94 protein-coding genes, 8 tRNA genes and 1 pseudogene (2 of these 103 running past the window's edge) are annotated in these 114,368 nt (G+C 62.0%); 78 read left to right on the top strand and 25 right to left on the bottom strand.

All coding sequences use genetic code 11. The features are described from left to right. From mupP to FFS13_RS05050, 3 genes are all read right to left on the bottom strand, one after another. On the bottom strand, positions 1 to 657 hold the 5' portion of the coding sequence (gene mupP / locus FFS13_RS05060) for an N-acetylmuramic acid 6-phosphate phosphatase MupP (protein WP_137817998.1). 15 nt of this gene lie to the left of the window's left edge; the window shows 657 of its 672 coding nt (coding positions 1–657); the start codon lies at positions 655 to 657; its stop codon lies off the left edge, out of view. Beyond that, positions 657 to 1,355 (bottom strand): bifunctional 2-polyprenyl-6-hydroxyphenol methylase/3-demethylubiquinol 3-O-methyltransferase UbiG, encoded by a 699-nt coding sequence (gene ubiG, locus FFS13_RS05055; protein WP_137817997.1) that lies wholly within the window; start codon positions 1,353 to 1,355, stop codon positions 657 to 659. The genes mupP and ubiG overlap by 1 nt, the downstream gene beginning before the upstream one ends. Positions 1,356 to 1,456: 101 nt before the next feature. Then, positions 1,457 to 2,788, bottom strand: coding sequence for a TRZ/ATZ family hydrolase (locus FFS13_RS05050; protein ID WP_137817996.1), 1,332 nt, complete (start codon positions 2,786 to 2,788; stop codon positions 1,457 to 1,459). Positions 2,789 to 2,895: 107 nt separating this feature from the next. On the opposite strand from FFS13_RS05050, the gene mtnA reads away from it, so the two are divergent. The 9 genes from mtnA to ihfB all read left to right on the top strand — a co-directional run bounded on the left by mtnA (position 2,896) and on the right by ihfB (position 15,478). After that, entirely contained in the window at positions 2,896 to 3,972 is a 1,077-nt protein-coding gene (gene mtnA / locus FFS13_RS05045; protein ID WP_137817995.1) for an S-methyl-5-thioribose-1-phosphate isomerase, read from the top strand. A 246-nt stretch (positions 3,973 to 4,218) separates the two neighbouring features. Further along, complete coding sequence (gyrA, locus tag FFS13_RS05040) at positions 4,219 to 6,897, top strand: DNA gyrase subunit A (protein ID WP_137817994.1); 2,679 nt, start codon at positions 4,219 to 4,221, stop codon at positions 6,895 to 6,897. A 97-nt stretch (positions 6,898 to 6,994) separates the two neighbouring features. Then, the gene (gene serC, locus FFS13_RS05035) at positions 6,995 to 8,080 is read left to right on the top strand and encodes a 3-phosphoserine/phosphohydroxythreonine transaminase (protein ID WP_137817993.1); all 1,086 of its coding nucleotides are present in this window, start codon (positions 6,995 to 6,997) and stop codon (positions 8,078 to 8,080) included. Beyond that, positions 8,080 to 9,174: a prephenate dehydratase gene (gene pheA, locus FFS13_RS05030; protein ID WP_137817992.1), complete on the top strand. Its 1,095-nt coding sequence runs from the start codon at positions 8,080 to 8,082 to the stop codon at positions 9,172 to 9,174. Before serC ends, pheA begins: the two co-directional genes overlap by 1 nt. 27 nt (positions 9,175 to 9,201) lie before the next feature. Further along, positions 9,202 to 10,314, top strand: coding sequence for a histidinol-phosphate transaminase (hisC, locus tag FFS13_RS05025; RefSeq protein WP_137817991.1), 1,113 nt, complete (start codon positions 9,202 to 9,204; stop codon positions 10,312 to 10,314). 28 nt (positions 10,315 to 10,342) lie between these two features. Then, positions 10,343 to 12,550 (top strand): bifunctional prephenate dehydrogenase/3-phosphoshikimate 1-carboxyvinyltransferase, encoded by a 2,208-nt coding sequence (locus FFS13_RS05020; protein ID WP_256657822.1) that lies wholly within the window; start codon positions 10,343 to 10,345, stop codon positions 12,548 to 12,550. Then, positions 12,547 to 13,236, top strand: coding sequence for a (d)CMP kinase (cmk, locus tag FFS13_RS05015; protein WP_137817990.1), 690 nt, complete (start codon positions 12,547 to 12,549; stop codon positions 13,234 to 13,236). The genes FFS13_RS05020 and cmk overlap by 4 nt, the downstream gene beginning before the upstream one ends. A 122-nt stretch (positions 13,237 to 13,358) precedes the next feature. Continuing rightward, the gene (gene rpsA, locus FFS13_RS05010; RefSeq protein ID WP_137817989.1) at positions 13,359 to 15,041 is read left to right on the top strand and encodes a 30S ribosomal protein S1; all 1,683 of its coding nucleotides are present in this window, start codon (positions 13,359 to 13,361) and stop codon (positions 15,039 to 15,041) included. Between the two features lie 152 nt (positions 15,042 to 15,193). After that, positions 15,194 to 15,478: an integration host factor subunit beta gene (gene ihfB / locus FFS13_RS05005; RefSeq protein ID WP_137817988.1), complete on the top strand. Its 285-nt coding sequence runs from the start codon at positions 15,194 to 15,196 to the stop codon at positions 15,476 to 15,478. A gap of 264 nt (positions 15,479 to 15,742) precedes the next feature. Here the strand turns inward: ihfB and FFS13_RS05000 are convergent, their stop codons facing one another. Further along, positions 15,743 to 15,952 carry a hypothetical protein gene (locus FFS13_RS05000; RefSeq protein ID WP_256657821.1) on the bottom strand — a complete coding sequence of 70 codons (210 nt, stop codon included), beginning with the start codon at positions 15,950 to 15,952 and terminating at the stop codon, positions 15,743 to 15,745. A gap of 361 nt (positions 15,953 to 16,313) precedes the next feature. Between FFS13_RS05000 and rfbB the strand changes: the two genes are divergently transcribed. The 5 genes from rfbB (at position 16,314) to FFS13_RS04975 (ending at position 20,392) form a co-directional block, all read left to right on the top strand. Continuing rightward, the gene (gene rfbB, locus FFS13_RS04995) at positions 16,314 to 17,390 is read left to right on the top strand and encodes a dTDP-glucose 4,6-dehydratase (RefSeq protein WP_137817987.1); all 1,077 of its coding nucleotides are present in this window, start codon (positions 16,314 to 16,316) and stop codon (positions 17,388 to 17,390) included. Further along, complete coding sequence (rfbA, locus tag FFS13_RS04990) at positions 17,387 to 18,265, top strand: glucose-1-phosphate thymidylyltransferase RfbA (RefSeq protein WP_137817986.1); 879 nt, start codon at positions 17,387 to 17,389, stop codon at positions 18,263 to 18,265. The genes rfbB and rfbA overlap by 4 nt, the downstream gene beginning before the upstream one ends. After that, entirely contained in the window at positions 18,262 to 18,804 is a 543-nt protein-coding gene (gene rfbC / locus FFS13_RS04985; RefSeq protein WP_137817985.1) for a dTDP-4-dehydrorhamnose 3,5-epimerase, read from the top strand. The genes rfbA and rfbC overlap by 4 nt, the downstream gene beginning before the upstream one ends. Before the next feature lie 2 nt (positions 18,805 to 18,806). Next, positions 18,807 to 19,682 carry a dTDP-4-dehydrorhamnose reductase gene (gene rfbD / locus FFS13_RS04980; RefSeq protein ID WP_137817984.1) on the top strand — a complete coding sequence of 292 codons (876 nt, stop codon included), beginning with the start codon at positions 18,807 to 18,809 and terminating at the stop codon, positions 19,680 to 19,682. A gap of 377 nt (positions 19,683 to 20,059) precedes the next feature. Then, a complete protein-coding gene (locus FFS13_RS04975) occupies positions 20,060 to 20,392 on the top strand; it encodes a helix-hairpin-helix domain-containing protein (protein ID WP_137817983.1) in 333 nt (110 codons plus the stop codon). A 109-nt stretch (positions 20,393 to 20,501) separates the two neighbouring features. Here the strand turns inward: FFS13_RS04975 and FFS13_RS04970 are convergent. Both FFS13_RS04970 and FFS13_RS04965 read right to left on the bottom strand, forming a co-directional pair. Continuing rightward, positions 20,502 to 20,577, bottom strand: a tRNA-Asn gene (locus FFS13_RS04970). Positions 20,578 to 20,644: 67 nt separating this feature from the next. Further along, a complete protein-coding gene (locus tag FFS13_RS04965) occupies positions 20,645 to 21,841 on the bottom strand; it encodes an amino acid aminotransferase (RefSeq protein ID WP_137817982.1) in 1,197 nt (398 codons plus the stop codon). A 187-nt stretch (positions 21,842 to 22,028) separates the two neighbouring features. Between FFS13_RS04965 and uvrB the strand changes: the two genes are divergently transcribed. Then, positions 22,029 to 24,044: an excinuclease ABC subunit UvrB gene (uvrB, locus tag FFS13_RS04960; RefSeq protein ID WP_137817981.1), complete on the top strand. Its 2,016-nt coding sequence runs from the start codon at positions 22,029 to 22,031 to the stop codon at positions 24,042 to 24,044. Positions 24,045 to 24,075: 31 nt separating this feature from the next. On the opposite strand, the gene FFS13_RS04955 is transcribed toward uvrB, so the two are convergent. Genes FFS13_RS04955 through FFS13_RS04945 form a run of 3 tightly spaced genes read right to left on the bottom strand, consistent with a single transcriptional unit; the run spans position 24,076 to position 27,605 of the window. Further along, complete coding sequence (locus tag FFS13_RS04955; RefSeq protein ID WP_137817980.1) at positions 24,076 to 24,975, bottom strand: EamA family transporter; 900 nt, start codon at positions 24,973 to 24,975, stop codon at positions 24,076 to 24,078. 43 nt (positions 24,976 to 25,018) lie between these two features. After that, the gene (locus FFS13_RS04950) at positions 25,019 to 26,506 is read right to left on the bottom strand and encodes an MDR family MFS transporter (RefSeq protein ID WP_171006422.1); all 1,488 of its coding nucleotides are present in this window, start codon (positions 26,504 to 26,506) and stop codon (positions 25,019 to 25,021) included. Between the two features lie 52 nt (positions 26,507 to 26,558). Beyond that, the gene (locus FFS13_RS04945) at positions 26,559 to 27,605 is read right to left on the bottom strand and encodes an HlyD family secretion protein (protein WP_137817978.1); all 1,047 of its coding nucleotides are present in this window, start codon (positions 27,603 to 27,605) and stop codon (positions 26,559 to 26,561) included. A gap of 105 nt (positions 27,606 to 27,710) precedes the next feature. Between FFS13_RS04945 and FFS13_RS04940 the strand changes: the two genes are divergently transcribed. The 14 genes from FFS13_RS04940 (at position 27,711) to FFS13_RS04875 (ending at position 37,871) form a co-directional block, all read left to right on the top strand. Then, positions 27,711 to 28,631: a LysR family transcriptional regulator gene (locus tag FFS13_RS04940; RefSeq protein WP_137817977.1), complete on the top strand. Its 921-nt coding sequence runs from the start codon at positions 27,711 to 27,713 to the stop codon at positions 28,629 to 28,631. Positions 28,632 to 28,710: 79 nt separating this feature from the next. Next, positions 28,711 to 30,192: a glutamate--tRNA ligase gene (gltX, locus tag FFS13_RS04935; protein WP_137817976.1), complete on the top strand. Its 1,482-nt coding sequence runs from the start codon at positions 28,711 to 28,713 to the stop codon at positions 30,190 to 30,192. A 145-nt stretch (positions 30,193 to 30,337) separates the two neighbouring features. Continuing rightward, positions 30,338 to 30,413: transfer RNA gene (locus tag FFS13_RS04930), tRNA-Ala, on the top strand. Between the two features lie 69 nt (positions 30,414 to 30,482). Then, positions 30,483 to 30,558, top strand: a tRNA-Glu gene (locus tag FFS13_RS04925). A 51-nt stretch (positions 30,559 to 30,609) separates the two neighbouring features. Continuing rightward, a tRNA-Ala gene (locus tag FFS13_RS04920) sits at positions 30,610 to 30,685 on the top strand. Between the two features lie 81 nt (positions 30,686 to 30,766). Further along, positions 30,767 to 30,842, top strand: a tRNA-Glu gene (locus tag FFS13_RS04915). 184 nt (positions 30,843 to 31,026) lie between these two features. Continuing rightward, a complete protein-coding gene (locus FFS13_RS04910; protein WP_137817975.1) occupies positions 31,027 to 31,566 on the top strand; it encodes a TetR/AcrR family transcriptional regulator in 540 nt (179 codons plus the stop codon). Positions 31,567 to 31,577: 11 nt separating this feature from the next. After that, the gene (locus FFS13_RS04905) at positions 31,578 to 32,414 is read left to right on the top strand and encodes an alpha/beta fold hydrolase (protein ID WP_137817974.1); all 837 of its coding nucleotides are present in this window, start codon (positions 31,578 to 31,580) and stop codon (positions 32,412 to 32,414) included. Between the two features lie 117 nt (positions 32,415 to 32,531). Next, positions 32,532 to 33,215 carry a 6-phosphogluconolactonase gene (pgl, locus tag FFS13_RS04900; protein WP_137817973.1) on the top strand — a complete coding sequence of 228 codons (684 nt, stop codon included), beginning with the start codon at positions 32,532 to 32,534 and terminating at the stop codon, positions 33,213 to 33,215. Between the two features lie 47 nt (positions 33,216 to 33,262). Then, on the top strand, positions 33,263 to 35,065 hold the full coding sequence (gene edd, locus FFS13_RS04895) for a phosphogluconate dehydratase (RefSeq protein WP_256657820.1): 1,803 nt from the start codon (positions 33,263 to 33,265) through the stop codon (positions 35,063 to 35,065). A gap of 37 nt (positions 35,066 to 35,102) precedes the next feature. Next, positions 35,103 to 35,753, top strand: a complete 651-nt coding sequence (locus tag FFS13_RS04890) for a bifunctional 4-hydroxy-2-oxoglutarate aldolase/2-dehydro-3-deoxy-phosphogluconate aldolase (protein WP_137817971.1) — start codon at positions 35,103 to 35,105, stop codon at positions 35,751 to 35,753. Then, on the top strand, positions 35,750 to 36,199 hold the full coding sequence (locus FFS13_RS04885; protein WP_137817970.1) for a thioesterase family protein: 450 nt from the start codon (positions 35,750 to 35,752) through the stop codon (positions 36,197 to 36,199). The genes FFS13_RS04890 and FFS13_RS04885 overlap by 4 nt, the downstream gene beginning before the upstream one ends. A gap of 132 nt (positions 36,200 to 36,331) precedes the next feature. Continuing rightward, positions 36,332 to 37,306, top strand: coding sequence for a tRNA-dihydrouridine synthase (locus FFS13_RS04880; protein ID WP_137817969.1), 975 nt, complete (start codon positions 36,332 to 36,334; stop codon positions 37,304 to 37,306). Positions 37,307 to 37,424: 118 nt separating this feature from the next. Continuing rightward, a complete protein-coding gene (locus FFS13_RS04875; RefSeq protein WP_137817968.1) occupies positions 37,425 to 37,871 on the top strand; it encodes an Hsp20 family protein in 447 nt (148 codons plus the stop codon). 76 nt (positions 37,872 to 37,947) lie between these two features. Here FFS13_RS04875 and FFS13_RS04870 read toward each other — a convergent pair whose 3' ends face one another. After that, a complete protein-coding gene (locus FFS13_RS04870; protein ID WP_137817967.1) occupies positions 37,948 to 38,829 on the bottom strand; it encodes a LysR family transcriptional regulator in 882 nt (293 codons plus the stop codon). 138 nt (positions 38,830 to 38,967) lie between these two features. Here FFS13_RS04870 and leuC point away from each other — a divergent pair, with 138 nt between their 5' ends. The 17 genes and pseudogenes from leuC to FFS13_RS04785 all read left to right on the top strand — a co-directional run bounded on the left by leuC (position 38,968) and on the right by FFS13_RS04785 (position 57,789). Beyond that, positions 38,968 to 40,395 carry a 3-isopropylmalate dehydratase large subunit gene (gene leuC / locus FFS13_RS04865; RefSeq protein ID WP_137817966.1) on the top strand — a complete coding sequence of 476 codons (1,428 nt, stop codon included), beginning with the start codon at positions 38,968 to 38,970 and terminating at the stop codon, positions 40,393 to 40,395. A gap of 11 nt (positions 40,396 to 40,406) precedes the next feature. Continuing rightward, entirely contained in the window at positions 40,407 to 41,051 is a 645-nt protein-coding gene (leuD, locus tag FFS13_RS04860) for a 3-isopropylmalate dehydratase small subunit (RefSeq protein ID WP_137817965.1), read from the top strand. Positions 41,052 to 41,166: 115 nt separating this feature from the next. Beyond that, complete coding sequence (locus FFS13_RS04855) at positions 41,167 to 41,931, top strand: class I SAM-dependent methyltransferase (protein WP_137817964.1); 765 nt, start codon at positions 41,167 to 41,169, stop codon at positions 41,929 to 41,931. 66 nt (positions 41,932 to 41,997) lie between these two features. Then, positions 41,998 to 43,080, top strand: a complete 1,083-nt coding sequence (gene leuB / locus FFS13_RS04850) for a 3-isopropylmalate dehydrogenase (protein WP_137817963.1) — start codon at positions 41,998 to 42,000, stop codon at positions 43,078 to 43,080. Between the two features lie 66 nt (positions 43,081 to 43,146). Next, positions 43,147 to 44,259 (top strand): aspartate-semialdehyde dehydrogenase, encoded by a 1,113-nt coding sequence (gene asd, locus FFS13_RS04845; RefSeq protein ID WP_137817962.1) that lies wholly within the window; start codon positions 43,147 to 43,149, stop codon positions 44,257 to 44,259. A 95-nt stretch (positions 44,260 to 44,354) separates the two neighbouring features. Beyond that, the gene (locus FFS13_RS04840) at positions 44,355 to 45,365 is read left to right on the top strand and encodes an aspartate-semialdehyde dehydrogenase (RefSeq protein WP_137817961.1); all 1,011 of its coding nucleotides are present in this window, start codon (positions 44,355 to 44,357) and stop codon (positions 45,363 to 45,365) included. Positions 45,366 to 45,529: 164 nt separating this feature from the next. Continuing rightward, positions 45,530 to 48,388 (top strand): FimV/HubP family polar landmark protein, encoded by a 2,859-nt coding sequence (locus FFS13_RS04835; protein ID WP_137817960.1) that lies wholly within the window; start codon positions 45,530 to 45,532, stop codon positions 48,386 to 48,388. 36 nt (positions 48,389 to 48,424) lie between these two features. Continuing rightward, on the top strand, positions 48,425 to 49,255 hold the full coding sequence (gene truA, locus FFS13_RS04830; RefSeq protein WP_137818020.1) for a tRNA pseudouridine(38-40) synthase TruA: 831 nt from the start codon (positions 48,425 to 48,427) through the stop codon (positions 49,253 to 49,255). 47 nt (positions 49,256 to 49,302) lie between these two features. Further along, entirely contained in the window at positions 49,303 to 49,923 is a 621-nt protein-coding gene (locus tag FFS13_RS04825) for a phosphoribosylanthranilate isomerase (protein ID WP_137817959.1), read from the top strand. Positions 49,924 to 50,380: 457 nt separating this feature from the next. Beyond that, complete coding sequence (accD, locus tag FFS13_RS04820; RefSeq protein ID WP_137817958.1) at positions 50,381 to 51,253, top strand: acetyl-CoA carboxylase, carboxyltransferase subunit beta; 873 nt, start codon at positions 50,381 to 50,383, stop codon at positions 51,251 to 51,253. Next, positions 51,250 to 52,557 carry a bifunctional tetrahydrofolate synthase/dihydrofolate synthase gene (folC, locus tag FFS13_RS04815; protein ID WP_137817957.1) on the top strand — a complete coding sequence of 436 codons (1,308 nt, stop codon included), beginning with the start codon at positions 51,250 to 51,252 and terminating at the stop codon, positions 52,555 to 52,557. The genes accD and folC overlap by 4 nt, the downstream gene beginning before the upstream one ends. Next, positions 52,541 to 53,149 (top strand): SPOR domain-containing protein, encoded by a 609-nt coding sequence (locus tag FFS13_RS04810; RefSeq protein WP_137817956.1) that lies wholly within the window; start codon positions 52,541 to 52,543, stop codon positions 53,147 to 53,149. The genes folC and FFS13_RS04810 overlap by 17 nt, the downstream gene beginning before the upstream one ends. A gap of 164 nt (positions 53,150 to 53,313) precedes the next feature. After that, complete coding sequence (locus FFS13_RS04805; protein ID WP_137817955.1) at positions 53,314 to 53,868, top strand: CvpA family protein; 555 nt, start codon at positions 53,314 to 53,316, stop codon at positions 53,866 to 53,868. A gap of 45 nt (positions 53,869 to 53,913) precedes the next feature. Continuing rightward, on the top strand, positions 53,914 to 55,419 hold the full coding sequence (gene purF / locus FFS13_RS04800) for an amidophosphoribosyltransferase (RefSeq protein WP_137817954.1): 1,506 nt from the start codon (positions 53,914 to 53,916) through the stop codon (positions 55,417 to 55,419). Positions 55,420 to 55,459: 40 nt separating this feature from the next. Then, positions 55,460 to 56,671 carry an O-succinylhomoserine sulfhydrylase gene (locus FFS13_RS04795; RefSeq protein ID WP_137817953.1) on the top strand — a complete coding sequence of 404 codons (1,212 nt, stop codon included), beginning with the start codon at positions 55,460 to 55,462 and terminating at the stop codon, positions 56,669 to 56,671. Positions 56,672 to 56,682: 11 nt separating this feature from the next. Then, positions 56,683 to 57,434 (top strand): annotated as a pseudogene (locus tag FFS13_RS04790) (SDR family oxidoreductase). 109 nt (positions 57,435 to 57,543) lie between these two features. After that, positions 57,544 to 57,789, top strand: a complete 246-nt coding sequence (locus FFS13_RS04785) for a GlsB/YeaQ/YmgE family stress response membrane protein (protein WP_137817952.1) — start codon at positions 57,544 to 57,546, stop codon at positions 57,787 to 57,789. Positions 57,790 to 57,870: 81 nt separating this feature from the next. Here the strand turns inward: FFS13_RS04785 and gspD are convergent, their stop codons facing one another. Beyond that, on the bottom strand, positions 57,871 to 59,826 hold the full coding sequence (gspD, locus tag FFS13_RS04780) for a type II secretion system secretin GspD (RefSeq protein WP_137817951.1): 1,956 nt from the start codon (positions 59,824 to 59,826) through the stop codon (positions 57,871 to 57,873). Positions 59,827 to 59,830: 4 nt separating this feature from the next. After that, positions 59,831 to 60,403, bottom strand: coding sequence for a type II secretion system protein N (locus FFS13_RS04775; protein ID WP_137817950.1), 573 nt, complete (start codon positions 60,401 to 60,403; stop codon positions 59,831 to 59,833). A 323-nt stretch (positions 60,404 to 60,726) separates the two neighbouring features. On the opposite strand from FFS13_RS04775, the gene gspE reads away from it, so the two are divergent. The 12 genes from gspE (at position 60,727) to FFS13_RS04715 (ending at position 68,643) form a co-directional block, all read left to right on the top strand. Further along, positions 60,727 to 62,214: a type II secretion system ATPase GspE gene (gspE, locus tag FFS13_RS04770; RefSeq protein WP_137817949.1), complete on the top strand. Its 1,488-nt coding sequence runs from the start codon at positions 60,727 to 60,729 to the stop codon at positions 62,212 to 62,214. 13 nt (positions 62,215 to 62,227) lie between these two features. Then, complete coding sequence (xcpS, locus tag FFS13_RS04765) at positions 62,228 to 63,445, top strand: GspF family T2SS innner membrane protein variant XcpS (protein ID WP_137817948.1); 1,218 nt, start codon at positions 62,228 to 62,230, stop codon at positions 63,443 to 63,445. A 4-nt stretch (positions 63,446 to 63,449) separates the two neighbouring features. Then, positions 63,450 to 63,881 carry a type II secretion system major pseudopilin GspG gene (gene gspG / locus FFS13_RS04760; protein ID WP_371922932.1) on the top strand — a complete coding sequence of 144 codons (432 nt, stop codon included), beginning with the start codon at positions 63,450 to 63,452 and terminating at the stop codon, positions 63,879 to 63,881. A gap of 6 nt (positions 63,882 to 63,887) precedes the next feature. Then, positions 63,888 to 64,427, top strand: coding sequence for a type II secretion system minor pseudopilin GspH (gspH, locus tag FFS13_RS04755; protein WP_137817947.1), 540 nt, complete (start codon positions 63,888 to 63,890; stop codon positions 64,425 to 64,427). Next, positions 64,424 to 64,813: a type II secretion system minor pseudopilin GspI gene (gene gspI / locus FFS13_RS04750; protein ID WP_137817946.1), complete on the top strand. Its 390-nt coding sequence runs from the start codon at positions 64,424 to 64,426 to the stop codon at positions 64,811 to 64,813. The genes gspH and gspI overlap by 4 nt, the downstream gene beginning before the upstream one ends. Beyond that, the gene (gene gspJ / locus FFS13_RS04745) at positions 64,810 to 65,493 is read left to right on the top strand and encodes a type II secretion system minor pseudopilin GspJ (RefSeq protein WP_137817945.1); all 684 of its coding nucleotides are present in this window, start codon (positions 64,810 to 64,812) and stop codon (positions 65,491 to 65,493) included. The genes gspI and gspJ overlap by 4 nt, the downstream gene beginning before the upstream one ends. Beyond that, the gene (gene gspK / locus FFS13_RS04740) at positions 65,490 to 66,461 is read left to right on the top strand and encodes a type II secretion system minor pseudopilin GspK (protein ID WP_137817944.1); all 972 of its coding nucleotides are present in this window, start codon (positions 65,490 to 65,492) and stop codon (positions 66,459 to 66,461) included. The genes gspJ and gspK overlap by 4 nt, the downstream gene beginning before the upstream one ends. After that, a complete protein-coding gene (gene gspL, locus FFS13_RS04735) occupies positions 66,458 to 67,597 on the top strand; it encodes a type II secretion system protein GspL (protein ID WP_137817943.1) in 1,140 nt (379 codons plus the stop codon). The genes gspK and gspL overlap by 4 nt, the downstream gene beginning before the upstream one ends. A gap of 2 nt (positions 67,598 to 67,599) precedes the next feature. Beyond that, positions 67,600 to 68,124 carry a type II secretion system protein M gene (locus FFS13_RS04730; RefSeq protein ID WP_137817942.1) on the top strand — a complete coding sequence of 175 codons (525 nt, stop codon included), beginning with the start codon at positions 67,600 to 67,602 and terminating at the stop codon, positions 68,122 to 68,124. A gap of 149 nt (positions 68,125 to 68,273) precedes the next feature. Beyond that, positions 68,274 to 68,349: transfer RNA gene (locus tag FFS13_RS04725), tRNA-Val, on the top strand. A 35-nt stretch (positions 68,350 to 68,384) separates the two neighbouring features. Beyond that, a tRNA-Asp gene (locus FFS13_RS04720) sits at positions 68,385 to 68,461 on the top strand. A gap of 105 nt (positions 68,462 to 68,566) precedes the next feature. Beyond that, positions 68,567 to 68,643 (top strand) — tRNA-Asp (locus FFS13_RS04715). A 249-nt stretch (positions 68,644 to 68,892) separates the two neighbouring features. Here FFS13_RS04715 and FFS13_RS04710 read toward each other — a convergent pair. Beyond that, the gene (locus FFS13_RS04710; RefSeq protein WP_137817941.1) at positions 68,893 to 69,930 is read right to left on the bottom strand and encodes an AraC family transcriptional regulator; all 1,038 of its coding nucleotides are present in this window, start codon (positions 69,928 to 69,930) and stop codon (positions 68,893 to 68,895) included. 4 nt (positions 69,931 to 69,934) lie between these two features. Then, positions 69,935 to 71,065, bottom strand: a complete 1,131-nt coding sequence (locus FFS13_RS04705) for a carbon-nitrogen hydrolase family protein (RefSeq protein WP_137817940.1) — start codon at positions 71,063 to 71,065, stop codon at positions 69,935 to 69,937. A 218-nt stretch (positions 71,066 to 71,283) separates the two neighbouring features. Between FFS13_RS04705 and FFS13_RS04700 the strand changes: the two genes are divergently transcribed. The 5 genes from FFS13_RS04700 to FFS13_RS04680 all read left to right on the top strand — a co-directional run bounded on the left by FFS13_RS04700 (position 71,284) and on the right by FFS13_RS04680 (position 77,545). After that, positions 71,284 to 73,320: an NADPH-dependent 2,4-dienoyl-CoA reductase gene (locus FFS13_RS04700; RefSeq protein WP_137817939.1), complete on the top strand. Its 2,037-nt coding sequence runs from the start codon at positions 71,284 to 71,286 to the stop codon at positions 73,318 to 73,320. Between the two features lie 89 nt (positions 73,321 to 73,409). After that, a complete protein-coding gene (locus tag FFS13_RS04695) occupies positions 73,410 to 73,838 on the top strand; it encodes a nuclear transport factor 2 family protein (RefSeq protein ID WP_137817938.1) in 429 nt (142 codons plus the stop codon). 214 nt (positions 73,839 to 74,052) lie between these two features. Next, on the top strand, positions 74,053 to 75,417 hold the full coding sequence (locus FFS13_RS04690; RefSeq protein WP_137817937.1) for a chromosome partitioning protein ParA: 1,365 nt from the start codon (positions 74,053 to 74,055) through the stop codon (positions 75,415 to 75,417). A 3-nt stretch (positions 75,418 to 75,420) separates the two neighbouring features. Then, positions 75,421 to 76,443: a 1-aminocyclopropane-1-carboxylate deaminase/D-cysteine desulfhydrase gene (locus tag FFS13_RS04685; protein WP_371922931.1), complete on the top strand. Its 1,023-nt coding sequence runs from the start codon at positions 75,421 to 75,423 to the stop codon at positions 76,441 to 76,443. Continuing rightward, on the top strand, positions 76,436 to 77,545 hold the full coding sequence (locus tag FFS13_RS04680; RefSeq protein WP_137817936.1) for a cyclic nucleotide-binding domain-containing protein: 1,110 nt from the start codon (positions 76,436 to 76,438) through the stop codon (positions 77,543 to 77,545). The genes FFS13_RS04685 and FFS13_RS04680 overlap by 8 nt, the downstream gene beginning before the upstream one ends. A gap of 21 nt (positions 77,546 to 77,566) precedes the next feature. Here the strand turns inward: FFS13_RS04680 and FFS13_RS04675 are convergent, their stop codons facing one another. Next, positions 77,567 to 78,529, bottom strand: a complete 963-nt coding sequence (locus FFS13_RS04675) for a DUF1853 family protein (RefSeq protein WP_137817935.1) — start codon at positions 78,527 to 78,529, stop codon at positions 77,567 to 77,569. A gap of 259 nt (positions 78,530 to 78,788) precedes the next feature. Between FFS13_RS04675 and FFS13_RS04670 the strand changes: the two genes are divergently transcribed. The 10 genes from FFS13_RS04670 (at position 78,789) to FFS13_RS04625 (ending at position 92,990) form a co-directional block, all read left to right on the top strand. Then, positions 78,789 to 79,679, top strand: a complete 891-nt coding sequence (locus tag FFS13_RS04670; protein ID WP_137817934.1) for an NAD(+) kinase — start codon at positions 78,789 to 78,791, stop codon at positions 79,677 to 79,679. After that, positions 79,680 to 80,654 (top strand): metallophosphoesterase, encoded by a 975-nt coding sequence (locus FFS13_RS04665; protein ID WP_171006417.1) that lies wholly within the window; start codon positions 79,680 to 79,682, stop codon positions 80,652 to 80,654. After that, positions 80,651 to 81,520, top strand: coding sequence for a rhomboid family intramembrane serine protease (locus tag FFS13_RS04660; RefSeq protein WP_137817933.1), 870 nt, complete (start codon positions 80,651 to 80,653; stop codon positions 81,518 to 81,520). Before FFS13_RS04665 ends, FFS13_RS04660 begins: the two co-directional genes overlap by 4 nt. A gap of 27 nt (positions 81,521 to 81,547) precedes the next feature. Further along, positions 81,548 to 81,808, top strand: coding sequence for a YeaC family protein (locus FFS13_RS04655; protein WP_137817932.1), 261 nt, complete (start codon positions 81,548 to 81,550; stop codon positions 81,806 to 81,808). Further along, positions 81,805 to 82,632 carry a DUF2797 domain-containing protein gene (locus FFS13_RS04650; RefSeq protein WP_137817931.1) on the top strand — a complete coding sequence of 276 codons (828 nt, stop codon included), beginning with the start codon at positions 81,805 to 81,807 and terminating at the stop codon, positions 82,630 to 82,632. The genes FFS13_RS04655 and FFS13_RS04650 overlap by 4 nt, the downstream gene beginning before the upstream one ends. Positions 82,633 to 82,651: 19 nt before the next feature. After that, positions 82,652 to 85,309 carry an aminopeptidase N gene (gene pepN / locus FFS13_RS04645; RefSeq protein ID WP_137817930.1) on the top strand — a complete coding sequence of 886 codons (2,658 nt, stop codon included), beginning with the start codon at positions 82,652 to 82,654 and terminating at the stop codon, positions 85,307 to 85,309. A gap of 507 nt (positions 85,310 to 85,816) precedes the next feature. Continuing rightward, positions 85,817 to 87,820, top strand: coding sequence for a DUF1302 domain-containing protein (locus FFS13_RS04640; RefSeq protein ID WP_137817929.1), 2,004 nt, complete (start codon positions 85,817 to 85,819; stop codon positions 87,818 to 87,820). A gap of 65 nt (positions 87,821 to 87,885) precedes the next feature. Further along, the gene (locus FFS13_RS04635; RefSeq protein ID WP_137817928.1) at positions 87,886 to 89,256 is read left to right on the top strand and encodes a DUF1329 domain-containing protein; all 1,371 of its coding nucleotides are present in this window, start codon (positions 87,886 to 87,888) and stop codon (positions 89,254 to 89,256) included. Between the two features lie 216 nt (positions 89,257 to 89,472). Further along, positions 89,473 to 90,585 carry a WD40/YVTN/BNR-like repeat-containing protein gene (locus FFS13_RS04630; RefSeq protein WP_371922930.1) on the top strand — a complete coding sequence of 371 codons (1,113 nt, stop codon included), beginning with the start codon at positions 89,473 to 89,475 and terminating at the stop codon, positions 90,583 to 90,585. 20 nt (positions 90,586 to 90,605) lie between these two features. Further along, positions 90,606 to 92,990, top strand: a complete 2,385-nt coding sequence (locus FFS13_RS04625; protein WP_171006415.1) for an RND family transporter — start codon at positions 90,606 to 90,608, stop codon at positions 92,988 to 92,990. A gap of 323 nt (positions 92,991 to 93,313) precedes the next feature. On the opposite strand, the gene FFS13_RS04620 is transcribed toward FFS13_RS04625, so the two are convergent. Genes FFS13_RS04620 through FFS13_RS04595 form a run of 6 tightly spaced genes read right to left on the bottom strand, consistent with a single transcriptional unit; the run spans position 93,314 to position 100,126 of the window. Beyond that, on the bottom strand, positions 93,314 to 94,954 hold the full coding sequence (locus tag FFS13_RS04620; RefSeq protein WP_137817926.1) for a BatD family protein: 1,641 nt from the start codon (positions 94,952 to 94,954) through the stop codon (positions 93,314 to 93,316). Continuing rightward, a complete protein-coding gene (locus FFS13_RS04615; RefSeq protein ID WP_137817925.1) occupies positions 94,951 to 96,681 on the bottom strand; it encodes a VWA domain-containing protein in 1,731 nt (576 codons plus the stop codon). Before FFS13_RS04615 ends, FFS13_RS04620 begins: the two co-directional genes overlap by 4 nt. Beyond that, on the bottom strand, positions 96,678 to 97,733 hold the full coding sequence (locus FFS13_RS04610; RefSeq protein ID WP_137817924.1) for a VWA domain-containing protein: 1,056 nt from the start codon (positions 97,731 to 97,733) through the stop codon (positions 96,678 to 96,680). The genes FFS13_RS04615 and FFS13_RS04610 overlap by 4 nt, the downstream gene beginning before the upstream one ends. Next, positions 97,726 to 98,220 carry a DUF4381 domain-containing protein gene (locus tag FFS13_RS04605; protein WP_137817923.1) on the bottom strand — a complete coding sequence of 165 codons (495 nt, stop codon included), beginning with the start codon at positions 98,218 to 98,220 and terminating at the stop codon, positions 97,726 to 97,728. The genes FFS13_RS04610 and FFS13_RS04605 overlap by 8 nt, the downstream gene beginning before the upstream one ends. Next, positions 98,217 to 99,161, bottom strand: coding sequence for a DUF58 domain-containing protein (locus FFS13_RS04600; RefSeq protein WP_137817922.1), 945 nt, complete (start codon positions 99,159 to 99,161; stop codon positions 98,217 to 98,219). Before FFS13_RS04600 ends, FFS13_RS04605 begins: the two co-directional genes overlap by 4 nt. Positions 99,162 to 99,166: 5 nt before the next feature. Next, positions 99,167 to 100,126 carry a MoxR family ATPase gene (locus tag FFS13_RS04595; RefSeq protein WP_137817921.1) on the bottom strand — a complete coding sequence of 320 codons (960 nt, stop codon included), beginning with the start codon at positions 100,124 to 100,126 and terminating at the stop codon, positions 99,167 to 99,169. A 194-nt stretch (positions 100,127 to 100,320) separates the two neighbouring features. Here FFS13_RS04595 and FFS13_RS04590 point away from each other — a divergent pair, with 194 nt between their 5' ends. Next, positions 100,321 to 105,198, top strand: a complete 4,878-nt coding sequence (locus tag FFS13_RS04590) for an NAD-glutamate dehydrogenase (RefSeq protein WP_137817920.1) — start codon at positions 100,321 to 100,323, stop codon at positions 105,196 to 105,198. 134 nt (positions 105,199 to 105,332) lie between these two features. Here FFS13_RS04590 and FFS13_RS04585 read toward each other — a convergent pair whose 3' ends face one another. Continuing rightward, positions 105,333 to 106,211, bottom strand: coding sequence for a DUF6685 family protein (locus tag FFS13_RS04585; RefSeq protein ID WP_137817919.1), 879 nt, complete (start codon positions 106,209 to 106,211; stop codon positions 105,333 to 105,335). Between the two features lie 150 nt (positions 106,212 to 106,361). Between FFS13_RS04585 and FFS13_RS20325 the strand changes: the two genes are divergently transcribed. Both FFS13_RS20325 and FFS13_RS04575 read left to right on the top strand, forming a co-directional pair. Continuing rightward, positions 106,362 to 106,733 carry a DUF2835 family protein gene (locus FFS13_RS20325; protein WP_137817918.1) on the top strand — a complete coding sequence of 124 codons (372 nt, stop codon included), beginning with the start codon at positions 106,362 to 106,364 and terminating at the stop codon, positions 106,731 to 106,733. After that, entirely contained in the window at positions 106,666 to 107,691 is a 1,026-nt protein-coding gene (locus tag FFS13_RS04575; protein WP_137817917.1) for a quinone-dependent dihydroorotate dehydrogenase, read from the top strand. The genes FFS13_RS20325 and FFS13_RS04575 overlap by 68 nt, the downstream gene beginning before the upstream one ends. 133 nt (positions 107,692 to 107,824) lie before the next feature. Here FFS13_RS04575 and rmf read toward each other — a convergent pair whose 3' ends face one another. Continuing rightward, a complete protein-coding gene (rmf, locus tag FFS13_RS04570) occupies positions 107,825 to 108,040 on the bottom strand; it encodes a ribosome modulation factor (protein ID WP_137817916.1) in 216 nt (71 codons plus the stop codon). A 643-nt stretch (positions 108,041 to 108,683) separates the two neighbouring features. Here rmf and rlmKL point away from each other — a divergent pair. Further along, positions 108,684 to 110,945: a bifunctional 23S rRNA (guanine(2069)-N(7))-methyltransferase RlmK/23S rRNA (guanine(2445)-N(2))-methyltransferase RlmL gene (gene rlmKL, locus FFS13_RS04565; protein WP_137817915.1), complete on the top strand. Its 2,262-nt coding sequence runs from the start codon at positions 108,684 to 108,686 to the stop codon at positions 110,943 to 110,945. 75 nt (positions 110,946 to 111,020) lie between these two features. On the opposite strand, the gene dacB is transcribed toward rlmKL, so the two are convergent. Next, positions 111,021 to 112,478 (bottom strand): D-alanyl-D-alanine carboxypeptidase/D-alanyl-D-alanine-endopeptidase, encoded by a 1,458-nt coding sequence (dacB, locus tag FFS13_RS04560; protein ID WP_137817914.1) that lies wholly within the window; start codon positions 112,476 to 112,478, stop codon positions 111,021 to 111,023. A 252-nt stretch (positions 112,479 to 112,730) separates the two neighbouring features. On the opposite strand from dacB, the gene FFS13_RS04555 reads away from it, so the two are divergent. Then, positions 112,731 to 113,078: a YggL family protein gene (locus FFS13_RS04555; RefSeq protein ID WP_137817913.1), complete on the top strand. Its 348-nt coding sequence runs from the start codon at positions 112,731 to 112,733 to the stop codon at positions 113,076 to 113,078. A gap of 56 nt (positions 113,079 to 113,134) precedes the next feature. Here the strand turns inward: FFS13_RS04555 and FFS13_RS04550 are convergent, their stop codons facing one another. Then, on the bottom strand, positions 113,135 to 114,368 hold the 3' portion of the coding sequence (locus tag FFS13_RS04550) for a transglycosylase SLT domain-containing protein (protein WP_371922929.1). It continues 257 nt past the right edge of the window; the window shows 1,234 of its 1,491 coding nt (coding positions 258–1,491); its start codon lies beyond the right edge, outside the window — the gene reads right to left on this strand; its stop codon occupies positions 113,135 to 113,137.

Genomic DNA, 114,368 nt, shown 5'->3' with positions numbered 1-114,368 from the left:
CGCCCGGTCGAGTACGGCGCGCAGTTCCAGCGGGTGATCGACCACCACGTCGGCGCCCCAGTGCGTCGGGTTATCGTCCGGGTGGATATAGCCGTAAGTGACCGCGGCGGTCTTGGTGCCGGCCGCACGACCGGATTCGATATCGCGCAGGTCATCGCCGACGAACAATACGCTGGCCGGCTCCAGCCCGAGCTGGGTGCAGGCGAGGAGCAGCGGCTCCGGGTCCGGCTTGCTGTTTTTCACATGGTCCGGGCAGATCAGCACGGCCGAGCGTTCCGCCAGGCCGAGCTGGTGCATGATAGGCGCGGCGTAGCGCACCGGTTTATTGGTCACCACGCCCCAGATCAGCTTGGCCTGCTCGATGTCGGCCAGCAGTTCGAGGATGCCGTCGAAGGGGCGGGTCAGGACGGCGCAGTGATCCTGGTAGCGTTCGAGGAACTCCAGGCGTAGCGCCTCGAACTCGGTCGATTGCGGGTCGGCGGCGAAGGCGGTTGCGACCATGGCGCGGGCGCCACCTGAGACCTGGTCGCGGATCAGTTTCTCAGCCAGGGGCGCTAAGCCGTGGGCGACGCGCATGGCCTGGGTGATGGCAATGAAGTCCGGCGCGCTGTCGAGCAGGGTGCCATCCATATCGAAAAGAACCGCTCGCAGGCGCATCAGGCTTCCTTCAGGGTCTGGATCATATAGTTGACGTCCACATCGGCGGCCAGCTTGTAGTGCTTGGTCAGCGGATTGTAGGTCAGGCCGATGATGTCTTTGACCTCAAGGCCGGCCTCCCGGCTCCAGGCGCCCAATTCAGACGGACGGATGAACTTCTTGAAGTCATGGGTGCCGCGCGGCAGCAGGCGCATCAGGTATTCCGCGCCGACGATGGCGAACAGGTAGGCCTTGGGGTTGCGGTTGATGGTGGAGAGGAACACCTGACCACCCGGCTTGACCATGGCGAAACAGGCACGGATGACCGACGCTGGGTCGGGCACATGCTCGAGCATCTCCAGGCAGGTGATCACGTCGAACTGCTCGGGCATTTCCTCGGCCAGCGCTTCGGCGGTGATCTGCCGGTATTCCACCGAGACGCCGGACTCCAGCTGGTGCAGTCGGGCCACGGCCAGCGGCGCTTCACCCATATCGATGCCGGTCACGGTGGCGCCGCGCTGGGCCATCGCCTCGCTCAAGATGCCGCCTCCGCAACCGATGTCCAGCACCTTCTTGCCGGCCAGGTTGACGCGCTCGTCGATCCAGTTGACCCGCAGCGGGTTGATGTCGTGCAGCGGCTTGAACTCGCTCTCACGATCCCACCAGCGGTGGGCCAGGGCGGCGAATTTAGCGATTTCGGCGTGGTCGACGTTGCTCATGATATTTCCTCAAATCACATTCGGCTCGTAGGATGGATGGTGCTTTATCCATCCAGCATTGCGCCCGGGCGGTGGAACAATCGCGTGGCGATACTTCCACCCTACAACCGGCTTGCAGCGATCTTTTTCCCCCACTCCTGCGCCCTGGCGGTGATTCTTTCCTCGTCCAGGCGCGTCAGCCGGCGGTCGTCGAGTAGTTGCTTGCCGCCAACCCAGACGTGCTTCACGCAGTCCCGGTTGCTGGCGTAAATCAATTGCGACACCGGGTCATAAATCGGCTGCTGGGCCAGGCCGGACAGGTCGAAGGCCACCACGTCGGCGGATTTGCCGACTTCCAGTGAGCCGATTTGCTCGTCCAGGCCGAGCGCGCGGGCACCGTTCAGCGTGGCCATGCGCAGCGCGCGGTGCACATCCAGGGCCATGGCCGAACCGGCCACGGCTTTGGCCAGCAGCGCGGCGGTGCGGGTTTCGCCGAGCAGATCCAGATCATTATTGCTGGCGGCGCCGTCGGTGCCGATCGCCACGTTCACCCCGGCCTGCCACAGGCGTTCCACCGGGCAGAAGCCGCTGGCCAGCTTGAGGTTGGACTCCGGGCAATGGATGACGTTGCAGTTGCTCTCGACCAGCAGCAGCAGGTCGTCATCGCTGACCTGGGTCATGTGCACGGCCTGGAAGCGGGGGCCGAGCAAGCCCAGGCGCGCGAGGCGGGCCAGCGGGCGTTCGCCGCGCTGTTCCATGCTCTGCTGCACCTCGAAGGCGGTTTCCTGCACATGCATGTGAATGCCGGCGTCCAGCTCCTCGGCCAGCATGCGGATGTTTTCCAGCTTGTCGTCGCTCACCGTGTAAGGGGCGTGGGGGCCGAAGGCGACCTTGATTCGCGGGTGCAGTCTAAGGTCGTCGAACAAGGCCAGGCCCTTGCGCAACGCCTCGTCGGCGTCACGGGCGCCGGGAATCGGGAAATCCAGCACCGGAATGCAGATCTGCGCGCGGATGCCGCTGTTGTGCATCAGTTCGCTGGCCACTTCCGGGAAGAAGTACATATCGGAGAAGCAGGTGATGCCGCCTTTCAGCTGTTCGGCGATGGCCAGCTCGGTGCCGTCGCGGATGAACGTCTCATCGACCCATTTGGCTTCCGCCGGCCAGATGTGTTGTTCCAGCCAGCTCATCAGCGGCAGGTCATCGGCCAGGCCGCGGAACAGCGTCATCGCGGCGTGGCCGTGGGCGTTGATCAGGCCGGGGGTGAGCAGCATGCCCGGCAGTTCGCGTACTTCGCGAGCGGAATGCTTGAGGGCTTCGGCGCGCGGCGCGATCAGGGCGATACGGCCATCGCGGATGCCCAGGCCATGCTCGTGCAGCACCACGCCGGCGGGCTCGACAGGCACCAGCCAGGTCGGCAGGAGCAGCAGGTCGAGCGGGGCAGCGTGGTCGGGCATGATCGGCTTCCAAGGGCGTATCCTGAGGTCGCCGAAGTATACCCGAGCGCCTTGGCGGGGGGCTCGCTATAATCCGCGGCTTTTCGTTTCTGAGTGCGAGGTTGGCCATGCGCGAGCAATTGTTGGCGGCGGAGAAGGTTAAGGCCATCGATTGGCGGGATGGCGCGCTGTATTTGCTCGATCAGCGGCTGCTGCCGTTCGAGGAAACCTGGTTGCGCTACGACTCCGCGGCCGGGGTGGCCGAGGCGATTAAAACCATGGTGGTGCGCGGTGCGCCGGCCATTGGCATCAGCGCGGCCTATGGCCTGGTGCTAGGCGCGCGGGCGCGCCTGGCCGCAGGCGGCGACTGGCAGGTTGCGCTGGAGGACGATTTCCGTGTGCTGGCCGACTCGCGGCCGACGGCGGTTAACCTGTTCTGGGCGCTCAACCGCATGCGTGAGCGCTTGGCGCGTCTGAAAGAGACGGAGAGCACCCTCGTGGCCCTGGAAGCGGAGGCGGTGGCTATCCACCTGAGCGATCGCGAAGCCAACCTGACCATGGCGCAGCTCGGCGTCGAGCTGATTCGCAAGCACCAAGGCAATCTGCAGACCCTGCTGACCCACTGCAACACTGGCGCACTGGCGACTGGCGGTTTCGGCACGGCTTTGGGGGTGATTCGGGCGGCCTATCTGGATGGGCTGGTCGAGCGGGTCTACGCCGATGAAACCCGCCCCTGGCTGCAGGGCTCGCGGCTGACTGCCTGGGAGCTGGCCAATGAGGGTATTCCGGTCAGCCTGAATGCCGACTCGGCGGCGGCGCATCTGATGAAAACCAAGGGCATCACCTGGGTGATCGTTGGTGCCGATCGCATTACGGCTAATGGTGACGTGGCCAATAAGATCGGCACTTACCAGTTGGCGGTCAACGCCATGCACCATGGTGTGCGTTTCATGGTGGTGGCGCCGAGTTCGACTATCGATATGACCCTGGAGAGTGGTGATGACATCCCGATCGAAGAGCGCGACGGTCGTGAGCTGCTGGAGTTGGCGGGGCGGCGGGTGGCGGCGGATGTGGCGGCGGTCAATCCGGTGTTCGATGTCACGCCGGCCGATCTGATCGACTTCATCGTCACCGAAAAGGGCATAGTCGAGCGCCCGGATGCGGCCAAAATGGCGCAATTGATGTGCCGCAAACGCCTGCATTGATAGTGGTGTTTGTGTGACGCGGCGACCTGTTTGTCTGCTGGCTGGGGATAGGTGCAGGGCGCTGATTGTGGTACTCTCCGTCAGTTTTCAAGGGGGCCGACAAGGGTCGCCTTCACAGCGCAGATCCATGTCATAACTCGTTGATTTGTCGTGAGTCGCTGCCGGGCCTAAGGCCGCAGCGGCGAGCTTCGTCCCGTTCAGGATGGATGTGGCGGAGCTTCACCAGAAAAAGGAACCAGGCTTCTCATGGGCGAACTGGCCAAAGAAATTCTACCGGTCAATATCGAAGACGAGCTGAAACAGTCCTACCTCGACTACGCGATGAGCGTGATCGTCGGGCGTGCCTTGCCGGATGCGCGCGACGGCCTCAAGCCCGTGCACCGTCGAGTGCTGTTCGCGATGAGCGAGCTGGGTAACGACTGGAATAAGGCGTACAAGAAATCCGCCCGTGTGGTCGGTGACGTGATCGGTAAGTATCACCCGCACGGTGATACGGCGGTGTACGACACCATCGTGCGCATGGCGCAGCCGTTCTCGCTGCGCTATCTGCTGGTCGATGGTCAGGGCAACTTCGGTTCGGTGGACGGCGATAACGCCGCCGCCATGCGATACACCGAAGTGCGCATGACCAAGCTGGCCCATGAGTTGCTGGCGGATCTGGACAAGGAAACCGTCGATTGGGTGCCCAACTACGACGGCACCGAGATCATCCCGGCGGTCATGCCGACCAAGATTCCCAACCTGCTGGTCAACGGTTCCAGCGGTATCGCCGTGGGCATGGCGACCAACATTCCGCCGCACAACCTCGGCGAAGTCATCGACGGTTGCCTGGCGCTGATCGACAACCCGGAGCTGACGATCGACGATCTGATGCAGTACATCCCGGGTCCAGACTTCCCGACCGCTGCCATCATCAATGGTCGTGCGGGCATCATCGAGGCCTATCGCACCGGCCGCGGGCGGATTCAGATCCGTGCCCGCGCCGAGATCGAAGACATCGACAAGGTCGGTGGACGCCAGCAGATCGTCATCACCGAGCTGCCGTATCAGCTGAACAAGGCGCGGCTGATCGAGAAGATCGCCGAGCTGGTGAAAGAGAAGAAGCTCGAAGGCATCACCGAGCTGCGCGACGAGTCCGACAAGGACGGTATGCGCGTGGTGATCGAACTGCGTCGCGGTGAGGTGCCGGAGGTGATCCTCAACAACCTCTATGCCCAGACCCAGCTGCAGAGCGTGTTCGGCATCAACGTGGTGGCGCTGATCGACGGCCAGCCGAAGATCCTCAACCTCAAGGATTTGCTCGAGGCCTTCATCCTTCACCGCCGTGAAGTGGTGACTCGGCGTACCGTTTATCTGCTGCGCAAGGCCCGTGAGCGTGGGCACATCCTCGAAGGGCAGGCGGTCGCGCTGTCCAACATCGATCCGGTGATCGCGCTGATCAAGGCCTCGCCGACCCCCGCCGAAGCCAAAGAAGCTTTGGTCTCCACGCCCTGGGAATCCACGGCGGTGCAGGCCATGGTCGAGCGCGCCGGCGCCGATTCCTGCCGCCCGGATGATCTCGACCCGCAGTACGGCCTGCGTGAAGGCAAATACTTCCTCTCGCCGGAACAGGCGCAAGCCATTCTCGAACTGCGCCTGCACCGCCTGACCGGTCTGGAGCACGAGAAGCTGCTGGCCGAGTACCAGGAGATCCTGACCCAGATCGGCGAGTTGATCCGCATCCTCACCAGTGCCACGCGCCTGATGGAAGTCATTCGCGAAGAGCTGGAAGGCGTCAAGGCCGAGTTCGGTGATGTTCGTCGCACCGAAATTCTCGATGCCCGCCTCGATCTGACTTTGGGTGACCTGATCACCGAGGAAGATCGGGTGGTGACCATCTCCCACGGTGGCTATGCCAAATCCCAGCCGCTGACGGCCTACCAGGCGCAGCGGCGTGGCGGCAAAGGCAAGTCCGCGACCGGGGTGAAGGACGAGGACTACATCGAGCACCTGTTGGTCGCCAACAGCCACACCACGCTGCTGCTGTTCTCCAGCAAGGGCAAGGTGTATTGGTTGAAGACTTACGAAATTCCCGAAGCCTCGCGGGCTGCGCGGGGTCGGCCGCTGGTCAACCTGCTGCCGCTGAGTGAAGGCGAGAGCATTACCACCATGTTGCCGGTGGAGGAGTACACCGAGGGGCACTTCATCTTCATGGCCACCGCTGGCGGCACCGTGAAGAAGACTCCGCTGGAGCAGTTTAGCCGTCAGCGCAGCGTCGGTCTGATCGCGCTGGAGCTGGACGAAGACGACATCCTGATCTCCGCCGCCATCACCGATGGCTCCCGTGAGGTCATGCTGTTCTCCGATGGCGGCAAGGTCACCCGCTTCAAGGAAACCGACGTGCGGGCCATGGGCCGTACCGCCCGTGGTGTGCGTGGCATGCGTCTGCCGGAAGGGCAGAAATTGATTTCCATGCTGATTCCGGAAGAGGGCAGTCAGATCTTGACCGCCTCCGAACGCGGTTACGGCAAGCGCACCGCCATCTCCGAGTTCCCCGACTACAAGCGTGGCGGTCAGGGTGTGATCGCCATGGTCAGCAACGAGCGCAACGGCAAGCTGGTTGGCGCCGTGCAGGTGCTGGACGGTGAGGAAATCATGCTGATTTCCGATCAGGGCACCCTGGTCCGTACCCGGGTCGACGAAGTCTCCAGTCTGTCGCGTAACACTCAGGGCGTGACCCTGATCAAGCTGGCCAGCGACGAGACGCTGGTGGGCTTGGAACGTGTGCAGGAGCCGTCGGCTCTTGACGAGGAGGCGGGCGAAGGCGAAGAGCTGGAAGGCGAGGCGTCTGGCGATGCCGAGCTGGCTGGCGAAGAGACTGTCGACACCATCGCCGAGACGACCGAAGGCGCCGTGGACGAAGTTCCGCAGGACGCGGAAGAGTAAGAACTCTAGGGCGGGTGGGTCGCGCCGCGATCTATCCGCCCCAGGCCATATCGGCGGGTAACGCTGCGCGTTATTCGCCCTACAAGTGAGAGTGGATGTGAGCAAGCGAGCCTTTAACTTCTGCGCCGGCCCGGCCGCGCTGCCCGAAGCTGTACTGCAACGCGCCCAGGCGGAACTCCTCGATTGGCAGGGTAAAGGCCTGTCGGTGATGGAGATGAGTCATCGCAGCGACGAGTATGTGGCGATCGCCGAAAAAGCCGAGCAAGACCTGCGTGACCTACTCGCCATCCCCTCGAACTATAAAGTGCTGTTCCTGCAGGGCGGCGCCAGCCAGCAGTTCGCCGAGATTCCGCTGAACCTGCTGCCGGAAGAGGGCGTTGCGGATTATATCGACACCGGCATCTGGTCGAAGAAAAGCCTCGAAGAGGCGCGCCGCTTCGGCAACGTCAACGTGGCCGCCAGCGCCAAGGCTTACGACTACTTTGCGATTCCTGGGCAGAACGAGTGGCAACTGAGCAAAGATGCCGCCTATCTGCATTACGCCTCCAACGAGACTATCGGTGGTCTGGAATTCGACTGGATCCCTGAGGTTGGTGATGTGCCGCTGGTGGTGGATATGTCCTCGGACATCCTCTCGCGTGCCATCGACGTGTCGAAATTCGGCCTGATCTATGCAGGTGCGCAGAAGAACATCGGCCCGTCCGGCCTGGTGGTCGTCATCGTCCGCGAAGACCTGCTCGGGCGTGCCCGTTCCAGTTGCCCGACCATGCTCAACTACAAGGTCGCCGCGGATAACGGCTCCATGTACAACACCCCGGCGACCTTCTCCTGGTATCTCTCGGGCCTGGTGTTCGAGTGGCTGAAGGAGCAGGGCGGGGTCGAGGCGATGGAGCGGCGCAACCGCGCCAAGAAAGACCGGCTCTACGGCGTCATCGATGCCAGTGAGCTGTACAGCAACCCGATCGCGAAAAACGCCCGCTCCTGGATGAACGTGCCGTTCCGCCTGGCTGACGAGCGGCTGGATCAGCCATTCCTGGTTGGTGCCGATGCCCGTGGCCTGCTCAACCTGAAAGGTCACCGTTCGGTGGGCGGCATGCGCGCCTCTATTTATAACGCCGTCGGTCTCGATGCCGTGGAGGCTTTGGTGGCCTATATGGCGGAGTTCGAGAAGGAGCACGGCTGATGTCCGAGCAAGAGCTGAAAGCCCTGCGGGTGCGCATTGACAGCCTCGATGAGAAGATTCTCGACCTGATCAGTGATCGCGCCAGCTGCGCCCAGGAAGTGGCGCGGGTGAAGATGCTGGCGTTGCCGGAAGGCGAGAAGCCGGTGTTCTATCGTCCCGAGCGCGAAGCCTGGGTGCTCAAGCACATCATGGATCGCAACAAGGGGCCGCTGGACAATGAGGAAGTGGCGCGCTTGTTCCGCGAAATCATGTCCTCCTGCCTGGCGTTGGAGCAGCCGCTCAAGGTTGCCTACCTCGGGCCGGAAGGCACCTTTACCCAGGCGGCCGCGCTGAAGCATTTTGGCCATGCGGTGATCAGCGTGCCGATGGCGGCGATCGACGAAGTGTTCCGTGAAGTGGCCGCCGGTGCAGTCAATTTCGGGGTGGTGCCGGTGGAGAACTCCACCGAGGGCGCGGTCAACAACACGCTGGACAGCTTCCTCGAGCACGACATGGTGATCTGTGGCGAGGTCGAACTGCGTATTCACCATCACCTGCTGGTCGGCGATACCACCAAGACCGACCGCATTACCCGCATCTATTCCCATGCCCAGTCCCTGGCGCAGTGCCGCAAATGGCTGGACGCGCATTACCCGAATGTCGAGCGCGTGGCGGTTTCCAGTAATGCCGATGCGGCCAAGCGGGTGAAAAGCGAGTGGAATTCGGCGGCGATTGCCGGCGATATGGCGGCGAGCCTGTATGGCCTGACCAAGTTGGCTGAGAAGATCGAAGACCGTCCGGATAACTCCACGCGCTTTCTGATCATCGGCAGCCAGGAAGTGCCGCCTACCGGTGACGACAAGACCTCGATCATTGCGTCCATGCGCAACAAGCCGGGTGCGCTGCATGAGCTGCTGGTGCCGTTCCATGCCAATGGCATCGACCTGACCCGGATCGAGACTCGCCCGTCGCGCAGCGGCAAGTGGACCTACGTGTTCTTCATCGACTTCGCCGGCCACCACCGTGATCCGCTGATCAAGGATGTGCTGGAGAAGATCAGTCAGGAAGCTGTAGCGCTGAAGGTGCTGGGTTCCTACCCGAAAGCCGTTCTTTGACCCCAAGCGATTCTCTGAGGAGAGCCCATGAGCAGCGACTTCCTCGCCCTGGCCCAGCCTGGCGTGCAGAAACTCTCGCCTTACGTCCCGGGAAAGCCGGTTGACGAGTTGGCGCGTGAGCTGGATCTCGATCCAGCCACTATCGTCAAGTTGGCCAGCAACGAAAATCCGCTCGGGCCCAGCCCGAAAGCCCTGGCGGCCATTCGCGAGGCTGTGGCCGAGCTGACTCGTTACCCGGATGGCAATGGCTTTGCGCTGAAGAGCCTGCTCGCCGTACGCTGTGGCGTGAAGGTCAATCAGGTCACCCTGGGCAATGGCTCCAACGACATCCTCGAGCTGGTCGCCCGTGCCTATCTGGCGTCGGGTTTGAATGCCGTGTTCAGCGAGCACGCCTTTGCCGTGTATCCCATCGCCACCCAGGCAGTGGGTGCGGAGGGCCGTGTGGTGCCGGCCAAGGACTGGGGGCATGACCTCGAGGCTATGCTGGCGGCGATCGATGCCAATACCCGCGTGGTCTTCATCGCCAACCCGAATAACCCGACCGGTACCTGGTTCGGCCCGGCTGCGCTGGCCGACTTCCTGGCTCGCGTGCCTGGGCATGTGCTGGTGGTGTTGGACGAGGCCTATATCGAATACGCCGAAGGCGGTGAGCTGCCGGATGGTCTCGATTATCTGGCTGGCCATCCCAATCTGCTGATTTCCCGTACCTTCTCCAAGGCTTACGGCCTGGCGGCGCTGCGGGTTGGCTATGGTGTGTCCTCGGTAGCGATTGCCGACGTGCTTAATCGCGTGCGCCAGCCCTTCAATGTCAATAGCCTGGCGCTGGCGGCTGCCTGCGCGGCGCTGGAGGATGCGGACTACCTGGCGCACAGCCGGCGGCTCAATGATGCCGGCATGGCGCAGCTGGAAGAGGGTTTCCGCCAGCTGGGACTGAGCTGGATTCCGTCCAAGGGCAACTTTATTGCCGTCGATCTCGGTCGTGAGTCTGCGCCGCTCTTTCAGGCGCTGCTCCGTGAAGGCGTGATCGTGCGTCCGGTGGCCAACTACGGCATGCCGACCTACCTGCGTATTTCCATCGGTCTGCCGGCGGAAAATGCCCGCTTCCTCGACGCGCTGAACAAGGTGCTGGCGAGTGTCTGATGTCATGCCGGCGCAACAGACTGAACCTATGATCGGCCGCCTGGTAGTAGTGGGGCTCGGCCTGATCGGCGGCTCCTTTGCCAAGGGTCTGCGCGAGCGAGGGCTCTGCCGTGAGGTGGTGGGCGTCGATCTCGATCCGGAGTCGCGCCGCCTGGCGGTCGAGCTGGGTGTGGTCGACCGCTGCGAAGAGCAGCTCGCCGCCGCTTGTCAGGGCGCCGAGGTGATCCAGCTGGCGGTGCCTATCCTGGCCATGGAGAAGCTGCTGGTCGAGCTGGCCAAGCTCGACCTGGGTGACGCGGTGCTGACGGATGTCGGCAGCGCCAAGGGCAATGTGGTGCGCGCCGCACGTCTGGCCTTTGGCGGTTTGCCGTCGCGCTTTGTCCCTGGCCACCCGATTGCCGGCTCCGAAGAGAGCGGGGTGGAGGCCTCCAATGCGGAGCTGTTCCGTCGCCATAAGGTGATCCTGACGCCGCTGGAACAGACCGATGCCACGGCGCTGGCGCTGGTTGATCGACTCTGGTGCGAGTTGGGTGCGGACGTCGAGCATATGGCGGTCGAGCATCATGATGAGGTGCTTGCCGCCACCAGCCACCTGCCGCATTTGCTGGCGTTCGGTCTGGTGGATTCGCTGGCCAAGCGCAGTGAGAACTTGGAGATTTTTCGATACGCCGCGGGCGGTTTCCGTGATTTCACGCGGATCGCCGGCAGCGACCCGGTGATGTGGCATGACATCTTCCTCGCCAATCGAGAGGCGGTATTGCGCACTCTGGATGCATTTCGCGGTGACCTCGACGCCTTGCGCGCCGCGGTCGACGCAGGGGACGGGCACCAGCTCTTGGGCGTATTTACCCGCGCCCGTGTGGCCCGCGAGCATTTCAGCAAAATTCTGGCCCGTCGGGCCTATATGGACGCTATGAACACCAACGACCTGATTTTCCTGGCCAATCCTGGTGGTCGCCTGTCCGGGCGGATTCGTGTACCGGGTGACAAATCCATCTCTCACCGCTCGATCATGCTCGGCTCCCTGGCCGAAGGCACGACCGAGGTGGAAGGTTTCCTCGAGGGTGAGGACGCGCTGGCAACCTTGCAGGCGTTTCGCGACATGGGTGTGGTCATCGAAGGCCCGCATCATGGCCGTGTGACCATTCATGGGGTTGGCCTGCATGGTTTGCAGGCGCCGCCTGGCCCGATCTATCTGGGCAACTCCGGCACCTCGATGCGCCTGCTCTCCGGTCTGCTGGCTGCACAGTCCTTCGATACCACTTTGACTGGCGATGCCTCGCTGTCCAAGCGGCCAATGAACCGCGTGGCCAAACCGCTGCGCGAGATGGGGGCGGTGATCGAAACCGCCGCGGAAGGCCGTCCGCCCATGACCATTCGCGGCGGCCAGCGCCTGTCCGGGATGAATTACGCGATGCCGATGGCCAGCGCCCAGGTTAAATCCTGCCTGCTGCTGGCGGGCCTCTATGCTGCCGGTGAAACCGCCGTCACCGAGCCGGCGCCAACCCGTGATCATACCGAGCGGATGTTGCGTGGCTTCGGTTACCCGGTTTCGGTCGATGGCAGCACGGCTACCCTAGAGTCTGGCCACAAGTTGACCGCGACCCATATCGAAGTGCCGGCTGATATCTCCTCGGCAGCCTTCTTCCTGGTCGCCGGCAGCATTGCCGAAGAGTCCGAGCTGGTTCTGGAGCATGTCGGCATCAACCCGACGCGTACCGGTGTGATCGATATCCTGCGCCTGATGGGGGCGGATATCAGCCTCGAGAATCAACGTGAGGTTGGCGGTGAGCCGGTTGCGGATCTGCGCGTGCGTTCGGCCAAGCTGAAGGGTATCGAGATCCCGGAAGATCTGGTGCCCTTGGCTATCGATGAATTTCCGGTGTTGTTCGTTGCCGCGGCCTGCGCCGAGGGCCGTACCGTGCTGCGCGGTGCCGAAGAGCTGCGGGTGAAGGAATCCGATCGTATCCAGGTCATGGCCGATGGTCTCCTGGCGCTGGGCGTCAAAGTCGAGCCGACGCCGGACGGCATCATCATCGATGGCGGCGCCATCGGCGGCGGTGAAGTGCACAGCCATGGCGACCACCGTATCGCCATGTCCTTTAGTGTTGCCTCGCTGCGCGCGACTGCTCCCATCCGCATCCACGATTGCGCCAACGTCGCGACCTCTTTCCCGAACTTCCTCGGCTTGGCCGCGCAAGTCGGTATTCGTGTGAGTGAAGAGGCTAAGTCATGAGCGCCCAGGTTCCGGTAATTGCGATTGACGGTCCGAGCGGTTCCGGCAAGGGTACGGTGGCGGGTCTGCTGGCGAAAAAACTGGGTTGGAGTCTGCTGGATTCTGGCGCGCTCTATCGTTTGCTGGCCTTCGCGGCGCGTAACCATGGCGTCGATCTGACCAACGAAGAAGCGATGAAGGTGCTTGCCGCTCATCTGGATGTGCAATTCATTGCGGCGACCAATGCTCAGCCGCAACGCATCATTCTCGAGGGTGAAGAGGTGACCGACGCCATCCGCAATGAGCAGGTGGGTGCCGGTGCTTCGCAAGTCGCAGCCCTGCCGGCGGTCCGTGATGCCCTGCTGCAGCGTCAGCGTGCTTTTCTCGAGGCGCCGGGTCTGGTGGCCGATGGGCGCGATATGGGCACCGTGGTTTTCCCCGAGGCGCCGCTGAAAATCTTCCTGACCGCCAGCGCCGAGGAGCGTGCCCGTCGCCGCTACTTGCAGTTGAAGGCCAAGGGGGATGATGTTAATCTTACGAGTCTGCTAGACGAGATTCGTGCGCGCGATGAGCGTGACACCCAGCGAGCGGTAGCGCCGCTCAAACCGGCGCCTGACGCCATTCAGCTGGACTCCACGGAACTCTCGATCGAGCAGGTGCTGGAACGCATTCTGAGTGAAGTCGCCAATCGCGACCTCGCCGGATGACCAAGTAGGCATGTGGGAAACCAGTCATAGCCCCGCAGCCTGCTTTTAAATAAACGAAACCCACATTGTCTGGGATGTGGAAGCTGGGCGTATTTTTCGCCCTAGATCAATCAGGAATCAACATGAGCGAAAGCTTTGCGGAACTCTTTGAAGAAAGCCTAAAGACCCTCGACATGCAGCCGGGTGCCATCATTACCGGTATCGTGGTCGACATCGATGGTGACTGGGTCACTGTTCATGCCGGTCTGAAGTCCGAGGGCGTCATCCCGCTCGAGCAGTTCTATAACGATGCTGGCGAGCTGACCATCAAGGTCGGTGACGAAGTTCACGTTGCGCTGGACGCGGTTGAAGATGGCTTTGGCGAAACCAAGCTGTCCCGTGAAAAAGCCAAGCGTGCCGAGTGCTGGATCGTTCTGGAAGCGGCTTTCGCAGCTGAAGAAGTGGTTAAGGGCGTTATCAACGGTAAGGTTAAAGGCGGCTTCACGGTCGACGTTAACGGCATCCGTGCGTTCCTGCCAGGTTCTTTGGTTGACGTTCGCCCGGTGCGCGACACCACGCACCTGGAAGGCAAAGAGCTCGAGTTCAAAGTTATCAAGCTCGACCAGAAGCGCAACAACGTTGTCGTTTCCCGCCGCAGCGTATTGGAAGCCGAGAACAGCGCCGAGCGCGAAGCTCTGCTGGAATCCCTGCAGGAAGGTCAGCAAGTCAAAGGTATCGTCAAGAACCTCACGGATTACGGCGCATTCGTCGATCTGGGTGGCGTCGATGGCCTGCTGCACATCACCGACATGGCTTGGAAGCGCATCAAGCATCCGTCCGAAATCGTCAACGTTGGCGATGAGATCGATGTGAAAGTGCTGAAGTACGACCGCGAGCGCAATCGCGTCTCCCTGGGTCTGAAGCAACTGGGCGAAGACCCATGGGTTGCTATCAAGGCTCGTTACCCAGAAAGCACTCGCGTTACCGCGCGTGTAACCAACCTGACCGACTACGGCTGCTTCGCAGAGCTGGAAGAAGGCGTGGAAGGCCTGGTGCACGTGTCCGAGATGGATTGGACCAACAAAAACATCCACCCGTCCAAAGTCGTACAAGTTGGCGACGAAGTGGAAGTCATGGTTCTGGATATCGACGAAGAGCGTCGTCGTATCTCCCTCGGCATCAAGCAGTGCAAAACTAACCCGTGGGAAGATTTCTCCGGTCAGTTCAACAAGGGCGACAAAATCTCCGGCACCATCAAGTCGATCACCGATTTCGGTATCTTCATTGGTCTGGATGGCGGCATCGACGGCCTGGTTCACCTGTCCGACATCTCCTGGAACGAAGTGGGCGAAGAAGCCGTACGTCGTTTCAAGAAGGGCGACGAGCTGGACACCGTGATTCTGTCGGTTGATCCGGAGCGCGAGCGTATCTCCCTGGGTATCAAGCAGCTGGAAGACGATCCGTTCTCCAACTACGTGTCTGTTAACGATAAAGGCACCATCGTGCGCGGTATCGTTAAAGAAGTTGACGCCAAAGGCGCTGTAATCACTCTGGCCGAAGGCATCGAAGCTGTGCTGAAAGCCTCCGAAATCAGCCGTGACCGCGTTGAGGATGCGCGCAACGTGCTGAAAGAAGGCGAAGAGGTCGAAGCCAAGATCATCAGCGTCGACCGTAAGAGCCGCGTAATCAGCTTGTCGGTCAAGTCGAAAGACGTTGAAGAAGAGAAAGAAGCGATCAAAGAAATGCGCAACAAGCAGGAAGTTGAATCTTCCGGTCCGACCACCATTGGTGATCTGATTCGTGCGCAAATGGGCAATCAGGGCTAATCCCTGATCCATCCCAAAAAGGGCGACTTCGGTCGCCCTTTTTTGTTTTTAGATCAATGGCCTGGAGATGGTTTGGGGGCTGTTCAAAGCTCTTTGGTCATGCTAAAACCTTCTTAGAGCTGATCTAGCCGCTTGAAAACGAAGGGAAAACCATGACCAAGTCGGAGTTGATCGAACGAATCGTCACCCATCAGGGGCTCCTTTCATCCAAGGATGTGGAGCTGGCGATCAAGACCATGCTGGAACAAATGTCCCAGGCCTTGGCGACGGGCGATCGCATAGAGATACGCGGCTTTGGCAGCTTTTCCCTGCATTTCCGTGCGCCTCGCGTTGGTCGCAACCCGAAGACGGGGCAGTCGGTGCGTTTGGATGGCAAGTTCGTGCCTCATTTCAAGCCTGGGAAAGAGTTGCGTGACCGAGTTAATGAAGATGATTAGCTCGATTGGGTGTGTTCTGCTTGCAGTCCCCCAGGCCGACGGCCGAGCAAACACATGTCCTGTGAGTTCGCAGGCTGCTCAAGCGTAAAATTCAAAGTCTTGCCATTGAGTTGATCGTGTGCCTCATGCTTGTGGCATTAATTGCGTGTTCCAGGTTTGAAAAGCCAGCAACGGGCAGCTGGTTTGCTTTGGGCTGGCGGCTTCTCAACCTTCCTCGGCGATTGCCGGGGGTGCTGCACTTCTGTCGCCTTACTGATGGCTGGTCTAGCAGTAGTCGTACGGTATCCCAGTGCAGACACAGCTCCGCCCGGGTCGGCAAGCGGATGTGCCACTGAGCACCGCTTCCGCCAAGTGTCGGGTCAGGCGAGCATAGCGATCCAGCCAACTGACGAGCTCCTTCCTTTGGCCGCAGGTTCTGCAGGCGACGCGCCTGAGCGCAACGCTCAATTGCACCGTGCGCCCGAGGATCGGCAGGTCGCGGATTTGCCGCGTACAGTACTCATGAACAAATGAGCAGGGCTGCTGGCAGCCACTGCGTAGCGGGATGAGTTTTGGATGGCGATTAGTTCGATTTTGAGAAAATCAGCCTCAGGCTCAACAGAAACGACAGAAAACCCTCCCGGAATGGAAGGAAAACAGTGGCATTTGGCATCAGAACGGCGGTTTGGGTTTAGAGGTTTGGTCGCACAAACATCTTCACTCAAATTGCCGTTCTTTTTTGCGACCTCCACGGGATTCAGTGAGGAGCTTTTTTGGGCGGCACCTTCCCATTAAGGCTTAAGAAGCCAAGCATGCATAAGAGTTTTTGGGATAAAGATCATAAGGGGACAAATTAATGCGAATTCTCGTGACCGGCGGCGCCGGCTTTATCGGCTCTGCTGTGGTTCGCCACCTGATCCAGAACACCCAATATGAGGTCGCCAACCTCGACAAGCTCACCTATGCCGGTAATCTCGAATCGCTGGTTTCAGTATCCGACTCGCCACGTTACCGTTTCCATCTGGTGGATATCTGCGACGGGGCTGCGCTGGATGCAGTGTTTGCCGCGTTCAAACCCACCGCAGTGATGCACTTGGCGGCCGAGTCCCATGTGGACCGATCCATCGACGGGCCGGCTGATTTTATCCAGACCAATATCGTCGGTACCTACAGCTTGCTCGAAGCGGTTCGTCGTTACTGGAATGCCTTGCTGGCAGACGAGAAGGGCTCGTTCCGCTTCCACCATATTTCCACCGACGAGGTGTATGGTGACCTGGACGGTACGGATGATCTATTCACCGAAACCACGCCCTATGCACCCAGCTCTCCGTATTCCGCCTCCAAGGCCGGTTCGGATCATCTGGTCCGCGCCTGGCAGCGTACCTATGGCTTGCCGGTGTTGGTGACCAACTGCTCGAACAACTATGGGCCGTTCCATTTTCCGGAAAAGCTGATCCCCCACATGATCCTCAATGCCGTTCATGGCAAGCCGTTGCCGGTGTATGGCGATGGTTCGCAGATTCGCGACTGGCTCTTTGTCGAGGATCATGCCCGGGCGCTGGTTGAGGTCGTGACCAAAGGCAAAGTAGGGGAGACCTACAACATCGGCGGGCATAACGAGAAGCGCAATCTCGAGGTGGTGGAGATCATCTGTGAGCTGTTGGATGAGTTCGTGCCCGTGACTGCAGAGGGTGATCGTGGGCAAACCCGCTCCTACAAAGAGCTCATTACCTTTGTGCAGGATAGGCCGGGGCATGATCGGCGTTACGCCATCGATGCGAGCAAGATCGAGCGTGAGCTGGGATGGAAACCGCAGGAAACCTTCGAGAGTGGTATCCGCAAGACCGTGCAGTGGTATCTGGATAACCGCGAGTGGTGGCAGCGTGTGTTGAGTGGCGATTACCGTCTGGGACGTTTGGGAGAACAAGTATGAAAGGTATTATCCTCGCCGGCGGCTCCGGCACCCGCCTGCATCCGATCACCCGTGGCGTGTCCAAGCAACTGCTGCCGATCTACGACAAACCAATGATCTATTACCCGCTATCGGTGCTGATGCTGGCTGGCATTCGTGAGGTGTTGATCATCTCCACCCCGGAAGATCTGCCCAACTTCCGCAAGCTGCTGGGGGATGGCTCCGACTTCGGTATTGAGCTGAGCTATGCCGAGCAGCCGTCTCCAGATGGGCTGGCTCAGGCCTTTTTGATTGGCGAGGAGTTCATTGGCGACAGCAGAGTCTGCCTGATCCTCGGCGACAACATTTTCTACGGTTATGGCTTCAGCGCCATGCTGCGCGAGGCGGCGCAACGGGAGCGTGGGGCTACGGTGTTCGGTTATCACGTCAATGACCCGGAGCGCTTCGGTGTGGTGGAGTTCGATGCGGCCGGCAAGGCGATCTCCATCGAGGAGAAGCCCAAGGCGCCAAAGTCTAACTATGCGGTGACCGGACTGTATTTCTATGACAACTCGGTGGTGGAGATTGCTAAGCAGGTGAAACCTTCTGCCCGTGGCGAGCTGGAAATCACCGATGTGAACAATGCCTACCTGCAACGCGGCGATTTGCATGTGAGCCTGCTGGGCCGTGGTTTCGCCTGGCTGGATACCGGTACTCACGACTCCCTGATGGAGGCCAGCCATTACGTGCAGACCATCGAGACCCGCCAGGGGCTGAAAGTGGCTTGCTTGGAAGAGATCGCCTACCACCAGGGTTGGTTGTCTGCAGAGCAGTTGGCAGGCCAGGCGGAGGCGCTGAGCAAGACGGGGTACGGCCAATATTTGATGCGCCTGCTGAGCCAGGCGGTTGTGCGATGAAGGTAATCGAGACAGCACTGCCGGGCGTATTGATCATCGAGCCGAAGGTGTTTGGCGATCATCGTGGGTTTTTCCTTGAGTCTTTCCAGGTCGAGCGTTATCGCGAGGCGGGGATCGATTTGCCGTTCGTGCAGGACAACCACTCGCGCTCGCAACGTGGCGTGCTGCGTGGGCTGCATTTTCAGCGCACCCGGCCACAGGGCAAGCTGGTCAGCGTCAGCCGTGGCGCGGTGTATGACGTGGCGGTGGACATTAATCCCGAGTCGCCGACCTGCGGCCAGTTCGTCGGCGTCGAGCTGAGCGACGAGAACCATCGCCAACTCTGGGTGCCGCCGGGCTATGCCCATGGATTCTGCGTGCTCAGCGAGGTTGCTGACTTCCAGTACAAGTGCACCGACCTGTACTTTGCCGAGGATGAAGGCGGACTGATGTGGAACGACCAGGATGTCAACATCCCGTGGCCGGTGGAGGCGCCGCAGCTGTCGACTAAGGATCAGCGTAACCCAACCTTACGCCAGCTACTGGGCAAAAAGGACTGAACATGCGTGTACTGATTACCGGTGCCCGTGGCCAGGTTGGCCATGAGTTGCTTCGCCTAGCACCCGAAGGCTTCGATACCGTGGGCATGGGCTCGACCGAGCTGGATATTGCCGATGCCGCGCAAGTGGCTGCCGTCGTCGATGAGGTGCAGCCACAGCTAATCATCAATGCGGCAGCCTACACCGCTGTGGATAAGGCCGAGAGCGAACAGGAGCGCTCCTGGGCGGTGAACCGTGACGGTGTGGCTCACCTAGCGATTGCCGCCGAGCGACTGGGCATTGCGCTGCTGCATATTTCCACCGACTACGTGTTCGCCGGTGACGCCCGCGAGCCGTATCGGGAAACCGACCCGACCGGGCCTACTGGTGTGTACGGAGCCAGCAAGCTGGGCGGCGAAGTGGTGCTGACAGCCAACTGCAGTCGGCACATCATCTTGCGTACCAGCTGGGTGTTCGGTGCGCATGGTAACAACTTCGTCAAAACCATGCTGCGCCTCGGGCTCGAGCGCGAAGAACTGGGCGTGGTGGCCGATCAGCATGGCTGCCCGACTTCGGCTGCCAGCATTGCTTCGGTCCTCTGGAGTCTGGCCAGTCAGTACCGTGACCGCGGCGCGTTGCAATGGGGCACCTACCATTTCAGCGGTACGCCGGCTTGTACCTGGCATGAGTTCGCCCTGGAGATTTTCCGCCAGGCGCAAGAGCTAGAGCTGCTGGAGCGTCTGCCGCATGTGCGGGCCATTGCCACGGCAGACTATCTGACGCCTGCCAAACGACCTGCGTGGTCGGTGCTCGATTGCAATAAGCTAAAAAATGTATATCGCATTGCTCAGGCTGACTGGAGAGTCGAGCTGGCCACAGTTTTGCGTGAGTTAGCTTAGTTCCGCCTGCACAGCAGTATTATTCACGCGCTCTTGTACGGGCTTATCTTCTCTGCGCGGATCGTAAGGTTTACCTGATTATTTACCAGGCTCAGCTCAGTGGCCCCCGGTGGTCAGGTGGGTGCTGCACGAATACTGTAGGAGCAGGCCCGCCGCCGCTAAGGTTCTTGCAGACAGCGAAAATGCCTAACTCAAAGAGCTCGTGCCGAGGGGGCTGAGGTCGTCCTGGGTCTAGAGGTGCAAGTCCATTGATTCATCAGCAGCGCCGAGTGGGGCCATAGTCAGGCGGGGATTTGACAAGCGCTAGGCAGGAGCTAAGTTGATGGGCGCGGCTCAAGGAAGTACCGCGTTAACCTCTAAATAAATGGAGCTTCATCATGCTTAAAGGACAAGTCTCTTCCCTCTTGTTTGCTGTGCTCACCAGCCTTTCTGTTAGCGCTTTTGCAGCAGAGCCACCTAAGGTTGACTCGGCTAAGCCGGCTGTCACTCAGGCTTCTAAAGTGGCCGAGGTCGGTAAGGTTAATCTCAATACTGCCGATGCGGCCACGCTGGAGCGTGAGTTGATTGGTATTGGTGAGGTTAAGGCGCAGGCCATCATTGCTCATCGCGAAACTAACGGCCCATTTGCTTCGGTGGATGAGTTGCTGGAGGTGAAGGGGATTGGTGCGGCGACGCTGGAGAAAAATCGCGACAAGTTGAACCTCAACTAAGTCGCGAGGGGCAGTAACTCGATGTGCAGTAACTAAGGCCGGTCATTGACCGGTCTTTTAGTTTCCCTGAAGGAATAAAAAAACCCAGCCATTGGCTGGGTTTTGAATTTGGCTCCACGACCTGGACTCGAACCAGGGACCCAGTGATTAACAGTCACTTGCTCTACCAACTGAGCTATCGCGGAACAACGGTGCGTATCCTACTGATTAAGAAGGGGAAGTCAAGCTTTCGCCAGCTTCCCTTCAGCTGTTTCAGAGTACCTTGGCGATGGCGCTGGTGACGGCATTCAGGTTGCTGTTGTTCAGCGCGGCAACGCAGATGCGGCCGGTGCTCACGGCGTAGATGCCGAACTCGTTCTTCAGGCGCTCGACTTGCTCGGCGGTCAGGCCTGAGTAGGAGAACATGCCGCATTGGCGGGCGACGAAGCTGAAGTCGCGTTTGGCGCCTTGCGCGGCCAGTTGTTCGACCAGGGCCATCCGCATGGCACGAATGCGCGTACGCATTTCGCCCAGTTCCTCTTCCCAGAGGGCGCGCAGTTCGGGGCTGTTCAGGACTGCGGCGACCACGGTGGCACCATGGGTCGGCGGGTTGGAGTAGTTGGTGCGGATCACCCGTTTGACCTGCGAGAGCACCTTAGCCGCTTGTTCTTTCGACTCGGTGACGATGGACAGCGCGCCAACTCGCTCGCCATACAGCGAGAAGGATTTGGAGAAGGAGCTGGAGACGAAGAAGCACAGCCCAGATTCGGCAAACAGGCGCACGGCGGCGGCGTCTTCCTCGATACCATCGCCAAAGCCTTGGTAGGCGATATCGAGGAAGGGAACATGCTCACGTTCGCGCAGCACTTCGAGGACCTGTTTCCAGTCGTCCAGGCTGAGGTCGACACCGGTCGGGTTGTGGCAGCAGGCGTGTAACACCACGATCGAGCGTGGCGGCAGGGCTTGCAGGTCTTCCAGCAGGCCCGCACGGTTGACGCCGTGGCTGCTGGCGTCGTAGTAGCGATAATTTTGCACGGGGAAGCCGGCGGCCTCGAACAGCGCGCGGTGATTTTCCCAGCTCGGGTCGCTGATGGCGACGACTGCGTCCGGGAGCAGGCGTTTGAGGAAGTCGGCGCCGCTTTTCAGTGCGCCGGTGCCGCCCACGGCCTGAGTGGTGATCACCCTGCCGGCGGCCAGCAACGGACTCTCGGCACCAAGCAACAGCTTCTGCACCGCCTGGTCGTAGGCGGCAATGCCCTCGATCGGTAGGTAGCCGCGCGGGGCGTGAGCGGCTTGGCGGGCCTTCTCCGCTGCTTCCACGGCGCGCAGCAGCGGCAGACGGCCTTGCTCGTCGTAATAGACACCTACGCCCAGGTTGACCTTGGTGGTGCGAGTGTCGGCGTTGAACGCTTCGTTTAGGCCCAGGATGGGGTCGCGCGGAGCCATTTCGACGGCAGAGAACAAACTCATGATGCGGCAGCTCGAAGAGGAGGGTGGGAAGCCAAGCAACACCCCGCTACGACTGATGCTAGGGGGTTGCGCAAGTGGGCCGCTATTATAGCGGCCAAGGTTGTGTGCGGCGATATCGCACGCACGCTTTTCGCCAGGTTTGACGCAGGCTCTACGGCCGCGTCACAACCATTTGTCGAGGTAGGTTATGTCGCAGTTTCAACTCGTGACCCGGTTTCAGCCGGCCGGTGATCAGCCCGAGGCTATTCGACAGATGGTGGAAGGCCTGGAAGCCGGGCTTTCGCACCAGACCTTGCTGGGGGTGACCGGTTCCGGCAAGACCTTCAGCATCGCCAATGTGATCGCTCAGGTGCAGCGCCCGACTCTGGTGCTGGCGCCGAATAAAACCCTGGCGGCGCAGCTCTATGGCGAGTTCAAGAGCTTCTTCCCGAATAACTCGGTGGAGTACTTCGTTTCCTATTACGACTACTACCAGCCGGAAGCCTACGTGCCGTCCTCCGATACCTTTATCGAGAAGGACGCCTCGATCAACGACCATATCGAACAGATGCGCCTGTCGGCGACCAAGGCGCTGCTGGAGCGGCCGGACTCGATCATCGTCACCACGGTGTCGTGCATCTACGGTTTGGGCGATCCCGAGTCGTACCTGAAGATGGTGCTGCATATCGACCGCGGCGACAAAATGGATCAGCGCGCGTTGCTGCGGCGTTTGGCCGATCTGCAGTACAGCCGCAATGACATGGACTTCGCCCGCGCGACTTTTCGCGTGCGCGGCGATGTGATCGATGTGTTCCCCGCCGAATCGGATCTGGAAGCCATCCGCATCGAGCTGTTCGACGAGGAGGTGGAGAACATCGCCGCCTTCGACCCCTTGACCGGCGAGGTGCTACGCAAACTACCGCGCTACACCCTCTATCCCAAGAGCCACTACGTGACCCCGCGGGAGAAGCTGCTGGAGGCGGTGGAAAACATCAAGGTGGAGTTGAAGGAGCGTCTGGAATACCTGCGCAGTACCAACAAGCTGGTGGAGGCGCAGCGTTTGGAGCAGCGTACCCGTTTCGATCTGGAGATGATCCTCGAGCTGGGTTACTGCAACGGCATCGAAAACTACTCGCGCTACCTCTCCGGCCGAGGTTCGGGCGAGGCGCCGCCGACCCTGTATGACTATTTGCCGGCCAACGCGCTACTGGTGATCGACGAATCCCACGTCAGCGTGCCGCAGGTCGGTGCCATGTACAAAGGCGATCGTTCGCGCAAGGAAACGCTGGTCGAGTACGGCTTCCGCCTGCCTTCGGCGCTGGACAACCGGCCGATGCGCTTCGATGAGTGGGAGGCGATCAGCCCGCAAACCATCTTTGTTTCCGCGACGCCGGGCAACTATGAGGCCGAGCATGCCGGCCGGGTGATCGAGCAAGTGGTGCGGCCAACCGGCCTGGTCGATCCACAGATCGAAGTGCGCCCAGCCACCACCCAGGTGGATGACCTGCTGTCGGAGATCAAAAAGCGCGTCGCGCTAGAGGAGCGGGTGTTGGTCACCACGCTGACCAAGCGCATGGCCGAGGATCTGACCGACTACCTGGCCGACCACGGTGTGCGCGTGCGCTACCTGCATTCGGATATCGATACCGTCGAGCGCGTGGAGATCATCCGCGACCTGCGCATCGGTGCCTTCGACGTGCTGGTGGGCATCAACTTGTTGCGCGAGGGCCTGGATATGCCCGAGGTGTCGCTGGTGGCGATCCTCGATGCGGACAAGGAAGGTTTCCTCCGTTCCGAGCGTTCGCTGATCCAGACCATCGGTCGTGCCGCACGTAACCTCAACGGTCGGGCGATTCTCTATGCCGATCGCCTCACCGGCTCGATGGAGCGGGCGATGGGCGAGACCGAGCGGCGGCGCAACAAACAAATTGCCCATAACGAGTTGCACGGCATCACGCCCAGAGGGGTCAAGAAGGACGTTCAGGACATCCTCGAAGGTGCCCATGTCCCCGGCTCGCGCAGCACCAAGCGCAAGGGCATGGCGAAGGCGGCGGAAGAGGGCGCCCGCTACGAAAACGAACTGCGCTCGCCGAGTGAAATCACCAAGCGCATTCGCCAGTTGGAGGAAAAGATGTATCAGTTGGCGCGCGACTTGGAGTTCGAGGCCGCCGCGCAAATGCGCGACGAGATCCAGAAGCTGCGCGAGCGCCTGCTGCAGGTGTGAGACTTACCTGGGTGTCTGTCGAGGGTAAGACTCAACGGCGACCGAAAATGATCAGCATTACCCCGCCGAGCGTCACCAGGCACGCCAGCAGGGCAGTGAGGCTCAGGCTCTCATCCAGCAGCAGATAACCGAGCAGCAGGGCAATCAGCGGGTTGACGAAGGCGAAGGTCGACACCAGGCTCGGCCGTACTTCGCGTAGTAGCCAAAAATACGCCGGATACACCCCCAGGCTGACCGGCAGTACCAAGTACGCCAGCCATAGCCAGCCCTGTCGGGTGAGTTCGGCTAACTGCGCGCCCTGCCAGTCGCCACGCCACAGCCCGAAGAGCGCGAGCAGCGCCGCACCGATCAGCATTTGCAGGCTCATCCCCAGCCAGTTGGAGCGAAACGACGGGCGGCTGCGCAGCCACCAGGCGCCGATGGCCCAGAGCAGCGTGGCGATCACCACCAGGCTGCCGGCAAACCACTGCTGGGCGGTTGCCGCACTGCCCAGGCCATTGTTCATCAGCAGCACAATGCCGCCCGAGGCCAGCGCCAGGCCGCAGAGCACCCAGGGCGGTGGACGGTCGCCGAGCAGCCACTCCAGCGCCACACTCCAGAGTGGCAGGGTGGTGTAGAGCATCGCCAGCAAGCCGGTGGGCAGGTACTGGTTGGCATAAAGCAGCGCGCCCTGGCCGACCGTGATCAGCAACAAGCCACCAATAAAGGCACCGCCCCAGTCACTGCGTTGCATGCGCGCCTGGCCACTGAGCAGCACCCAGGCCAAGGCCAGGCTGCCGGCGAAGAAGAAGCGCAAGGTGGCAATGACGAAGGGCGGCAATTCGCGCAGCAGGAAGTGGTTGGCCAGGTAGGTGGTACCCCAGCCGATATAAATAGCGGCGAACGCACCAATCAGCAGCAGCGAGCGGGCGCGGGAAGCAGTTGCGGACATGGGGAGCCTGGGAAGACACACGCCGGGTTGCACCGGCGCGTGGTTAGTGAGCAGCGCCGCCTTGGACGCCAGCCGGCAGCGAACGGGTCAGCAGCACGGCGAGCATGCTGATGCCGAGCGCGATGCCGACAAAATGGAAGGCGTCATTGTAAGCCATGATCGCCGCCTGCTGGTGCGCGATCTCGCTCAGCTTGCCCAGCGCCGCCTGTTCGTTGCCGAGCTTTTCCGTCAGCAGGGTCAGGCGTTCGGCGACTTGCGGGTTACTCGGGACTATGGCTTCGCGCAGATAGTCGAAATAGGTCTTGGCGCGGCTGTCGAGCAGGGTGGCCAGCAGCGCGATGCCGATGGCGCCGCCGAGGTTACGCAAGATGTTGAACAGGCTGGAGGCCGAGCCGGCATCCTGCGGCAGGATGTAGGCCGTGGCGATCAGCGAGATAGTCACCATCACCAGTGGCTGGCCGAGCGCGCGTATCAGCTGGATCTGGTTGAACTGCGGGCCGGCAAAGTCCAGGTTCAGCACGCCAGAGGCAAAACTGGCGAAGCCGAACAAGCCAAAGCCCAGCGCGCACAGCCATTTCGGTGAAATGATCTTCATCAGCTTCGGCACCAGCGGAATCAAGAACAGCTGCGGAATGCCCATCCACATGATCACTTCGCCGATTTGCATGGCGTTGTAGCCCTGGATCTGCGCCAGGTAGAGCGGCAACAGATAGATCGAGCCGTACAAGCCAACCCCCAGCCCTATGCTGGAGATACTCGAGAGGCCGAAGTTGCGGTTGCGCAAGATGCCGAGGTTGATCAGTGGGTTGGGTTTGGACAGCTGCAGGATCACGAAGGTCATCAGGCTGACCAGGGCAATGCTGCCGAGGCCGACGATCAGGCTGGACTCCAGCCAATCTTTACGGTGGCCTTCCTCGAGAAACACCTGTAGGCAGCCGAGGCCTACCCCCAGCGTGAGGATGCCCGCGTAGTCGGTGCTTTTCAGTAGCTCCCAGTGCGGCGCCTTCTTTTCCAGGCCATAGAGCAGCCCGGCGATCATCAATAGCCCCGGCGGCACGTTGATATAGAAGATGTATTCCCAGCCGAAGTTTTCCGTCAGCCAGCCGCCGAGCGTGGGGCCGATGGAGGGGGCGAAGGTGGCGGTCAGTGCGAACAGCGCCATGCCTTTGGCGCGGTGCTGTTCCGGCAGTTTGATTAGCGCCAGGGTGAACGCCAGCGGGATCAGCGCACCGCCGGTAAAGCCTTGCAGGGCGCGGAAGACGATCATGCTCTCCAGGCTCCAGGCCATCGAGCAGAGCAGGGAGGCGATCAGGAAGCCAATCGAGACATAGACCGCCAGGCGCCGTGCGGAGAGTAACTGCACCAGCCAGGCGGTGAGCGGGATCATGATGATCTCGGCCACCAGGTAGGAGGTGGAGATCCACGAACCTTCCTCCAGGGTCGCGGAGAGTGCGCCTTGGATGTCCTTCAGCGATGAGTTGGTGATCTGGATATCCAGCACCGCCATAAAGGCGCCGAGCATGGCGCTCATTACCGCGATCCAGTCGCGGCGGCTCGGCTCGCCGGTAGGGCGGATCAGCGCATCAGCTGCCACTGTCGCCGGCCTTGAGGTCGACCTTGACCGTCACGGACATGCCGGGGCGAATCTTGCCCTTCAGCAGGTTGTCGGCGGCAAAGGTCAGTTTCACCGGAATACGCTGCACCACCTTGGTGAAGTTGCCGGTGGCGTTGTCTGGAGGCAGCAGGCTGAACTGCGCGCCGGAGGCGGCGAACAGGCTTTCGACCGTGCCGTCGATCGGCGTATCCGGATAGGCGTCGAACACCAGCTCGGCCTTTTGTCCGGGCTGCATCGGGCCGATCTGGGTTTCCTTGAAGTTGGCCTGGATCCAGATGTCTTCATCCGGCACCAGCGACATCAAGTAGGCGCCTATTTGTACGTACTGACCGGTGCGCGAGGCGCGCTGGCCAACCAGGCCACTGATGGGCGCGCGGATTTCGGTACGGCCGAGGTTCAGCTCGGCTTGGGCGAGCTCGGCGCGGGCGTTGGCGATCTGTGCGTCGAGGCGTTTGATTTCGGCGTCAAGCGAGTTGATCTGCTGGCGTTGTGCTTGCAAGTCGGCCTCGGCCTTGCTCACTTGCGAGCGGGCCACGCGGCTATCGGCGGCCAGGGTAGTGACGCGCTCTTCGGAGACGTAGCCGGGTTTGCGCAGGGTCTGAGCGCGGGACAGGTCCATTTGCGTACGGTCAAGGGTGGCCTGGGTCGCCGAGACATCGGCCCGGCTGGCGGCGATCAGGCTGGCTTGTTGGGTCAGTTTGCTTCGCGCCTGAGCCTGTTCGGCCTCGCGGGTCGCCAGGTTGGCACGCGCGCGTTCGACGGCAAGGCGAAAGTCGTCGGCCTCCAGAACCGCCAGCAGTTCGCCTTTTTGCACGTGCTGATTGTCCTGCACCAGAACCTTGTCGATGCGCGCGCTGAGCTGGCTGGAGATACGTGTGATCTCGCCCTGCACATAGGCGTTGTCGGTGCTTTCGACAAATCGGTCAATAAAGAACCAGTGCGCGAAGAAGGCGAGGGCGATCAGACCAAGCGCGGCAAGGAAAATAAATAAGCGGCGTTGCAGTTGGGCTGGCATGCGAGTGCTCGAAGTGCGGGCAAAAGTGTAAGTGAATCTAACAGTGTTCCTTCTAAGTATGTAGACGCTAGAATTCAGAAACTTTGTTGCTTATGGGGAACAATAATGGGGCTTGATGATGCGCTGATCTTTACCCGGGTGGTGGAGTGCCACAGCTTCACCCAGGCCGCCTTGGGTCTGGGAATGCAGAAGTCCACGGTCAGCCGCCGTATCGCCCTGTTGGAGGAGCGCCTCGGCGTGCGCCTGCTGAACCGCACCACACGCAAATTGCGCCTGACCGAGGTCGGTCAGGCGTACTACGAGCGTTGCCGGCAGATCATGCTGGACTTTGCCGAGGCCGAGCAGGCCGTCATGCAGCTACAGCAGGAGCCTTCCGGTTTGCTGCGGATCACCGCGCCGATCGAGTTCGGTCAGTTGTTCCTCGGCCGGGTGCTCGGCGCGTTTATGCGTCAATACCCGCAGATTACGGCGGAGGCCGAGATCACCTCGCGTCACGTCGACCCGGTGGAAGAGGGCGTGGACATCGCCATTCTGCTAGGCCAGCCGCAGGACTCAACGCTGATCGCGCGCAAACTCTTTGCCAGCAGTCGGCGCCTGTGTGCCAGTCCCGAGTACCTAGCGGCCCATGGCGTGCCGGCGACGGTCGAGCAGTTGGCCGCTCATCGCGCCATCCTCTTGCCGCAAGACTCGCCGCGTTACTGGCCGCTGCTCGGTGAAAGCATTCCCTGCCAGCGTGTGCTGTCCTGTAACAACATCACCTTCGCCCGTGAAGCGGTATTGGCGGGAGCCGGGATCGCCGGGTTGCCGGTGATGATCAGTGAGGCGATGGTGCAGAGTGGCCAACTGATCGAACTGCTGCCCGAGGCACGGCTTCCGATCGGTGAACTGTATGCGGTCTATCCATCGCGACGCTTCCAGGCGATGAAGGTGAAAGCCTTCCTGGATTTCCTGATGCGTAGCCTGCCGCTGGAAGAGGGGCAGTTGCTGGAGCCCACAGGGGAGCCCCTGTTAACATTGCCCCCTTAATGAACGGTACAGCCATGTGCCGGAGAGCCTTTGAGTCAATCGGAGGCTCCTTAATTGATCCGTTGATTCGAGACTCTCAATGACCACCGTCCGTACCCGTATCGCGCCGTCACCGACTGGCGACCCGCATGTTGGCACCGCCTACATTGCCCTGTTCAACCTGTGCTTCGCTCGCCAGCACGGCGGTGAGTTCATCCTGCGCATCGAAGATACCGACCAGGTGCGTTCGACTCGCGAGTCCGAGCAGCAGATTTACGACGCCCTGCGTTGGCTGGGCATCGAGTGGAGCGAAGGTCCGGATGTGGGCGGCCCGCACGGCCCCTATCGGCAGAGCGAGCGTGGTCCGATCTACCAGAAGTACAACGCCGAGCTGGTGGAAAAAGGCCATGCCTTCCACTGCTTCTGCACCACCGAGCGCTTGGACAAGCTGCGCGCGGAACAGACTGACCGTAAGGAAACCCCGCGCTACGACGGCCTCTGTATGCAGCTGTCGAAAGACCAAGTGCAGCAGCGCCTGGCGGCGGGTGAGCCGAATGTGACCCGCATGAAGATGCCGACCGAAGGCGTCTGTGTGGTGCCGGATATGCTCCGTGGCGAGGTCGAGATCCCTTGGGATCGCATGGACATGCAGGTGCTGATGAAGACCGACGGTCTACCGACCTACTTCCTCGCCAACGTGGTGGATGACCATTTGATGGGCATCACCCATGTGCTGCGCGGCGAAGAGTGGCTGCCGTCGGCACCCAAGCTGATCAAACTGTACGAGTACTTCGGTTGGGAACAGCCGCAACTCTGCTACATGCCGCTGCTGCGCAATCCGGACAAGAGCAAGCTGTCCAAGCGCAAGAACCCCACTTCGATCACCTTCTACGAGCGCATGGGCTTTCTGCCGCAGGCGATGCTCAATTACCTCGGCCGCATGGGCTGGTCGATGCCGGACGAGCGCGAGAAGTTCAGCCTCGACGAGATGATCGAGCACTTCGACATTCAGCGGGTTTCTCTCGGCGGGCCGATTTTCGATCTGGAAAAGCTCTCTTGGCTGAACGGCCAATGGCTGCGCGAGCTGAGCGTCGAGGCGTTTGCGAAAGAGGTGCAGAAATGGGCGCTCAACCCCGAATACCTGATGAAGATTGCCCCGCATGTGCAAGGGCGGGTGGAGACGCTCAGTCAGATCGCGCCGCTGGCCGGCTTCTTCTTTGCCGGTGCGTTGCCGCTGGAGGCCAAGCTGTTCGAGCACAAGAAGCTCTCGCCAGAGCAGGTGCGGCAGGTCATGCAGCTGATCCTGTGGAAGCTGGAAGCCTTGCGTCAGTGGCAGAAAGACCAGATCACCGCCTGCATCCAGGCGGTGGTCGAACATCTGGAGCTGAAGCTGCGTGATGCGATGCCGCTGATGTTCGTGGCGATCAGTGGTCAGGCCAGCTCAGTATCGGTTCTGGACGCCATGGAGATTCTCGGCCCCGACCTCACGCGCTTCCGCCTGCGTCAGGCTATCGAGCTGTTGGGTGGCGTGTCGAAGAAAGAAACCAAGGAATGGGAAAAGCTGCTGGCGGCTATCGCCTGACCCACTGCTCCGCCCGTACAGGCTTTAGCTAGTGCTGGTGGGGCGGGGTAAGTAGTTGTTCTGTCAGCATAAAGAAACGCGAAGAGAGGAAAATTTTGTTGACAGCCATTAGGGTCGCATTTAACATGCGCCCCGTCCTTGAGATGGGGCTATAGCTCAGCTGGGAGAGCGCTTGCATGGCATGCAAGAGGTCGACGGTTCGATCCCGTCTAGCTCCACCAATCTCTTAAAGCCGAAAGGCTTGCCACGGTCAGTTCGTCGAACTGGTCGAGTTGTTAGAAGGGTTTTGCGTCCCCTTCGTCTAGTGGCCTAGGACACCGCCCTTTCACGGCGGTAACAGGGGTTCGAGTCCCCTAGGGGACGCCAGTATTAAAAAGCAGTTCCGCAAGGTGCTGTGAGCCGAGAGGCGATAAATCTGGGGGTATAGCTCAGCTGGGAGAGCGCTTGCATGGCATGCAAGAGGTCAACGGTTCGATCCCGTTTATCTCCACCAATTCTGCAGTTTCAACGCAATGTCTAGTTGTAAAAACTGCCACGGGCCAGCGTAAAGCTGGCCTTGTTTTTCGAAGGTTTTGTCCCCTTCGTCTAGTGGCCTAGGACACCGCCCTTTCACGGCGGTAACAGGGGTTCGAGTCCCCTAGGGGACGCCATTTTCACCCGCTTTGCGGGATTTTAGAGGGTCATTCTTCACGGGATGACCCTTTTGTTTGTCTGCTGCTTTTTCCTCTTTTTCCTCCTGTCTTGCTTCGATCCTGCCGCCCGGCGGTGTGGGTTTCGGCTTGCTTAAATTTATTGTGAGTATAATATTTCAATCATAATATTTTGGAGGCGAGTATGAACGATAAGAAGGCGCAAACCCGCGAACGCATCCTCGGCGCTGCCAGTACGGCGTTGTTCCAGCGTGGCCCGGCCGAGCCCAGTGTGGGCGAGGTGATGGGTGCGGCAGGTCTCACTGTGGGGGGCTTTTATGCGCATTTCGAGAGCAAGGATGCGCTGATGCTGGAGGCCTTCAGCCGGTTGCTTGGGCGTCGCCGCAGCTTGTTGAGGGAACTCGATCGGAGCCTGCCGGCAGTCGAGCGGCGGGCATTGATGGCGGCGTTTTACCTGTCCCGTAAGCATCGAGATGCGCAAACAGACGGCTGCCCGTTACCCAGTTCGCTGGGTGAATTGACGCGCCTGCCGGAAGGTTTTCGCACGAGTTTGGCCGAGCATCTGGAGCTGATGACGGCGGAGCTGGCGGGCAGCCCGGAAGAGGCCAACAAGGTACTCGCCGATCTTGCCTTGATGGTGGGCGGGCTGACTTTGGCTCGGGCATTGGGCCCGGGCGAGTTGTCCGACCGAGTGCTGCGTGCCGCCAAGTCGGCGGTGGTCTGAGGAGGTGTGCGATGAACAACTTGAGTTGGGTGCGTGGTTTCAATGCCACCGTCGGTCGGCTGGTCCCGCAGGCAGTGGCGAGCAAGATGCGCCGCGAGTTCATGACGCCGCGCGAACTGCCGCCGCGTGACTGGGAGTTGCCTTGGCTCGGGCGGGCCGAGCGCATCACGCTGCGGTTCGGGCTCTCGGCGTTGCGCTGGGGTAGTGGCCCTACGGTGTTGCTGCTGCACGGCTGGGAAGGCCGGCCGACGCAGTTCGCAGCACTCATCGAGGCGCTGGTCAACGCCGGTTATGGCGTCATAGCGCTGGATGCACCGGCCCATGGCCGTTCGCCTGGTCATGAGGCCAGCGTGGTGCTGTTCGCCCGCGCCTTGCTCGAGGCCGCTGGCGAGTTGCCGCCGCTGCAGGCGGTGATCGGCCATTCCATGGGCGGGGCCAGTGCGCTGTTGGCCACCCAATTGGGGTTGCGCACCAAGGCAGTGGTGAGCATCTCGGCGCCTAGTCGGATTCTCGGCATGCTGCGGCGTTTCGCGCGTTTTATGGCGTTACCCGAGCAGGCGCGGGCGCACTTTGTTCGTCTGGTTGAGCAGCATGCCGGAATGCCGGCGGCGCATCTCGATGTGGCGCGTTATCAGCTGGATCTCCCTGGCCTGGTCGTGCATGCGGAAGATGATCCGATGGTGCCGGTGAGCGAAGCCGAGATCATTCATGCAGCTTGGTTCGACAGCCGTTTACTGCGCTTGGCGCAGGGCGGGCATCAGCGCGTGCTGGCCGATCCGCGCTTGATCGAGGCTGTGTTGGAGTTGCTCGCAAGTGTGCGTCAGGCGTCTGCGAGTGCGGTGGCTTGAAGGCTGCTGTCTGGAACTGAGCTGCTGCCGGTTCAGTTCCAGGCAGGCTGCGAGCCTGCCGAGAATGGCGCATGATGGCGGCGCCTATTTCGATCGCTAGCGTGCCAGCCTTCTGTCATGAACCAGAGCATTTTCCTGCAATATCCGCAGCGTGAAACCTGTATCGCGCAACTGAGTGCGGACCTGGGTGCGCAACTGCAGCAGGCACTGGCCGAGCAATCGCGCGCCAGCCTGTTATTGCCGGGTGGCAGTAGCCCGCAGGCGTTGTTGCCAGTGCTGGCGGCGCAGCCTGTGGAGTGGTCGCGCATCGACCTGAGCCCAACCGACGAACGCTGGGTGCCCGCGGACGCTGCGCAAAGCAATTGGCGTCTGCTACGGGCGGGGTTGCCAGGGGCGGCTTGCCGCGATCCGCGCCAGGCTGCGGGCCCGCAGCAGTCCGCCAGCGCCTGGGCGGCGCAGTTGAGTGATTGGTTGCCGTTCGACGCGGTGCTGCTGGGCATGGGCGAAGACGCGCATATCGCCTCGCTGTTTCCCGCTATGCCTGGGCTGGCGGCGGCACTCGATCCTGCTGCCGCGCCTGCTGGGCTGGTGGGCAGTGCCCCGAGCGAGCCGTCTACCCGTCTGTCGCTGAATCTGTCGATGCTGCTACAGAGCCACTGGATCGGCTTGCTGGCGTTCGGGCCGGTGAAGCGGCGCTTGATCGAAGCGGTGCTGGCCGACGAACCGGCCAGCCGCCCGCTGCCGCTGTATGCACTGCTCTGGCACAGTCCGCTGCCGGTGAGGATTTATTGGGCGCCCTGAGCGTTACACTGTGAGTGAGTACTGGTTGAAAACAGGGTGTTGCCATGTTGCAGGTCGTTGTCGAACAGGTTACCGCAGAGTTGGAGCGGCGCTCCGCTGCACGCCGTGCGCAGTATCTGGCGCGGCTGGAGACTGCCGCTGCGCGTGAGCCGCGGCACAAGCTCGGTTGCTCCAACCTGGCCCATGCCTTGGCCGCACAGGCGGATGACGCACGGCTGATCATGAAGCAGGGCGGCGCGCCACATATCGCCATAGTCTCCAGTTACAACGATCTGCTTTCTGCCCATGCGCCGCTCAAGGATTACCCGGACCGGCTCAAGCTGGCCCTGGCTAAGGCCGGCGCGACTTCGCAGTTCGCCGCCGGGGTGCCGGCCATGTGTGACGGCATCACCCAGGGCGAGGCGGGCATGCAGTTGTCCCTGTTTTCCCGTGATCTGATCGCCCAGGCCACCGCCATCGGCCTGACCCATGCGATCTTCGACGGCGGCCTCTACCTTGGGGTTTGCGACAAGATTGTCCCAGGTCTACTGATCGGCGCCTTGCACTTCGGGCACTTGCCGGCGGTGTTCGTGCCGGCCGGGCCGATGCACTCCGGTTTGGCCAACAAGGACAAAGCGGCGGTGCGCGAGCGTTTTGTGCGTGGCGAGGTGAGCCGCGATGAGCTGCTCGCCGCCGAGCAGGCGGCTTATCATCAGGACGGCACCTGTACTTTCTACGGCACCGCCAACACCAACCAACTGCTGATGGAGGCCATGGGCTTGCATGTGCCGGGCAGCGCCTTCGTCCATCCGCATACGCCGCTGCGCGATGCCTTGACCGACGAGGCGGCACGTCTGGTGGCGCGCAACAGCCGCCAGGGCGAGCGCTATCTGCCACTGGGCAAGCAGATCGATGCGCGGGCGCTGGTCAATGCCGTGGTGGCGTTGTTGGCCAGTGGCGGTTCGACCAACCATGGTTTGCACCTGCCGGCTATCGCCCGAGCCGCCGGTTATGAGTTGATTTGGGAAGACTTCGCTGCGCTGTCGAAAGTGGTGCCGCTGCTGGCGCGGGTTTATCCCAATGGTGCGGCCGATGTAAACCAGTTCCAGGCGGCAGGCGGGCCGGCGTGGCTCATTCGCGAGTTGCTCGACGCCGGGTTGCTGCACGCCGATGTCCAGACCGTCGCGGATGAGGGTTTGCCGGCCTATGCCCGCGAGCCCTGGTTGGATGGCGAGCGCCTGGCTTGGCGTGAACTGCCGCGGCAAAGCCCGGCGCCGGATATCGTCCGTACGGCGCAACAGCCCTTCGATGCGCAAGCGGGGCTGGCGCTGCTCAGCGGTAATCTGGGACGGGCCATGCTCAAGACCTCGGCGGTCGATCCGGCGCATTGGCGCGTACGGGCGCAGGCTTTGGTGTTCGACAGCCAAGAGGCGGTGCAGGCCGCCTATGCGCGCGGCGAGCTGGTGGGTGACTTGGTGTTGGTGGTGCGCTTCCAAGGTCCGCGTGCCAATGGCATGCCGGAGCTGCACAAGCTGATGCCACTGCTGGCGAACTTGCAGCAGGCCGGGCAACAGGTGGCATTGGTCACCGACGGGCGTTTGTCCGGTGCTTCCGGTCAAGTGCCAGGGGCCTTGCACCTGACCCCGGAAGCGGCGGTTGGCGGTGCTGTGGCAAAGCTGCGCAATGGCGACTGGATCGAGCTGGATGCGCTGCAAGGCGTGTTGCGGGTGGAATTGAGCGATGCCGAATTGGCGGCGCGCGAGCCGGCTAGCGCGCCTGAAGACTTGGCCGCAGGCTATGGTCTGGGGCTGTTTGCCGCCCAGCGCCGCTTGGTTGGCCCGGCCGACCAGGGCGCGACGACGTTGTTTTAGGATTATCTAGGATTGTAGGACTATTGGGAGCGAGAGCATGAGCCTGACGATGGATGTGGTGCTGCAACAGGCCCGCCCGGTGCTGCCGGTACTGGTGATCGAGGACATTAGCCTGGCGGTCGACTTGGCTCGCGCGCTGCACGCCGGAGGCATCCGCGTGCTGGAAGTGACCCTGCGCACGCCGCGGGCGCTGGATGCGTTGTCGGCGATCCGCAAGGAGCTGCCGGACCTGCTGGTTGGCGCCGGCACCCTGATCCACACCGAACAATTTCTCGAGGCGCGCGAGGCGGGTGCCCACTTCACCGTCAGCCCCGGTTGCACCGAGCGCCTGGCCGCTGCGGCGGAAGATTCCGGCCTGCCTTACCTGCCCGGGGTGATGACGCCCTCGGAAGTACTGCTGGCGCTGGAATACGGCTACCGCTCGCTCAAGCTGTTCCCGGCCAACGGCGCCACCAGCGTGAAAATGCTGAAAAGCTTCAAGGGCCCGTTCACCGGGATTCGCTTCTGCCCGACCGGTGGGGTGACGCCCGACAACTTGCTGAGCTTCCTGCGCTTGCCGAATGTCGCCTGTGTTGGCGGCACCTGGATCGCGCCGAGCAACCTGGTGCGCGCGCGCGCCTGGGATCAGATCACCCAACTGGCGGCCGAGGCGCGCGACCTTGCCAGTAGCCTGGAGCACCACGCATGAGCTGGGATTTGCCGACGCCGTTCACCATCGATCTGCAGGTCGCCGCCGAGGATATCGACGGCCTCGGGCATGCCAACAACGCCGTGTATGTCAGCTGGCTGGAGCGCTGCGCCTGGCGTCATTCGCAGAGCTTGGGGTTGGATTTGACCGAATACCGCCGCCTGGATCGCGCCATGGCGGTGCTGCGCCACGAGATCGATTACCTGGCCAGCGCCTATGAAGAGGATGAGTTGCAGTTGGCGACCTGGATCGTCGAGTCGGACCAGCGCTTGAAAATGACCCGCCGTTTCCAGCTGATCCGCCCGTCCGACGCCGCCACGCTGCTGCGCGCGCAGACCACCTTCGTCTGCATCGAGCTCTCCAGCGGCAAGCCCAAGCGCATGCCGCAGGAATTCATCGAGGGCTATGGCCCGGCGCTGGTCGAGCCTTATCCGCTGGAGCTTTAACAGGCCGTTAATGTCGTTTAGTTAAGCGTTAGAGTGCTGTGCAAGCACGGCGCAACGAGTAGGCTTTGCGCTGGATTTCTCCTGCGCCGGAGATGCCCGTAAACTGCGCGCCTTTTCCTTGAGAGCCTGTGTATGCAAATCGCCCTGGCGCCTATGGAAGGCTTGGTCGACGAGATCCTGCGGGATGTGCTGACGCGTGTCGGCGGCATCGACTGGTGCGTCACCGAGTTTATCCGTGTGTCTGAACGCTTGTTGCCGGCGACGACCTATCGGCAGCTGGCGCCCGAGCTGGAGACTGGGGCTCGAACCGTCGCCGGTACGCCACTGCGGGTGCAGCTGCTCGGTTCCGACCCCGTTTGCCTGGCGGATAACGCCGCCTTCGCCTGCGAGCTGGGCGCGCCGGTGATCGACCTGAACTTCGGCTGCCCGGCCAAGACAGTCAACCGCTCACGTGGCGGTGCGGTGCTGCTCAAAGAGCCGGAGCTGCTGCATGCCATCCTCCGTGAGGTGCGCCGTGCGGTGCCGGCGGCGATTCCGGTCACGGCGAAGATGCGCCTGGGCTTCGACAGCCCCGACGGCGCCCTGGATTGCGCGCGGGCGCTGGCCGAGGGCGGCGCGGCGCAGATCGTGGTGCATGCGCGGACCAAGGTCGACGGCTATAAGCCGCCGGCCCATTGGGAGTGGGTGGCGCGGGTGCAGGAGGTGGTCAAGGTGCCGGTGTTCGCCAATGGTGAAATCTGGAGCGTCGACGACTGGCGCCGTTGCCGCGAGGTGAGCGGAGCCGAGGACATCATGCTCGGCCGTGGGCTGGTTTCGCGCCCGGACCTGGCGCGACAGATCGCGGCGGCGCGGGCCGGCCAGGAAGTGCTGGAAATGCGCTGGGCCGAGTTTGTGCCCTTGTTGCGGGAGTTCTGGCTGCAGGCCCGGCGCAAGCTTTCTCCGCGCTATGCGCCGGGTCGGCTGAAGCAGTGGCTAGGCCAGCTGACGCGCAATTACCCGGAGGCGGTGGAGCTGTTTAACGCCATGCGGCGGGAGAGCAGCTGTGAGCGGATCGATGCCATGCTGGGTGTGGAGCTGAATCAAGAGCAGCTGTTGGCGGCGGTTTGAGTTTTTCCGGAGTAGTGAGCGCGGCCTTGAAATCGCTCCGGCAGTCCCTATTTCTAAGAGTGCCGGGATGCCGCAAGCGGGTCCCGGGTCAATCACTCGCTGAAATCAGGAGATTTACATGAGCACTGCATTTTCCTTGGCTCCGCTGTTCCGCCATTCCATCGGTTTCGATCGTTTCAACGATTTGTTCGAATCGGCCATGCGCAATGAGCCCGGTAGTTCCTACCCGCCCTACAACGTCGAAAAGCATGCGGACGACCAGTACCGCATAGTCATTGCCGCCGCCGGTTTCCAGGACGATGACCTGGAGCTGCAGGTCGAGCGTGGCGTGTTGACGGTGAGTGGCGGCAAACGCGCCGACAGCGCGCAGAACGTCACCTATCTGCACCATGGCATCGCTCAGCGGGCCTTTAAGTTGTCCTTCCGTCTGGCCGACCATATCGAGGTCAAGGCTGCGGCATTGGCCAACGGCCTGCTGAATATCGACCTGGAGCGGGTCGTGCCAGAAGAGGCGAAGGCCAAGCGCATCCCGATCAACGCCGCGCGTGCAGCGCTGGACAGTTAATCTTCGCCGTATCAACAAGGGCGCCGAGAGGCGCCCTTGTTCATTTCAGTTTATGACGCCACGCCAGTCTCGGCCGCTAGGCCAGGCTTTCTCGCTGGGCGTCGAGCAGCGCCATAAAGGCTTTCGCCGCATTCGACAGGGTCCGCTCGGTGTGCAGGATATAGCCGAGTTGGCGCCTGAGCTGGATGCCCGGCAGCGGCAGGCGCGCCACCTGTTCATCGAGCATGGTGCGCGGCAGCACGCTCCAGGCCAGGCCGATGGACACCATCATCTTGATCGTCTCCAGGTAGTTGGTGCTCATGCCGATGTTCGGCGTCAGGCCTTCGGCGGCGAACAGTTTGCTGACGATGTGGTGGGTAAAGGTATTGCCGCCGGGGAACACCGCCGGATGCCGCGCCACGTCCGCCAGGCTGATGGCGCCGCTGCGCGCCAGCGGGTGCTCGGGGGCGGCGACGAAGTCCAGCGGATCGTCCCACACCGCCACCGCTTTGACCGGTGCGTGGGTTTCCGGCGCCAGGGTGATCACCGCCAACTCGGCGCGACCATGGAGGATTTCCTCATAGGCGACTTCCGAGTCGAGAAACTGGATATCCAGCGCCACCTGTGGATGCGCCCGGGTAAAGGCGCGCAACAGCGGCGGCAGGCGATGCAGGCCGATGTGGTGGCTGGTGGCGAGCGTCAACCGGCCGCTCACCTCACCATTGAGATTGGTCAGGGCGCGGCGGGTGTCATCGAGCACATTGAGAATCTGATAGGCGCGCGGCAGCAGGGCGCGGCCGGCCTCGGTCAGGCTGACTTCGCGGCCCAGGCGATCGAACAGGCGCACATTCAGCTGTTGTTCGAGACTGGCGATGCGCTTGCTGATCGCCGGCTGGGTGAGATGCAGGCGTTCTCCCGCCGCGGAAAAACTGCCGGTTTCGGCGATGGCGATAAAGGCGTTGAGGCTGGCCAGATCCATGCTCGAATTCCTGTTGGTTATCCAAAGTATGAAAAATATGAATTTGAGTTATTTAATGCAAGTCCCTAGGATCATCCACATAAGCCAAAGGGCTATTTAATAGCCCTGGCATAGAAACACGCTGATGAGGATTTTCTGATGGCCGGCAAAACGCTCTACGACAAGCTCTGGGACGCGCACGAGGTTAAACGTCGGGATGACGGTTCGTCGCTGATTTATATCGACCGCCACATCCTCCACGAAGTGACCTCGCCGCAAGCCTTCGAGGGTCTGCGTTTGGCTGGGCGTAAGCCGTGGCGCATCGATGCCAACATCGCCACCCCGGATCACAACGTGCCGACCACGCTGGCCGAGCGTAAGGGCGGCATCGCGGCCATCGCCGACGAAGTCTCGCGCATCCAGGTGCAGACTCTCGACGATAACTGCGATGAGTTCGGCATCCTCGAATTCAAGATGAACGACCTGCGTCAGGGCATTGTTCACGTCATCGGCCCGGAGCAGGGTGCGACCTTGCCGGGTATGACCGTGGTCTGCGGCGATTCCCATACCTCGACCCACGGTGCCTTCGGTGCGCTGGCTCACGGTATCGGCACCTCCGAAGTGGAGCATGTGCTGGCGACCCAGTGCCTGGTCGCGAAGAAGATGAAGAACATGCTGGTCAAGGTCGAAGGGCAGTTGCCTTTCGGCGTCACCGCCAAGGACATAGTGCTGGCCATCATCGGCAAGATCGGCACCGCCGGCGGCAACGGCCATGCCCTGGAGTTCGCCGGCAGCGCGATTCGCGAGCTGTCGATGGAAGGGCGCATGACCATCTGCAACATGGCCATCGAAGCCGGCGCGCGCGTGGGCCTGGTGGCGGCGGACGAGAAGACCGTCGCCTACATCGAAGGCCGTCCGTTTGCGCCGAAAGGTGCGGATTGGGCCGCAGCGGTAGAGGCCTGGAAGGATCTGGTGTCCGATCCTGATGCAATATTCGACAGCGTGGTTGAGTTGGACGCCGCGCAGATCCAGCCGCAAGTGACCTGGGGCACCTCGCCGGAGATGGTCTTGCCGGTGGATGCGCATGTACCCGACCCGAGCCAAGAAGCCGACCCGGTTAAGAAAGACTCGATCGAACGGGCCTTGAAGTACATGGGCCTGGCGGCGAATCAGGCGATTACCGATATCCAGCTGGATCGCGTGTTTATCGGCTCCTGCACCAACTCGCGGATCGAGGATCTGCGCGCTGCCGCGGCTATCGCCAAAGGCCGCAAGGTAGCCTCGACTGTTAAGCAGGCGCTGGTGGTGCCGGGCTCCGGTCTGGTCAAGGCGCAGGCCGAGCAGGAGGGGCTGCACACCATCTTTATCGAAGCCGGTTTCGAATGGCGGGAACCGGGCTGCTCGATGTGCCTGGCGATGAACCCGGACAAGTTGGGCAGCGGCGAGCATTGCGCGTCCACCTCCAACCGTAACTTCGAAGGTCGTCAGGGCGCAGGCGGGCGTACCCACTTGGTCAGCCCGGCGATGGCTGCCGCGGCCGCGGTGACCGGTCGGTTTATCGATGTACGTGAATTGATTCAGGCCTGAGGAGAGCGAAGATGAAAGCCTTTACCCAACACACCGGGCTCGTCGCGCCGCTCGACCGTGCCAACGTCGACACCGACCAGATCATTCCCAAGCAGTTTCTCAAGTCGATCAAGCGCACCGGCTTCGGCCCGAACCTGTTCGATGAGTGGCGTTACCTGGATGTCGGTCAGCCGAATCAGGACTGCTCGAATCGTCCGCTGAATCAGGACTTCGTGCTGAACTTTCCGCGCTACCAGGGCGCCAGCGTGCTGCTGGCGCGCGAGAACTTCGGTTGCGGTTCCAGCCGCGAGCACGCGCCCTGGGCGCTGGAGGAGTACGGCTTCCGCGCCATCATCGGGCCGAGCTTTGCCGATATTTTCTACAACAACAGCTTCAAGAACGGCCTGCTGCCGATCGTCCTCGCCGAGAGCGACGTGGATGAACTGTTCCAGCAGTCCGAAGCCAGCGTTGGCTACCAACTGACCGTCGACCTGGCGGCGCAGACAGTGACCCGTCCGGACGGCAAGCAGTACAGCTTCGAGGTCGATGCCTTCCGCAAGCATTGCCTGCTCAATGGCCTGGACGACATCGGTCTGACTCTTCAGGACGCCGAGGCGATCAAGGCTTTCGAGATCAAGCATCGGCAGAGCCAGCCCTGGCTGTTCCGCGACGCTTGAAACCAGGTGCAGCGCAAACGCACTAGATAAATCGTCATCCCGCCTAGGTGGAGACGACGCGCACTACGGTTTCAGGGCTTCGCCAGTAACCGCCACAGCACCGGAGAGCATCGAGATGAGCAACAAAGCCCACGAGCAGGTAGTCCAGCGTCAGTTTGGCGAGCAGGCCAACGCTTATCTGAGCAGCCAAGTGCATGCTCAAGGGGTTGAGTTCGCGCTACTGCAGGCAGAGGTCGAAGGGCGTGCGGATGCGCGCGTGCTCGATCTCGGCTGTGGTGCCGGGCATGTCAGCTTCCAGGTTGCCCCCTTGGTGGGTGAGGTGGTGGCCTATGACCTGTCGGCGCAGATGCTCGAGGTGGTCGCCGCAACTGCCGAGCAGCGTGGGCTGGGCAATGTGCGCACCGAGCGCGGTGCCGCCGAGAAGCTGCCGTTTGCCGATGGCGAGTTCGATTTCGTCTTCAGTCGCTATTCGGCGCACCATTGGAGTGACCTGGGTTTAGCGCTGCGGGAAGTGCGTCGCGTGCTTAAGCCGGGTGGCGTGGCGGCCTTTATCGATGTGATGTCGCCGGGTAGCCCGCTGCTGGATACCCATCTGCAAACGGTGGAAGTGCTGCGCGACACCAGCCATGTACGCGACTATTCGGCGGCCGAGTGGTTACAGCAGGTCGGCGAAGCGGGTCTCTATACACGCAGCCATACGCGGCAGCGTTTGCGCCTGGAGTTTGGCTCCTGGGTCGAGCGCATGCGCACCCCGGAGGTGTTTCGCGCGGCCATCCGGGCCTTGCAGGCTGCGGTGGGCGAGGAAGTGCGCGAGTATTTCGAGATAACCGACGACGGCTCTTTCAGCACCGACGTGCTGGTGCTCTGGGCCGAGCGTTAAGCTTTTGTTGGTCGGCTGGGTGCGCCACAGAGCGCAATCCGCCACTTGAATTTAACGAGGAAAGGCATGAGCAAGCAGATTCTGATTCTTCCCGGTGACGGTATCGGCCCGGAAATCATGGCCGAAGCGGTCAAGGTGCTGGAAGCGGCGAACGATAAGTTCAACCTGGGCGTCGAGCTGAGCCACGACGAGCTGGGCGGCGCGGCCTACGACAAATACGGCACGCCGCTGGCGGACGAAACCCTGGCCCGCGCCCATGCTGCCGATGCGATTCTGCTCGGCGCGGTCGGTGGTCCGAAATGGGACGGCCTGGAGCGTCCGCTGCGCCCGGAAATGGGCCTGCTGAAAATCCGTTCGCAGCTGGGCCTGTTCGGCAACCTGCGTCCGGCCATTCTGTACCCGCAACTGGCCGAGGCTTCGACGCTGAAACCGGAAGTGGTTTCCGGTCTGGATATCCTCATCGTGCGTGAGCTGACGGGCGGTATCTACTTCGGTAGCCCGCGCGAGTTGCGGATTCTTGACAGCGGCGAGCGTTATGCGCTCGACACACTGCCCTACAGTGAGAGCGAAATTCGCCGCATCGCCAAAGTCGGTTTCGACATGGCGCGCCTGCGCGGCAAGAAACTCTGCTCCGTCGACAAGGCCAACGTGCTGGAATCCAGCCGCCTGTGGCGCGCCGTGGTCGAGGAAGTGGCGAAGGACTATCCGGACATCGAGCTGTCTCACATGTACGTCGACAACGCGGCGATGCAGCTGGTGCGCGCGCCCAAGCAGTTCGACGTGATCGTCACCGATAACATGTTCGGCGATATCCTCTCCGACGAAGCCTCCATGCTCACCGGTTCCATCGGCATGCTGCCGTCGGCATCGCTGGACGCCAACAACAAGGGCATGTTCGAGCCGTGCCACGGTTCGGCGCCGGATATCGCCGGTCGCGGCATCGCCAACCCGTTGGCGACCATTCTGTCGGTGTCGATGATGCTGCGTTACAGCTTCGCTGAAGTGGCGGCGGCCGAGGCCATTGAGCAAGCTGTCGGCGTGGTGCTGGATCAAGGTCTGCGCACCGGCGATATCTACTCCGAGGGCACCACCAAGGTCGGCACTCGCGAGATGGGCGATGCGGTAGTTGCGGCGTTGCGTGCACTCTAAGGCGCAGGTAATCTCTCGGGTCCGTTGCCTGGCAGCGGCCCACTTTTTATTGAAGGTGTAGTTGCGATGAAACGTGTAGGTCTGATCGGTTGGCGCGGTATGGTCGGTTCCGTACTCATGCAGCGGATGCTGGAAGAACAGGATTTCGATCTGATCGAGCCGGTGTTCTTCACCACGTCCAATGTTGGCGGCCAAGGCCCGGCCGTGGGCAAGGAGATTGCTCCGCTGAAGGACGCTTACAGCATCGACGAGCTGAAAAGCCTCGACGTGATCCTCACCTGCCAGGGCGGCGACTACACCAGTGAAGTGTTCCCCAAGCTGCGCGAAGCGGGCTGGCAGGGCTACTGGATCGACGCGGCCTCGTCGCTGCGGATGGACGACAACTCGGTCATCGTGCTCGACCCGGTTAACCGCAAGGTGATCGACCAGTCGCTGGACGCTGGCACCAAGAACTACATCGGCGGCAACTGCACCGTCAGCCTGATGCTGATGGCCTTGGGCGGCCTGTTCGAGGCCGGTCTGGTCGAGTGGATGAACGCCATGACCTATCAGGCTGCGAGCGGGGCAGGGGCGCAGAACATGCGCGAACTGATCAAGCAGATGGGCGCGACCCACGCGGTGGTGGCGGATGATCTGGCCAACCCGGCTAGCGCGATCCTCGACATCGACCGCAAAGTGGCCGAAGCCATGCGCAGCGAAGCCTTCCCGACCGAGAACTTCGGTGTGCCGCTGGCCGGCAGCCTGATTCCCTGGATCGACAAGGAATTGCCGAACGGCCAGAGCCGCGAAGAGTGGAAGGGCCAGGCCGAGACCAATAAGATCCTCGGTCGCTTCAAGAGCCCGATTCCGGTCGATGGCATCTGTGTGCGCATCGGCGCCATGCGCTGCCACAGCCAGGCGTTGACCCTGAAGCTGAACAAAGACGTGCCGCTGAGCGATATCGAAGGGCTGATCAGCCAGCACAACCCTTGGGTGAAACTGGTACCGAACCAGCGCGAAGTCAGCATCAAGGAGCTGACGCCGACTGCGGTGACGGGCACCTTGAGCGTACCGGTCGGTCGTCTGCGTAAGCTCAACATGGGGTCGCAGTATCTGGGCGCCTTCACTGTCGGTGACCAACTGCTGTGGGGCGCTGCCGAACCGCTGCGGCGCATGCTGCGTATTCTGCTCGAGCGTTAATTCAGACCAGGCGCCGACGGGCTCGTCGGCGCTTGATTGCCTGGGCGCGGGGTGGCGGTTAAAGTGCCGCTCCCCGTTTCGCCTGAGGTAGTTCCATGAGCCAGCCCTTCGATATCGCCGTGATTGGCGCCACCGGCACCGTCGGTGAAACCCTCGTCCAGCTTCTCGAAGAGCGCGCGTTCCCCGTGGCTACCTTGCATTTGCTGGCCAGTATCGAGTCGGCCGGTCAGTCCGTGCCGTTTCGCGGCAAAAACCTGCGGGTGCGGGAAGTCGATGAGTTCGACTTCAGCAAAGTGCGCCTGGTCTTCTTTGCCGCTGGCGAGCAGGTGACCCGTACCTATGCGCCGCGTGTGCATGCGGCCGGTTGCGCGCTGATCGACTTGTCCGGTGCTTTGCCGGCGGAGCAGGCCCCGCGAATAGTGCCCGAGGCTAATGCAGAGCTGCTCGAGTCGCTGTCCGCACCTTATCAGTTGACTAGTCCGAGTGCCTCGGTAGCCGCTTTGGCCGTGGTGCTGGCGCCGTTGCGCGCTCTGCTGACGCTGCAACGTGTGAGCGTCACGGCCTGCCTGGCAGTCTCCAGTCAGGGGCGCGAAGCTGTGGTCGAACTGGCGCGGCAAACGGCCGAACTACTCAATGTGCGCCCGCTCGAGCCACGGTTTTTTGATCGGCAGATCGCGTTCAATCTACTGGGTCAGGTCGGGCCGGCAGATGACGCTGGGCATACGCTTGTGGAGAAGCGTCTGGCCGATGAGCTGAAGCAGGTTCTCGCCGCTCCGGCGTTGAAAGTGGCAACGACTTGCGTGCAGGCTCCGGTGTTTTTTGGCGATAGCCTGAGCCTGTCGCTACAGTCGGCAAACGCGGTCGATCTAGCGGCAGTCTGTGCGGCTCTGGACAGCGCGCCGAGCATCGAGCGGGTAGAGCTGGGTGACTATCCGACGGCGGTGGGTGATGCGGTGGGTCAGGATGTTGTATACGTGGGGCGAGTGCGTAACGGACTGGATGATCCGAGCGAACTCAATTTGTGGATTGCGTCTGATAATGTACGCAAAGGCGCGGCTCTGAACGCTGTGCAAATAGGTGAGTTGTTGATAAAACACTATCTGTAAAAGATACTTACCTGGAAATTTGAAGAATCATTCGAGCTTGGCCTATCTTGGTGATACAGGGGGCTGAGCTGTTTGCTGGTGGGGAACCGCTGCAAGGCGGAACAGGCAGCAACTATAAGACCCTCTCGCCCGTCGAGTAAAAAGATAAAACAAGGGATAACGCTATGGCTCGGGTTCGCAAACTGGTGCTGGCAATCGCGGCTGCTTCGGCGCTGACCTCCGGTGTGGCACAGGCGCTAGGGCTCGGGGAAGTGACCCTGAAGTCTGCGCTGAATCAGCCGTTGGTGGCCGAAATCGAATTGGTGGAGGTGCGCGATCTGGCCTCTAACGAGGTGATTCCGAATCTGGCGTCTCCTGAAGAGTTCAACAAAGCCGGCGTTGATCGCCAGTATTTCCTCACCGACCTCAAGTTCACTCCGGTGCTCAAGCCCAATGGCAAGAGTGTCATTCGCGTGACCTCGAGCAAGCCGGTGCGCGAGCCCTACCTGAATTTCCTGGTTGAAGTGCTCTGGCCAAGTGGTCGCGTGCTGCGTGAGTACACCCTGCTGCTCGACCCACCGCTGTATTCCCCGCAAACCGCGGCAGCCGCTGCCCCTCAGCTTCCGGTTGCCGCTCCGGCGCCACGTTCGCTGGCAGCTCCTGCTCCGCGGCCTGCGGCACCGGTAGCCACTGCACCGATTAGTCGTCCTGCGGCCCCAGTTGCACCGCCAGCCCCTGTCGCAACCAGCAAGCTGGAAGGTAATGAATACAAGACCACCTCCAGTGACACCTTGTGGGACATCGCCCAGCGTGTGCGTGCCAGTGGTTCGGCGCACCAAGCCATGCTGGCTATTCAGGACCTCAATCCGAATGCCTTCGTTGACGGTAATATCAACCGCTTGAAAAGCGGTCAGGTGCTCCGTCTGCCCGACGAACAACAGATCAAGAGTCGTTCGCAGAGTGAGGCGATTGCCCAGGTCTCCGAGCAAAACGCCGCCTGGCGCGAAGGTCGCAGCTTGGCCGCTGCCGGTACGCGTCAGTTGGATGCGACCAAGCGCAGCGCAGCGGGCGCCGCTCCAGCGCAAGCCGAAAGCAAAGACAGCCTGAAACTGGTTTCTGCCGAAGCGGGAAAGGCCACGGCCGGCAGCGATAAAGGCGCGAGCGGTGATAGCAAGGCGCTGAATGACAAGCTGGCTGTCACCAAAGAAAGCCTTGACTCCAGCCGTCGTGAGAATGACGAGTTGAAGGGTCGCATGGGCGATCTGCAGAGCCAATTGGACAAGCTGCAACGCCTGATTCAACTGAAAGACAGCCAGCTCGCCAAACTGCAGGCTGATTTGGCTACACAGGCCAAGCAGCCCAGTACCGAGGTTGCTGCTGTGCCGGCCGCGCCAGTCGTTGCCGCGCCGGCGCAACCGACTCCTGTAGCGGAGTCGGCAGTGCCGGCCCCGACCGCACAGCCAGCCGCGGCTCCAGACTATAACTCCAGCGAGGAGCCGGCCGCTAAACCCGAAGTCGCGCCTGTGGCCGTTGCTCAACCGCCAGCCACTGAGGCTCCAGCCGCGCAACCAGCCGCCCCTGCTGCCGAAGTGCCGGCTCAAACCATCCAGAGCGCTCCGACCCCCACCCCGGCGGCAGAAGAGGTACCCTCAACCAGCCTCGTCGACACGCTGATGGCTAATCCCATGTTGCTGGGTTTGGCTGGTGGCGGGGCGTTGCTGGCGCTGCTGGTTGGTTTGATGGTGCTGTCGCGGCGCAATGCCCTGAAAGAGGCCGAACTGCAGAGCAACCTGGCTGCCGGAGACGAAGAAAGCCCCTTTGATACCGATCTGGAGTTGCCGGACAGCAGTTTTGATGGTCTGGATAGCGATGCTGTCACCGAGGCGGTGGCGCCGGCCTCAGAGGATCGCGTTACCGCACAAACTGGTGATGTGCTCGGTGAGGCCGATATTTACATTGCCTATGGCCGCTTTACTCAAGCTGCCGAATTGCTGCAGGACGCCATCAACGATGAGCCGCACCGCAGCGACCTGCGCCTGAAACTGATGGAGGTGCAGGCCGAACTGGGCGATCGCGAAGGTTTTGCCCGTCAGGAAAGTGAGTTGCGCGAAATCGGCGGAGCTAGCGTTGAGACCGAACAGCTGAAGTCCAAGTATCCGGCCATGGCTGCTTTGGCTGTAGCCGGTTTGGCTGGTGCGGCGGCTGCCGATGAGCTGGATAGCTTTAGCCTCGACGATCTGACACTGGATGAGCCAGTCGCCCATGCTGTAGATCAGGACGATGCTTTCGATTTGAGCTTGGACGAACTTGAGGCCGAGCTTGATTGTGATCTGCCTGCCTCTGGCCGCAATGACTCTTTGAGTGATTTTGCTGAGCTGAGCCTGGATAGCGATTTGGATCTGGCCTCGCCAAGCCTATCGGCCGTACCTGCGGCAGGTGGCCTGGACTTCGATCTGAGCTTGGATAGCGAAACCGCTGCCGACAGCTTGGCGTTGACTGATGATCTGGCCGATTTCAGCCTGGATCTGGACGGGGACAGCAAAGCTACTGTTTCGGAGGAAGATGATTTCCTGCTGAGTCTGGATGACGAGTTGAGCGCCGCTCCGACCATGAATGAGTTTGCCGATCTGAGTTTGGATCTGTCAGAAGAAAGCTTGGGTGCTGATCTGGAACTGGCGGCGGATTTCGACCTGTCCCTGGCTGAAGAGGCCCCGACTACATCTGCTGCGGATAGCTTTGCGGCGCAGCTTGATGAAGTCACCGCCGAGCTGGATCAGTTGAGCGAAAGCTTGGATCAGCCTGCTGGGTTTGATGAGCTCATCGCTCCGGCTACCAGCGCACCGCAATCGACTAGCCTGGATGCCGACGACGATTTCGACTTCCTCTCCGGTACTGACGAGACGGCGACTAAGCTGGATTTGGCGCGGGCCTACATCGATATGGGTGACACCGAAGGCGCTCGCGACATTCTCGATGAAGTGATTACCGAAGGTAGCGATGGCCAACAACAGGAAGCGCGCGAATTGATCGCTCGTATCGTCTGATCCATGACTGAAGCAATACCGACAGCGGCAGCCGAAATGGCTGCCGTTGGCTTTTCCAGAATTGCCCTTGGCGTCGAATATAAAGGCTCACGCTATCGTGGCTGGCAGCGCCAGGCCTCGGGTGTGCCGACGGTTCAGGAAGTGCTTGAAACTGCACTGTCCAGGGTGGCTGACTCCCCGGTTTCGTTGATGTGTGCAGGGCGCACCGATGCCGGTGTGCATGCCTGTGGTCAGGTCGTGCACTTTGATACGCAGGCCGAGCGCTCGCTTAAAGCCTGGGTGATGGGCGCCAATATCAACCTGCCGCCGGATATCAGCGTGACCTGGGCGCAAGTGATGCCGGCGCACTTCCATGCGCGCTTCAAGGCTGTCGCCCGGCGTTATCGCTATGTGATCTACAACGACCAGATTCGCCCGGCGCATCTGGCCGAGGAGATCACCTGGAATCACCGCCCGCTGGATGTCGAGCGCATGCGTGAAGCGGCGCAGGCGTTGGTGGGTACCCATGATTTCAGTGCATTTCGGGCCGGGCAGTGTCAGGCGAAATCGCCGATCAAGAAGATGCACCACCTGCGCGTTACCCAGCACGGCAAGATGATCGTGTTGGATGTCCGGGCTAACGCTTTTCTTCATCACATGGTGCGTAATATCGCCGGGGTGCTGATGACCATTGGTGCTGGCGAGCGGCCGGTCGAGTGGGCGAAGGAGGTGCTGGAGGCTCGCATACGGCGTTCCGGTGGCGTTACCGCGCATCCTTTTGGGCTCTATCTGGTGCAGGTCGAGTACCCGCCTGAGTTTGTCTTGCCAGCGCGTTACATCGGGCCGCATTTCCTTTCGGGCTTGCCGGAACTCGCGGCTGACGCCTAAAAAGGCATTTGCTACCATTCATAGTCTTTCCATGAAGGTGTCGCATCTTGTCAGCCGTTCGCAGCAAAATTTGTGGCATTACTCGAATCGAGGATGCGCTTGTCGCCGCCGAAGCCGGTGCGGATGCCATTGGCCTGGTGTTTTACGCCAAAAGCCCGCGGGCGGTCAGTGTTCAGCAGGCGCGGGCGATTATCGCGGCCTTGCCACCGTTCGTGACCACGGTTGGGCTCTTTGTGAATGCCAGCCGCTGTGAGCTGAACGAGATTCTCGATGCTGTGCCGCTGGATCTGTTGCAGTTCCACGGTGACGAAACAGCGGCCGACTGCGCCGGTTACCATCGCCCCTATATCAAGGCGCTGCGGGTCAAACCTGGTGATGACATAGCGGCGCAAGCGGCTCAATATTCCCAAGCTTCCGGTATCCTGCTGGACACTTACGTAGCTGGGGTGCCGGGCGGCACCGGTGCGGCCTTTGATTGGTCGCTGGTGCCACATGATTTGTCCAAGCCGATTATCCTGGCGGGTGGGCTCTGTGCGGAGAATGTCCGCGCCGCGATCCGGCAAGTGCGTCCCTATGCGGTAGATGTCAGCGGTGGCGTGGAGGCGAGCAAGGGCATCAAGGATGCGGAAAAGATTCGTGCCTTCATCCGCGAAGTCGGTTGTGCCTGACTTCGACGGCATGCAGGCATGGTCTTGGGGGCGGCGCGAGCGGGTGCTGAATTACCCATAGTTGCTCGCTGTGGGCGCTGCTGGCGGATTGAAGCTGGATTCTCTATGTGACGGGCGAAGATTCTTGGCCGTCCATTAGCCTGGAGTTGCAGGAGGGTCTTGGGGCCGTACCGAACTTCGCATGATGTCGCGCGGTTAACGCTATGACGAAGAACAAAAGGGCGTGGCTGGTTCAGCCATGCCGAGAGTCGGGCCAGTGACAGAGGGCTAGACGTTTCTAGTGGAATTGTCGCCCGGATAGTCGACGGTGTGGTGGTAGGCTTTGCGTTGCTCAAGCGATTTGCTGAATGCGCAGAGTCGACCCTGACTAAGACTGCAATCGTGAATTTGCTCAAGGACATGTGCGCGGCAATCGCTCGTTAGCGCGTCCGGGCCAACAGCTTTGGAGAATAAGTGCATGAGTAACTGGCTGGTAGACAAGCTGATCCCCTCGATCATGCGTTCCGAGGTGAAGAAAAGCTCGGTACCCGAGGGCCTCTGGCATAAATGTCCGTCTTGCGAGGCGGTGCTGTATCGCCCCGAGTTGGAAAAGACCCTGGATGTCTGCCCCAAATGCCACCACCACATGCGTATCGATGCGCGTGCCCGGCTGGATATCTTCCTCGATACGGAAGGGCGCGAAGAAATCGGTGCCGAGCTGGAGCCGGTTGACCGTCTGAAATTCCGCGACAGCAAGAAGTACAAGGATCGCCTGACCGCCGCGCAGAAGCAGACGGGCGAGAAGGATGCGCTGATCGCCATGCGCGGCACCCTCGAGAAAATGCCCGTGGTGGCCTGCGCCTTTGAGTTCTCCTTTATGGGCGGCTCGATGGGCGCCATTGTCGGTGAGCGCTTTGTTCGCGCCGCCAACGTGGCGTTGGAGCAGCGTTGCCCGCTGGTCTGTTTTGCGGCTTCCGGCGGTGCACGGATGCAGGAAGCGCTGATCTCGCTGATGCAGATGGCCAAGACTTCCGCGGTATTGGCGCGTCTGCGTGAAGAGGGTGTGCCGTTCATCTCCGTGCTGACCGATCCGGTGTACGGCGGTGTATCGGCCAGTCTGGCTATGCTCGGCGACGTGATTGTCGCTGAGCCGCGCGCGCTGATCGGTTTCGCCGGCCCGCGAGTGATCGAGCAGACCGTGCGTGAGAAGCTGCCGGAAGGCTTCCAGCGTAGCGAGTTCCTGCTGGAGCATGGTGCGATCGACATGATCATTCACCGCGAAGAGCTACGCCCGCGCCTGGCTAGGTTGTTGGCGCAGCTGATGCGTTTGCCGTCACCTGTTCCGGCATGACTGACCGTACCCTGGCCGACTGGCTCGCTTATCTAGAGCAGCTGCACCCCTCGGCGATCGATATGGGGCTGGAGCGCTCGCGTGAAGTGGCGCGCCGGCTTGGCCTGGGTAAGCCGGCGGCCAAGGTCGTCACGGTTACCGGCACCAATGGTAAAGGCTCCACCTGCGCTTTTTTGGCCGCGCTGCTGCAAGAGCAGGGTCTGAAAGTCGGGGTCTACAGCTCGCCACATCTCCTGCGTTACAACGAACGCGTGCAGATTGCGGGTGTCGATGCCTCGGATGCGGAGCTGTGCGAAGCCTTTGCCGCCGTTGAGGCCGCGCGCGGCGAGATCTCCCTGACCTATTTCGAAATGGGCACCTTGGCAGCCTTCTGGCTGTTCGAGCGTAGCGGTCTGGACGCGGCGGTGCTGGAAGTGGGCCTGGGTGGGCGGCTCGATGCAGTCAATCTGATCGACGCCGATCTTGCCCTGGTCACCAGTATCGGTCTGGATCATGCCGATTGGCTGGGCGATAGCCGTGAGTCGGTGGCTGCCGAGAAGGCCGGTATTTTCCGCGCTGGGGTGCCGGCTTTGTGTGGTGATCTTGAGCCGCCGCGGCCGTTGCTGGAACAAGTGGCAGCGTTGGGCTGTCCGTTCTTCTTGCGCGGGCGTGATTACGACTTGGCCGTTGCCGAGCAGGCTTGGCATTGGCGTGGTCTGACGCTGGCCGGTACAGTGCTTGAGTTGCATGACCTGCCGTTGCTCGATCTGCCCATGGAGAATGCGGCCTTGGCGCTGCAGGCTTATGCCTTGCTTGGTCTGCCCTGGCAGTCTGAGCGGATTGCCGCTGCGCTGCTGCGCACGCGGGTGACCGGCCGTTTAGATCGGCGAACGCTGAACTGGCAGGGTAAGTCACTCACGCTGCTGCTGGATGTTGGGCATAATCCCCATGCCGCTGAATATCTTGCGCAGCGTCTAGCGAGCCGACCCGTGGCGGGTAAGCGTCTGGCAGTCTTTGGCTTGCTGGCCGATAAGGATCTACCGGGGGTTTTGGCTCCGCTGCTGGATGAGGTGCAAGGTTGGGCGGTAGCGCCGCTGCCGACTGCGCGCACGCGTCCGGCCGCCGAACTGGAAGCGGCCTTGCTCAACCAAGGCGCGACGGTCACGGCTTACGCCGATGTGGCGGCGGCGCTGGAAGGGCAATGTGCTCGGGCTTCGGCGGATGATGAAGTTCTGCTGTTCGGATCTTTTTATTGCGTGGCCGAGGCCCTGGACTGGCTGGCCCGCCATGCCAAGGGGGAAGTAGGGGATGGCTTTGCTGGATAAAGGACTCAAGCAACGGATAGTCGGCGCCCTGGTGCTGGTCGCGTTGGCGGTAATTTTTCTGCCGATGCTGCTGTCCCGCGAGGACGAGTTACGCCGCGTGGTGGTCGAGGCGCCAGCCATGCCGCAAGCACCGGCTATGCCGCAGGTGGTAGTCGAGCCGGTCGCGGTGCCGGAGCCGCAGTTGTTGCCGGAAGAGCCGGTGCCGGTCGATCCCGTCGCAAGCGCGCCGCCGCAGGCGCCGCCAGCACTGCCAGTAGCGCCGAGCCAGCCGCCGGTTCAAGCCAGTGCACCAGTGGCGCCGACTCCTACTCTTGCGCCTATTCCGGCGCCGAGTCGTCTGGATGCGAACAGTCTGCCGGTCAGTTGGTCGATCCAGTTGGCCAGCCTGTCTAACCGTGCCAGTGCGGAGAGCCTGCAGAAGACCCTGCGTAGCCAAGGCTACAACGCCTATATCCGCAGTGTTGACGGGATGAACCGGGTATTTGTCGGCCCGCTGATTGAGCGCGCCGAGGCCGATCGCTTGCGTGATCAGTTGACGCGCCAACAGAAGCTCAAGGGTTTTATCGTTCGCTTCCAGCCAGAGAGCAGCTAAGGACCCGTTCAAGAGAAGGTGGCAAATCAGACGCTTTGTCGTGCTGGTGTCAGATGTTTTAAGCGCAAAGGCGCTGAATAAATCCGAGTCGGTCGAATCCTCGGCTTACCCCTTGGGAAGGGCTCTGTTAAAATGCAGCGCCTTTTCCGTTCGTAGGCTGCACCGTGCCATTCACCTGGGTCGATTGGGCGATTATCGCCGTCATCGCCGTCTCCAGCTTAATCAGCTTAAAACGTGGCTTCGTTAAAGAGGCTCTGTCGCTGGTCACCTGGATCATTGCTGGGGTCGTCGCCTGGATGTTCGGTGGCGCGCTCTCGCAGCATCTCGTCGAATTTATCGAAACACCCTCGGCCCGCGTCATTGCCGGCTGCGCCATTCTGTTTGTAGCCACCTTGTTGGTCGGCGCCTTGCTCAATTTCCTCATTGGCGAGCTGGTCCGGGTCACCGGCCTTTCGGGCACTGATCGTGTTCTCGGCATGGCCTTCGGCTCCGCGCGCGGAGCTTTGTTGGTGGTGCTGCTGGTCGGCTTGCTCAGCCTGGCACCGGTGCAACAGGATTCTTGGTGGCAGCAGTCGAGTCTGGTGCCGCATTTCTTGTTGGTCGCCGACTGGTCGAAAAATCTCATTTTGGGGCTTGCCAGTCAGTGGCTTGCCAGCGGTATCAGCGCACCTGCTGAGCTGCCGTTTAAAGAAGGTCTCTTGCAGCCTAAACTGCCGTAAGAGCTTTCAGAATTAGCCTGATTCACTGAGTAGGGGTTGCGTCACATGTGTGGCATCGTCGGTATCGTCGGTAAGTCGAACGTCAATCAGGCGCTGTATGACGCGCTAACCGTCCTCCAGCACCGCGGCCAGGACGCTGCCGGTATCGTGACCAGCCATGACGGCCGGTTATTTCTGCGTAAAGACAACGGTCTGGTGCGCGATGTGTTCCAGCAGCGCCATATGCAGCGTCTGGTCGGCCACATGGGCATCGGCCATGTGCGTTACCCGACTGCCGGCAGCTCCAGTTCTGCCGAGGCGCAGCCGTTCTACGTCAACTCGCCGTATGGCATCACGCTGGCGCACAACGGTAATTTGACCAACGTCGAGCAACTGGCCAAGGAGATTTACGAGTCCGACCTGCGCCACGTCAACACCAACTCCGACTCGGAAGTGCTGCTCAACGTGTTTGCCCATGAGCTGGCCGTACGCGGCAAGCTGCAGCCAACCGAAGATGATGTGTTCGCCGCGGTGAGCGATGTGCACAAGCGTTGCCGCGGTGGTTACGCGGTGGTGGCGATGATTACCGGTTACGGCATTGTCGGTTTCCGCGATCCGAACGGGATCCGCCCGATCGTCTTCGGTCAGCGTCACACCGACGAAGGCGTGGAGTACATGATCGCCTCGGAAAGCGTCTCGCTGGATGTCCTCGGTTTCACCCTGATCCGTGACCTGGCGCCGGGCGAGGCGGTGTACATCGCCGAAGACGGCAAGCTCTCTACCCGTCAGTGCGCGACTAATCCGCATTACTCGCCGTGCATCTTCGAACACGTCTACCTGGCGCGTCCGGACTCGATCATGGACGGTGTCTCGGTGTACAAGGCGCGCCTGCGCATGGGCGAGAAGCTGGCGGAGAAGATCCTCCGCGAGCGTCCGCAGCACGATATCGACGTGGTCATCCCGATTCCCGACACCAGTCGCACGGCTGCGCTGGAGCTGGCGAACCACCTGGGGGTGAAGTTCCGCGAAGGCTTCGTGAAGAACCGTTATATCGGCCGCACCTTCATCATGCCGGGGCAGGCGGCGCGGAAGAAATCCGTACGCCAGAAGCTCAACGCCATCGAGCTGGAGTTCCGCGGCAAGAACGTCATGCTGGTGGACGACTCCATCGTCCGTGGCACCACCTGCAAGCAGATCATCCAGATGGCGCGCGAAGCCGGGGCGAAAAACGTCTACTTCTGCTCGGCCGCGCCGGCCGTGCGTTACCCGAACGTGTATGGCATCGACATGCCGAGCGCCCATGAGCTGATCGCACACAGCCGTACGACCGAAGAAGTGGCCGAGCTGATCGGCGCCGATTGGCTGATTTACCAGGATCTTAGCGACCTGATCGATGCGGTGGGTGGCGGAAAGGTCAAGATCGAGCATTTCGACTGCTCGGTTTTTGATGGCAACTATGTCACCGGCGACGTCAACGAGGCTTATCTGAACAAGATCGAACAGGCGCGTAACGATTCGTCCAAGGTCAAGACCCACGCGGTCAGCGGTATCATCGATCTGTATAATAATTGATCAATCAAGTGCTCGATAAAACAACTGACGGAGTAGCGGCATGACAGAGGATTGGGATGCCGGCCGGCTGGACAGCGACCTCGAAGGTGTAGGTTTCGACACCCTGGCGGTACGCGCCGGTCAACGCCGCACGCCGGAAGGCGAACACGGTGAGCCGTTGTTCTTCACCTCCAGCTATGTCTTTCGCACCGCAGCGGACGCGGCCGCGCGCTTTGCTGGCGAGGTGCCGGGCAACGTCTACTCGCGTTACACCAACCCGACGGTGCGCGCTTTTGAAGAGCGTATCGCCGCGCTGGAAGGTGCCGAACAGGCTGTCGCGACGGCCTCGGGCATGTCGGCCATTCTGGCCACGGTGATGGCCCTCTGCAGTGCGGGCGATCACGTACTGGTTTCGCGCAGCGTGTTTGGCTCGACCATCAGCTTGTTTGAAAAGTACCTGAAGCGTTTCGCTGTGCAGGTCGACTACGTGCCGTTGGCGGATCTGTCTGCCTGGGCAAATGCTTGCAAGCCCAATACCAAGCTGCTGTTCGTCGAGTCACCGTCCAATCCGCTGGCCGAACTGGTGGATATCGCGGCCTTGGCCGAGGTGGCGCATAGCCATGGGGCGTCGCTGGTCGTGGACAACTGCTTCTGCACGCCGGTGTTGCAAAAGCCGTTGGCCCTGGGGGCGGATATCGTTGTGCACTCTGCGACCAAGTTCATCGACGGTCAGGGGCGATGCCTGGGCGGCGTAGTGGCAGGTCGTGCCGAGCAAATGAAAGAAGTCGTGGGGTTCCTGCGAACCGCTGGGCCGACGCTCAGTCCGTTCAATGCCTGGGTGTTCCTCAAGGGCCTGGAAACCCTGCGCCTGCGCATGCAAGCCCATTGTGCCGGCGCCCAGGCTTTGGCCGAGTGGCTGGAGCAGCAGCCCGGCATTGAGAAGGTGCATTACGCTGGCTTGCCCAGTCACCCGCAGCATGAGTTGGCCAAGCGCCAGCAGAGCGGCTTCGGTGCGGTGGTCAGTTTCGAAGTGCAGGGTGGCAAGGACGGTGCCTGGCGCTTTATCGACGCGACTCGCCTGCTTTCCATCACCGCCAACCTGGGTGACAGCAAGTCCACCATTACCCACCCGAGCACCACCTCGCATGGGCGCCTATCGCCGGAGGAACGCGCGGCTGCGGGTATTCGTGACAGCCTGATCCGCGTTGCCGTAGGTCTGGAAGATGTGGCCGACCTCAAGGCAGACCTGGCGCGTGGTCTCGCAACCTTGTGATTGACTGGGGAGTGCAACCCGCGACCCCGAATAACGGCAGAGTTGCGCTAGTCACCGGTGCGGCGCGCGGCATTGGTTTGGGCATCGCGGCCTGACTGATCGCCGAAGGTTGGTAGGTGGTGTTGGCCGATACCGACCGCGTGCGTGGCTCCAAGGTAGCCAAGGCCTTGGGTGACAATGCCTGGTTCGTGGCGATGGACGTTGCCCAGGAAAGCCAGGTAGTGGTCGGGGTGGCCGAAGTGCTCGGCCAGTTCGGCCGCCTCGATGCGCTGATCAATAACGCCGCCATCGCCGAACCGCATAACCCGCCTCTGGAAAGTCTCGAGCTGAATCAGTGGAATCGGGTGTTGGCGGTCAATCTCAGCGGCCCGCTGCTGCTGGCCAAGTATTGCGCGCCTTATCTGCGCGCTCATTACGGTTCTATCGTCAATCTCACCTCTACCCGCGCTTGGCAGTCCGAGCCGGACTCGGAAGCTTGCGCCGCCAGCAAAGGCGGCCTGCTGGCACTGACGCACGCGCTGGCGGTCAGTCTCGGCCCAGCGGTGCGGGTTAACGCGGTCAGCCCCGGTTGGATCGACGCGCGCGATCTTTCCGCGCGCCGCTGTCCGACCTCGAGCATGCCCAGCATCCGGCTGGTCGGGTGGGCACTGTCGAGGACGTTGCCGAGTTGGTCGCCTGGCTCTTGTCGGGCAATGCCGGCTTCGTCTCTGGGCAGGAGTTTGTGGTCGACGGTGGGATGACGCGCAAGATGATTTATCTCTGAGCTCTGCTCCTGCTAGAGGCGCACTCAAGTCCACCCCATGCATGTCAGCGGCGCACCCGCTTCAGCAAGGTCTAGTCTTGTAGGACTAACCACAGATGAAGGGGTGCACATGAGCCTGATACTGTTCTTGATTATTGGCGCTATCGCCGGCTGGATTGCCGGTAAGTTGATGCGCGGTGGCGGTTTTGGTCTGGTCGGCAATCTGGTGGTGGGGATAGTCGGCGCGGTAATCGGTGGGCACTTGTTCAGCTATCTCGGTGTGTCGGCAGGTGGAGGGGTGATTGGCTCACTGCTCACGGCGGTGATCGGTGCGGTAGTGTTGTTGTTTATCGTTGGCTTGATCAAAAAAGCTTGAGCCGTACCCCATAAAAAACAGGCGACGTCGCTGAAAGGCACGTCGCCCGTTTTTTATGCGCCTGTTGGTGGCGCGGCTCGACTATTGGCGCAGGTCGATCGCCGAGTCGCCATGGCCGTCGAACAGCTTTCCGGGGTTGTGCGGCAGAAGACCCGGGCGAGCGGTGTTGGTTTGGTCGCCGAGCACGCGGATGTCACTGTATTTCTTCCCGGACAGGGCCGCCAGACCGGCGCCGTCGCGGACCACGCTGGGGCGCAGGAAGACCATCAGGTTGCGCTTGACGTGCTGGTCCCTGGTCGAGCGGAACAGCCGGCCCAGCCAGGGGATATCGCCCAACAGCGGGACTTTCGAGTCGGTCTTGGTGATGTCGTCCTGAATCAGCCCGCCGAGCACTATGACCTGGCCATCTTCGGCGAGGATGGTGCTCTTGATCGAGCGCTTGTTGGTGATCAGGTCCACCGCCTGAGCGGTGAGGGTGGCGGCGGGGGCGATGGAGGAGATCTCCTGCTCGATCTCCAGGCGCAGGGAGGCGCCTTCGTTGATGTGCGGGGTGACCTTGAGGGTGACGCCGATATCCTGGCGCTCGATGGTGGTGAAAGGGTTGTTAGCCCCGGATGCATCGGTGGTGAAGGTGCCGGTCTGGAAGGGCACGTTCTGGCCGACCAGGATTTCCGCCTTCTGGTTGTCCAGGGTCAGCAGGCTCGGGGTGGACAGCAGGTTGCTGTTGCTGTTGGCCGACAGCGCGGTGATCAGGGCGCCGAAGTGGTCGGTGCCGATGCCGATGATCGCGCCATCCGGAAGGGTGTTCAGCAGCGGATTGTCTACGTCGTTCTTGGTGTCTTGAATGGCTTGCAGCACGGAACCGACCGACAGTCCGGTGCCGCCGAAGTTGACCCCGCCGAGTCCGCCGGTGTTGCCGCGGGCATCTACTGCCCATTGCACGCCGAGGGCATCGGTGATATCGCCGGATACCTCGACGATGGCCGCCTCTACCAACACCTGGGCGCGCGGTACATCGAGCTGGCGGACGATGTCTTCCAGCGTCGCCACCAGGTCTGGTTCGGCCAGTAGAACCAGGGCATTCAGGCTCTCATCGGCACGAATCATGATGTCCTGCGGCTTGCCGGCGGCTTCGCCGGTGGCGGCTGGAGCTTTCAACCCTTCGGAAATTTCCCCGAGAGTCTGCGCCAGCGCCTTGGCATCGTTATGCCGCAGGCGGATCACGCGAGTGTTGGCCGAGCGCGTGGTGGGAGTATCGAGAGACTGTGCCAGCGCCACCAGTTTGGCGCGGGCGGCCGGCGGGCCCAGGAGGATCAGGCGGTTGGTGCGGGCATCGGCAATGACCTGAGCACCGGAGGCGCCTTTGGCCTGGCCGCGGGCGAGGGCGGCATTGAGTGCTTCGGCGGCATCCATCACCCAGGCGTGCTGCAGGTTGAGCACGCTGTAGTCGTGATCGCTCTTCTGGTCGAGCTGATGGATCAGGTCTTCGATGCGCGCGATATTGGCGCTGCGGTCGCTGATGATCAGGGCGTTGGCCGAGGTCACTGCGGCCAGGTGACCGTATTGCGGTACGAGTGGGCGGATCAGCGGAATCAGCTCCGTCACCGAGCCGTGCTGCACCTGGATCAGACGGGTTTCCAGGCGATCTGGCGCGGCGCGGCCGCCATCGGCTTCGGCCTTGGCTTCGGCGTTGGGCACGATGCGGGCCTGCTCGCCTTGCGTGATCACGCTAAAACCGTGAGTGGCCATCACCGAGAGGAACAGTTGATAGATCTCGCTCAGCGACAGTGCCGCCTTGGACACCACGCTGACCTGGCCCTTGACCCGTGGATCGACGATGAAGGTCTCGCCGGTGATCTCGGCGATCTGGTCGATGAACTCGCGGATTTCGGCGTCCTTCAGGTTGATCGTCCAGCGCTCCTCCTGTTGGTTGGCGCTTGTTGATGCGGGTGTGATCGCCGCACTCGACGGCAGTGGCATAGCCATCAGGCCGGTGGCGAGCAGGGCGCAAGTGAGGCGAGAGAGAATCGGGGACATCGTGTCAGTCGCTTTCCGTGGGCTGTTCGGTGGAATTGGGTTCGGCGGCGGGTAGGGTGCCGGCGGCATCCATCTGTTGACGCAGGGCGTCCATGCGTTCGCGCAGCTGTGCGGCATTGTCTTCCTGCAGCGTAGACAATTGATCGACCGAGTCTTCTGCGGGTGCGGCTTCGCCATCGCTAGCGCTGTTTGCGCTGTTCTTGCGGGTGGGGAAGGGCAGGCTTTCCAGGTGGCCATTGCGTTCAAGCTCCACGCGGTCGCGATAGACCGCATGCAGGCGGACCCCTTGGTCCAATTCGACGCCGACGGCATAGCGCTGTGGTTTGCTGCCTTCGCGCTGGATGATCGCGCTAGAACGTTGCGGATTGGCATGTACGAAGCTGCCATGCAAGCTTAGGCGCAGATTAGTGGCCGGTGGTGGAGCATCGCTGGCTGTGCTGCTGGTGCCGAACAGGGGTTCCAGGCGTTCCAGTGCAGGGGCTGCGAGCACGGCGGGGGTATCGGTGCTGGTGGAGTGGGCCGGAGCACGCAGCAGGCGCAGCCAGTCGGTAGTTTGCCAGGCTAAACTGAGGCTCATGGCTAGGATCAGCGCGGCACCGACTAATGTCGGGGCCTGCAATTGCAGCCAGCGCTGAGATCCAGGGAAGGGCAAGGGCGTCACTCCGTGAATTTGTTGTTATTGGTGGTGTGGATCGCGGCTCGATCATAGCAGTTAGCAGGCTTGGCTCCGCAACCAATTCGGGGGGTGTGTGCCATAGTCTGATGTGCTAAAGATAGACCGCTGTGATTCCTCCCGTAGCGGGAGCATTTATAACAACAAAAAATGCGGAGTCGCGACGTACGCCGGTCAAATTTGCCTGTGATACTTGCTCAAGATTACCGTTTGAAGGCCCGATCAATATGAACGCTCTCCCTGCCGAGGCGCCGCTACGCCGGCTGCCATTCAGTTTCGCCAGGCGCCATGGTGTGGTGCTGTTGGTCGAGTCTGACCAGGCTTGTCTGGGGCACCGGCCCACGGTTGAGCTGGTGGCTCTGGTCGAAGCGCAGCGTTTCGCCGGGCGGCGTCTGCCCTTGCGCGCGCTCTCGGCCGACGCCTTTGAACTGGCCCTGGCCAATGCTTACCAACACGATTCCGTCTCCATGCAGCTGGCCGAAGATATCGGTGGCAGCATGGACCTGGCTGCTCTGGCCGAGCAGATTCCAGAAACCGAGGACTTGCTGGAGCAGGAGGATGACGCGCCGATCATCCGCCTGATCAATGCCATCCTCGGTGAGGCGATCAAGGAAAACGCGTCCGATATCCACCTGGAAACCTTCGAGAAACGCCTGGTCGTCCGCTTCCGGGTCGACGGTATCTTGCGTGAAGTGTTGGAGCCCAAGCGCGAACTGGCGGCGCTGCTGGTGTCGCGGATCAAGGTCATGGCGCGGTTGGATATCGCCGAGAAGCGTATACCGCAGGACGGGCGAATTTCGCTGCGGGTGGGTGGGCGCGAGGTGGATATCCGGGTCTCCACTCTGCCTTCTGCGAATGGCGAGCGGGTGGTACTGCGCTTGCTCGATAAGCAGGCGGGGCGCCTGTCGCTGCAGCATTTAGGCATGTGCGCGCGGGACCGCAAACTGATGGAAGAAACCGTGCGCAAACCCCACGGGATTCTGCTGGTCACCGGCCCCACCGGCTCGGGTAAGACCACCACGCTGTATGCCAGTTTGGTCAGCCTCAACGACCGGACGCGGAACATTCTCACGGTCGAAGATCCGATCGAATACCACCTGGAAGGCATAGGTCAAACTCAGGTCAATCCCAAGGTCGATATGACCTTCGCCCGCGGCTTGCGCGCCATCTTGCGCCAGGACCCGGACGTGGTGATGGTCGGCGAAATTCGCGACAAGGAAACCGCACAGATCGCCGTGCAGGCGTCGCTGACCGGTCACCTGGTGCTCTCCACCCTGCACACCAACAGTGCCATCGGCGCCATTACCCGGCTGGTAGATATGGGTGTCGAGCCGTTCCTGTTGTCGTCTTCGCTCTTGGGGGTGCTCGCCCAGCGTCTGGTACGTGTGCTCTGCCCGCATTGCAAAGAGGCTTACCCCGCCGATGCCGCGGAGTGTGCGCTGCTGGGCGTCGAGAGTGCGCAGCCACCGCTGATCCAGCATGCCCGTGGCTGCGCCGAGTGCAAGCAGCAGGGCTATCGCGGGCGTACCGGTATCTATGAACTGGTGGTGTTCGATGACCACATGCGCAGCTTGGTGCACAACGCCGCTTCCGAGCAGGAAATGATCCAACATGCGCGCCGCTCTGGGCCGAGCATTCGTGAGGATGGTCGGCGTAAGGTGCTGGAGGGGACGACTACCCTGGAAGAAGTGCTGCGCGTGACACGGGAAGAGTGATCTAGGAACCATCATGGCCGCATTCGAGTACCTCGCCCTCGACACCAAGGGGCGTCAGCAGAAAGGCGTTCTGGAGGCCGACAGCGCGCGCCAAGTGCGGCAGTTGCTGCGTGAGCGGCAGTTGGCGCCCTTGCAGGTGAAGGCCACCCGCACTCGCGAGCAAGCCAGTAATGACGGGCATTTCAGCTTCGTTCGTGGGCTTTCCGCCCGCGACCTGGCGTTGCTGACCCGGCAGTTGGCCACCCTGATTCAGGCCGGGTTGCCGATCGAAGAAGCCTTGCGCGCCGCCGCTGCGCAATCCACCGCACCGCGTATCGAGGCGATGCTGCTCGCCGTGCGCGCCAGAGTGCTGGAGGGCAATAGCCTGGCCGCTAGCCTGAGAGAATTTCCCGCGGCCTTTCCCGAGTTGTACCGCGCCACGGTGGCCGCCGGTGAGCACGCCGGGCATTTGGGCCCGGTGTTGGAGCAGTTGGCGGATTACACCGAGCAGCGCCAGCAGTCGCGGCAGAAGATTCAGCTGGCATTGCTCTATCCGCTGATCCTGATGGTCACCTCGCTGATCATCGTTGCCTTTCTCCTGGGCTATGTGGTGCCGGATGTGGTGCGAGTATTTGTCGACTCCGGGCAGACCTTGCCGGCGCTGACGCGCGGTTTGATTGCGCTCAGTGACGCGGTTAAAGCCTGGGGCTGGTTGCTGGTGTTGCTGTTGTTTGCCGGCGGCTTTGGGCTGCGCTGGGCGTTGCGCGATGAGCGGGTCAAGCAGCGTTGGCATGGCTTGCTGTTGCGGGTGCCTTTAGCCGGACGCTTGGTTCGCGCGACCGACTGCGCGCGATTCGCCTCGACCCTGGCGATCCTCACCCGGAGTGGCGTGCCCTTGGTCGAAGCCCTCGGCATTGGTGCGCAGGTGATCGCCAACCGGGTGATTCGCGCCGAAGTGGTGCTGGCCGCGCAGAAGGTTCGCGAGGGCGGCAGCCTGACTCGCGCACTGGAGGCCAGTGGCCAGTTTCCGCCGATGATGCTGCACATGATTGCCAGCGGCGAGCGCTCCGGCGAGCTGGATCAGATGCTCGCGCGTACCGCGCGCAATCAGGAGAATGATCTGGGCGCGCAGGTCGCCTTGCTGGTGGGCCTGTTCGAGCCGTTCATGCTGGTGTTTATGGGGGTGGTGGTGCTGTTGATCGTGCTGGCCATCCTCCTGCCGATTTTGTCGTTGAATCAACTGGTGGGGTAAGCAAGTGAAGGACGTGCGCAAGCAACAGGGTTTTACCCTGATCGAAATCATGGTGGTGGTGGTGATCCTCGGGATCCTCGCGGCCTTGATCGTACCGCAGGTGATGAGCCGCCCGGATCAGGCCAAGGTCACTGTGGCCAAGGGGGATGTCAAGGCCATCTCCGCCGCGCTGGATATGTACAAACTGGACAATTACGCCTATCCGAACACCCAGCAAGGGCTCGAGGCCCTGGTGAAAAAACCCTCGGGTAACCCTGCGGCGAAGAACTGGAATAAAGACGGCTACCTCAAGCGGATGCCGGTCGATCCTTGGGGCAATCCCTACCAATACCTGGCGCCGGGCACTAAAGGTCCTTTCGATCTGTATTCCCTGGGAGCCGACGGCAAGGAAGGCGGCGACGACCACGATGCCGATATCGGCAACTGGGATCTGTAAGCCGCGATGAGCCGCTCGCTGGGGTTCACGCTGATCGAGCTGCTCGTGGTGCTGGTGATCCTCGGCAGCCTGGTCGGCTTGGCCGTGCTCAGTACCGGCATCGCAGGGCCTGCGCGGGAACTGAACAACGAGGCTGAGCGCCTGACCGGCTTGATCGGTGTACTAGCGGACGAAGCAGTATTGGACAACCGCGAGTACGGCCTACGGCTGAGCCCCGAGGCCTATCGGGTGCTGCGCTACGACGAAGCCACGGGTAAGTGGCTGGCGTTGGATAAGGCTGCCCATCGCTTGCCGAGTTGGGCGGTGCTGAGCTTCGAGTTGGATGGTGAAGCCTTGAACTTGCCTGCACCGGCTGCGGATGACGATAGAAAAGCCAAAAACGCTGCTCCGCAGTTATTGATTCTCTCGAGCGGCGAGCTCAGTCCTTTCCGCCTGCGCCTGGCTGAACGGCGCAAAGATGGCTTGCAGCTGCAAATGTCCAGCGATGGTTTCCGCCTGCCCCAAGTTGAGGTCGAGGCCAAGGTGCTCAAGGGGCGAGCCGGATGAGGCGCGCACGGGGTTTCACCCTGCTCGAGGTGCTGGTTGCACTGGGCATTTTCGCCTTGGTCGCGGCCAGCGTGCTGACTGCCAGTTCGCGTAGCTTGCAGACGGCCGCGCGCCTGGAAGACAAGACCCTGGCCATGTGGATTGCCGACAATCGTTTGAGCGAACTGCAACTGGCCGAAACGCCGCCGGCCGATGGTCGCGCGCAAGGTCAGTTGGACTACGCCGGGCGGCACTGGGAATGGCTGAGCCTGATTGAACCCACCAGTGAACCGACGATGCGTCGGGTCACGCTCTGGGTGGCGCTGAGCGGTGAGCGCGGTGCCCGTGGCGATCTGAAAGAGCGCGCGATATTGAGCCTCACCGGCTTCCTCGGGGCTGAACCATGAGGCGCTCCGCGGGCTTCACGCTGTTGGAGTTGCTGATTGCCATCGCGATCTTTGCCCTGCTGGGGCTGGGCACCTACCGCATGCTCAACAGCGTGCTGCGCACCGACACTGCGACGCGGACCCAGGAACAGCAATTGCGCGAGTTGATCCGCGCCATGGCGGCTTTCGAGCGTGACGTGTTGCAGCTGGTGGCGCGGCCGGTGCGCGATCCGTTCGGTGAGTCGCGTGCCGCCTTGCTCGGTGAGGGCGGCGATCACCCGGCGCTGGAGTTCACCCGTAATGGCTGGCGCAACCCCATGGGCACACCACGTTCGCGCTTACAGCGGGTCCGCTGGGAGTTGAGTGGCGAGCAATGGCAGCGACGTTACTGGACGGTGTTGGATCAGGCCCAGGACAGCCAGCCGCGCGTGCAGCAGGCGCTGGACGGCGTCACCCGCTTTGCGCTGCGTTACCTGGATCGCGAGGGGCGCTGGTTGGACAGTTGGCCGCCGGCCGAAGGCGCCGAAGACAAGCGTCTGCAGCGGCTACCGAGGGCGGTCGAGTTAGTGCTGGAACATCGTCGTTATGGTGAGCTGCGGCGTGTCTTGCGCTTGCCGGATATGCCCAAAGACGCGACCCAGGGAGACGCCGAGGGTGGCGAACAGCCAGCGCCCGAGCCTGAAGCGGAGACCGGCTCATGACGCGCCAAAGGGGCGTTGCCTTGATCACGGTGCTGCTGGTGGTGGCCGTGGTGACGGTGGTCTGTGCCGGGCTTATCGCGCGCCAGCAGCTGGCCATTCGTAGCAGTGCCAATCTGTTGACAGCGCGTCAGGCCTGGCATTACGCCTTGGGTGGCGAAGCGTTAGCCAAAGCGCTGCTGCTGCGCGATTTGCGTCAGGGTGATCCGCGTCAGTCGGTGGATCACTTGGGTGAGGCGTGGGCGCGAGCGCAGGCGCCCTTCAAGCTGGATGAGGGGGGGGAGTTGCGGGTGCGTATCGAGGATCCGAGTGGGCGCTTTAATCTCAACAGTCTGGTGCGCCAGGGTCAGGTCAATGCAGCGGCCGTGGCGCAGTTTCGCCGCCTATTGCTGCGCCTGGAGATCGAGCAGCCCTATGCCGAGCGCTTGCAGGACTGGCTGGATGCCGATCAGGAACCGAACGGTGCCAATGGCGCGGAGGACAATCAATATCTGTTGGCACAGCCTGCCTACCGAGCGGCTAATCAACTGCTGAGCGATGTCTCTGAGCTGCGCCTGTTATTGGGCATGAATGAGGCGGATTACCGGCGGCTGTTGCCTTATGTCAGCGCGTTACCCGCAGACGCCGCGCTAAACGTCAATACTGCCAGTGCCTTGGTGCTTTCTAGTCTGGCCGATGGTTTGACGCCGAGCGTTGCGCAAGGTCTGCTGGCGGCGCGGGGTAACCAGGGTTTTCGCAGCCTGGAGAGCTTTCTCGAACAGCCGGCCTTGGCTGGGCTCGGTTTGCAGGGGCAGGGCTTGGCCGTGGGCAGTCAATATTTTCAGGTGATCAGCGAGGTGCGAGTGGTTGACCGTCGTCAGGTGCTGGTGAGCAGTTTGCAACGTGCCGAAGACGGTCGCGTGCGGGCGCTGGCCCGTGATTTAGGGCAGGCTGGTTCAGCGCCAGCGCCGATTAAGGAGTCCGCTCAATGAGTCAGGTGTGTATTTTTCTTCCGCCGTCTGCCTGTGCGGGGGCTGATCCCGAACTAGAGGTGTGCCGTGTGCAGGCGGGCGTCCGCACGCAGCTAGCCTTCGCCGCGGCAGTGGCGGAGCTGGGTGCGTCCTGGCGCCTGGTGCTGCCGGTGGAGGCGGTGACCAGCTGCGCTGTGCAACTGCCGACGCAGAAGTCCCGTTGGTTGCGTCAGGCCTTGCCGTTTGCGGTGGAGGAGTTGCTGGCCGAAGAGGTCGAGCACCTGCATCTGGCCCTGGGCGAGCAGTTGGCTGACGGTCGGCATCGGGTGTTCGCCGTGCGCCGTAGCTGGCTGGCGGACTGGTTGACGCTGTGCGCGGAAAACCGGCCGGCGACGATTCAGGTCGACGCGGATTTGCTCCCGGCGCAGGGCGCGCAATTGCTCTGGCTGGCTGAGCGTTGGCTGCTCGGCGGCGCCACGCCGACGCGCATGGCGCTGGCAACCGAGGATTGGCCATCGCTGGCGCCGGCCTGTCCGCTGCCGCATATGGCCTATGCCCCGCCGGAGCAGGCGTTGCCGGCAGGGATTGGCGAGTGTCGGCGCGAGCCGGATCTCCATCTCTGGTTGGCCAGTCAGTCCGCTGGCTGCAACCTGGCCCAGGGCGAGTTCGCGCCGCGCGAGTCGACGGAGGAGTGGCTGCGTTGGCGTCCGCTGCTGGGCTTGGTTGGCCTGTGGCTGCTGCTGCAATGGGGCTTCAATGTGGCGCAGAGCTGGCAATTGCAACGCGAGAGCGAGGCCTATGCCGGGTCCAATGTGGCGCTCTATCGCGAGCTGTTTCCCGAGGACAACAAGCTGGTCAACCTGCGTACCCAGTTCGACCAGCATTTGGCCGAAGGTGCTGGGGGTGGTCAGAGTCGCCTGCTCAATCTGCTTGGTCAGGCCACCGGAGCGCTGGTTGCCGAAGGCGCCCAGGTGCGCGTGCAGCAGTTGGACTTCAGTGACAGCCGTGGCGACTTGGCGCTGCAGGTGCAGGCGCCGGGTTTCGACGCGCTGGAACGGTTGCGTGAACGCCTGATCAAGGCTGGGCTGGTGGTGCAGTTGGGGTCAGCCAGCCGTGAAGCGACTGGGGTTAGTGCCCGCTTGGTGATTGGAGGCTAAGGATGAGCGGTTTGAGTGCATTGAAAAGTTCGTTCTCGGCGCAACTGGAGCGTTCCGTGCTGTTACAACGCTGGCGCGCGCTGATCCCGCGCGAGCGCCTGGCGTTGAGCCTGCTGGCGTTGTTTTTGCTGGCGCTGCTGCTCTATCTGAGCCTCTGGCGCCCAGCCGAGCAACGTCTGATTGCCGCGCGCAGTGCTTTCGAGCAGCAGCGCGAGCTGAATGCCTATCTGCAGGCGCGAGCCCCCTTGGCCCGTGCGCTTTCGAGCAAACCCAAGGTCAGCCTGGATCCGGCTAACCTGCAAGGTCTGGTTACCGCCAGTGCGGCGCAGCAGAACCTGGCGGTGGAGCGTCTGGACAGCGAGGGGGATGGCGGCCTGCAGGTCAACCTGCAGCCGGCGCCCTTTGCCCAGTTGCTGCGCTGGTTTGCCTTGCTCGAAGGGCAGGGTGTGCGGATCGATGAAGCGGCATTAGATCGTGGCGAAGATGGCCGGGTCGCCGCGCGCCTGACCTTGCGCGTAGCGCATTGATCGGGCAGCGCGGGCAGGGTCGTCGGTTGTGCGGGCAGCCTGAGACGAACTCGCAGCTTGTCGAGATAAACCCCTCTTTGAAGAAAAACTCTATGTAGGGTGTTGACTTAGGTGCGCCTCCCGCGTAGATTTCGCGCCTCGCAAGCAGCGGGTGATTAGCTCAGCTGGGAGAGCATCTGCCTTACAAGCAGAGGGTCGGCGGTTCGATCCCGTCATCACCCACCACTCTTGTGAATTTCGGACGCAAGTCCGACCGACGCGCAGCGGTAGTTCAGTCGGTTAGAATACCGGCCTGTCACGCCGGGGGTCGCGGGTTCGAGTCCCGTCCGCTGCGCCATATTCTCCAGGTTCGATTACGGTCGGCCTGAGACGGGTGAAGCCCTACAGGGTTAGCTGGTCAGAGGTTTCAAAGAGTTCCATTGGACGCAAGTCCAACCGACACGCAGCGGTAGTTCAGTCGGTTAGAATACCGGCCTGTCACGCCGGGGGTCGCGGGTTCGAGTCCCGTCCGCTGCGCCATCTTAGAAAGCCCTTAGGTTGAAAGACCTAGGGGCTTTTTATTGCCTGCGATATTTCGATTTTTGTTTCATTTTTTGTTCATCTGGGATCTTTAATCTATTTGCCAGGGTCTTTGTTAGGCCTGTGTCCTTAGATCGAGAGGTAAACCCAATGGACGACTATCAAGAAGAGCTCCTCGAATACCGCGCTGGCGAGCAAGAGGATCCTGCTGAGCCTGTGGAAGATGCCACTGAGTTGTGACGAGGCCCGTTAGCCTGCTTGCCGTTGCGCACGGCGGAACTCGCCAGGGGTCTGCCCGCTCCAGCGTTTGAACGCGCGCTGAAAGGCTTCCGCCGAGGCGAAGCCGAGCAGATAGGCGATCTCGCCAAAGGCCAGTTCGGTGTCGCGGATATAGGCCATCGCCAGATCCCGGCGGGTATCGTTGAGAATCGCCCGGTACTGCGTGCCTTCTTCCGCCAACTTGCGCCGCAGCGTCCAGGTGGGGAGCTGCAGGCGTGCCGCAAGTTCTTCCAGGTCGGGCTCGCGCCCATGCAGCAGCGGGCCGAGCAGTTGGCTGATGCGCTCGCGCAGGCTGCGGGTGCGGGTCAGTTGTTCCAGTTCGCGTTCGCAGATTTCCAGCAGATGGCGCCAGGTGCTCGGGCAGTGTTCGGGGTTGCGCAAGGCCAGGTTGGCCTGGTTCAGTCGCAGCTGATTGACGCTGGCACCGAACTCCAGCGGGCAGCCGAACACCTCGGCGTAGCGCTCGGCGTAGCTGGGGGCGGGGAATTCGATTTCGACCTTTTCGAGGTTCAGCTTTTGCCCGGCCAGGCTGCTCAGCTGGCAGGTCCAGCTGGCCAGTACCGAGTCCACGACGAAGCGGTTGTAGGCGTTGTACGGGTTGATCGAATAGAAGCGCAGCCAGGCACCTTGGGCATCCTCATGCAAGCTCGACTGGCCGCGATAGTTGTAGGCGTACAGGGGTTCAAAGCGAATCAGTGCGCGGGCGGCTTCCCGCACGGTCGGGGCTTGGGCGGCGGTGACGCCGGCCAGGCCAACTTGGCTGAGCCGGTTCAGTTGGCCCATCAGCAGGCCCAGGCTGGGGTCGCCAGTCAGCTGGATCGCGGCGTGCCCCAGGCGCATATAACGCGGGATCGACAGCCTGGCCCGCGGCTCGGCCAGGCGCGCAGCATCCAGACCATATTGGTCGAGCAGCGGTGCGGGGTCTTGCGCAAGCGCGCGTACGGCCTCGGCCAGGCTGTGGACGAAACCGACCGAGAGGTCGCCAAGACGTACTCGCGTGGGTTTCATCGGCCTACAGCCAGAGGTTGATCAGGCGGGCGCCGTGGCCAACGCTAGCCAGACTATTTTGGCCGGGCGTGGCGAGCGAACTTTGGCCATCGCTGCCCATGCCCCACAACTGGCCGCGCATGAATACGGTAATACCCGCCTGGGCGCCGCTGCTGGAGAGGCGAGCGGCCATGGCCAGGCGCTGCCAGGCTTCCCCTTCGCTCAGTTCGCCGGGTTTAAGGCTGACGTCGGCTGGCGTCGTGGCGCCATTGTAGCCGCCCCAAGGCTTCGACCAATGGCCATTGCCGGTGAGAAACGCCGGTACGGCCAGCAGCTCGACACCGTTGCGGGCCAGTTCGGCGTAACCGGCCGGGTACCAGCTGTCGGCGCAGATCAACACGCCCAGGCGCCCGGCTGGTGTATCCAGCACCTGTAGCGCAGCAATCGGGGCGGCGGCGGTAAAGCCTTGTTCGTCGCGAATCGGGAAGCTTTTGCGCTGCGGCTGGCCGAGTGGTGCGCCATCGCTACCGAACACCAGGCTGATGTTGTAGAGCGGGCCGCTGCCGACCGTCAGAGTGCCGTTTTCCACCCGGGGCTCGGGTAGCACGATCGAGCCGGCTACCAGGGTGATGCCGAACTCCTTGGCCAAACCGCCAAACAAGGCTTGGTAGTCGCGGGCCATGGCCTGACCCTTCATGCGCAACAGCGCGTCGGCCAGACGATCCTCGCCTTGCGCGGCAAGCAGGGCGCTGACGAGTTGCAGCGGATGGCTGGCGGCTAGCCAGGCCATGGCTTCTTTCACTGTTTTGGCCTGATAAACCTCGGCCTTCTCTCCGCTCGCGATCAGCCAGGTGCCAATGTGTTCCGGCAGTACGGCGATGGTTTTGCGGTTGAGCAGGCCTTCGCTGCGGGCTTTTTCCAGGTAGGCGGCGAGTTTCAGGTGCAGTAGCTCGACACTCTGATAATCGCCGGAGAACAGCTCCGGCTGGATGCCGAGCAGGTTGCCGCGCTCGCCTGGCTGGCCTTGGTTGAGCACGACCTGGCTGCGCAGGTCAGACAGGTAATGGCCGCTCGGACGCAATCCGGTCCAAACGGCATAAGCGCTGATGGCGCCGATGAGGAGGCTGATGACGGCGAAGCTGAGTAGTTTGCGCATGAGATAAAGGCGTGCGGGATTCACTGTCAAGGGTAGGACGTTGGGCTGTGCTTGCCAAGTCGCGCTGCTCGTTTCGATCAATAACTTGTCACTTTGGATCATTGAGTGGGGCTCGGTAGCTCTCTATCGTCTGCTGCATAACTGATCGCTGCCCGGTTCCGACAACAACCGCTACTGAGGCTGCGGCATCCCGTGAATGCACTGCTTGTGGAGTTCCTATGACCACCGCTCACTATCCGCACCTGTTGGCCCCGCTTGACCTGGGTTTCACCACCCTGCGTAACCGCACCTTGATGGGCTCCATGCACACCGGCCTGGAAGAAAAGCCCAATGGCTTCGAGCGCATGGCGGCCTATTTCGCCGAACGTGCCCGCGGTGGCGTGGGCCTGATGGTTACCGGCGGTATCGGCCCGAACGTCGAGGGTGGGGTGTATTCCGGTGCGGCCAAGCTGACCACCCAGGAAGAAGCGGACAAGCACAGGATAGTCACCCGGGCGGTGCACGAGGCGGGCGGCAAGATCTGCATGCAGATCCTGCATGCCGGGCGTTATGCCTACAGCCCGAAGTCGGTGGCGCCGAGCGCGATCCAGGCGCCGATCAACCCGTTCAAGCCCCGGGAGCTGGACGAGGAGGGTATCGAGAAGCAGATCCAGGATTTCGTCACCTGTTCCAGCCTGGCCCAGGTGGCCGAGTACGACGGCGTCGAGATCATGGGTTCGGAAGGTTATTTCATTAACCAGTTCCTCGCCGCGCATACCAACCAGCGTACCGACCGCTGGGGCGGCAGCTACGAGAACCGCATGCGCCTGCCGGTAGAGATCGTCCGCCGCGTGCGCGAGGCGGTCGGGCCGAACTTCATCATCATCTATCGCCTGTCGATGCTCGATCTGGTGGAAGGTGGCAGCACCTGGGACGAGATCGTGCTGCTGGCCAAGGCCATCGAGCAGGCCGGCGCGACCCTCATCAACACCGGTATCGGCTGGCACGAAGCACGTATTCCGACCATCGCCACCAAGGTACCGCGTGCCGCGTTCACCAAGGTCACCGCCAAGCTGCGTGGCGAGGTCGGCATTCCGCTGATCACCACCAACCGCATCAACACCCCGGAAGTCGCCGAGCAGGTGCTGGCCGAAGGCGACGCCGACATGGTCTCCATGGCCCGCCCATTCCTGGCCGACCCGGATTTCGTCAACAAGGCCGCCGCAGGTCGCAGCGACGAGATCAACACCTGCATCGGTTGCAACCAGGCCTGTCTGGATCACACCTTCGGCGGCAAGTTGACCAGTTGCCTGGTCAACCCGCGGGCCTGCCACGAGACCGAGCTGAACTACATACCGGCGACCCAGGTGAAGAAGATCGCCGTGGTCGGCGCCGGCCCGGCCGGCTTGTCCGCCGCCACCGTGGCGGCCGAGCGTGGCCATCAGGTGACCCTGTTCGATTCCGCCGGCGAGATCGGCGGCCAGTTCAACGTGGCCAAGCGGGTGCCAGGTAAGGAAGAGTTCTTCGAGACCCTGCGCTACTTCAAGCGCAAGCTGGAGACTACCGGGGTCGAGCTGCACTTGAACACTCGGGTGGATGCCGCCGAGCTGGCCGAAGGCGGCTACGACGAGATCATCCTGGCCACCGGTATCGCGCCGCGCACCCCGGAGATTCCGGGTGTCGACAGCCCGAAGGTGATCAGCTACCTGGATGCCATCCTCGAGCGCAAGCCAGTCGGGCAGAAGGTGGCGGTGATCGGTGCGGGCGGCATCGGCTTCGACGTTTCCGAGTTCATCGTGCACCAAGGCGAAGCCACCAGTCAGAACCGCGAAGCCTTCTGGAAGGAGTGGGGCATCGACGCCGATCTGGAGGCTCGCGGTGGGGTTGCCGGCATCCAGGCCGAACCGCATGCGCCGGCACGCCAGGTGTTCCTGCTGCAACGGAAAAAATCCAAGGTCGGCGATGGCCTGGGTAAGACCACCGGCTGGATTCATCGTGCCGGCCTGAAGAACAAGCAGGTGCAGATGCTCAGTAGCGTCGAGTACCTGAAGATCGACGACGCCGGTCTGCATATCCGCATCGCCGAGGGTGAGCCGCAAGTACTGCCGGTGGATACCGTGATCATCTGCGCCGGCCAGGATCCGCTGCGTGAGTTGCAGGATGGTCTGGTCGCGGCAGGGCAGAGCGTGCACCTGATCGGCGGCGCCGATGTGGCGGCCGAATTGGATGCGAAGCGGGCGATCAATCAGGGTTCGCGTCTGGCTGCTGAACTCTAAGATGCTCTGAATACACCGTCGTGCCCGCGAAGCTGGGCATGACGGCTCGATGCTTGACCTTCAGGCTTTTCATAAGGGGGACGCTGCACATGCTAGCTATATCGCCCAACCCTGCTGTTGCCGTCACGCTTGAGCAATGGCATGCCATGCTCGAAAAACAGGATCTGCGTGCTCTTCCGGCCTTGCTGCATCCGCAGGCGGTGTTTCGTTCGCCGATGGCGTTCAAGCCTTATAGCGGTGCGCCGCTGGTGACACTGATTCTGAACACGGTCTCGCAGGTGTTCGAGGGGTTTGCTTACCATCGGCAGCTGTTCAGCGAAGATGGTTTGAGCGTGGTGCTGGAGTTCAGCGCCCGCGTCGGTGATCGTCAGCTCAAGGGTATCGACCTGATTCGCTTCGATGACGACGGCAAGATTGTCGATTTCGAGGTGATGATTCGCCCTCTGAGTGGCTTGCAGGCGCTGGGCGAAGAGATGGGGCGACGTCTGGCGCCCTTTTTGGCCAGCTCCAAGTCCTGAGACATTGCACCAAGCCCATCACAGTTTCGCCCCGCCGTCGGTCTGTCTAACTGCCACGGCGGGCGACTGCCAACCCAGTCACATTGCCTGCGCCCCTTTTTCCCCTAGACTTGTCGATATCACGGGATAACGCCTGGTTTTGCCGCCTTTACTCAGGCCGCCAGGAGCGTTACGCCCGAGAGGACTATCGCCGTGTTGGCCTAGAGGGAAGCCGATGAGCATGCAGAACAAGCCACAGATAGTGGAAGCCGTGATGTTCTTCAGTGAGCGCGGCATCTGCAAGGAAATGCTTTTTCCCGAATTCGAGGCTTTGCTCGACGGCATGGTGACTATGCCGGGGTTCGCCGATCAGCAGGTGCGCGTGGCCTATGTGTTGATCAACCCGCGCCTGTTGATCCGCGCGGCGGTGTTCTTCTATCTGGATTTCGACAAGAAGGGCTTGGCCGATAGCGGTTGGAATATCCCCCTGCGGCATCTGGCCGAGCGCTCCGGGCGTGGCCCAGACCTCGGTGCGGGGCCGATTCGTTTGGCCTGCCGCAGCCAGTGCCCGGTGTCCTGGCATCAGATGCACCTATGGGACCCCAGCCTGGCGCCGGGGCAGAACGACCTGGTACTGCTGCGCGATGCGGCCAAGCGTAATCAGTTGGGCTTGCTGGTTGAGGAAGACTCGGCACAGACAGTCGCTCCCGAACGTTTGCAAATGGCTTCCGAGGACAAATGGCATGCGCCGGATCCAGCCAAGGAGGTGGCGGAGAAACTGGCTGAGAAAAACGCTCAGGAACACCGCCTGAAAACCGCGCAACTGATCAAACAGCAGCGTCTGCGGATCAGCAGCCTGGGCCAGCAACACGAAGAGGAGTTGGCCAAACTCAAACTGGCCAATGCTGAGCAGAATAAAACGCTGCAGGTGCAAATCCATGGCCTGCACCTGGCTTTGCGCCAGCAGGAGGAACTCAACGCGAGCCTCAAGGCGCAATTAGCCGCGCAAGCCGATGGCTTGCAGAAAAACCGCGAAGAAATGACCCAGCAATTGCGGGCTCTGGAGCACCATGGCCGCACCGAGAGCGATATCCTGCGTGCGCAGTTTGATGCCGAGTTGCAAGCCAAGATCGCGTCTGCGGTCGTGGAGCACCAAGAGCAGATCGCCATTCGTGACGTTGAGCTGGCCTACCGCAACGAGCTGGACGCGCAACTGCAACAGGAAGTCGAGCGCCTCAAGCGTGAGCGTGACGCGTTTGCCAGCCAAGGCGGCGAACAGATTCTCGAGCGGCTGAGCAAGCTCGGCGTGGTGTTCGTCGTCTATCACCCGGGGGCCGGTCACCTGACTATCCCGCTGCAGGATATCGCCCGGTATCAGGATAATCCGCTGGCCTACGCCGCGGCCAAGTGCTTCGTGTCGCAAGCGCAATATCTCCAGTGGCTGGCGCATTACCAGCAACCGAACTGCGAGGCGAACTTGCCCAGCGGTGAGCGCTGCGCCATGCCGATCGAGCGGGTGGACAGCCCCAGTCGGTTCGTCGCGGGCGACTCCAATTGTTGTGCGCGGCATAAGGCCAGCCGCCTGCACACCGTCAGCTAAGCCTTGTCTCTGGTTATTCCGCAGTGGGCGCCTAGGGCACCACTTGAGCCTTTGCAGCTCGATTGGCTGGCGCAGGCTGGTGTCGAGCTGGCGGTGCTGCGCCTCGACCTGATCGACCCGCTGATCTCCGGCAATAAGTGGTTCAAGCTGACCCCGCATCTGGTTAGCGCCGCCGCGGTGGGTGCCGATGGCTTGATCAGCCTGGGCGGGGCGCATTCCAATCATCTGCATGCCCTGGCCGCGGTGGGAAAGCGCTTTAGCTTTCCCACCGCCGGCTTGCTGCGCGGTGAACCGCAAGACACGCCAACCGTGCGTGATCTGCAGGCGTGGGGCATGCAACTGCACTGGCTCGGCTACGGCGGTTATCGAGCGCGGCATCGGCCGGATTTCTGGGCTCAATGGCAGGCACGCTACCCCAAGCTGCACGCCGTGCCGGAGGGCGGTGGTGGTTTGCCGGGGGCGCTGGGCTGTGCGGCGCTGGTGACGCAGGCGCGTGAGCAGTTGGCTGCGCTCGGTTGGGCTGACTACGACGGCTGGTGGCTGGCCGTGGGCACGGGTACTACCTTGGCTGGCTTGGTGCTGGCGGAGGCGGGTGCGCATCCGGTGTTCGGCGCTATGGCGGTGCCGGGCGACCATGGCGTGGCGCAGCAGGTGCAGACGATTCTGTGCCAGGCAGGCGTGGCAGATCGTGGTTATCGGTTGCTGGACGCCTGTCGCGGTGGTTTTGCCAAGGTCGATGCCGAGTTGGCGTGCTTTATTCTTGAGCTTGAGGCGTGCAGCGGCGTGCCGTTAGAACCGTTATATACCGCGAAAGCATTAATGGCATTGCGCCAGCGGGTTGAGGCCGGTTACTTTGCCCCTGGTACACGCCTGCTCTTCGTCCATACGGGCGGCTTGCAGGGGCGCAGGGCCGCCCGTATGAACAACGATACGAACAACGAGCCGATGCGCTCGCGCGATCTGGCTGGACCTGTGGCCGGTGACGCTGAGCTTCGACCGGTGGAGTCTGGATATCCTCATGAGTGACCCCCTGAATCCCGAACAGCTGCGCAGCCTGACGCCGCTCAACGTGCTCTCCGAACAGCAGTGGCGCGAGCTGCGCGATCAGCTAGTGCCGCAACCCTTGCTGGCCGGTCAATTGCTGTTCCGCCAGGGTGATCAGGCGCGGCTGACCCATTACCTCTTGGCGGGTGAACTGCTGCTGTGTTCTGTCGACGGTGAAGAAGAGCATTTGCTCGCGGGCAGTGAAGCCAGCTGCCATCCGCTGTCACCCAGCCTGCCACGCTTGCATGAAGCCCGGGCGCTGACCGATGCCAGCCTGCTGACGCTGGACAGCGCAACCCTGACACGGTTGTTGACCTGGCGCCTGGCCTATCAGGATCTGCTGCTGGAGTTGGGGCAGGCCGGCGAGGACGTGGAGTGGCTCGAGCGGCTGCTGGAAAACCCCCTCTTTGCCAAAGTACCGTCGCCGAATGTGCGGGCGATGCTCGAACGTTTGCAGCGCATCGAGCTGCCAGCCGGGAGCACGGTGCTGCGCGAGGGGGAGGTGGGCGATTGCTGCTTCTTCTTGAACAGTGGGCGCGCCGAGGTGATTCGCAGTGCGGGCAGCGAGCATCAGGTGCTGGCCGAACTGGAAGTCGGCGCGTGTTTCGGTGAGGAGGCGCTGCTGGCCGACCGGCCGCGCAATGCCACCGTGACCATGCTGGACGATGGCGTGGTCTTGCGTCTGGATCGCCAGGACTTCTTCGCCTTGCTCAAGGCGCCGGTGGTCGACGAGGTGTCTTTCGGTGAGGCGGCGCGGCTGCTATCAGGTGGTGCGCAGTGGTTGGATGTGCGGCTGCAAGAGGAGTACGAGCGCGGCCATGCCCTGGAATCGCTGAACATGCCGTTGCAGCTGTTGCGCCTTAAGGCTCGGCTATTGGATAAGGCGCGTACTTACCTGTGTTACTGCGACAGCGGCAAACGCAGCGCCAGTGCGGTGTTTCTATTGTCGCAGCTGGGGTTCAAGGTGTATGCCCTGCGCGATGGTTTGGACGCCTTGCCGGCGGTGCTGCGTGACGGGCTGCTCTGCGAAAGTGGTTCGGGCTATCTGGCGCGCTCCGGCGGGCGCACCGAGCGTAGCCGCTAGCCCGCTTACCGATCGCGGTATCTACGGCCTGGTTTTCCCATCGCCGCCCCGTTGTGGCCATTGATCGGCGACCAGAAATAAGCGTTCGGCTTCTTCCCAGTTTCCTGCTGAGTTTTCCGTAAACCTGACCAGCAGTTGGGCCGGCGCATGCTCGTCCAGTTGAGCCAGCCATTGCTCCAGCTGTAATGGCGTCCAGGTGTCCGCTGTGACCACCCGCGCCGGCGCCAGCCAGGTTTGTCGAGGTATGGGTTGCCAACGCCCCGCGCTACTTGCGGCAAGAAAGGCTGGCCAGTCGCGGCGGTGCAGCCAGCGGCCGCGCAAATGCTGCGGTTGAGCACCGTGCGGAGCTTCACTGCTGCCGGGCCAGGGGTAGAACAGGTAGCCGCCGAGCCAGAGTTCGGCCTGAATCTGCGTGATGCCGAGCTCGGCCAGCGCTGCCTGCGCTTCGGGGCGAGCGGAGAGGGGCAGCTGATGCCGGCTCAAATGGTTCAGCTTGAGGTCCAGACGATCATGGCTGCCGGGGCCGAGCCAGCACGCGGCGGCAGTGCCATCGCCGTGCTGGGGGCCGAGGTAGAGCTTGATCGCCAGTTCCAGGTGGTGCACACCCTCGGCATCGCGCAGCAGCAGATCCAGTTCGCCCAAGGTATGCCCGGCTTGGCGGATCGGCAGGTTAGCCGCCATCAGCTCGATGCCCGGGGCCGCACTCAGGGCGAACTGCCAAAGCCGCTCGTAATACAGGCCGAGGCGCCGCACCGAATGTCGGGCTAACCAGGCCTCGAGCGCCGCGCTATTGCGGTCCAGGGTCTGCAGCCAGTCGGCCAGTTGTTCCGGCGCAGCGGCCCAGGCACTGGCGCTGAGCGGGTGACGCTGCGGCCACGGGGTGGTACTGAGTATCGGTGGGGCGAGCAGCACCCAGGCCAGATCGCGCACCTGGGGCTGGTGCAACTGGCGGGGCAGGTCGGCAAGCGCGGTGAAAGGCATCATTCTGCGAGCATAGCGCCTGTCTTTACAAAAGAGGTATTACTGCCTCAAGACACAGGTTTCAGCCGATCCTGGCCGCACCTTTTGGACCTTGCCACTCCTCGGCATGGCCGACTATGTCTCGTCGTGCTGCCTGGCCTCGCGACAAAACCCACTGGCCAGCGCTGTGTCGAACTTCTAGGTCGCGGCACTGGTTTGCCGCTGTCGGCGGCTTTCGCCCATAATCGGCCTATCTACTGTCCCTGAGCCCCGTAGGAGCCCCATGGAGCAATTTCGCAATATCGGCATTATCGGTCGCTTGGGCAGCTCGCAGGTGCTCGACACCATTCGCCGGCTGAAGAAATTCCTGCTCGATCGCCATCTGCATGTGATCCTCGAGGACACCATCGCCGAGGTGTTGCCGGGTCACGGCTTGCAAACCTCGTCGCGCAAGAGCCTGGGTGAGGCCTGCGATCTGGTGATTGTCGTCGGCGGCGATGGCAGCCTGCTGGGCGCCGCGCGGGCGCTGGCCCAGCATAAGGTGCCGGTGCTGGGGATCAACCGCGGCAGCCTGGGCTTTCTCACCGATATCCGCCCGGATGAACTGGAGGTCAAGGTCGCCGGGGTGCTCGACGGCCAGTACCTGGTGGAAAGCCGCTTCCTGCTGGAGGCCGAGGTGCGCCGGCACGCCGAAACTATCGGTCAGGGCGATGCCCTCAACGATGTGGTGCTGCATCCCGGTAAGTCCACGCGGATGATCGAGTTCGAGTTGCATATCGACGGCCAGTTCGTCTGCAGCCAGAAGGCCGACGGCCTGATCGTCGCCACGCCCACTGGCTCGACCGCCTATGCGCTGTCGGCGGGCGGGCCGATCATGCACCCTAAATTGGACGCCATCGTCATCGTGCCGATGTACCCGCACACCCTGTCCAGCCGACCGATTGTGGTGGATGGCAACAGTGAGCTGAAAATCGTCGTCGCCAAGGACATGCAGATCTATCCGCAGGTTTCCTGCGATGGGCAAAACCACTTCACCTGTGCGCCCGGCGACACCATCACCATCAGCAAGAAGCCACAGAAGCTCTGCCTGATTCACCCGCTGGAGCACAATTATTACGAGGTCTGCCGGACCAAACTGGGCTGGGGCAGCCGGCTCGGTGGCGGAGGGGATTAAATGTTGCTCGATCCGGCACGCGGCTACGACTTGATTGGTGACGTGCACGGCTGCGCCCGCACCCTCGAGCGCCTGCTGGATACGCTTGGCTACCGTCGGCAGGCAGGCAGCTGGCGCCACCCACGGCGCCAGGCGCTGTTTCTCGGCGACATCATCGACCGTGGGCCGCGCATCCGTGAGGCGCTGCATCTCGTGCATGGCATGGTCGAAGCGGGCCAGGCGCTGTGCATCATGGGTAACCACGAGTTCAATGCGCTTGGCTGGAGCACCCCGGCGCTGCCGGGTAGCGGTCGGCACTATGTCCGTGAGCACACGCCGCGGCATGCGCGGCTGATCAAGGAAAGTCTGGCGCAGTTCGAGGCTTACCCGGGCGAGTGGCGTGAGTTTCTTGGCTGGTTTTATCAACTGCCCCTGTTTATCGATGCCGGCCGCTTCCGCGTCGTGCATGCCTGCTGGGATGCCGGCCTGATCGAGTCGTTGCGCGCGCTGTATGCCGACGGCCGCGTGGATGAGTCGTTCCTGCAAGCCGCCGCGGTGCCGGGCAGTTTTGCCGACAGGGTGTTTAACCGTCTGTTGCGTGGTACGGACATGCGCTTGCCCCACGGCCTAACGCTGACCAGCGATGATGGCTTTACCCGCGCGTTCTTTCGCACCAAGTTCTGGGAAGAAGATCCGCAAACCTACGGTGACATCGTATTTCAGCCGGACGCCTTGCCCGAGCGGGTGGCACAGACGCCGCTGTCCGAAGCGGAAAAAACCGAACTGCTGCGCTATGGGCCGAAAGAGCCACTGTTGTTCGTCGGCCATTACTGGCGTAGCGGCAAGCCGGCACCGATTCGGCCGAACCTGGCCTGTTTGGATTACAGCGCCGTGCTGTCCGGCAAGTTGGTGGCCTATCGCCTGGATCAAGAAACCCGCCTCGACCCGCGCAAGTTCGCCTGGGTCGAAGTTGAGCGGCCGGAGCTGTTGCAATGAGTGCTGTTGAAGTCTTACGTCTGCCGCTGAGCGTTAACCTGGGCGGCTTTGTGGCGCTGTTGCAGCGCTTGCAGGTGCCGCATCGCGTCAGTGAGGAGTCCGGCGAGCAGGTGCTCTGGGTGCCGGGCGAGCAGTTGGCTGAGGATGTGCGCGGCCTCTATCGGCGTTTTCCCGAGGGTGACCCTGATTTTCAGCTCGCGCCGGTGTCGGTGTCGGTGCCGGAGGGGGCGGGCGGCTTTGTTCAGCAACTGCGCGACAACCCGCTGACCACCTGGGTGCTGTTGCTGACCTTGCTGGTGGCCGGGGTGACCTTGCTCGGCGACAACTTCGCCACCATCCGCTGGCTGAGCTTTCAGGACTTCCAGATTCAGGGCGACTACATAGTGTTCACGCCGCTGGCCGAGAGCCTGGCCGCCGGACAGTGGTGGCGGCTGATCACGCCGATGCTGATCCATTTCGGCGTACTGCATCTGGCGATGAATGCCATGTGGTTCTGGGAGCTGGGGCGGCGGATCGAGGCACGCCAAGGCGGCGTGATGCTGCTGGGGCTGACGCTGCTGTTCGGTCTGGTCTCCAACGGCGTCCAGTATGCCGTTGCCGGGCCTGCGTTGTTCGGCGGGCTGTCCGGCGTGCTCTATGGCCTGCTCGGGCACTGCTGGATTTTCCAGTGGCTCGCGCCTAACCCGGCTTATCGCTTGCCCAAGGGTGTGGTGGTGATGATGCTGATCTGGTTGCTGATCTGCCTGTCCGGCGTGACCGAGACCTTGGGCTTCGGGGCCATTGCCAACGGTGCGCATGTCGGTGGCTTGCTGGTGGGCTGTGTCACCGGGCTGCTGGGCGGTGCGCTGGCGCGCTTGCGCCGTTAAACTGCCGCTTTATGTTTGGAGGCGTTCATGTCGTCTTTTGCTGAAATGATTGAAAACATCACCCCCGAGATTTACCAGAGCCTCAAGCTGGCGGTGGAAATCGGCAAATGGTCGGACGGCCGCAAGCTCAGCCAGGAGCAGAAAGAACTGAGTTTGCAGGCCGTCATCGCCTGGGAGCTGCAAAATCTGCCCGAGGAACAGCGCACCGGTTACATGGGGCCGCAGGAGTGCAGCTCGAAATCCGCGCCAGTGCCGAACCTTCTGTTCAAATCGGATGCCATCCATTGAGCGAGCTTGGTCGCGGCGCGTTAAGCAAAATGTCGGCGCGTCTGGAAGCGCCGGTGCAGTACGCGTTTCGCTTGGGTGATGAAGAGCTGCCGGTCAATCCGCTGATCGGTAAGACCCTGCGTCTGGAGTACCTCGGCGCGATTCACTGCAGCCATTGCGGACGCAAGACCAAAACCAGCTTCAGTCAGGGTTATTGCTACCCCTGCATGACCAAGCTGGCGCAGTGCGATATCTGCATCATGAGCCCGGAACGCTGCCACTACGAGGCCGGCACCTGTCGCGAGCCGAGCTGGGGCGAGCAGTTCTGCATGACCGATCATGTGGTCTATCTGGCCAACTCGTCCGGGGTCAAGGTCGGCATTACCCGTGCGACTCAGGTGCCTACCCGCTGGCTGGATCAGGGCGCGAGTCAGGCGCTGCCGATCTTGCGGGTGGCGACCCGGCAGCAGTCCGGCTTCGTCGAAGACCTGCTGCGCAGCCAAGTGGCGGACAAGACCAACTGGCGCGCCTTGCTTAAAGGCGATGCGCCGCCGGTGGACCTGCCGGCGATTCGCGAGCAGTTGTTCGCGACCTGCGGCGAAGGCCTGCAGGCGTTGCAGCAGCGTTTCGGCTTGCAGGCGATCCAGCAGTTGAGCGATCTGGAACCCATCGAGATTCGTTACCCGATCGAGGCTTACCCGGCCAAGATCACCAGTTTCAACCTGGACAAGGACCCGATCGCAGAAGGCACGCTGCTGGGCATCAAGGGCCAATACCTGCTGTTCGACACCGGCGTCATCAATATCCGCAAATACACGGCTTACCAACTCGCCGTGCATTCCTGAACGTAAAGGGCCATAAGCCATGCGCACCGAACAACCGAAGATGATTTACCTGAAGGACTATCAGGCGCCGGACTACCTGATCGACGAGACCCATCTGACCTTCGAGTTGTTCGAGGACCACACCCTGGTTCATGCGCAACTGCTGATGCGCCGCAATCCCGAGCGCGGCGCCGGTTTGCCGCCGCTGGTGCTGGATGGCCAGCAGCTCGAACTGTTGTCCCTGAGCATGGACGGCATTCAGCTGTCGCCTGCCGACTACCAGTTGAGCGACAGCCACCTGCGCTTGCAGCCCTTGGCGGCCAGCTTCACCCTCGACAGCAGCGTGCGCATCCACCCGGAAAGCAACACCGCCCTGGAGGGCCTGTACAAGTCCGGCAGCATGTTCTGCACCCAGTGCGAGGCCGAGGGCTTTCGCAAGATCACCTATTACCTCGATCGCCCGGACGTGATGAGCCGCTTCACCACCACCCTGAGCGCCGAGCAGCATCGCTACCCGGTGCTGTTGTCCAACGGCAACCCGATTGCCAGCGGGCCGGAGGAGGGGGGGCGGCACTGGGCGACCTGGGAAGACCCGTTCATGAAACCGGCCTACCTGTTCGCGTTGGTCGCCGGTGATCTGTGGTGCATCGAAGACAGCTTCAGCACCATGAGCCAGCGCGAAGTGGCGCTGCGCATCTATGTCGAGCCGGAAAACATCGACAAATGCCAGCACGCCATGGACAGTTTGAAGAACTCCATGCGCTGGGACGAAGAGGTGTATGGCCGCGAGTACGACCTGGACATCTTCATGATCGTCGCCGTGAACGACTTCAACATGGGCGCCATGGAAAACAAGGGCCTCAACATCTTCAACTCCAGTTGCGTGCTGGCCAAGGCCGAGACCGCCACCGATGCCGCGCACCAGCGTGTCGAAGCGGTGGTCGCGCACGAGTACTTCCATAACTGGTCGGGCAACCGGGTGACCTGCCGTGACTGGTTCCAGTTGTCCTTGAAGGAAGGCTTCACGGTGTTCCGGGATGCCGAGTTCTCTGCCGACATGAACTCGCGCACGGTCAAGCGGATCGAGGACGTGGCCTACCTGCGGACCCATCAATTCGCCGAAGATGCCGGCCCCATGGCCCACCCGGTGCGCCCGGACAGCTTCATAGAGATCTCCAACTTCTACACCCTGACGGTGTATGAGAAAGGCTCGGAACTGGTGCGGATGATTCACACCCTGCTCGGCGCCGAGGGCTTCCGCCAAGGCAGCGATCTGTATTTCCAGCGCCACGATGGCCAGGCCGTGACCTGCGATGACTTCATCAAGGCCATGGAGGACGCCAATGGCGTCGAGCTGACCCAGTTCAAGCGCTGGTACAGCCAGGGGGGTACGCCGCGCCTGCAAGTCAGCGAGGCCTATGATGCGGCAAGCCAGACCTACACCCTGAGCTTCCGCCAGAGCTGCCCGGCGACTCCGGGGCAGGCGCAGAAGCTGCCGTTCGTGATTCCGCTCGAGCTGGGTCTGTTGGATAGCCAGGGCAGGGCGTTGCCACTGCGTCTGGCGGGTGAAGTGAAGGCGCAGGGCGAGACTCGAGTGCTTGCCGTTACCGAGGCCGAGCAGGCGTTCACCTTCGTCGGCCTGGCTGAGAAACCCTTGCCGTCGCTGCTGCGCGGCCTGTCTGCACCGGTCAAGCTGAGTTTCCCCTACGACCGTGATCAACTGATGTTCCTCATGCAGCACGACTCCGACGGCTTCAACCGTTGGGAGGCGGGTCAACAGCTGGCGGTGCAGGTGCTGCAAGAGCTGATCGGTCAGCACCAGCGTGGCGAGCAACTGCTGCTCGATCAGCGTCTGGTCGTTGCCTTGCGCACCGTGCTGGCAGACCAGCAGCTGGATCAGGCGATGGTGGCCGAGATGCTGTCGTTGCCGAGCGAGGCCTATCTCACCGAAATCAGCGAGAGCGCGGACGTCGATGCCATCCATGCCGCCCGCGAGTTTGCTCGGCAGCAACTGGCCGAGGCCTTGTTCGCACCGCTATGGCAGCATTATCAGGCCAATCGTGAGTCGTCTCGACACAGTGCATATGTCGCCGAAGCGGCGCATTTCGCGCGGCGCAGCCTGCAAAACATCGCGCTCTCATACTTAATGTTGAGTGAAAAGCCAGAAGTACTCAGCGCCTGCCTGGAGCAGTACGAAGCCTGTGACAACATGACCGAGCGCCTGGCGGCTTTGGCCGTGCTGGTCAACTCGGCGTTTGCCGAGGAAAAGACCAAGGCGTTGGCGGCTTTCGCCGAGCATTTCAAGGACAACCCGCTGGTGATGGATCAGTGGTTCAGCGTGCAGGCGGGGAGCACTCTGCCGGGCGGGTTGGAGCGGGTCCAGCAACTGATGCAGCATTCGGCGTTTACCCTGAAAAACCCCAACAAGGTGCGGGCGTTGATCGGTGCCTTCGCCGGCCAGAATTTGGTCAACTTTCACCGCGCAGACGGTGCCGGTTACCGCTTCCTGGCCGACCTGGTGATTACCCTCAACGCCCTCAACCCGCAGATTGCCTCTCGCCAGTTGGCGCCGTTGACCCGTTGGAGCAAATACGACGCGGCTCGCCAGGCGCTGATGAAGGCCGAGCTAGAGCGAATCCTGGCCTCGGGTGAACTCTCCAGCGACGTCTATGAAGTCGTCAGCAAAAGCCTAGCCTAAGACGAGTCCTACCTCTCAAAGTGTTACCGGCCATGCATCGGTAGCACTTTTTTGTTACCTATGGGAATAACCGCTCTCCTGCTTATTAGCTAACCCTCTTTAGGTTGGGGGTTTTGGCTTGACTGCTTGTCGCCTGCGTGAGCGAAAACCCTACCGTGGTGTGGCCTTGAGTGACAATGCGCGCCAGATCGTAGGACAACTTGCGCAGTCATCCACTGAATGATGAGTGAGTTGGCTGGTGAATGATCGGTCACAAAATGGCTGTTTGTTCGCGGTTTGTTGGCGCCGTTTTATTGAATTAAAACGCCTGTTTGGCACCATGGTTGCAGTAGAGCCAAGGATTTGGCCCCGTAATGGTGCATTTCTAGCCCCGGGGTGCGCGTTAAGCGCGTTGGGGAATTTTTCTTCCGATCAACTAAAAAAAACCGCCACGAGTGCGGCTGCGCTGCGCCCCTTTGGTTTGGGGCGCAATAAGAAGAATGATCTGTCCACGGAGTTAAAGTCTCGATGGAATTCAAGTCCCGTAATCCTCTGTTGCGTTTCGCGCCGTCCAAGGCCGGTTTCGCCTTTGCCGGTATCCTGCCGCTGCTGGTCGCCGCTCAGGCCCAGGCGGTGGAATTCAGCTTTGCCGACAATGAAGTCAGCGGTTCCATCGATACCACGGTGTCCTACGGCCAGCTCTGGCGCGTGCAGGGGCGTGACAAAACCAACGACGATATCAACACCAACGACGGCAACCGTAATTTCGATACCGGCCTGGTGTCCGAGGTCTACAAGATCACTTCCGACCTGGAAGCGACCTACAAGAACTATGGCGTTTTCGTTCGTGGCACGGCTTTCTATGACACCCAGATCATGGACAAGCGCAACGATTACCTGGACAACAACAGCCCGGTACAGCCGAGCCAGAACGTCCCGAAAGACAACAGCTTCACCGACGAAACCCGCCACAAGGCCGGGCGTGATGCGCAGATCCTCGATGCCTACCTATATGGCAACTGGGATATCGCCGATATGCCGGTTACCGGCCGTATTGGTAAGCAGGTATTCAACTGGGGCGAGGGCTTGTTCTATCGTGGTGGCGTGAACACCACCAACCCGGTGGATGCCGCCAAGTTCCGCCTGCCTGGCTCCGAATTGAAGGAAGTGCTGGTGCCGGTCGAGGCGCTGAGCTTCAACCTCGGCCTGACCGACAACCTGTCGATGGAGACTTTCTACCAGTTCAACTGGAAGGAAAGCGCGATTGACCCGGTGGGTACTTATTTCTCTGAAACCGACCTGTTTGCCGATGGCGGCAATACCGCCTACACCACCAACCCGGCGGCCAGCAGCGCTACCTTCCAGAGTGCCTATTCGACGCTGGTGAATGGCGGCAATGTGCTCGGCATCATTCCTGTCGGCGCCAACTTCGGCGGGATCCAGGGTACCGAGTTCCTCAACAGCAATGGCACTTTCAAGGTCGCCAATATCGGTTCGGACATCAATGCCAAGAACGATGGTCAGTTCGGCGCGGCCTTCCGCTATATCGCCGAGGAGCTGAACTCCACCGAATTCGGGCTCTATTTCGTCAACTACCACTCGAAAGAACCGACCATCAACGCCGACCTCAATGACAGCTATGCCGGTCTGAATATCGACCAGCTCGCTAGCCTGGGTGGCTTCTTCGCCGACTACGACAGTCTGGTCAGCGCTGCTGGCGGTGGTAACGCCCTGGCCGAGACTGTCCTCGGCCTGGTCAACGGCGCGGCGGCCGTCGATGTGGCCAACCAGGTCAACGGCCGTCGCGAGTATGCCGAAGACATCCGCATGTATGGCATGAGCTTCAACACCACCCTGGGCGAGGCCTCGGTATTCGGTGAGCTGGCCTACCGGCCGAACCTGCCGATCGGTATCGCCACCACCAACGACCTGCTCGGCGATCTGCTGAAGCAGGCGGCTCCGCTGGCCGATGGGCGAGTGGTGAACATTGGTGGCCAAGAGGTGCAGATCACCGACCAGATCCATAACGGCGAGCGCGTCGAGGCCTATAACACCTCCCTGGGCACCATCTATAACTTCGGCCCGACCCTGAGCTTCGACTCGCTGTTCGGCGTGGCCGAATTGGCTTCCGAGCACCTGCGCGGTAGCGATCTGCACTATCAGGCCTTCGACGGCAGCACTCGTTACTATTCCGGCCGCGGTAACTTCGCGTACATCAGCGGCGGTGACCGTGACGATCAAGTCAACAAGAATGCCTATGGCTATACCCTGCTGCTCAGCGGTACCTGGAACGACGTGTACGCCGGTGTGAACGTTTCCCCCTACGCCGTCTACAAGGACGACTTCGAGGGTAACTCCTACCAGACCGGTAACTTCATCGAAGGGCGCAAGGCTTACACCCTGGGTGTGAAGGCCAGCTACCTGAGCAGCCTGGAAGCCGAACTGCAGTACACCGAGTTCTTCGGCGGCGGCCAGAACAACTCGAGCCGCGACCGCGACAACGTCGGCGTCAACGTCAAGTACTCCTTCTAACCCCTATTAGAAAAATGCCGGGCGTCTACGGGCGCCCGGTCGATGAATCCTCACGGAGAAATATGATGCTGAAAAAGCACACGCTGATTGGCGCCGCGATTGCTCTGGCGCTGACTGCTGGTAGCGCGCTGGCGGCGGTCTCGTCGCAAGAAGCGGCCAAGCTGGGTACTAGCCTGACTCCCTTCGGTGCCGAGAAGGCCGGTAATGCCGCTGGCACTATCCCGGCGTGGACCGGTGGTATCACCAAGGCACCGGCCGAATACAAGACGCCAGGCCAGCACCACGTGGACCCGTTCGCCGGTGACAAGCCGCTGTTCACCATCACCAAAGCCAACCTGGATCAGTACAAGGCCAACCTGACCCCCGGTCAGATCGCCCTGTTCAATGCTTATCCGAACAGCTACCAGATACCGGTGTACCAGACTCGCCGCTCCGGCTCCGCGCCGCAGTGGGTGTATGACAACAGCGTGAAGAACGCCACTAATGCCAAGCTGCTGGACGGCGGCAACGGTTTTGCCGACGCCTACGGCGGCATCCCGTTCCCGATTCCGCAGAATGGCGTGGAGGCGGTGTGGAACCACATCGCTCGCTACCGTGGTACTTACATCGTCCGTCGCGCTTCCGAAGTGGCCGTTCAGCGTAACGGTGCCTACACCCTGGTGACCTCGCAGCAAGAGGCAATGTTCAAGTTCTACAACCCTAAGGGGGCGTACGCTGACCTGAACAACATCATGTTCTACTACCTGTCCTTCACCAAGAGCCCGGCGCGCTTGGCGGGTGGTGCGGTACTGGTACACGAGACCCTGGATCAGGTGAAAGAGCCGCGTCAGGCCTGGGGCTATAACGCCGGTCAGCGTCGTGTTCGCCGCGCGCCGAACCTGGCCTATGACACGCCGATTGCCGCGGCCGATGGCCTGCGTACCGCCGATGACACCGACATGTTCAACGGTGCCCCGGACCGTTACGACTGGAAGCTGGTAGGTAAGAAGGAAATCTACATTCCTTACAACAACTACAAAGTCACCAGCCCTGCTGTGAAGTACGCGGATCTGCTGCAGGTGGGGCATTTGAACCCGGCGCTGACACGTAACGAGTTGCACCGGGTGTGGGTGGTGGAAGGTACGTTGAAAGCCGGCGCCCGTCATATCTACTCCAAACGCACCCTGTTCCTCGATGAGGACAGCTGGCAAGCGGCTGAAGTGGACCAGTACGATGGTCGTGGCGAGCTGTGGCGTGTGTCCCAGGCGTACCTGAAGAACTACTACGAACTGCCGACCACCTGGTCTGCACTGGACGTGTTCCACGATCTGCAAGCGCGTCGTTACCACGTGCAGAACCTGGATAACGAAGAGCCGACCACCATCGACTTTAGCCAGCCGATTCCGGACGACGGCTACTTCAAGCCAGCCGCGCTGCGTCGCCGCGGCACGCGTTGACCGCAGCCATCACAACCGAGGTTGTGTAGTGTTGGAGAAAGGCCGCTACAGTAGTAGCGGCCTTTCTGCATCAGGGCGCCGAATAAGGCCTCAATCATGCGGGTTTGCCTTAACAAAACATAACGTCATGTTGATTGTCAGGCCTTTCGAAAGCTGGATAGGATAGGCGGTCTGCTAAAAGACCGATCGACCCATAACAATAAAGGGGAAAGGCATATGAGTGAGCCCGTCATGCGGCGCACCCAGTCCGGTGAAGCTGTGAAGTTCTTGCGCGCACCGGCGTTCCGCTTCCACTCGCCGCTGGCTAAAGTGCTTTCGCTGTGTAGTGTGCTGTCTGTTCTGAGCCTTGCCGCAGCTCCGCTGCAGGCGCAAAGCGCCGCCGCTTCAGCAACCGTCTATGCCATTGAGTCGCCGAAGGCCGCGAGCGCTCTGCTGCTCGATATAGCTCATGCGGGCAAGCGCTTGGTGGCAGTGGGGGATCGTGGCCACATCCTTTACTCCGATGATAATGGCAAGGTCTGGACCCAGGCCAAGGTGCCGACTCGCCAGATGCTGACTGCGGTCTTCTTCGTCGATGACCAGCGTGGCTGGGCTGTTGGTCACGATGCGCAGATCCTCGCCAGCGCAGATGGCGGTGCCACTTGGGTTCAGCAGTTCAGTGATCTAGAGCGTGAAGAAGGTGCGCCTTTTCTGGATGTCTGGTTCAAGGATCAAAACAGCGGTTTTGTCGTGGGTGCTTACGGTGCGCTGTTCGCAACGACCGATGGCGGTAAGACCTGGGAAGACGTCAGTGAGCGCATGGACAACCCAGATGGCTACCACCTGAACGCCATCACCGAGGTCAAGGACTCCGGCCTGTTCGTGGTCGGCGAGGCGGGCAGCATGTTCCGTTCGCCGGACTGGGGGCAAACCTGGGAAACCCTTAAAGGCCCTTACGAAGGCTCGCTGTTCGGTGTGCTCGGCACTAATCAGCCCGGCACCATGCTGGCCTATGGCCTGCGCGGCAACCTGTTCCGTTCCAGCGATTTCGGTAGCACCTGGCAAAACATCCCGCTGAGCATGCAGCGTAACGGTCCGTTGGAGTTCGGGCTGGCCAGCGGCGCCGTGCTGAAAGACGGCTCACTGGTCGTAGTGGGGCATGGTGGCAGCGTACTTAAGAGTACCGATAACGGCCGCACCTTCAGCCTGGTCAATCGTCCAGATCGCTTGTCTTTGGCCGGCGTGAGCGCTGACGACAAGGGCAACCTGATCCTAGTGGGACAAGGCGGCGTGCATGTCTCCTCGCCGACTGGCGCTGAGTTAGGTCAACCTGATCTAGGCCAAAAATAATAAGCCGGGGCTTTTGAGGTATGAGTACGATGAGTAACCATCACCAGGATAAGGCGACTTTTCTTGAGCGCCTGATCTTCAACAACCGGCCGGCAGTGATTTTGATCTGCCTGCTGGTCAGTATCTTCTTATGCTACCAAGCGTTGCAGGTGCGTCCGTCCACCAGCTTCGAGAAGATGATTCCGCTTCAGCATCCGTTTATTCAGAAGATGCTCGAGCACCGCAATGATCTGGCCAACCTCGGCAACACCGTGCGTATCTCGGTGGAGGCCGTGGATGGTGACATCTTCGGCAAGGAGTACATGGAGACCCTGCGTCAGGTGCATGACGAGGTGTTCTATATTCCAGGCGTTGACCGTTCGGGGTTGAAGTCACTGTGGAGTCCGAGCGTGCGCTGGACCGAAGTGACCGAGGAAGGCTTCGCCGGTGGCGAAGTCATCCCGCAGACCTATGACGGCTCTGAAGCTAGCCTCGAAGAGCTGCGCAACAACGTGCTCAAGTCCGGGCAGATCGGCCGTCTGGTAGCGAACAACTTCAAGTCGAGCATCGTCGACGTGCCCTTGCTTGAGTCCTATCCGGACCCGAACGACCAAGGCACGCTGCTCAAGCTGGATTACCGGCAGTTCTCCCACGAACTGGAAGAGAAAATCCGCGACAAGTACCAAGCGCAAAACCCGAATGTGAAGGTCCATGTCGTGGGTTTCGCCAAGAAGGTCGGCGACTTGATCGATGGCCTGGTCATGGTGGTGGCGTTCTTCGGCATTGCCTTCCTGATCACTCTGGTGCTGCTCTACTGGTTCACCTTGTGCATCCGCAGCACCATCGCCGTGCTGTCCACCACCTTGGTGGCGGTGCTCTGGCAGTTGGGGCTGATGCACACCGTCGGCTTCGGTCTGGACCCGTACTCGATGCTGGTGCCGTTCCTGATCTTCGCGATTGGTATCTCCCACGGGGTACAGAAAATCAACGGGATTGCCTTGCAGTCGGGCGATGCGGATAACGCCCTGACCGCCGCGCGGCGCACCTTCCGGCAGCTGTTCCTGCCGGGGGCGATTGCGATCCTGGCCGATGCCGTGGGCTTCATCACACTACTGATCATCGACATCGGGGTGATTCGTGAGCTGGCGATCAGTGCTTCCCTCGGTGTGCTGGTAATCGTCTTCACCAACCTGATCCTGCTGCCGGTGGCCATCTCCTATGTCGGCATCAGCCAGAAGTCGATCGAGCGCAGCAAGAAGGACGCGGTGCGCGAGCACCCGTTTTGGCGTTTGCTGTCGAACTTCGCCCATCCGGTGGTGGCGCCGATCTCGGTGGTCATTGCCTTGGCAGCCTTTGCCGGTGGCCTGTGGTACGGGCATAACCTGAAGATTGGTGACCTGGATCAGGGCGCACCCGAGCTGCGTCCAGACTCGCGCTACAACCTGGACAACCAATTCATCATCAATAACTACTCGACCAGCTCGGATGTGTTGGTGGTGATGGTCAAGACGGCTGCCGAAGGTTGCTCGATCCACGACACCATGCAGCCGATCGACGAGCTGATGTGGACGATGACGAACACCGAGGGCGTGCAATCGGCGATCTCCTTGGTCACTGTGTCGAAGCAGATGATCAAAGGGATGAACGAGGGCAACCTGAAGTGGGAAACCTTGTCGCGCAACAAAGACGTGTTGAATAACTCCATCGCCCGTGCCGATGGTCTGTTCAACACCGATTGCTCCTTGGCGCCGGTGCTGGTGTTCCTCAATGACCACAAGGCGGAGACCCTGGATCGTGCTGTAGCTGCGGTGCAGGCGTTCGCCAAGGACCACAACAAGGACGGTCTGGAGTTCCTCCTGGCGGCGGGTAACGCCGGCATCGAGGCGGCCACCAACGAAGTGATCAAAGAGTCCGAGCTGACCATCCTGATCCTGGTGTACATCTGCGTCGCCGCGATGTGCCTGATCACCTTCCGCTCCATCGCCGCGACCCTGTGTATCGTCCTGCCGTTGGTCCTCACCTCGGTGCTGGGCAACGCGCTGATGGCCTTCCTCGGCATCGGCGTGAAGGTCGCGACCCTGCCGGTGATCGCCCTGGGCGTGGGTATCGGGGTCGACTATGGCATCTACATCTACACCCGTCTGGAGAGCTTCCTGCGGGCCGGTCTGCCGTTGCAAGAGGCTTACTACCAAACGCTGAAGTCGACCGGTAAAGCGGTGCTGTTCACCGGTCTGTGCCTGGCGATCGGGGTGGCGACCTGGATCTTCTCGGCGATCAAGTTCCAAGCCGACATGGGTCTGATGCTGACCTTCATGTTGCTCTGGAACATGTTCGGCGCATTGTGGCTGCTCCCAGCCCTGGCTCGCTTCCTGATCAAACCAGAGAAGCTGGCCGGCAAAGTTGGTGGTTCGCTGCTCGCGCACTAAGGGTTACTGCAAGAGCAAAAAACCGCGGCCTAGGCTGCGGTTTTTTTATGCTCGGCTGAAAGGCCGGGTGGAGTGGAGGGCGCTTACGTCCATCATCCTGTCTTTAGCGTCGGGAACTGGCTGGACAGAGCCGCGTCGCAGCCGGATTCCCGCCTGCGCGCAAATGACGGTGGTGAGGGCGATGGATTGGATGAGGGCTATGCAAGGCTCAACTCTAAGCCGCGTCATCCCGCTCACGGCACAGCGAAGAGCCGCGATCCTGGTGCGTTGAATCCGCAGTAGAGCTGCGCTCAGGTTTTTGCAGGCTATAGCGCGAGATAGCGTCAGCGTGGATACAGCGGGGGCAGCGGGTTGGGTTCCTGCGTGCCCGCCAGCGTGGCTTCGGCGGCGGGTAGCGCGCGGATCGCTTTCCACAGCTCTTCACCTTGCCAGTATTGGCCGCTTTCGCTGTAGAGCGCACCGTTCAGGCCGTCGAGCGCCTCCGACAGCGGGACGAAGCGTGCCGCCATATCGGCGAGGGTTTCCGGTTGCTGGCGGGCCCAGGCGTCTAGTGCCTGGCGGGTGGCCTGCGAATCATTGGCCAGACAGGCACGCTTGAGGTCGTCGAGCAGGCTGCGCGGGCTGGGGCCGTTCTGCGCCGCCCGGGATACCGCAGGTTGTCGCCGAGCATGCCACCAGAGGCCGAAGCCGAGCAGGGTGGTGCCGCCGAGCAGCGCGCAGGCCAACTGCCAGGGCCACAGCGGCGGGCCCTCGGCCAACATCGCTGAGGGCTCCGAGCCCACCGGCGCGTCCACCTCCAGCGCCGGGTTATTGGCCACCTCTAGGGTGCGCGCCGGCAGGCTGGTGCGCTCCAGGTGGTCTTCGTGGGTGTTCCACCAAAGCACTTCCATGGCGGGGAGTTCGATACGCCCGCTGCGGTTGGGCACCAGCGCCTCGCGTTCTTCACGGCTGCCGATCAGGCCGCGCTCGCTGGCCTGGTTGGCCAGTTGCGGTTGATCCGGATAACGCCGCAAGCCTTCCGCCTGGGTCTGTGCCAACGGCGGCAGCTGTGCGCTGGAGAGGCCTTCGACCTTGAGCATCACACTACGTGTCAGCGAGTCGCCGACCTGGGCGTTGTTTGGCTCAGGACTCCAGGCTTCGGCGAGGCTCAGGGCGCGGGCTGGCAGCCAGGGGGCGCCGGCCGGGTAGTTGCTCGGTTTGGCCTTGACCGTCAGCGCGATAGCCGGAGACTCCACTCGCATCAACTTGCCGGGCCGCGGGCCGAAGGGCTGATAGTCGTTACTCTGCCTACGGTCTGCCACGGTGGCGCTGAACAGCAGGGCGGGAATCTGCAGCTCGCCGCTTTGCTGCGGATAGATCGCATAACGCAATTCGATCACCCCATGACGCACACCATTGATCTCTTTCTCGTAGGTGCGCGGCTCCCCCAGTTGTTCGATGCGTGCCTCGGGGATCTGCAGCGGGGTCAGGCTGCTGTCGTCGTACAGCGAAACCGAGTGGTAGATCCGCAGGGTCAGTACCGCCTGGGCCTGAACGTAGACGCTTTCCTGATCCAGGCTGGCATCGATAAAGACCGGCGCCACTTGGTTGCTGTCAGTGGGTTCGTCGGTCTGCAGCACTTTCAGGGTGATGGGCTGGGTTTCCACCTCCCCCAGGCGCAACGGCGGAATGACCACTGAGCCAGTGTGTTTCGGTTGCAGGGTGACCATCCAGCGGGTGGTGGCGCGCGCCTCACCGTCGAGGGTGGTCAGACGGTTGAGCTGACGGGTGCCGAGAACCTCGAACAACTCGTTCAGCGGAGTCAGGTCGGGTTTGCCGAACAGGGTGACGTCATCGGACTCGAGGGTCAGCTCGATGGTTTCGCCTTCGCTCAGGCGTGTGCGGTCGACGCTGGCGGAAAATCCCACAGCGCCGGCGTGTAGCGCCATAACACTGAGAAGCAGAGCGCAAAGCAGGCGGGTCATCGGGGCTGTTCCTGACGTTGTTGCTGTTCATACCAGAACTTACGCCGCAGCAGTTCGCCCGGGTCATCCGGGATCTGCCGCAACCACTGTTCCAGGGCCTGCCGGCGTTCGCCGCCGAGGGTTTCGTGTGCCTTGGCTTGCGTCGTCTTGGCCATGTTTTCGCCGCCGGGTTGGCCTGGCTGCGGGTTGCCGCTCTGGTCTTTCGGCTGGCCTACGGCCTTCGACTCGCCGTCTTGGCTGCTGGCTTCGCTCGGTTGGTCCTGGCTCGCCGATTGTTCATCCGACTCGCCTGCTTGTGGCTGACCAGGCTGATTCTGCTGCGGTGCCGCGTCGGCAGAGTCCTGGCGCTCTGCGTCTGCCGGTTGTTGCTGTTGCTGGCGCAGCCGTTGTTCGACCAGGGCCTTGTTCTTTAGTGCCGGTTGTAAGTCGGCTTGGCGCTCCAGTGCTTGCTCGTAGGCATCCAGCGCCGCTTCCAGTTCACCGCTTTTGGCCAGGGCATTGCCGCGGTTGTAGTGCTCGGCGGCCGTATCGCCGAGGGCAAAATGCGCGGCCGCCCCGGCGTAGTCACCTGCCTGGTACAGCGCCAGGCCTTGCCATTGCGGGTTCTGGAAGTGTTGCGCGGCCTCGGCCGGGCGTTGGGCCTCGAGCAGGCGTTGGCCCTGTTGGTCGGGGCGGAGCCAGAGGTCGCCGAACTCGAAGGCATAGCTCGGTTGCGGACTCAGCAGCAACAGCGGCAGGCAGAACAGCCAACCACGGCGGCCGGCGCAGGCGGCGAGCAGCAGCAGGGGCAAGAGCAGCCAATGGCCTTGATCGGCCCAGGTCGCCAGCCGCATCGGCTCGGTCTCGCGCAGGCTCTGGGCGCCGTCGAGCAGGCCGAGGCTGCGTAAATCGCTGTCATCCAGACGAGCGCCCATATAGCGCCCACCCAGCTCGCTGCTGAAGCGCTTGAGGCCGGCGCTATCCAGGCGCGGGAGCAGGATCGCCCCTTGCTGATCCTTGAGAAAGCCGCCGTCTTCCTGGGCTATGGGTGCGCCCTGGGCGGTGCCAATGCCGAGAATGTGCAGACGCTCGCCTTTGGCGCCGAGGGCGCGGCGGATGCCTTGGCGTTCTTGTTCGTCCAGGCTCGCCCCCATCAAGAGCAACCGCCCCTGGCCTTGCGCCCCTTGCTCCAAGAGGGCCAGCGCCTTGCTGACGGCCAGGTCGGCGCGCTGGCCCGGTTCGGGCATGATCGAGGGCTTGAGCGATTCGAGCAGATTGCGGGTGGTCGCCAGATCGTCGGAGAGCGGCACCAGGGTATGGGCGCTGCCGGCGAAGACGACGATGGCGGTCTGGGCGTCGCGGCGCGCCTCCAGCAGGTCCAGCAGTTTGCGCTTGGCGTGTTCCAGGCGAGTCGGGGTGAGGTCGCTGGCGAGCATCGCCGGGGTCAGCTCCAGCAGTACCACCAGCGGGTCGGCGCGCTTCTGGCTGGCCTGTTCGACTCTTTGCCAGCCGGGGCCGAGCAAGGCGAGCAGGGCCAGCAGCCAGGCGAGACCGAGGGCGATCCAGGGCAGACGGCTGCCGCGGTTGTTGCCGCCACTCAGGAGTACGGCATGAAAGGCGGCCGGCAGCAGCATCTGCCAGCGCCCGACGCGCCGTTGGCGGTGCCAGAGGCGCCAGAGTAGCCAGCCCAGCAGCGGCAGGATGAGTAGCCAGAAGGGTCTCAGCCAATGTGGCCAAAGGGCGATCATGGGCGCCTCCGCAGCCGCTGTGGCCAGCTGGCCCGCTGTTGTAAACGTTGTTGTAAGCGTTGCGGTAGGCGCTGTTGCAGCAGCTGCGGCCAGAGTGCGTGGGCGACCAGGAGCAGGCTGAGCAACAGCGCGGCGGCCAGCGGCCAGCTGTAGAGCTCCAGCGTTGGCCGGGCCTGGGTCGGTTGCTGGGCCACCGGTTCGAGTTGGTCGAGGCTGGTTTCGATGGCTTGTAGCTCTTCGCTGTCGCGGGCGCGGAAGTACTGGCCGCCGGTCTGCTCGGCAATCGCCTGCAGGGTCGGTTCATCCAGATCCAGCCCCGGATTAAGGCCGAGTGCGCCGCCTTGTTCGGGATCGGCGCCGATGCCAATCGGGTAAATCTTCACCCCTTCCTCGGCGGCCAGGCGGGCGGCGGTCAGCGGGTCGATCTCGCCGCCGTTGTTCGCGCCGTCGGTCACCAGCACCAGGACGCGACTCTCCGCCGGGCGCTGGCGCAGACGTTTCACCGCCAGGCCGATGGCATCGCCGACGGCGGTGTTTTTGCCGGCGATGCCGATCAGCGCCTCGTCCAACCAGGTGCGCACCGTATGGCGGTCGAAGGTCAGCGGGGCCTGGAGGTAGGCCTGACTGCCGAACAGGATCAGGCCGACGCGATCGCCCTGGCGGCCCTCGATAAAGTCGCCGAGCAGATGTTTGACCAGGGTCAGGCGGCTGACCTCGGCGCCGTCCCAGTGCATGTCGGGGTAGTCCATCGAGCCGGAAACATCCACGGCGAGCAACAGGTCGCGCCCGCTGGCGGCCAGCGGTAAGGGTTCGCCCACCCAGGCCGGGCGCGCCGCGGCGCCGAGCAGCAGCAGCCAGAGCAGGGCGAAGGGGGCCTGCTGGCGCCAGGCCGGCAGATTGGCGCGCGCACGCCGCCCGGCCAGGCCTTCGAGTTCATTGAGGAAGCTGACCTTGAGCGCCGCCTCACCGCTGTCGGCTTCGGGCAGCACCAGTCGCAGCAGCCAGGGCAGGGGGGCGAGCAGGAAGATCCAGAGCCAGGTGAACTCAAACATGCTTGCGAATCCAGATGTCGATCGCTTGGTTGAGACCATTCACGGCCTTGTCGTCGAGCTTGCACTCCGGGCGGTAGGCGCCTTCCACCAGCACCATCCAGCGGGTCAGACCGGCGGCCGGGCAGCGGTTGTCGAGAAAGGCTAGCCAGGCGCGGCCGCTCAAGGTGTGGCTGTGACTGGCCGGGTAGTGGCTACGACACAGGCGCTTCAACAGTGCATTCAATTGTTGCAGCCAAACGCTGGCGGGAGCGCCGTCGTAAGGCTTGCGCAGTTGCGCCAGCTCGATCAGGGCGGCTTGGCGCAGCGGGTCGAGGGGCAGTTCCTGCGGGGCTTTCTTGCGCGGGAAAGGCAGCCGCCGGCGCAGTCGCCACAGCCCCCACAGCAGCAGTGGCAGCAGCAACGCCAGCAGCCACCAACCGGGTGCGGGCGGCCACCAGGGGATCGCGGGCGGGGCGATCAGGGGCTCCAACTGCTCGAGGGGGTTCATTGCTGCTTCCTGGGGCGCTGAGCGTTCAGATGATCGCGTAACTGCTCGACCATTTCGCCTTGGGTGCTCAGCGGCAACAGCGGCACTCCCAGTTTCTGCGCCAGCAGCTGCCAGCGGGCGCGGCGCGCCTCGCCCTGGGCGTGGTAGGCCTGACGCAGTTCGAGGGAGTGGGTGTCCAGCTCCAGTTGCGCGCCGCGTTGGGTGAACTGCAGCAAGCCTGCGGCGGGCAGGGCATGGTCGAGCGGGTCGGACAGCGGCAGCAGCAGCAAGTCGGTGTGGCGCGCGAGCAAGCTCAGCTGCTGTTCGGTGCTCTCGGTGAGGGCGCGCTCGTCGCAGAGCACTATCACCAGGCTGCCGGGGCGCAGCACCTCGCGGGCCCGGCGCAGAGCCAGGCCGAACGCGTCGCGGTTCGGCTGGGCCTCGGAGTGCAGGGCCTGATTCACGCGCACCAGACGGTTGAGCAATTGCAGCAAGCTGTGTTTGCTGCGCCGTGGTTTGATTTCGTGGTGCTCGCTGTCGCCGAATACCAGACCGCCGATCCGGTCGTTATGGCCCAGTGCGGCCCAGCCGATCAGCGCTGCAGCCTGGGCGGCAAGGACCGATTTGAACACCAGGCCGGAGCCGAAGAACAGCCGCTGACTCTGTTCCACCAGGATGAAAATCGGCCGTTCGCGCTCCTCATGGAACAGCTTGGTGTGCGGCTCCTGGGTGCGTGCGGTGACGCGCCAATCGATGGTGCGCACGTCGTCGCCGGCTTGATAGACCCGCACCTGATCGAAGTCCACGCCCCGCCCGCGCAGTTTGGAGTGGTGCAGGCCAATCAGCGGGCTGCGGCGGGCGGGGGTCGAGAACAGCTGCACCTCGCGGACGCGATGGCGCATCTCGATCAGCTCGGCGAGGCTGGCGCGGATTCCGGGTTCGGCAACTAGGGGTGCTTGCATAGGCTTTAGGCGACGGCGACCGCGTCGAGAATGCGTTGCAGCACCCGGTCCTGATCGATGCCGGCCGCTTCCGCTTCAAACGACAGGATGATGCGATGGCGCAACACATCGAACAGCACGGCCTGGATGTCTTCCGGGCTGACGAAGTCGCGCCCGGCCAGCCAGGCATGCGCCCGTGCGCAGCGATCCAGTGCGATCGAGCCGCGTGGGCTGGCGCCGTAGGAAATCCACTCGGCCATTTCCGGGTCGAACTTGCCCGGGTTGCGGGTGGCCATCACCAGCTGCACCAGGTACTCCTCCACCGCGTCGGCCATGTACAGACCGAGAACTTCTTTGCGCGCGGCGAAGATCGCCTGTTGGCTGACTTTGTGCTCGGGCTTGGTTTCGCCGTGGAGCGCTTCGCCACGGGCTTGCTGGAGGATCTTGCGTTCCACCGAGGCGTCCGGGAAGCCGATTTTCACGTACATCAGGAAGCGGTCGAGCTGGGCCTCCGGTAGCGGGTAGGTGCCTTCCTGCTCGATCGGGTTCTGCGTCGCCATCACCAGAAACAGCGGCGACAGGTCATAAGTGCTGCGCCCGACGCTGACCTGGCGCTCGGCCATGGCTTCCAGTAGCGCCGATTGCACCTTGGCCGGCGCGCGGTTGATCTCGTCGGCCAGCACCAGATTGTGAAAGATCGGCCCTTGTTGAAAGACGAAGCTGCCGGTTTCCGGGCGGTAGATTTCCGTGCCGGTGATATCCGCCGGGAGCAGGTCGGGGGTGAACTGAATGCGATGGAATTCGGCTTCGACACCTTCGGCCAGCTCCTTGATCGCCTTGGTCTTGGCCAGGCCGGGAGCCCCCTCGACCAGCATGTGGCCGTCGGCGAGCAGGGCAATCAGCAGTCTTTCGATGAGTTTTTCCTGGCCAAGGATCTGGGTTGACAGAAAATGTCGCAGCGCGACAAGCGCTTCACGGTGTTCCATCGTTAAGCTCTTCCGGGAAATGTGACTGGCGAGTCGAGAGTGCCGCCTTAGTCTGAGGCCGCCACTTTAATGCAAGACGGGCTGCCTAGACTAACGTTGAACTACAGCATTCTTGAACCACGGCACCGTTGTTGAGCCACGGCAGTCGTGGCCAGTCATTTCCACTCGAATAACAAGCCCAGCGGAGCACAACCATGGCGTTCTTTACGGCGGCCAGCAAAGCCGACTTCCAGCATCAACTGCAAGCGGCATTGGCGCAGCACGTTAGCGAGCAGGCGTTGCCACAAGTGGCCCTGTTCGCCGAGCAGTTCTTCGGCATCATCGCCCTCGATGAGCTGACCCAGCGCCGGCTTTCCGACCTGGTTGGCTGCACCTTGTCGGCCTGGCGGCTGCTGGAGCGTTTCGATCACGCCAAGCCCGAGGCGCGGGTGTTCAACCCGGATTACGAGAAGCACGGCTGGCAATCCACCCACACCGCGGTGGAAGTGCTGCATCCGGATGTTCCGTTCCTGGTCGACTCGGTACGCATGGAGCTGAACCGCCGCGGTCACAGCATTCATACCTTGCAAAACAGTGTGCTCAGCGTGCGCCGCAACAAGAAAGGCGAACTGCTGGAAGTCCTGCCCAAAGGCACCCAGGGCAAGGATGTGCTGCAGGAATCCTTGATATTCCTGGAGATCGATCGCTGCGCCAATGCCAACGAGTTGCGCGCGCTGGAGCACGCCCTGCTGGAAGTGCTGGAAGAAGTGCGCGTGACGGTTGCCGACTTCCTGCCGATGCGTGCCAAGGCCGAGGAGCTGCTGGCCTGGCTGGGCAAGGCCAAGCTGAAGGTGGAAGGCGCCGAGCTGGCGGAAATCAAGGTGTTCCTGGAGTGGCTGCTGGACAATCACTTCACCTTCCTCGGCTACGAGGAGTTCACCGTGGTCGATGAGGCCGACGGTGGGCACATCGTCTACGACGAGACCTCGTTGCTGGGCCTGTCCAAGCGTCTGCGCGCCGGGCTGAAGAAGGAAGAGCTGCACATCGAGTCTTACGCGGTGAAGTACCTGCGTGAGCCGGTGCTGCTGTCCTTTGCCAAGGCCGCGCAGCCGAGCCGGGTGCATCGCCCGGCTTACCCGGATTTCGTCTCTATCCGCGAACTGGACGCCAAGGGCAAGGTGATCAAGGAATGCCGCTTCTTGGGCATCTACACCTCCATCGCCTACAGCGAAAGCGTGCGCGAGATCCCCTTCATCCGCCGCAAAGTCGCCGAGGTCGAGCAGCGCTCCGGCTTCACCGCGCAGGGGCACCTGGGCAAAGAGCTGGTCAAGGTGCTGGAAGTGCTGCCCCGCGATGACCTGTTCCAGACCCCAGTGGACGAGTTGTACAGCACCTCCCTGGCGATAGTGCAGATCCAGGAACGCAACAAGATCCGCCTGTTCCTGCGCGCCGATCCGTACGGCCGTTTCGTTTACGCCTTGGCCTATGTGCCGCGGGATGTCTACTCCACCGAAACCCGTATGCGCATCCAGCAGGTGCTGGTCGACCGCCTGCAGGCGACCGATTGCGAATTCTGGACCTACTTCTCCGAGTCGGTACTGGCGCGGGTGCAGTTCATTCTGCGCATCGACCCGAAGACCAAGCTGCAGATCGACCCGCAACAGATCGAGCGCGAGGTCATTCAGGCCTGCCGTTCCTGGAAGGACGATTACGCCGGGTTGGTGGTGGAGAGCTTTGGCGAGGCGAAAGGCACCAAGGTGCTGGCCGACTTCCCGAAAAGCTTCCCGGCCGGCTATCGCGAGCGTTTCGCGCCGCATTCGGCGGTCGTCGACATGCAGCACCTGCTCAGCCTGTCGGATGAGCGTCCGCTGGTGATGAGCTTCTACCAGCCGCTGACTGCCGGCGAGCAGCAGCTGCACTGCAAGCTCTACCACGCCGACACACCGCTGGCGCTGTCGGATGTGCTGCCGATTCTGGAAAATCTCGGCCTGCGCGTCCTCGGCGAATTCCCCTACCGCCTGCAGCACCAGAGTGGTCGCGAGTTCTGGATTCACGACTTCGCCTTCACCCCGCACGTCGAACGGCAGGGTGAGGCTTTGGAGGTGGATATCCAGCAGCTCAATGACACGCTGCAGGATGCCTTCGTGCAGATCGTCGGTGGCGCCGCCGAGAACGATGCGTTCAACCGCCTGGTGCTGACCGCCGCGATGCCCTGGCGTGATGTGGCGCTGCTGCGTGCCTACGCGCGTTACCTGAAGCAGATCCGCCTGGGCTTCGATCTCAGCTATATCGCCAACACCTTGCTCAACCATGTCGATATCGCCAAGGAGCTGGTGCGGCTGTTTAAGACCCGCTTCTACCTGGCGCGCAAGCTGACCGCGAACGATCTGGCGGACAAGCAGCAGCGTCTGGAACAGGCGATTCAGAGCGCGCTGGATGATGTGGCGGTGCTCAACGAAGACCGCATCCTGCGGCGCTACCTGGATCTGATCAAGGCCACGCTGCGGACCAACTTCTACCAGACCGATGCCCAGGGTCAGAACAAGTCCTACTTCAGCTTCAAATTCAATCCGCGGGCGATTCCAGAGCTGCCGAAACCGGTGCCGATGTTCGAGATCTTCGTCTATTCGCCACGGGTCGAGGGCGTGCATCTGCGGGGCGGCAAGGTCGCCCGTGGCGGGCTGCGCTGGTCCGATCGGGAAGAGGATTACCGTACCGAAGTGCTCGGTCTGGTTAAAGCCCAGCAGGTGAAGAACGCGGTGATAGTGCCGGTCGGCGCCAAGGGCGGCTTCATTCCACGCCGTCTGCCGATCGGCGGCAGCCGTGATGAGATCCTGGCCGAAGGCATCGCCTGCTACCGCATCTTCATCTCCGGCCTGCTGGATATCACCGACAACCTGAAAGAAGGCGCAGTGGTGCCGCCGCTCAACGTGGTGCGCCATGACGCCGACGATCCGTATCTGGTGGTCGCGGCAGACAAGGGCACGGCGACCTTCTCCGATATCGCCAACGGTATCGCCGGGGAATATGGTTTCTGGCTCGGCGATGCGTTCGCCTCGGGCGGTTCCGCCGGCTACGACCACAAGGGCATGGGGATCACCGCCAAGGGTGGCTGGGTCTCGGTGCAGCGGCACTTCCGTGAGTGCGGGATCGACGTGCAGAAGGATCACACCACGGTGATCGGCATCGGCGACATGGCCGGTGACGTGTTCGGTAACGGCCTGCTGCTGTCGGACAAGTTGCAGATGGTCGCGGCCTTCAATCACCAGCACATCTTCATCGACCCCAACCCGGACGCGGCCAAGAGCTTTGTCGAGCGCCAGCGCCTGTTCGATCTGCCGCGCTCCAGCTGGGCGGATTACGACAGCTCACTGATCTCCGCCGGCGGTGGCATCTTCCTGCGCGCGGCGAAGAGCATCGCCATCAGCCCGGAGATGCAGGAGCGTTTCGAGATTAGCGCCGACAAGCTGACACCGACCGAGTTGCTCAATGCGCTGCTGAAGGCGCCGGTCGATCTGCTGTGGAACGGCGGTATCGGTACCTACGTCAAGTCCAGCACTGAAAGCCACGTCGACGTCGGCGACAAGGCCAACGACGCCCTGCGGGTCGATGGCCGCGAGTTGCGCGCCAAGGTGGTGGGCGAGGGCGGCAACCTCGGCATGACCCAGCTCGGTCGCGTCGAGTACGGCCTCAACGGTGGCGCCAGCAACACCGACTTTATCGACAACGCCGGCGGTGTGGACTGCTCCGACCACGAAGTGAATATCAAGATCCTGCTCAACGAGATCGTTGCCGCCGGTGATATGACCGGTAAGCAGCGCAACAAGCTGCTGGCCGAGATGACCGACGCCGTCGGCAACCTGGTGTTGGGCAACAACTACAAGCAGACCCAGGCGCTGTCGCTGGCCCAACGGCGGGCCCGTGAGCGGATCGGCGAGTACAAGCGCCTGATCGTGGCGCTGGAGAGCGCCGGCAAATTGGATCGGGCGATGGAGTTCCTGCCGTCTGACGAGTTGCTGGCCGAGCGCATCGCCAACGGCCAGGGCCTGACTCGGCCGGAGCTGTCGGTGCTGATCTCCTACAGCAAGATCGACCTCAAGGAATCGCTGCTGAAGTCCCTGGTGCCGGACGACGACTATCTGGCCCGTGAGATGGAAACCGCCTTCCCGCCGCTGTTGACGAAGAAGTTCGGTGAGGCCATGCGCCGTCACCGCCTGAAGCGCGAGATCGTCAGCACCCAGATCGCCAACGATCTGGTCAACCACATGGGCATCACCTTCGTGCAGCGCTTGAAGGAGTCCACCGGCATGAGTGCGGCGAACGTCGCCGGGGCCTATGTCATCGTCCGCGATGTGTTCCGCCTGCCGCACTGGTGGCAGCAGATCGAGGCGCTGGACTACCAGGTGCCGGCCGAACTGCAACTGCAGTTGATGGACGAGTTGATGCGTCTCGGTCGCCGTGCCACCCGCTGGTTCCTGCGCAGCCGTCGCAATGAGCTGGATGCCGCGCGTGACGTTGGTCACTTCGCGCCACGCCTCGAGGCGCTGGCCGGGCGCCTCGATGAGTTGCTCGAAGGCCCTGCGCGTGAGCAGTGGTTGGCGCGCTTCCAGGCATACGTCGAAGCCGGTGTGCCGGAGGAGCTGGCGCGGGTAGTGGCGGGGACCAGCCATCTGTACACGCTGTTGCCGATCATCGAGGCCGCGGATGTCACCGGGCAGGATCCTGCTCAAGTGGCGGCGGCGTACTTCGCGGTTGGCGGTGCGCTGGATCTGTCCTGGTATCTGCAACAGATCACCAGTTTGCCGGTGGAAAACAACTGGCAGGCATTGGCGCGGGAAGCCTTCCGCGACGATCTGGACTGGCAGCAACGGGCAATCACCGTCTCGGTTCTGCAAATGGCCGATGGCCCTGCAGATATCGAAGCGCGTGCGGTGCTTTGGCTGGAGCAGCATCGTCCGCTGGTCGAGCGCTGGCGTGCCATGCTCATCGAGTTGCGGGCGGCGACCACTACCGACTACGCGATGTACGCGGTGGCTAACCGTGAGCTACTCGACCTGGCGCAGAGCAGTCAGCATGGGGCCTGTATTCCTTGATGGGTTAGCTGCCCGAGGTGGTTGAATAAGCCACGCTGCAACACCCGGAGCCCCGCCTAGTGCGGGGCTTTTTATTGCAGGTGGATTGAGGCGCTGGCGCAGACGGGTTGCTGTGGAGCGGCCCGTCGCAGATTTCAGGCTTTCAGCTGGCGCAGGTAAGCCACCACATCCGGCGCGCCAGCCAGACGTAAACCTTCGCCGAGGGCGGTGGCCTGCGGGTGGTGTTTGGGCAGCAGGAGGAACTCCGGGGCGCCTGGATTGCGCAGCAGTGAGAGGCGCGCATAGGGCAGGCCGTTATCCAGCAACAGGCCCATAAAGGCAGGATCGCTCCAGGCTTGCACTGGCATGGCCAGCACGTGATAGCGCTCTTGCAGTTCGTTGAGCCCACTGGGGCGCAAGCGATAGCGGGTCAGCTCGGCCGGTAGGGTTGCCTCCAAACCACGCCGCCGGGCGTAGGCGATGGCGCAGGCGAACGCTTCAATATGTTGCTCGCCGGCCCAGAACATGCGTTTGCCGTACCAGCTGGCCTGACGCAGGCTGATCGGCTCGCCGACGAGGAAGCGTGGTAAGGCTTGGCTGATGGTTTTGACGAAGTCCTTGTAGCTGATGATGCGTATGCCGCGACAGGCTGGGGTTGTGCTGTAGTCCTCGAGGCTGGCGTAGGGCTGCGCATCCGGGTCACTGCCACAGAGACCGTCGATCAGGCGCAGGTCGAAGGAGCTCAGCTGTTGCTGTTCCTGCTCCATCACGCGGATCAACATTGAGTGGGCTTGCGCCTTGTCTTCCTGAACCGGGCCGGAAAGGGCGTTGCGCGGTAAGTCGACTAAGCGCTGCAGCGGTGGGCCGGTGTGCCACCAGATCTGTTCGCGGGGTTGCGGTAACGGCTGGAACGGCAAGCGGAGGACGCTGGCACGTTCCAGTACCTGGCGTGGCGCCCGACCGCTCAGGCCCAGGCGTTGGGCCAGGGCCGTCAGGCGGGCGGTCAGCGTTGTGGGTTGCTCGCTCGGACTCATGGCTAGCTGTGAACTCCAGGGTCACCGCTGCCAGTGTGGCAGACGAAAACGCCCGTTGCACAGCCTTTGCTGGCCAAGTGACGGTCGCGGCCCCCCGTCCAGGGTGCCACCTGTGGCAATAGTGCAGCGATCATTTACGAGGAAGCCTCCATGCCTAGCCCGGAGCTGGATATTGCCTTATCCGCGGAACCTTTGCGCGGTCTATCAGGCCCATGCCAAGTCTTTTTAAACAGCCGTGACGGTCGGCGCGTCAGTTTGCCAGTCCAACATTTGCGGTCTTTTCTGACCCATGGAGGCGTCTACGCTTCCTTCGGGTTGGGCTTCAATGTCGCCGGTGAGCTACTGAGTCGGCGTCGCGTGGGCCGATCGGTCGCGGTTGCCTCGCCTGCCGGGGCTGCGGGCGGCTATAATCGTCGGCTAACTTTCCCAGCCCATTACCGAGCTAAGCCTGCCCATGTATACCCTGGCCCGCGAGCTGCTGTTCAAACTGTCCCCGGAAACCTCTCACGAGCTGTCTATTGATCTGATCGGTGCCGGTGGCCGTCTGGGGTTGAATGGCCTGTTGAGCAAGGCGCCGGCCAGCCTGCCGGTGCGCGTGATGGGCCTGGACTTCCCGAATCCGGTGGGTTTGGCGGCCGGCCTGGATAAGAACGGCGATGCCATCGACGGTTTCGCGCAACTGGGTTTTGGTTTTGTCGAAATCGGTACCGTCACCCCGCGTCCGCAGCCAGGTAACCCCAAGCCGCGGCTATTCCGCTTGCCGCAAGCCGAAGCCATCATCAATCGCATGGGTTTCAACAACCAGGGTGTCGATCATCTGCTGGCGCGGGTCAAAGCCGCCAAGTTCAACGGTGTGCTCGGCATCAACATCGGCAAGAATTTCGATACGCCGGTCGAGCGCGCGGTGGACGATTACGTGCTGTGCCTGGACAAGGTCTACGCCCATGCCAGCTACGTCACCGTCAACGTCAGCTCGCCGAACACCCCCGGCCTGCGCAGTCTGCAGTTTGGCGATTCGCTGAAGCAGTTGCTCGGAGCCCTGCGCCAACGCCAGGAGGCCCTGACCCAGCAACACGGCCGACGCGTACCCCTGGCGATCAAGATCGCTCCGGATATGAATGATGCCGAGATCATCGAGGTCGCTGCGGCGCTGCTGGACTCGGGCATGGATGCGGTGATTGCGACTAACACTACCCTCGGGCGCGAAGGTGTCGAAGGTTTGCCCTTTGGTGCTGAGGCCGGTGGCCTGTCTGGCGCGCCGGTGCGCGACAAGAGCACGCATACGGTGCGAGTGCTGGCGGCTGAGTTGGCGGGGCGTCTGCCGATCATTGCCGTTGGCGGTATCACCGAAGGCAAGCACGCGGCTGAGAAAATCGCCGCCGGCGCCAGCCTGGTGCAGATCTATTCCGGTTTTATCTACAAGGGCCCGGCGCTGATTCGCGAAGCGGTGGATGCCATCGCGGCGCTGCCGCGTCAGTAATCGCTCGTCAGTAATCTAAAGCGACAGGCAATAAAAAGGGCTCCCTTAAGGAGCCCCTGGGCTCTCGCCCGCCGCCCGGATGGGGCGTGCATGGTAAAGCGGAGTCGGTGGTCCTTACTATCCGACAGCGTGATCAGCCGACAGCGTGAAGTTCGTTGAGTCGATGGATACCGGCGGTGCCGGTCATGCCGTCCCAGTGGTCGCCGCGACCTTCGCGCCAGCCGTTAATCCAGGCTTGGCGTACGGACGGAAGGGTGAATGGACACAGTTCGCGAGATTTGCCATGGATGCCATATTGATAACCGCGCAAAAACGCTCGTTCTAAAGGATCACGCTTAAGTCTTCTCATAGGGTGTTGCCCTCACTTGTTGACTGTTATGTCCTATTAGCCCCGTGTCGGGGCCTGGTAGAAAGCTTCTACCAGTGGAGCCCGCTGCCGGCGTTGCGGGTCTCCTGCCGTCACCGTTGCGGCGTTGGCCTGAGTTGATTTCTAACGAATGACACCGGTCGTGGGAATGATCGTTTTGTCATAAGCACGTAACGTTTTTAGGAGTGAGGCCATAAGGCTTGACCCGTCGATCCTCGGCTTTTTGCTTAAACTCAGGAGGCATGCGGGCGCAGGCGACTATGAAGTCGTTCTGCCCTCGCGAATGTTTCGCGGCTGCATCCTGTATTTATTCCGACGAAGGGTCGCGTTGTAGCCTTTTGTCACTGATTAAGCTTTGAAGTGCTGTTCGAAAGTTGTACGGAACAGCGCGTAATTGTATCGAACACACTAAGTCTGGCAGCGGGCGCGGCGTGGGACTTGCCACTAGGCTCCCGGCAAGTTGCAACGCGACCAGACTTGGCTGATGTCGAACTCAGGCCTTGGCTTTTGTTCGATAAGCGACCCACCCTGGTGTCGCGGAGCCGTTGGGTAGAACCACGGTTTTTAACCTTGGCGCCGCAGCACAAACTGCCCGCCGCACATTGCTTAGGCACTGGATACCCACATGTCGGATCGTTACGAACTCTTTCTCACCTGCCCCAAGGGTTTGGAAGGGCTGCTCGCTGAAGAAGCAGCAGGCCTGGGGCTGGAGGAAACCCGCGAGCACACCTCGGCGATCCGCGGCTTCGCCGAGCTGGAAACGGCTTACCGTCTGTGCCTCTGGTCGCGCCTGGCCAACCGTGTGTTGCTGGTGCTCAAACGTTTCCCCATGAGCAACGCAGACGATCTCTATGAGGGTGTGCTGGAGGTCGACTGGGCCGAGCACCTGGAGCCGACCGGCAGCCTGGCGGTGGAGTTCAGTGGTAATGGTTCCGGCATCGACAACACCCACTTCGGCGCGCTGAAGGTCAAGGACGCGATCGTCGACAAGTTGCGTAATGCCGCGGGCGAGCGGCCTTCGATCGACAAGCTGAACCCGGACTTGCGCATCCATCTGCGCCTGGACCGCGGCGAAGCGATTCTCTCGCTCGACCTCTCCGGCCACAGCCTGCACCAGCGTGGCTATCGCCTGCAGCAGGGCGCGGCGCCGCTCAAGGAAAACCTCGCCGCGGCGATCCTGATCCGCGCCGGTTGGCCGCGAATTGCCGCGGCGGGCGGTGCGCTGGCGGACCCTATGTGCGGTGTCGGCACTTTCCTGGTGGAAGCGGCGATGATCGCGGCGGATATCGCCCCGAACCTCAAGCGCGAGCGCTGGGGCTTCTCGGCCTGGCTGGGGCATGTGCCGGCGTTGTGGAAAAAGCTCCATGCCGAGGCTTTGGGGCGTGCAGAAGCCGGGCTGGCGAAGCCGCCGCTGTGGATTCGTGGTTATGAGGCCGATCCCCGGCTGATTCAGCCGGGGCGCAACAATATCGAGCGCGCCGGGCTGTCGAACTGGATCAAGGTTTACCAGGGCGAAGTGGCGACTTTCGAGCCGCGTCCGGATCAGAATCAGACCGGCTTGGTGGTCTGTAACCCGCCCTATGGCGAGCGCTTGGGTGATGAAGCGAGCCTGCTGTACCTCTACCAAAACCTGGGCGAGCGTCTGCGTCAGGCCTGCATGAATTGGGAGGCGGCGGTGTTTACCGGCGCGCCTGATCTGGGCAAGCGCATGGGCATTCGTAGCCACAAGCAGTACGCCTTCTGGAACGGCGCGCTGCCCTGCAAGCTGCTGCTGATCAAGGTGCAACCGGAGCAGTTCGTCACCGGTGAGCGCCGTACTCCCGAGCAGCGCGAACGCGAGCGTGAACAGGCCGCGTTAGGCCAGTCGGAGCCAGAGGTTGACAACAGAAAGGTTGACAACAGAAAGGTTGAAAACCAGCAGGCGCCAGCGCTAATCGAACGGGCGCGCTTGAGCGAAGGCGGGCAGATGTTCGCCAATCGTCTGCAAAAAAACCTTAAGTTGCTGGGTAAATGGGCTCGACGTGAGGGGGTCGACTGCTATCGTGTGTATGACGCCGATATGCCGGAATATGCCCTGGCGATCGATCTCTATCACGACTGGGTGCACGTGCAGGAATACGCCGCGCCGCGCTCGATCGACCCGGAGAAGGCCCAGGCTCGTCTGTTCGATGCCTTGGCGGCGATTCCCCAGGCGCTCAACGTCGACAAGGCGAAAGTCATCATCAAGCGCCGTGAACGCCAGAGCGGCACCAAGCAGTACGAGCGTCAGGCGACTCAGGGGCGTTTTACCGAGGTCAGCGAAGCTGGGGTGAAGTTACTGGTCAACCTTACCGATTACCTCGACACCGGTCTGTTCCTCGACCATCGCCCGCTGCGCTTGCGCATCCAGCGTGAGGCCGCCGGCAAGCGCTTCCTCAACCTGTATTGCTACACCGCCACGGCCACCGTGCATGCGGCCAAGGGCGGGGCGCGCAGCACCATCAGCGTCGACTTGTCGAAGACTTACCTCGACTGGGCGCGGCGAAACCTGGCGCTGAACGGTTTCTCCGACAAGCACCGCCTGGAGCAGGGTGACGTGATGACCTGGCTGGCGGCGGATCGCGAGGAGTACGACCTGATCTTTATCGACCCGCCGACCTTCTCCAACTCCAAGCGCATGGAGGGGGTGTTCGACGTGCAGCGTGACCACGTCGAGTTGCTCGACCTGGCCATGGCGCGCTTGGCGGCCGGTGGCGTGCTGTATTTCTCCAACAATTTCCGCAAATTCCAGCTCGATGAAGGCCTGGCGGCGCGCTATGCGGTGGAGGAAATCAGTGCGACGACCTTGGACCCGGACTTCGCGCGTAACTCGAAGATCCACAGGGCCTGGCGCTTGACCGCGCGTTAAGCACGAATTGTCGTGAGGCATTTAAAAGGCCGCACTGCGTAAAGCAGGGCGGCCTTTTTAGTGGTGCGCCTGGGCTCAGCGTTGGGCCGTGTTGGCGCCGACTTTCGGCTGGCGGTACAGATCGACCAGTACCTGATCGAGGATCGCCGAGGCGCCCCACGGCCGTGGGTCGTTGAGAATGGCGACGACCGCCCAGCTGTTGCCGTTGCTGTCGCGACTGAAGCCTGCGATGGCGCGCACGGTGTTCAAGGTGCCGGTCTTGATATGCGCTTCGCCGGCCATGGGCGTGCGTTTCAGGCGTTTACGCATGGTCCCGTCCATCGCCACCAGCGGCAGGGAGCTGATGTACTCGGCGGCGTAGGGGCTCTCCCAGGCGGCTTGCAGCAGGGTGGCCATTTCCCGTGCGCTGACCCGTTCCGCGCGCGACAGGCCGGAGCCGTTCTCCATCACCAGGTGGGGTGCGGTAATGCCCTTGCGGGCCAGCCACTGACGGATCACCCGCTGTGCGGCCTTGGCGTCGTCGCCATCCTCGGCGTTACGAAACCGTGCGCCGAGGCTGAGGAACAGCTGCCGGGCCATGGTGTTGTTACTGTATTTGTTGATGTCGCGGATGATTTCCACCAGATCGGGGGAGAAGGCCCGCGCGAGCAGGGTGGCGTTCTTCGGTACGGCGTCAACGCGGTCTTTGCCGAGGATGCTGCCGCCCAGCTCTTGCCAGATGGCACGCACGGCGCCCGCGGCGTAACCCGGGTGATCGAGTAACGAGAGATAGGCCTGCGTGCTACAGCCTTCAGCCAGCTGCCCGGTGACGACCAGCGTAGTGCCGTCGAACTGGCTGACCGGGTTGAAGCGGACATTCCCCGTGCACTTGCCTTTGCCCAGGGCCTTCACGCGGTTGTCGATACGCACGTTGGTCAGCGGTGGCTCCATGGCCACGCTGACCTTGCCGCCTTCGGCGCGGCTAATCAGGCGCACGGCCTTGAGGTTGATCAGCAAGGAGTCCGGGCCGACCAGGAACGGCTTGTTCTCGTCGCCGCCATCGTCATCGAAGGTCGGCAACTGCGGTTGCATAAAGTGGCTGCGGTCGAGCACCAGATCGCCGGTGACCTGCTGTACGCCATTGACACGCAGGTCGCGCATCAACAGCCAGAGTTTCTCCATGTTCAGCTTGGGATCGCCGCCGCCCTTGAGGTAGAGGTTGCCGTGCAGCACCCCATTTTTCAGTGGGCCGTCGCTGTAGAACTCGGTCTTCCACTGGTGGGTCGGGCCGAGCAGTTCGAGCGCGGCATAGGTGGTGATCAGCTTCATGGTCGACGCTGGGTTGACCGACACGTCGGCATTGAACAGCGTCGGCGTGCCGGGGCCGTTGAGCGGCAGCAGTACCAGGGAGAGGGAGTCGTTGCCAATTTTGCCGGCTTTCAGCGCCTTCTGAACCAGGGGCGGAAGGGTGCTGTTGATTGGAGCTGCCGTGACCGGCAAGGCGATTGGCAGCAGCAAGCTGGCGAATGCCAGGTGGCGAAGTGTTTTGATCATTGGCAGAAACCCTTCAGGCAAGGGCCAAAAAAGAAAGATGACATAAAGAAAGATGACATGGTCGCGGGTTCCCACAGCAGTTCGGGAAAGTGCTGCGCATTATGCCCGAAGCCCAAGGTGCTTGCGCCGCTCTGCGACTAGCGTAAGGCGCTATTTTCTGCGGGCAGGTGAAGTCGCCTGCGGCAGAGAGTCGGGCAAGTCGGTGGCTAAACTGCTAAAGTGCCGCGCGTTATCACTCTTGAGGATTGTTCCATGGCTACTAACCGTTCCCGCCGTCTGCGCAAAAAACTCTGCGTGGATGAATTCCAGGAGCTGGGTTTTGAGCTGAACCTGAACTTCAAAGAAGATCTGGCCGACGAGGCCGTTGACGCTTTCCTCGACCAGTTCCTGGGTGAAGCCATGACCGGCAATGGTCTGGGTTATGTTGGCGGCGATGACTATGGCCTGGTGTGCCTGGCCAAACGTGGCTCGGTCAGCGCAGAGCAGCGCGCCGCGGTCGAAGCTTGGCTGAAGGGCCGTAGCGAAGTGACTGACTTCACCGCTAGCCCGTTGATCGACGTCTGGTACCCGGACAACGCGATCAACCCGCAACACGCGTAACACCAAGGGGGCCATATGGCCCCCTTGTTCTATCCGCTGCCCCCTGAGCGCCAAGCTCACGGGCGCCCCTTCTTCTGTCGGCTCTGCACCAGTTTGTAGGCGACGTAGTACTTGTAGATATTGCCGACGTAATCCACCGTCTCGCGGCCCACCACGCGGGCGGCGGCGTGCTCGACGTTCTGGAACCAGATGTTCGGGTCGAGCCCGGACTTCTGTGCCAGCCGCCTGAACTTGCGCAGATTGCCCGGGCCGGCGTTGTAGGCGGCGAAAGTCATCAGGGTCTTGTTCATCGGTGTCAGTTCGGGGTCGTTCAGGTACTTGTCGGCGAGCAGACGCATGTACTTGCTGCCGGCCTCGATGTTCTTGTCCGCGCTCTTGTCTACGCCTTTAATCGCCACGCTCGGGTCCGCCGCGGTGCTCGGCAGCAGCTGCATCACGCCCACCGCGCCACGTGAGCTGCGCGCGCCCTGATCGAGCCGGGACTCCTGAAAGCCCTGGGCCATCAGCATCAGGTAGTCGAAGCCGTAGCTGTCGGCATGTTTGCGGAACAGCCCGAGCATTTCGTTGAACTTCTGCAGCTCGGCTTCCGAGGTGGCATTGAGCACCCGCTTGGGATTGTTCACGTACTTGCGCACCAGGGTATTGCCAAAGGCGGTGCCGACCTTGTGCTGCTTGACGAAGCCGGCGAGCATGGTTCTCAGCTGCGGGCTGTGCTTGCGGATGGCCCAGGCGATCTCGGCATCGGCCTTCAGGTAGAACTGGTCGTGGACGACCATGTGCTGGTACAGCGGCTGCCAGATAGTAGCGAGGTAGCGATCGACCACTGTGGCGTTGATCAGGCCGGCGTTGACCATTTCCAGCAGGTCTTCGGACTCCAGGTTTTCATCGGCCGGCAGGACCTTGATCGGTGCGAGGCCGCGTTCCTTGAACTGCTGGTTGAGCTCGCTCAGGTGCTCGAAGTAGCTGCTGGAGGCGCGCACCATGATTTCCTGGCCGGACAGCTCCTCCAGTTTGCCGACCGGCTTGCTGTTGGGGCTGCTGACCAGGGCTTCGCGGATACCGCTGGCGAAGGGATCGGCGAAGTCCACGGTCTGCAGTCGGCCCTGGGTGATGGTCAGGCCGCCGGCGGCGATATCGCCAAGGCCCTCCAGCAGGCTGGGCATCAGCTTGTCGCGGGCCATCGGGATAAACATCACCCGCCAACGCAGCGCTTTACCCTCGAGCGGGTATTTCCGATTTAGCCAGGTTTCCAGGGCCTTGCCCGACTCGTAGGCGCTCCCGCCCTCGCGG

This window comes from Pseudomonas sp. 2FG, assembly GCF_005502935.1.
GTDB lineage: Bacteria > Pseudomonadota > Gammaproteobacteria > Pseudomonadales > Pseudomonadaceae > Aquipseudomonas.
Note: the sequence above shows the minus strand (reverse complement) of the source record. Positions and strands in the feature narration are given on the sequence as shown.

Coding starts and splice junctions, on each gene's coding strand:
- ubiG (WP_137817997.1), bottom strand. CDS start 1,355: ATGAGCAACGTCGACCACGCCGAAATCGCTAAATTCGCCGCCCTGGCC.
- FFS13_RS05050 (WP_137817996.1), bottom strand. CDS start 2,788: ATGCCCGACCACGCTGCCCCGCTCGACCTGCTGCTCCTGCCGACCTGG.
- mtnA (WP_137817995.1), top strand. CDS start 2,896: ATGCGCGAGCAATTGTTGGCGGCGGAGAAGGTTAAGGCCATCGATTGG.
- gyrA (WP_137817994.1), top strand. CDS start 4,219: ATGGGCGAACTGGCCAAAGAAATTCTACCGGTCAATATCGAAGACGAG.
- pheA (WP_137817992.1), top strand. CDS start 8,080: ATGTCCGAGCAAGAGCTGAAAGCCCTGCGGGTGCGCATTGACAGCCTC.
- hisC (WP_137817991.1), top strand. CDS start 9,202: ATGAGCAGCGACTTCCTCGCCCTGGCCCAGCCTGGCGTGCAGAAACTC.
- FFS13_RS05020 (WP_256657822.1), top strand. CDS start 10,343: ATGATCGGCCGCCTGGTAGTAGTGGGGCTCGGCCTGATCGGCGGCTCC.
- cmk (WP_137817990.1), top strand. CDS start 12,547: ATGAGCGCCCAGGTTCCGGTAATTGCGATTGACGGTCCGAGCGGTTCC.
- rpsA (WP_137817989.1), top strand. CDS start 13,359: ATGAGCGAAAGCTTTGCGGAACTCTTTGAAGAAAGCCTAAAGACCCTC.
- ihfB (WP_137817988.1), top strand. CDS start 15,194: ATGACCAAGTCGGAGTTGATCGAACGAATCGTCACCCATCAGGGGCTC.
- rfbB (WP_137817987.1), top strand. CDS start 16,314: ATGCGAATTCTCGTGACCGGCGGCGCCGGCTTTATCGGCTCTGCTGTG.
- rfbA (WP_137817986.1), top strand. CDS start 17,387: ATGAAAGGTATTATCCTCGCCGGCGGCTCCGGCACCCGCCTGCATCCG.
- rfbC (WP_137817985.1), top strand. CDS start 18,262: ATGAAGGTAATCGAGACAGCACTGCCGGGCGTATTGATCATCGAGCCG.
- rfbD (WP_137817984.1), top strand. CDS start 18,807: ATGCGTGTACTGATTACCGGTGCCCGTGGCCAGGTTGGCCATGAGTTG.
- FFS13_RS04975 (WP_137817983.1), top strand. CDS start 20,060: ATGCTTAAAGGACAAGTCTCTTCCCTCTTGTTTGCTGTGCTCACCAGC.
- FFS13_RS04965 (WP_137817982.1), bottom strand. CDS start 21,841: ATGAGTTTGTTCTCTGCCGTCGAAATGGCTCCGCGCGACCCCATCCTG.
- uvrB (WP_137817981.1), top strand. CDS start 22,029: ATGTCGCAGTTTCAACTCGTGACCCGGTTTCAGCCGGCCGGTGATCAG.
- FFS13_RS04955 (WP_137817980.1), bottom strand. CDS start 24,975: ATGTCCGCAACTGCTTCCCGCGCCCGCTCGCTGCTGCTGATTGGTGCG.
- FFS13_RS04950 (WP_171006422.1), bottom strand. CDS start 26,506: ATGAGCGCCATGCTCGGCGCCTTTATGGCGGTGCTGGATATCCAGATC.
- FFS13_RS04945 (WP_137817978.1), bottom strand. CDS start 27,605: ATGCCAGCCCAACTGCAACGCCGCTTATTTATTTTCCTTGCCGCGCTT.
- FFS13_RS04940 (WP_137817977.1), top strand. CDS start 27,711: ATGGGGCTTGATGATGCGCTGATCTTTACCCGGGTGGTGGAGTGCCAC.
- gltX (WP_137817976.1), top strand. CDS start 28,711: ATGACCACCGTCCGTACCCGTATCGCGCCGTCACCGACTGGCGACCCG.
- FFS13_RS04910 (WP_137817975.1), top strand. CDS start 31,027: ATGAACGATAAGAAGGCGCAAACCCGCGAACGCATCCTCGGCGCTGCC.
- FFS13_RS04905 (WP_137817974.1), top strand. CDS start 31,578: ATGAACAACTTGAGTTGGGTGCGTGGTTTCAATGCCACCGTCGGTCGG.
- pgl (WP_137817973.1), top strand. CDS start 32,532: ATGAACCAGAGCATTTTCCTGCAATATCCGCAGCGTGAAACCTGTATC.
- FFS13_RS04890 (WP_137817971.1), top strand. CDS start 35,103: ATGAGCCTGACGATGGATGTGGTGCTGCAACAGGCCCGCCCGGTGCTG.
- FFS13_RS04885 (WP_137817970.1), top strand. CDS start 35,750: ATGAGCTGGGATTTGCCGACGCCGTTCACCATCGATCTGCAGGTCGCC.
- FFS13_RS04880 (WP_137817969.1), top strand. CDS start 36,332: ATGCAAATCGCCCTGGCGCCTATGGAAGGCTTGGTCGACGAGATCCTG.
- FFS13_RS04875 (WP_137817968.1), top strand. CDS start 37,425: ATGAGCACTGCATTTTCCTTGGCTCCGCTGTTCCGCCATTCCATCGGT.
- FFS13_RS04870 (WP_137817967.1), bottom strand. CDS start 38,829: ATGGATCTGGCCAGCCTCAACGCCTTTATCGCCATCGCCGAAACCGGC.
- leuC (WP_137817966.1), top strand. CDS start 38,968: ATGGCCGGCAAAACGCTCTACGACAAGCTCTGGGACGCGCACGAGGTT.
- leuD (WP_137817965.1), top strand. CDS start 40,407: ATGAAAGCCTTTACCCAACACACCGGGCTCGTCGCGCCGCTCGACCGT.
- FFS13_RS04855 (WP_137817964.1), top strand. CDS start 41,167: ATGAGCAACAAAGCCCACGAGCAGGTAGTCCAGCGTCAGTTTGGCGAG.
- leuB (WP_137817963.1), top strand. CDS start 41,998: ATGAGCAAGCAGATTCTGATTCTTCCCGGTGACGGTATCGGCCCGGAA.
- asd (WP_137817962.1), top strand. CDS start 43,147: ATGAAACGTGTAGGTCTGATCGGTTGGCGCGGTATGGTCGGTTCCGTA.
- FFS13_RS04840 (WP_137817961.1), top strand. CDS start 44,355: ATGAGCCAGCCCTTCGATATCGCCGTGATTGGCGCCACCGGCACCGTC.
- FFS13_RS04835 (WP_137817960.1), top strand. CDS start 45,530: ATGGCTCGGGTTCGCAAACTGGTGCTGGCAATCGCGGCTGCTTCGGCG.
- truA (WP_137818020.1), top strand. CDS start 48,425: ATGGCTGCCGTTGGCTTTTCCAGAATTGCCCTTGGCGTCGAATATAAA.
- accD (WP_137817958.1), top strand. CDS start 50,381: ATGAGTAACTGGCTGGTAGACAAGCTGATCCCCTCGATCATGCGTTCC.
- folC (WP_137817957.1), top strand. CDS start 51,250: ATGACTGACCGTACCCTGGCCGACTGGCTCGCTTATCTAGAGCAGCTG.
- FFS13_RS04810 (WP_137817956.1), top strand. CDS start 52,541: ATGGCTTTGCTGGATAAAGGACTCAAGCAACGGATAGTCGGCGCCCTG.
- purF (WP_137817954.1), top strand. CDS start 53,914: ATGTGTGGCATCGTCGGTATCGTCGGTAAGTCGAACGTCAATCAGGCG.
- FFS13_RS04795 (WP_137817953.1), top strand. CDS start 55,460: ATGACAGAGGATTGGGATGCCGGCCGGCTGGACAGCGACCTCGAAGGT.
- FFS13_RS04785 (WP_137817952.1), top strand. CDS start 57,544: ATGAGCCTGATACTGTTCTTGATTATTGGCGCTATCGCCGGCTGGATT.
- gspD (WP_137817951.1), bottom strand. CDS start 59,826: ATGTCCCCGATTCTCTCTCGCCTCACTTGCGCCCTGCTCGCCACCGGC.
- FFS13_RS04775 (WP_137817950.1), bottom strand. CDS start 60,403: ATGAGCCTCAGTTTAGCCTGGCAAACTACCGACTGGCTGCGCCTGCTG.
- gspE (WP_137817949.1), top strand. CDS start 60,727: ATGAACGCTCTCCCTGCCGAGGCGCCGCTACGCCGGCTGCCATTCAGT.
- xcpS (WP_137817948.1), top strand. CDS start 62,228: ATGGCCGCATTCGAGTACCTCGCCCTCGACACCAAGGGGCGTCAGCAG.
- gspH (WP_137817947.1), top strand. CDS start 63,888: ATGAGCCGCTCGCTGGGGTTCACGCTGATCGAGCTGCTCGTGGTGCTG.
- gspI (WP_137817946.1), top strand. CDS start 64,424: ATGAGGCGCGCACGGGGTTTCACCCTGCTCGAGGTGCTGGTTGCACTG.
- gspJ (WP_137817945.1), top strand. CDS start 64,810: ATGAGGCGCTCCGCGGGCTTCACGCTGTTGGAGTTGCTGATTGCCATC.
- gspK (WP_137817944.1), top strand. CDS start 65,490: ATGACGCGCCAAAGGGGCGTTGCCTTGATCACGGTGCTGCTGGTGGTG.
- gspL (WP_137817943.1), top strand. CDS start 66,458: ATGAGTCAGGTGTGTATTTTTCTTCCGCCGTCTGCCTGTGCGGGGGCT.
- FFS13_RS04730 (WP_137817942.1), top strand. CDS start 67,600: ATGAGCGGTTTGAGTGCATTGAAAAGTTCGTTCTCGGCGCAACTGGAG.
- FFS13_RS04710 (WP_137817941.1), bottom strand. CDS start 69,930: ATGAAACCCACGCGAGTACGTCTTGGCGACCTCTCGGTCGGTTTCGTC.
- FFS13_RS04705 (WP_137817940.1), bottom strand. CDS start 71,065: ATGCGCAAACTACTCAGCTTCGCCGTCATCAGCCTCCTCATCGGCGCC.
- FFS13_RS04700 (WP_137817939.1), top strand. CDS start 71,284: ATGACCACCGCTCACTATCCGCACCTGTTGGCCCCGCTTGACCTGGGT.
- FFS13_RS04695 (WP_137817938.1), top strand. CDS start 73,410: ATGCTAGCTATATCGCCCAACCCTGCTGTTGCCGTCACGCTTGAGCAA.
- FFS13_RS04690 (WP_137817937.1), top strand. CDS start 74,053: ATGAGCATGCAGAACAAGCCACAGATAGTGGAAGCCGTGATGTTCTTC.
- FFS13_RS04680 (WP_137817936.1), top strand. CDS start 76,436: ATGAGTGACCCCCTGAATCCCGAACAGCTGCGCAGCCTGACGCCGCTC.
- FFS13_RS04675 (WP_137817935.1), bottom strand. CDS start 78,529: ATGATGCCTTTCACCGCGCTTGCCGACCTGCCCCGCCAGTTGCACCAG.
- FFS13_RS04670 (WP_137817934.1), top strand. CDS start 78,789: ATGGAGCAATTTCGCAATATCGGCATTATCGGTCGCTTGGGCAGCTCG.
- FFS13_RS04665 (WP_171006417.1), top strand. CDS start 79,680: ATGTTGCTCGATCCGGCACGCGGCTACGACTTGATTGGTGACGTGCAC.
- FFS13_RS04660 (WP_137817933.1), top strand. CDS start 80,651: ATGAGTGCTGTTGAAGTCTTACGTCTGCCGCTGAGCGTTAACCTGGGC.
- FFS13_RS04655 (WP_137817932.1), top strand. CDS start 81,548: ATGTCGTCTTTTGCTGAAATGATTGAAAACATCACCCCCGAGATTTAC.
- pepN (WP_137817930.1), top strand. CDS start 82,652: ATGCGCACCGAACAACCGAAGATGATTTACCTGAAGGACTATCAGGCG.
- FFS13_RS04640 (WP_137817929.1), top strand. CDS start 85,817: ATGGAATTCAAGTCCCGTAATCCTCTGTTGCGTTTCGCGCCGTCCAAG.
- FFS13_RS04635 (WP_137817928.1), top strand. CDS start 87,886: ATGCTGAAAAAGCACACGCTGATTGGCGCCGCGATTGCTCTGGCGCTG.
- FFS13_RS04630 (WP_371922930.1), top strand. CDS start 89,473: ATGAGTGAGCCCGTCATGCGGCGCACCCAGTCCGGTGAAGCTGTGAAG.
- FFS13_RS04625 (WP_171006415.1), top strand. CDS start 90,606: ATGAGTACGATGAGTAACCATCACCAGGATAAGGCGACTTTTCTTGAG.
- FFS13_RS04620 (WP_137817926.1), bottom strand. CDS start 94,954: ATGACCCGCCTGCTTTGCGCTCTGCTTCTCAGTGTTATGGCGCTACAC.
- FFS13_RS04615 (WP_137817925.1), bottom strand. CDS start 96,681: ATGATCGCCCTTTGGCCACATTGGCTGAGACCCTTCTGGCTACTCATC.
- FFS13_RS04610 (WP_137817924.1), bottom strand. CDS start 97,733: ATGTTTGAGTTCACCTGGCTCTGGATCTTCCTGCTCGCCCCCCTGCCC.
- FFS13_RS04605 (WP_137817923.1), bottom strand. CDS start 98,220: ATGAACCCCCTCGAGCAGTTGGAGCCCCTGATCGCCCCGCCCGCGATC.
- FFS13_RS04600 (WP_137817922.1), bottom strand. CDS start 99,161: ATGCAAGCACCCCTAGTTGCCGAACCCGGAATCCGCGCCAGCCTCGCC.
- FFS13_RS04595 (WP_137817921.1), bottom strand. CDS start 100,126: ATGGAACACCGTGAAGCGCTTGTCGCGCTGCGACATTTTCTGTCAACC.
- FFS13_RS04590 (WP_137817920.1), top strand. CDS start 100,321: ATGGCGTTCTTTACGGCGGCCAGCAAAGCCGACTTCCAGCATCAACTG.
- FFS13_RS04585 (WP_137817919.1), bottom strand. CDS start 106,211: ATGAGTCCGAGCGAGCAACCCACAACGCTGACCGCCCGCCTGACGGCC.
- FFS13_RS20325 (WP_137817918.1), top strand. CDS start 106,362: ATGCCTAGCCCGGAGCTGGATATTGCCTTATCCGCGGAACCTTTGCGC.
- FFS13_RS04575 (WP_137817917.1), top strand. CDS start 106,666: ATGTATACCCTGGCCCGCGAGCTGCTGTTCAAACTGTCCCCGGAAACC.
- rmf (WP_137817916.1), bottom strand. CDS start 108,040: ATGAGAAGACTTAAGCGTGATCCTTTAGAACGAGCGTTTTTGCGCGGT.
- rlmKL (WP_137817915.1), top strand. CDS start 108,684: ATGTCGGATCGTTACGAACTCTTTCTCACCTGCCCCAAGGGTTTGGAA.
- dacB (WP_137817914.1), bottom strand. CDS start 112,478: ATGATCAAAACACTTCGCCACCTGGCATTCGCCAGCTTGCTGCTGCCA.
- FFS13_RS04555 (WP_137817913.1), top strand. CDS start 112,731: ATGGCTACTAACCGTTCCCGCCGTCTGCGCAAAAAACTCTGCGTGGAT.